Consider the following 115,343-nt stretch of genomic DNA (forward strand, 5'->3'; position numbering starts at 1 on the left):
GGGGCGACTCGCCATGACGGCGGGTCGCCCCTCCCTCTGTATGTGTTCTCTGCCCCGTCATTGAGTTGGTAGCGGGTTCTCACTATTGTTCAACAATATTGAACACTTTGAACTGTTTATAGTGGACCAGCGTGTAGATGAGGCAGAGTACAGCCGGGATACTGACGACAAGCGCAGCGTTGAAGGAGCCGAGATGGTCAAGCATCAGTGCTACCGCGCCCATGGAGTACAGCGTTCCTAATCCAAATACGGCACCGTCAAGGGAGCTGGCACGCCCCAGTAGCTCATTCGGTGTAATGCAGTCACGCAGATTATTGGAGAAGATGAAAGCTGATGCCCATCCTACGTCCAGGATGAAGAGCAAGGCGCCGAGCACTACGGGGTTATTGCTGATGGTGACGAGCGGTATTCCGAGCAGGGATACGACGTTGGCGACCAGTAGCATTCCTCGCGTGTTCTCGAAAGAGAGGAAACGATCGATGATGAGCGCCGCGACGATACCACCGATACCGCTGCAGGCCATAATCATGCCTACCACTGAGGCTTCAAAAGTGAGCTCCTCATACAGGCGGTAAATAATGATGAGTGAATACGATGCCGTAGCTGCCGCCAAGAAGAACGTGTAGACAAGGATAAGTCTCTGCGGGGCGCCGGAGAACATGTATTGGATACCGTCAAACATGCGGTGAATAAACCCATGTTGTGCGGTTTCGCGTTGCTCAGTTTTAGTTTCCATCTCTACGGATGGCAACGTTGCGTATGAAATAGTTGCCGCTCCGAAAAGGAGCACCGGGACGATAAGACCGACCGTTGCACCCGCGACAAGAACAATAAATCCTGCTGTAGGGGGTGCAATGATTGCGGATATTCCCTCGCAAATTTCACGACGTGCATTGTACGAAAGAAGGTTTTCTCGTCCGAGAAGCTGCGGAATATATCCTGCTTCTGAGGCAGCAGCCAGTTCGGAGAAGACACCGCTCACAAATCCTAGTGCGGCGATGGTGAACCATGACAGCATATGCTGCTCAATCATCAACGCCAAGGTAAGGATGCTGAGGATGTTTACTGCCCCGGCAATCACAATCATAGGTTTTCGAGGCAGACTATCAGATAGGGTTGCTAGTGGATATGCCAAGGCGATATTGGGGATTTGCATGGCTACCGCCATTACGCCAGCCAACCCAATTTCGCCTGTACTAGCGAGAATCGCGATGGGTAGGGCGAAGGAATATATTCCTGTACCTACCAGAGAGCCAATAAGGGCTACGTAGATTCTCCAGGGTATTTTATGTGTTGTCATGCTTTGCTCCTTCCAGGACGCATCAAAATAGCGCCCAAGAATTGCGATGAACACAATGAGCCTAGTTCACAGAAAAATGGCATGCCTTAAAGATTTATAGGCAGAGTAAAAGGAAAGCGACTACGCTCACCAGAACATCACGTGAACGAATCTTTCTCGGGTTACTGACTAATACGGGGCCGTCACTCCCAATGTAACCCGTGTCATATATAAAGCATCTCATGTACACCACTCATAACTCGATACACAGACGCAACTTAAGGTAAAGAAGACAAAAACAAAATAAAACCACGGCAACCTTTAGGCTTCCAGTCCCCCACTCCCACAGAAAAACAGGAAGAACCACCCAATAACATGTAACAAACTGTCATAAAAATGCTGGGAGGGGCGACTCGCCATGACGGCGGGTCGCCCCTCCTTCTGTATGTACAGGTTTAGTTCGGCAGCTTTTACTCAGTCCCAGTAACCGGTCTAGAGCTCTTCCGGCGGCACCGACTCCAAACCAAAACGGCAGTGGCCGTTATAGTTCAGCGCCGCATCAATACGGTCCAGCATCCGATCCGAAAGCAACGCACGCTCCGCCGGGTCAGACACATCCACCCAACGCACCTGCGAAGACTCCTCATCATTCACCTTCGCCTCACCAGAAACCCAGCGGCACAAGAACGTATGATCCAAGAACTGGCAGCGGTCACCATTACCGAACTGCATCGGCGGGTCAGCCTTCACCTGCGCCAGCTCCAGCACCTCAATCTGCACGTTCGCTTCCTCCTGCGCCTCACGCAGGCAGGTCAGTGCAGGGCTCTCCCCCGGGTCCACAATGCCCGTGATCGGGGTCCACGCCCCGTTATCGCTACGGCGCACCAGTAGCACCTTAGAATCCTGCTCACGGTACACCACAGCCGTCGCACCGGACAGCCACAGGTAATCCGATCCAATCTGCTCACGCAGCTTACGGATATAGGGAGGAGTAGGCATAACATTAACCTTTCAAAAGCCCCGGCAGTTCCGCCGAGAAATAGGTGCTAGAGAGCAGAGCGAACAGTCGCGAGCCGCACGAAGAACGAGCCCGCCACTTAGCCGGACGGTTACCCTACTTCGGAATCTACCACAGAGAATACGCCGGAGCCGCCAACGCCACCAGCGCACCCAGAAGCATAAACGGACCGAAGGCAATGCGGGTGCTACCGCGCGCCTTCGTAAACAGCACCAGAGCCAAAGACACCAGACCACCGGCAAGGAACGTCACCAGCGACGCCCAGCCCAGATTCGCCCAGGACAGGTACCCGAGCACGCCGCCCAGAATACCGGCAAGCTTCACATCCCCGCGGCCCAGCGCGCCAAAAGACAGGATACGCAGAAGCAGGTAGCAGAACCACAGCACCAGACCGGCACCAATCACACGCCAAATATCGGCGGGGCGACCGGCAAAAAGCAAAGACACCGGCAGCGCCGTATAGGTGGCAATAGCCAAAGGAATCAGGATGCGGTGCGGCAGACGGTGCTCCCGCACGTCAATACGCCACAGCCGCAGGGCGCACCACAGAAAATACAGCAGGTAGCTGCCGAGCACCAGAGCGGCAATAACGGAGGCGCCTCCAGCGTTGTAGAGGCGGGAAAGCTCAGCGAGCATAGAACGTCCATTCTGTATTGCTGGAGGCTGTACTACCGGAGACTGCTAGCCAGGAACCAGCCAGCCGGCCGAGAAACATGCACCGATGGCGCTAGGGCATCCAAGTTCTAGGAACCGAAGCGGCGGGAACGGTTCGCGTAATCCCGCAGGGCACGCAGAAAATCAACGCGTGTGAAATCCGGCCACAGGGCGCGGCAGAAATAAAACTCAGAATACGCGCTCTGCCAGGTCATGAAACCGGACAGGCGCTGCTCGCCCGAAGTGCGAATCAGCAGGTCCGGGTCGGGCATATCGGCGGTGTACAGGTGCGAAGAAATATCCTCCACACTCAGCTGTTCGGCAAGCGATTCCAAGGATGCGCCCTCAGCGGCGGCCTCACGCAGAACCGAGCGGACCGCATCCACAATCTCCTGGCGGCCGCCGTAGCCGACCGCAATGTTCACGCGAACACCGGGCAGGTGCGCAGTCTGCTCAATCGCCCAATCCAGGCGCTCGTGCAGCTGAGGAGGAATTAGGTCAATATTGCCGATAGCGCGCACCGGACCGCAGGCGGACTCCACCAGACGCACCAAGAACGCATCAATCACAGCGACCAGGCCGGTCAGCTCCTTCTCGGGGCGCTTCAGGTTCTCAGTGGAGAGCATGTACAGGCTCACCTGCGGAATCGACAGCTCAGTACACCAGGCCAGAAAATCAATAATTCGCTCCGCACCGGCGGCGTGGCCCTCACGGGTGCTCAAGCCGCGCTGAGCCGCCCAGCGGCGGTTACCGTCCACCAGCACTCCAATATGTGCCGGCAGGGATTCGGGGCTCAGCGAGCGCGCCAGAGCCTGCTCATAGATGGTAGGCTCAGTGACAGTGCCGGGGTTGCTGGCGTGGCCGTGCACAGTAATCACGGGCAGGGCGTTGGCGCTCATAGCTCATACCTCATTCGGCTGTCGTGGCAGATAATTCAGCGGGCTCATAACGAAAGAGTCCAAGCTCTTATTCTACGCCGCCGCGCCGTACCTTCGCGGCAATCGGCATCACGGTTGGGCTGAGAATCGGCTCAAAATTTGTGGCATCTGGTGGCGGCGTTCGGGGTTGTGCACAGGGGCTGCACGCATCGCGCGCCTAAGAATGGATGATGCCCTTCACCTACGACTCATATCGTGGGTGAAGGGCATCATTGTAACGCGCGGGGCGATGCACCCCAGCCTAGATAACGTAGTAGTCGCTCAGGCCCTCGTCCAGGCTAGATTCGGGCAGCTGAACCTCAGCGTGCGAGGCGGCCAGCGTGTAGTCCTCCCAGGGCCAAATATCCTTCAGCTTCTCACTGGGAACGGCGAAGAACACGCCGTTCGGGTCCACCTGCGAGGCGTGCGCGCGCAAAGCCTGATCGCGCTGCTCAAAGTGCTCGTGAACCAGGATGCGGGTCGTAGTCTCGTGGCGAGGCGCCTCCCCCGAGGAAGCGCGGTGCGCGATGTTCTCAATCCAGCCGCTCAGCAGGCTCTCACCGTGCGTATCGAGCAGATGCTCGTGCAGGGCGAGGGTGCGTTCGGGGTTGAATGCGCGGTCGTAGTAGAGCTTCAGCGGGGTCCAGGGCTCGCCCTCACCCACGTACGCTTCGGGGTCGCCTGCATTCTCGAATGCTTCCACGGCAACCTTGTGGGTCATGATGTGGTCGGGGTGCGGGTAGCCGCCGATTTCGTCATAGGTGATGATGATGTGCGGGCGGTACTCACGCACCAGACGCACGAGCGGCGCGGCGGCACGATCCAGGGGCATGGTGCCAAAGCTACCGAAGGGCAGAGGCGGCATGGGGTCACCCTCCGGCAGACCGGAGTCGAAGAAGCCAATCCAGCGGTGCTCAATACCCATAATCTCGCGAGCAGCCGCCATTTCAGCGCGACGCAGACCCGGCAGGTCACGGTGTGCACGCGGGCTCTTATCGATCTCCTCATTCAGGATGTCACCGCGCTCGCCGCCGGTCATCGTCGCCACCATGAAGCGAGCACCACGGGCAATATACGCCGAAGCGGTACCGGCGCCCTTAGAGGACTCGTCGTCCGGGTGAGCGTGCACCGCGAGGATGCGCAGACCGGTGTAGTCCTCATCCAGCGGTTTGAGGGAGTCCACGGGAGGGTGAGTCGGCAGGTTTGCCTTCAGCTGTTCAATGGCTTCGCTCACGGTGGTCTCCTTTAGGTGATGCGCCAGGGGGTCGATGATGTGTCTGTGACTCGCAAATGCGAGCGCTACACGGCAGAAATTTTACGGTTGTAGCTTCTCGTATGATACCCAAGGATAGCGCCGGTGTACTAGCGCAGATGACGCCGTGTGACATCGTGAAACGTGCCGTCATATCAGCAGATTCACAGGTCTGAAACAAGCTGATACTGGCAGAATGTTCAGCTACTGGTGTGCGTACCGACGAAGATGCGTTCAGAGGGGAAGATACGACCGGCATAACAGCCGAAAATCCTCCGGTGCTCTAGAATAGGTCTGTTGATTCATTCCGTTACCGGCACCGCCGCGTATTGAACGCGGCACGCGGTAGCGGGTTTATTCGTTTCGCACCGGCAGAGCCGGCGCATAAGCAAAGGACACGCATGGCTGAAAACACCGGTGCATGGCTCACTCAGGACGCCTTCGACCGCCTCACCCAGGAGCTGGAGTACCTCTCCGGCCCGTACCGCCAGGAAATCGTTGACCGCATCGCGCAGGCACGCGATGAGGGTGACCTCCGCGAGAACGGCGGCTACCACGCAGCACGCGACGAGCAGGCTAAGAACGAGGCGCGCATCAAGCAGCTTAAGCACCTGCTCGAAACCGCACAGATTGGTGAGGCGCCCGTTGATGACGGCGTGGTAAGCCACGGCATGGTCATCGAGGCTGAGGTTGCAGGCCGCACCCTGAAGTTCCTGCTCGGCTCCCGCGAAATTGAGGACACTCTGCCTGCAGGTAGCGACCTGAAGGTCTTCTCTGAGAAGTCCCCCCTCGGCGCAGCAATTATGGGTGCTAAGCAGGGCGACGAGGTTTCCTACACCGCTCCGAACGGTAAGGAACTGAGCGCCAAGATTGTCTCCGTGACCCCTTACCAGGGCTAAGAGACTAGCTAAGAAGCTAGGCTGCGAGACAGCGCTAGATTTAAAACAAACAGTGCGGGGTGCTGACTATAACGGTCAGCACCCCGCACTGTTTTTGTCTATTCTTGCGTTCTGCCGATAAAGCTCAGACGCACCTATTACAGCTCGTCGGCTAATAAATATATCGGCTTAGTAGACGATGATGGGCTTGAAGCCCTCATCCTCCAGGGCAGAAATAACCTGACGGCAATGCTCCACGCCCTTAGTTTCCATATCGATCGTAATCGACACGTCACCCATGGAGAGCGAGCCACCCACGCGGGTGTGGTCCACACCGGTCACGTTCGCGTCGTTCTCAGAGATAATGCGGGAGATGGTCGCCAGCTCACCCGGGCGGTCAGAAAGCATCATCTTCACGGTCATGTATCGGCCAGCCGCAGACAGACCGCGCTGAATCACCTTCAGCATCAGCATCGGGTCAATATTGCCGCCGGAGAGCACACACACGACCGTGCCCAGGTCGCCGTACTCTTCCTTCAGCTTGCCGTTCATCAGCGCCGCCACGGGCACCGAACCGGCAGGCTCCACCACAAGCTTGTTACGTTCCATCAGGAAGATCAGGGCGCGAGCAATATCGTCTTCGCTCACGGTCGCCACATCGTCCACCAGCTCCTTGATAATGGAGAAAGGCATCTGGCCGGGGCGGCCCACCGCAATACCGTCAGCGATGGTGGAAACCTTCTTTAGCGGCACCAGAGCATCCGCAGCCAGCGACAGCGGGTACGCCGCCGCGTGCTCCGCCTGAACACCAATAATCTTGATCTTCTTACCGAGCTTCTGCTCCTTCGCGCGGATAGCAGCGGACAGACCAGCAAGCAGACCGCCGCCGCCAACACCCACAATCACGGTGTCAACGTCCGGAACCTGCTCCAGGATTTCCAGACCGATAGTGCCCTGGCCGGCAATAATGTCTTCATTGTCGAAGGGGTGCACGAACACCGCGCCGGTCTCTTCGGCGTAGCGCTTCGCCTCCGCCAGAGCCTCATCCACGGTCACGCCGTGCAGCTCAACCTCAGCGCCGTGATCGCGGGTCGCGGTAATCTTCGGCAGCGCCGCACCCAGCGGCATGTAAATACGGGCCTTAATGCCCAGACGGTCAGCAGCCAGAGCCACACCCTGAGCGTGGTTACCCGCGCTCGCAGCCACAACGCCGCGCTTCTTCTCCTCCTCAGAAAGCTTCGCCATACGCACGTACGCACCGCGCACCTTGAAGGAACCGGCACGCTGCAGGTTCTCGCACTTGAAGAAAACCTCTGAACCGAGGCGCTGGCTCAGCGCACGCGAATGAGCGACGGGGGTGCGTTCAATAACGCCTTCGAGCAGCTCTGCGGCACGTTCAATGTCGGTGAGGGTCACGGGCAGGGAGTCGAGATCTACGCTCACGAGGTTTCCATTCTGACGGTGCGTTGTCCCGCGGGCGCGGGATGGTGATGTATTGCTCATCCCATTTTAGAGGATGGGTACAGCGAAGGGGGCTACCCGGTCGCAAGTAGCCCCCTGGCGAGACACCGCCGTAGACGGCATCGCGGCCGGCGGTATCGCCGGGACGAGTTAGCGGTGCGTTATCGAGGGTGGCGGGGTGCCCTACGCCAAAACCTCCCGCTCGATGCAGGCCCCTAGTCTTCGGAGGAGTCCGAAGCCTCGGAAGCCTGGTTCTCAGGCTCCTCAGCCTTCTGACGGCTCGGCACCCGGGAGGTCAGATTCTTGACGCTCTCCTGCCGTTCCTGGGCCTTCTCCTCAGCCTGCTCGCGGCGAGCCACCTCGTGCGGGAAGAGGAACTCCTCCTCACGAGGTGCTTCCTTCTCCCAGTCACGGTTCGCCAGGTAACGCACCACCGCGTTGACCACAGCCAGAGTCGGCACAGCGAACAGAGCACCCACCGCACCAAAAATCATGGATCCACCAGCCACCGAGAAAATAACCGCCAGCGGGTGCAGGGAGACAGCCTTACCCATAATGAGCGGCTGCAGAATGTGGGATTCGAGCTGCTGAACCAGCAGAACAATACCGAGCATAATCAGCGCCTGCACCGGGCCCAGAGCAACCAGCGCCAGCAGCACAGCCACAGCACCGGAAATGAGAGCACCAATCACCGGAACGAAGGAGCCGAGGAAGACCAGCACACCCAGCGGGATAGCCAGCGGCACGCCCAGAATTGCGGCACCAATGCCAATGCCGATAGCGTCAATAGCCGCCACCAGAATCTGAACGCGCACGTACGCGCCCAGGGACTTCCAACCCGCACGACCCGCACCGTTGACGGCGGCACGCGCATCCTTCGGGAAGAGGCGGGTGACGAACAGCCAGATACGCTCGCCCTCCATCAGGAAGAAGACCAGGGTAAACAGGGTCAACAGGGTGCCGGTTGCAACCTCAGCCGCAGTCGAACCCACCCGAGACACACCGTGCAGCACGGAGCTGGGGTTATTGGTTGCAGCACTCTCCATCTGTTCCAGCAGCTGGTTCAGCTGGTCTGCACCGAACTCGTAACCGAGGTCCTTCAGCCAACCAATCAGCTGCTGGTAGCCCTGCATCGCCTTATCCGCCATGGACACAAAACCGCGCAGAATCTGCTGACCGGTCAGCGAAATAATACCGGCGAGCACCAGAATCATACCGATTTCGGCAATAGCCGCCGCGCCACCGGCACGAACGCCCTTCTTACGCAGAAGCATCACGGCGGGGCTCAGCAGAGCCGCCAGCAGCAGAGCCACCAGAAGAGAAATAACCAGCAGGGAGACGTGCCCCAGGCCCTTCCAAAGGATCCAACCGGCACCGGCAATCATAATGATGCGCCACGCCCAAGCACCAGCAACTTCCATAGCAAAAGGCACCCGGTAGCCGCGCTTCTCCTCGGCTACATGTTCTTCTGCAATAGGTGTAATTTTCACGGTGTCTCCAAATCGTTATCGGTGTCGCGCCCGCGCGGGGCAGCTTCGGCTGCCCCAGCGGAGGCGGTATGTGGTGATGTTGTTGCGCCCCTCCCCTGCGCCTCGATACATCGGGGAAGTAAAGCGGCAAAGGCGGCGGCACCATCACGGTACCGCCGCCTCATAACGAGCTTTAGTCGTTGCTAAAGATGCTTGCCAGGTACATGAGAACACGCAGGATCTCAACGTACAGCCAGACCAGAGAAGCGGTCAGGCCGAATGCAAGACGCCAGGACTCACGCTCGGGCAGGCCAGCCTCCACAGCCTCGGAGGTGGTGGTGAAGTCCAGCAGCAGCGAGTAGGTTGCCAGCGCAACAGCGAACAGACCAACCACCAGGCCCAGCGGAATACCACCAATAGAGAAGCTGTTCAGCGAGGAACCGAAGATACCCGCGGTCAGCATGGACACCAGGCCGTAACCCAGGTAGCTGAGCGCACCAATCATGAAAATCTTATTCAGCTTGGGGGTGGTGCGAATCTTGCCGTTGGCGAAGAGAGCCAGGGTCACACCCGCAACCACGAGGGTTGCCAGAACCGCCTGAACTGCCACGCCGGGGTAGCGCATATCCACAACAGCGGACAGACCACCGAGTAGCAGACCTTCCATGAGCGCGTAGGTCATGACCAGAATCGGGGAAACCTTCTTCTTGAAGGAGTTCACCAGACCCAGGACCAGACCGCCAACCATGCCCAGGAGCAGCAGCACCGGTGCATTCCATGCAACAGCGGCACCGACAGCGACCAGGCCCAGGTTGATACCGGTCTTAACCAAGACATCGTTCATGGTCAGGCGCTCACCGGCGGGGATGGGCTCCGAGTAGGTGGGGGCTGCTACGCCGTAGTCAGCCTCACCGTACGGCTGGCCGTACTGTGCCTGCTGACCGTACTGGGGCTGACCATACTGCTGGCCATAGGGCTGCTGGCCGTAGGTGTTCTGGCCGTAGCCCTGCTGATCATACTGCTGACCGTACTGGCCATAGGTCTGCTGCTGACCGTACTGTGCCTGCTGACCGTACTGCGCCTGCTGGCTGGTCTGCTGCGGCTGCGCACCAAAACGACCGAAACGAGAGTCACCCTGAGTGACATTCTTCGTCATTGAATTCAGAAGCGGGTTTCCCGCCATCTTTCTCTCCTTAAACGGGTACAAAACTAATTCTGTTAATTATATCGGATAGATTCTGTGCTCACGGGCGCTGTTCGTTACCAGCATGGGCTTCTAGCGACCTTGCCAGAATATTTCAGGGCGGTGTTTACCTGAGGTTCACCCAGGCCCGCGCCGCCCCGCATGCAAAGGCTTCTGCGCGTCTCTTTGTGAAGCGTCTAGTGCGAAGCTTCCAAACGGTCCAGGAGCTGTTCCAGATACTCCAGAACTGCCTGTTCCTCGTTCGAGCCAATCACCTCATCAGCAGCATTTCGCACAACCTCCGGGGCATTAGACATGGCAACACCCCAGCCCGCGTAGCGGAGCATTTCCATGTCGTTCTCACCGTCACCGAAGGCAAGAATGCCCGCCGGATCAGCATCCAGACGCTCGCACAGGTCCTCCAGACCGGTCGCCTTATTGACACCGGTACGCACCAGATCAATGGCACCGAAGCCGCTAACCATCGGAGTGACGGTCTGCGGAAGAACCTCACGCAGGTAAACGCTCAACTGCTGCGTCTGCTTAGGCGGAGTCAACAGCGGGAACTTAATGGGTGCGCCCTCAAAATCTTCAATAGAGTCAACCATGACCGAGCCGGGGAAGAAGAACGCCGCAAAGTCCTCCAAGGTGAGGGTTTCGGGAAGCTCCTGACCGGTGTCTTCAAAATAGCCGCGAATCATGTGCACAATCTGGTCACAGCGGTCCTTAGGCAGGTAGATACCCTCGGTAGTGCAGACCAGCAAACCAATCTGATCCAGCCCCTGGACTATCTCAATGATGCGCGGCACATCCTCTTCCACAAAGGGATGCACGGCAAGCTGACCGCTCTCATCAGCAAGGTATGCCCCATTTTCAGCAATATAGGTAAGACCTCGCCCTTCAAAGCCGCGCATATAGTCCCGCAGCTTGGCGTAGGTGTTTCCGCTCGCCACAACAAAGTGAATTCCCTGCACCTGCAGGCGGGGCAGGATGCGCGCGAACCGTTCGGTGTCGAAGGTTTTGGAGTCGGTGAGGAAGGTGCCGTCCATATCAACGGCAATGATGGAGGGTATAGTCTGCATGCTGTGCCTTTCTGACTCTGCTGCCCCATTCAGGCTGGGGTGCATCTGTGGCTGCGTCTCTTCTAGGGTCTCACGTTTTTGAGCTCCGGAAGACGGTATGCGGGCGTTTTTGAGAGTGGAGCCCACGGGTACCATCGCTTCCTTCGAGCAGGTGGGCATCCCCATGGCAACCGAACTGGTCGGGGGCATCGTCTTTTACCCCCCCAAAAAAAACCCAGACATGTAAACCTTCAAACACGCGAGCGGCGGCTCCTCCCCTACGGGAAGAGCCGCCGCTCATCGTTATTGCTTATCAACACAGTGCCCCCACTGGGACTCGAACCCAGAACACAAGGATTTTAAGTCCTCTGTCTCTGCCAATTGGACTATGAGGGCGTATCCCGAACAGTCCGGGACACAAATATTTATTATTCCACGAAAACGCACTCGAATCTAAGCAGAGACACATTTCAAACAGTTCCCCGCACCCCGCCGCAGCAAGCATCACACAAAAGCGCTGGTGGGCAGCTAAGCTAGACAGCTCGCAAGCATCCAGGCGCAAAATGGGCGGCGCGGAAGACCAAAGTCTTCCACACCGCCTATTGCTTTTATCTCAAATGCGCTACCTCAGGGGCGTACCCCTAAGTCAGGCTATTTTAGAGCTTTGCCTTCTGGCGTGCCGGTGCAGTACCGGTTGCTTCCTGGAATGCCAGGCGCGGGGAACGCTGGTGGCGAATCGAGGAGGTGTCGCGACCGAAGATCTGGTTCAGTGCCCAGGTGGTCATAACGCGAACGGTACGCTCGGTGGTGGGGATTGCAGAGCCGTGGTAGCCGCGGTGCATGATCCATGCCAGCGGGCCGCCAATGGTCTTGCCCTTGAAGTTTGCAACGCCCTTCCACAGGCCCAGACCTGCCACAACACCAATGGTCTCGTGGTAGTAGTCGGTCAGGGGCTCGCCGCGGCGAGCAGCCAGCAGGTTCTTAGCCAGAACAACAGCCTGGCGGGAAGCGTGCTGAGCGTTGGGAACGCAGAAGCCGCCCACGCCGCCACCGGAGAGATCCGGAACAGCTGCGTTGTCGCCTGCAGCCCAAGCACCCTCGACCACGCCGTCGTCGCCGGTGACGCGCAGGTCTGCGCTCACGCGAACGCGGCCACGCTCGTCAATCGGGAAGTCGGTGTTCTTCAGCATCGGGGATGCTGCCACGCCTGCGGTCCAGATCAGGGTGTCGGTCTTGATCTCGCCTGCGGGGGACTTGTCAGCCATGTTGATCAGCTGCAGGTTGCCGTCGGTTGCGTCGGAGAGGGAGGTGTTCAGCAGGATCTCGATGCCGCGTGCACGCAGCTCTGCAACAACCTTCTCTGCACGGTCTGCGGGGACCTCGGGCATGATGCGCGGTGCGGCCTCGACCATAACGAAGTGCAGGTCGGAAACGGAGAGACGCTCGTTGCGCTCCACAGCAACGCGTGCCATGTCCTCGAGCTCGGAGATGGTCTCAACGCCAGCGAAGCCACCACCAACGATGACGAAGGTCAGGGCACGGCGGCGTGCCTCAGCGTCGGACAGCATGGATGCAACCTCGATGCGGTCCAGAACCCAGTTACGAACGGAGACTGCCTCTTCGATGGTCTTCAGACCGATAGCAACCTCTGCCAGACCCGGAATCGGGAATGCGCGGGTCACAGCACCTGCGCCGAGAACGATCTCGTCGTACTTCAGCTCGAAGGGCTCACCGTTGTCGGTGGGCTCAACAACAGCGGTGCGGTTTGCGTGGTCGATGGAGACAACGCGACCGGGGATCAGCTCGGTGTCGCGCAGGTGCTGACGCAGCGGCACAGTTGCGTTACGGCCTTCCATGGAACCTGCTGCAACCTCGGGGAGGAAGGGCTGGTAAGTCATGTAGGGGTTCGGCTCAACGATGGTGACGACGCCACCGGTCTCCTTGATAGCCTTCTGGATCTTCTTAGCAACGGTGAAGCCGACGTAGCCGCCACCGACAATCAGGACGCGAGGACGGTCCTGTGCCACCTTAGTGAATGCCATTTTGTTACTTCCTAGTCTTTAGGTACCGAGGTTCGGTAGCCCCGGTAGGTTGGTATGTGCAACTTTCGGGTCGTTCCGAAAGCTCCCCTGACGAACAAAGCGGCTCGCTCTGGAAGTCCTTGCGCAACGCGAAGTGGCTAGCAGCACGAGCCTGTCTATCACATACCTGTTGTCTTTTATTTTACGCCTTTGTTTAGGTAATTTCGCACCTATGGTCCCTTTGAGCTGAGCCTAAGTTAAAAGTTTTGAAGATATGAACAGAGTTCATCTCGTGATGCGGGTTACAGTCAAAAATACCCTTTCCGTTTTTTGCGCAACATATTCGATATTTTCGTTTATTGGGGTGTTCCGCCGTCTCAAGCCAGATCTCAAAGAACAAAGCCCGGGACCAGCTCAAAAGTCAGCCCCGGGCGAACAGGAGAAGTCTCCGCAGAGAAGAAAAACACCGGCACCCCAGACTCACAAGAACCCTAACGAGTCCCCCTCCGGGCACCCCGCTGCGACCCCTTTGAAACACGACTCTTTCCGTGATGAGCACCCGGATGATGCGCCATCTCACGAGCCATCCGCGCAGCCTGCCCCGCGCTCACATGCATCCTATGCAAACGATGCACCGAACCAGCCGTAATAATCGTCAGCCACAACGTCAGCGCCGCCAAAATTACCGGCGGCAACCAGCCACGATCCTCCGGAGGACGACGCGCATCCGGCGCAGCCGCCTTCACAATGCTCTCGCCCTCCTCATGGACCGGCGCAGCATCACTCGGAATCGGCTCACTCACCTGCTGCTTACGGTGCACCGCAATCCACTCAGAAATCGAACCCAACGGATTCGCCGTCACCGTAGGCGCCGCCAAAGCCATCGCATCCTGCGGATTGAAAATACCGTAACCATACAAAGGGTCACGGCCCGTCACACCAGCATCATCAGCCGAAGCAATCAAACGTTGGACCAGCTGAGCCGCCGACTCCTTCGGATACTTCTGCTTCAACAAAGCAGCAACACCCGTCACCAACGGAGCAGCAGCCGAAGAACCCGACCAAATCATGTACCCATTACCCGGAGCAGCCGCAATCATATCCGTACTCGGAGCAACCACAGCAATCGAAATACCCTGAGTCGACGAGCCCTCAGAAACCTGTTTATTCCGGTCAATACCGCCCACCGTCAACACGCCAGGAATCGTCGCCGGAGCACCAACCTGCGTCAAGCCGCTACCGCGGTTACCCGCAGCCGCAACAATCAGCACGCCCTTCTGCTCCGCATAGGCAAACGCCTCATCCCAGCTCTGCGGCCAGCTCGTCTTATTCGAGCCAATCGACATGTTAATAATCTGAGCCCCGTGGTCGACTGCATAACGCACCGCCGCCGGGATCTGCTCATCAATACTCTTACCGCCGGTCGTACCCATATTCAGCGAAATCGGCAGAATCTTCGCCTCGGGAGCCACACCAATCACACCGGTCGGCTTACCCGGCTGACCCGCAATCGCAGAATAGCCCTGCGTATCGTGGCCGTGACCTGCAATGAGAGAAGCGACCTCCGTGCCGTGCATCGGCTCAGCACCCAGGCCCTTCCAGCCGTCCTCGCTGCCCACGCCCGAGGCATCATAACCACGCAGAACATTACCCTCAAGATCCGGGTGGGTACCGTCCACGCCCGTATCAATCACAGCAACCGTCACGCCCTTACCCGTAGCCTGCGACCACAAGGACGTAATACCGTACTCGTTCAGCCAATACTCACGCTGACGAACATCATCACCATTCGTGGTCGACGTGCCCTTACTCGGAGTTGCGGAAGTCTTCGGCACCGCAGTAGCCGACGGTGAAGGAGTCGCCGTCACCTCCCTCTTCGGGCTCGGCGAAGCAGAAGGGGTCGGGTCCGTCGCCCAGGCAACAGGCGCCATCGGAGTCCACAACGGCAGAAGAGTCAACGCGGCACTGGCCCCCAAAGCTGCAACCTTACGAATGCGGCGAGTAGCGCCTCGGTCAGAACCAACCGAGGCGCGCACACCAAATACACGAGACGCACAGGCGAAAGACGGCGCAAAAGACCAGCCGGTCAGGGGCATACCTCGCCGACGCTCAGAACGAACCATTAAAACTCCTCAAGCTGAGCCGCGCCGTGAATCACCGTTGGTTCACGGCGCGAGCGCTCAAGCCTACAGCTGGGACAGAGCGATACCGTCCAGAATGTCGTGCTCACTGACGGTCACCGAATCCACGGCGCCATCAGTCATCTCATTCAGACGGGTCAGGATACGGGCGTAAATCGTCGCGCCGGCACCAATCACATCCACCCGACCGGGGTGCATGTAGCCGAGCTCCTCACGCTCAGTACGGCTCAGCGAAGCCAACCAGCGGGCAGTCTTCTGAACGGTCTCTACGGAGAAGCTCTGAGCGTTAATAGCTTCAGAGTCATAACGGTCCAGACCCAGCGCGGCAGCAGCCACAGTGGTTGCGGTACCAGCCACAGCCACCACGCGGCGCGCATCCTGCAGGGGCACAGTCTTACGTGCCACCTCGAGAGCCTCGTCAGTATCAGCCTCAACGCGGGCAATCTGCGAGTCAGTGGACGGGGCGCTCATCATGTGACGCTCAGTCAGGCGCACACAACCAATATTGACGCTGCGGGAAGCCTTCACACCCGACTCGTCGCCGAGCACGAACTCAGTCGAACCGCCGCCCAGGTCAAACACCAGGGTGTCACCGTCGCCGTAACCGACAGCGCGCACCGCACCAGCGAAGGACAGAGCAGCTTCCTCATCACCGCTGATCACCTCGGGCTCAATACCCAGAATCTCGCGGATACCATCCACGAACACCTGACGGTTACCCGCATCGCGAGTCGCACTGGTCGCCACAAAACGCACCGAATCAGCGCCGTGCTCCTTCAGCAGCTGCGCATACTCACGAGCCGCAGCGAAGGTGCGGTCCAGCGCCTCCTGCGCCAGCCAGCCGGTCGCGTCCACGCCCTGACCCAGACGCACAATGCGCATCTCACGCACAACGTCCTTCAGGACGGTCTTCTCGACCCCGTCCACCACCTCAGTAGTGGAATCAGCAATCAGCAGGCGAATAGAGTTCGTACCGCAGTCAATCGCACCAACGCGCACGGTGGGTTCCTTTCAGGTCTTCAATACCAATCAGTGCCAAAGGCAACGCGAGCGCCGCAGGCGAAAAATTTTCGCTTTTCGGCGCTCTTTCTTCTATCTATTATGCGCCCGCACCGTCCTTCAAGACGATGCGGGCGCACCAGAATCAATATTTAGGCTTCTTCACGCCACGCGGGGTCGCAGGAGCAGACCTCGGGGGTCCACCACTCGGCGATAGCGTCCAGGCCGCGGTCACCCATCGGGTTCACGCCGCGACCCACCGACAGAGTGTGGCCGATAACAGCGTGCAGGCACTTCACGCGGGTCGGCATACCGCCGGCAGAGATGCCGTCAATCTCCGGGACCTCTTCAGCGCCGCTGATTAGGCGGATGCGCTCACGCTCAGCCAGGTAGTTCTCGTGCGCGGCAGCGTACTGTGCCGCCAGGTCCGCGTCCTCAGCCAGCGAGTCGGTCATCTCGTACATCAGGCCGCCCGCCTCCAGGCGGGAAGCCGCAGCGGTAATCACCGGATGCGCCAGGTAGAAAACGGTCGGGAAGGGGGTGCCGTTGCTCAGGCGCGGCGCGGTAGCAGCCACGAGCGGGTTACCGCACACGCAGCGTGCCGGAATCTCAATCACGTCGCGGACCTTACGGCCCAGCTGCGCGGAGAGAACACGGATGTCCTGCTCGGTGGGGGTCAGGGTTTCAACAGTTACGCCGAAGCCGCCGGGGGTGCGTGCCTTCAGCTCTTCAATGGTGTTTTCGGTGCTCATAATCCTAAGTTTCTGGAACGAGGGGTCACCTCGTCCGCTTGTGCCGGGTGCTTGCCGGGTGCTTGCCAAGGCAGGGTTCCTGCCGGTGGCTGGGGCTAGTTCTTCTCGAGAGAATTCCAAACCTTCGTGGTCCAGGCTTCCTCGGGGGCGTTCTTCGCGTTCGCAGAAGTACCGTCCGCCTTCGTGGAGTCCTCGGTAATGCCGGTGACCACGTAGGGGGTGTCGCCGGGGTTCACATAGTAGAGGCGGCTACGTGCCTGCTGACGAACGTAGTTGTCGTCGTTCCACCAGGTCTGCTCCGCCTTCAGCTGGGCGTTCTCCTGTTGCAGCTGGGAAATGTGCGTGTTGATCTGCTTGATTTCCCGGTCCTGGTCAATGTAGGTGACCACCGGGTATGCGGTACCGAGCGCAATCACGCCCACCACAACAGCGGTCAGGAAGCTACGACCGGAGAACATATGAGCCGCCACGGGGGCATCGTATCCGCCTTCTTCACTGCCCTGCTGGGCTGCGGCGCGGCGGCGGGCACGCTCCTCACGGCGAGCCTGCGCCTGACGTTCACGCTCGGGGTGGCGCTGGTTCAAGCCCACGCCGAAGAAAAGGGCACTAGCCTTTTTCATCAGGGAGGTGCGGGCTTCCTTAGCGGCGCCACGCGGTTCTTCGGAGGTGGTAGCGCCCTGAGCGGGTTCGGTGGAACTCTTAGAGTGCGACCGGGTCTGCTGGTTTGCTCGCTGGCTCATTGCTCTGTCCCTCGTTCCATTCTGTACCGCTAAGCGCTTCCTTCATATTCTACCGGGTTCAGAGAGCTTCCCCAGCTCTATGTTGCAAGCGATACATTCTACCCTGCCACGGCATACCTGAGCTGATAGACCGCACACAGAGAAGGAGGCGGTGCCACTCCCCTACGGGGTAGCACCGCCTCCCTGGCGTCTAACCGCTCACGCGGTCGGATGCTTCAGTAACTTATGCCTTGAAGCGGGGGAATGCGGACTTGCCAGCGTAAACAGCTGCCTCGCCCAGCTCTTCCTCAATGCGCAACAGCTGGTTGTACTTAGCAACGCGCTCGGAACGTGCGGGAGCACCGGTCTTGATCTGGCCAGCGTTGGTTGCAACAGCCAGGTCAGCGATGGTGACGTCCTCGGTCTCACCGGAACGGTGAGAAACCATGCAACGGTACTCGTGGCGCTGTGCCAGCTCCATTGCGTCGAGGGTCTCGGTCAGCGAACCGATCTGGTTCACCTTCACGAGCAGAGCGTTAGCTGCGCCCTCTTCGATACCGCGAGCCAGACGCTCGGGGTTAGTCACGAACAGATCGTCGCCAACGATCTGGACCTTGTCACCGATCTGCTCGGTCAGGGTCTTGTAGCCCTCCCAGTCGTTCTCGTCCAGGGGATCCTCGATGGAAACCAGGGGGTACTTTGCAACGAGGTCAGCGTAGTATGCGCTCATCTCAGCTGCGGACTTCTTCTGGCCCTCGAACTCGTATGCGCCGTCGTTGTAGAACTCGGAGGATGCAACGTCCAGTGCCAGTGCAACCTGCTCGCCCGGCTTGTAGCCAGCCTTCTCGATTGCCTCAACGATTAGGTCCAGTGCGGCTGCGTTGGACTCCAGGTTGGGTGCGAAACCACCCTCGTCGCCCAGGCCGGTTGCCAGGCCGCGGTCGTGCAGCACGGACTTCAGGGAGTGGTAAACCTCAACACCTGCGCGCAGAGCGTCAGAGTAGTTGTCGAAGCCGATGGGAGCAATCATGAACTCCTGGATGTCAACGTTGGAGTCTGCGTGAGAACCACCGTTGAGGATGTTCATCATGGGGACGGGCAGAACGTGAGCGTTCGGGCCGCCGAGGTACTTGTACAGGGGCAGATCAGCGGACTCAGCAGCTGCCTTAGCAACAGCCAGGGAGACACCCAGGATTGCGTTTGCGCCCAGCTTGCCCTTGTTGTTGGTTGCATCCAGAGCAATCATGGCTGCGTCAACAGCGCGCTGGTCGGAAGCCTCAATGCCGATGACCTCTTCAGCGATTTCTTCGATAACAGACTTCACTGCGCCCAGAACACCCTTGCCCAGGTATACGGACTTGTCGCCATCGCGGCGCTCAACAGCTTCCCACTCACCGGTGGATGCGCCCGAGGGCACAGCTGCGCGTGCGAAAGCACCGTCTTCGAGCAGAACCTCAACCTCAACGGTCGGGTTGCCACGGGAATCCAGGATCTGGCGTGCGTGAACTGCGGTAATAACAGCCATGAATTGTTCTCCTTATGAGATGTCAAGGATGTGAACGGCTCACCCGGTAGTGGACAAGTCGCGTCCCCTAAATTCTAGCAAAACTCCCACACAAACACACTAGTTGCCACCGCTTTTTTATTGCCTTAATGAAGGTTTCAATAACCCTTAGTCAGGCGCTACAAAGCGGAACAAGACCCACACTCCCCCACATTGGGAGGGTGTGGGTACTCGACCAAAGCACAACATGAGCCCAAATGCCGGGGCATGTGCCACGAGCATACTCACGGCCGCCCAACACAACCCCAAACAAACAGAAGGCGCTTTGAAATCTCTTATTCCCTCAGAGAACAGATTTCAAAGCGCCTCACAGAAGAACTCAACCAGCGTTTCTAATAGCTCGGCTCATCATGCGTATGCTGAGCAATATAGCGGCGAGTGTACGAACGCAGGGCACGCTCCGGATCCAAACCATTACGCTGTGCGCGGCTCACCAACGCAAAGAGCAACTCACCGAATTCCTCTTCAGTGTGCATATAGCGCAGGTCGTCCTCCATGCTCGTAGGCTCCGGCGGCAGAATAATACCCGCCTTACGTGCCTTCACAGCAGTCTTCTCAGCCATAGCGAGCGCCGGCAGATGCGGCGGAATACCGTCCAGCGCGCCACGGTCGCTCTTCTCCTTCTTCTTCAACGCATCCCACGCCGCCTGCTGCTCAGCTGCGGTGCGGGGCGCCTCCGAAGAGCCCTCAGACTCAGCCGTGAACACGTCCGGGTGGCGCGAACGAAGCTTCTGCACCAGGCCCTCAACCACCTGCACGATGTCGAAGCCCTGCGGGTTTGCCGCAGCAATATCGGAATGGAACACCACCTGCAGCAGCACGTCGCCCAGTTCCTCACGCAACAGCGGCATATTCGGCTCTCCACCGGTTTCTACCGCCTCGACAACCTCGTAGGCTTCCTCCACCAGGTAGCGGATTAGGGAGGCATGAGTCTGCTCAGCATCCCACGGGCAACCGCCCGGTGCACGCAGCAGCGCCATGGTTTCCACCAGGGCGCCAAAAGCTTCAGCCGCGCGGGCAGCAGTGTCCTGAACGTTCTGCGCCGCAGAAGCCTCAGGAGTATTAGGGGTATCAGTCATAACAATCTTCCTCATCGAAAAAATGACAAACATAGCACGCCGCGCCGACCCCCACACGGGGAGCCGGCGCGGCACACCTTACAAGGTTTTAGAGGTTCCAGTGCGAAAGCGCGCTCGTCATATGAGCCGGGATCTTCGAACCCAGACGCGGGAACATGCGCAGCTCCTCAACGTAACGCTCAGCATCCAGCGGACGCGGGTAGGTGACAAACGCCTGCTCATTCGCATAATCGAATGCCGCCTGAACCGGCACGCCCGGGGTGAAGGTCAGGCTCATAGCCAGCGGCGAGCCCTCGCCCTCGCTGTACGAGTCGGTCTTCAGCGCCGGGATGTCCAGCAGGGTTTCGGGAATCAGCTCGAAGGTACGGACCTGCTCCCAGAAACCGTTGCGGCGCACGTGGGTCAGGGCGTCGTAGTAGGAGCCGAGGGCACGTACACGAATCAGCACGGTGGTGGCATCCTTTGCGGTGCCGTTCTCGCCGAAGAGGTGCTCGACAACCGGCGCCAGACGCTGAGCGACCTGAGCCTCGGTCAGAACCAGGTTGCCGGCTGCCAGCTGAGTCTCCGAGGGAACCAGCGGGCTCTGCACCGCGGCGGAGGGGGTGTCCGGCTCAGCCACGATGGTGGGTAGCTGGTTGAGCTCGCTCAGCGCGGATGCCGAGATGCTGGAGGAGATACCTGCCGGGGTGCTCTCCGGCAGGGCAACCGGGGTGGTCGCCTCGGAGGCGGGTGCCGCCTCTGCTACCTCTGCTGCCGGTGCTGCCGGGGCAGTCTGATCGGTAGCCTCGGAGGCGGGTGCAACCGCTACGGGAGCCTCAGCAATCTTAGCCGCGGGGGCCACCTCAACGGTCTTGAGCTCAGCGGCCTTCTCAGCGGGCTCTTCCTGAGCGCCGGTAGCCTTCGCCTCAGATGCCTTTGCCTCGGCAGCCTTCGTAGCGGCGCCGGCGGTGCCCACTGCGGCAGCTGCGGCAAGAGCACCAGCCAGGCCGGGAGCCACAGATGCGCTCTCAGCGGCAGGCTCAACGTCTACGAGGGCAGGTTCCTCGGCGGGCGCTTCAGCGGAAGCGGCGGAGGTTTCCTTCTCAGGCAGCAGTTCAGAGTCGTCCAAGAACGCGGGCAGGGCGGGCTCTTCGGAGCTCTCTGCGATCGGCTCATCTGCAGCTTCTTCAACGGGCTGGGTGCGGTCCAGGGTGAAGGACTCAGCAACCACGGGAGCGGCAGCCTTCTGCTCCTCGGCAGCCAAAACTTCCTCAGCCGAAACTTCCTCAGCGGGTGCTTCCTCAGCAACTGCGGGGGCTGTTGCTTCCTCAGCGTCCAGCTTCTTCTGAGCGTTGGCGACAATGGTGGCCAGGGCGGCTTCCATGTCTTCGCCGGGCTCTACAGAGTCCTCGGCAGATGCCTCGACTACCTCAGCGGCAGATTCTTCGGCATGCTCGGTTTCGGGCTCTACGGTAGCCGCACCGAAGACCGGGTCGTTCTCGTAATCGTGCTCGAACTCAGCTTCAACCGGCGCAAACTCAGCCTGGGCAGGCTGGGCGGCAGGCTGGGCAGAAGCTTCAACAGCCTCCTCTACGTCTTCCTTCTCCTGCGCAGAAGCGGCAGAACCAGCCACAGCAGTACCGGCAGCGGCAAGACCTGCAGCAGTCAGCAGACCCGCGGAGGCGTCCCCTTCAGCAGTCTCAGCTACAGGCTCTTCAGAAGCTGCGGTAGCTGCCTCAGCCTCGTTCGCAGCCTGCTTCTCAGCGAGTTCAGCCTCCAGCTCACGCTCGATAGCCTCACGTTCAGCCTCAACCGGGTCAACACTCTGAACAGCAGCTTCCTGAGGCTCATCCTGCGAGGTAGCCTCAGCGGCCTCAGCGGTCGCAACGGGCTTAGCCTCAACAGCGGCACCTTCCAGCAGGAAGCTCTCGCTAATAGTCTGACCATCCACAGCACCCAGGTACGATGCGTGAACCTCCAGGCCATCACCCAGGCGCGGCTTCAAAGAGACAGCCGCACGGTTCCAGGTTGCGCCGACCTGCTGAGCCTCGGTGTACAGTGCCGCAACGGGTGCAAACCAGTCAACACCGGGCACGACAATGCCGGTTTCAACCTCACGGCCGCGGTGCAGCAGACGGTAGTGCATATCCTCATCAACCTGGCGCAGTTCCAGGCTCATGGTGCCCGAACCGCGGGTGCGCATAAGCTCCGCAAGGCCGTGGAGAGCACGCTGCTCGGGGAGCGCGGGCAGGGTTGCCGCGCCCTCAACGGGCTCGCTCAGGATGATGGATTCGGCAACCAGTTCAGCTTCGTCTTCGCTGAGCTTCTGCTCAGTTTCCTTCAACTCAGCAACGGGCTCCTCAGTGGAGTCATCACGAGCAGCAGACTCGTGCTTCTCTGCTTCCTTCTTATCGATGCCCTCTGCGGTCAGCGCGACGCTCTGAGAGGTACCCTTTTCGGTCTTCTCCTCAGCCTTTTCAGCCTTTTCGGTCTTTGCGGTAGAGGCAACGGCAGCTGCAGCAACTACGGGGGCAGCAACAGCGGAGGCGTCAAAGATCAGCTCTGCGGTGTTCTCTTCTTCAGCGTCGAAGTCCTTAGCCGCGGGCGCTTCAGAGACGGACACGTCATGCTTCTCCTCAACGGATACGGCGGAGAGCAGCTCGGTCTCATCAGAGACCGCGTTTTCTTCCTCAGTAAGTTCAGATGCCAGCAGCTCAGGCGCCTCAACGACAGCCTCAATCGGCTCTTCCTCAGTAGCGGTAGCAGGCTCTACAACTTCTTCTTCACCTGCGGTGAGGTCAACGGTCTCCTCGGATTCGAAGTCTTCAGCAGTCTCAGCAACAGTTGCGGATACCTCAGACACATCGGTGTCCTCAACAGATTCAGTAGCTTCAGCGGGCTCAGGTGCCTCAGTAGTTGCCTTGTCAGCAGCAGTTTCCTCAGCGATCGCCTCATCGGAAGCAACCTCTACAAAGGTCTCCTCTTCGCTGTCCAAGGTGATGCCCAGGCGTGCCGCGTAGGCTGCCGCCAGATCGTCCAGACCGGCGTTCTGCGCCTCGGTCACGGCGGCATGGGTGCGGGCTGCCTTCATATCTTCAACGGTATGAATTTCCTCAGCTTCAGATGCAGAATGAGCGTTCTCAGACTTGTTCTCGGAAGCTTCTACAACAGCCTCGGCAACCTCAAGCTCTTCGCGGCCCTCTGCCTCGCCTGCAGTATCTGCATCGGCCTCAGCATCCTCAGCGGCAGTATTCTCAGCGGCAGCATCTTCGGTGTTCTGGGCACGCACAGCACGCAGGTGCTCCTCAAACTGGGAACGTGCATCCTCTGCAGCGTCCTTAGGCTCCTGCTCCTCGACAGATGCATCCTCATCTGCAGACTCTTCGTCATCGCGCAGGAACGCGGGCGTTGCGGGCTGAGCAGCCTCAGCAACCGGGGCGTCATCTTCTTCAACGTCCTGGGCCTGAGCTACCTGCTCGGCCTCAACAGGCTCCTCAGATTCCTGGGGGAAAGCACCAAGCGCAGCCAGCAGGCTACGACGCTCCTGCTCCTCCGCCTGATCCTCAGTCAGCTCATCAGTAGCGGAAGATTCTTCAACCTTCTCATCGCCGTGCAGAAGGGCACGCTTGAGATCCTCAACAGCGCGGTGCTCCTCATTCTGCTCTTCATCGTGGTTCTGCTGGCGTGCGCTTTCAGACTTCACGAAGCGGCGCAGGGAGTCCTCCCACTGCTGCTGTTCCATAATCTTCTGGCTCAGTCGCGCGTTCTTGGGAGCGTCTTCGCTTACCTGTTCCTTCTGGACCTTAGCAGTTTCGGCGCTCTGTTCTTCGCGCGACTGCTCATCCAACTTCTTCTTGCCGATTCCAAAGAAGCTCATTGGGTGTCCTCCTCCGGCGTGCGCCGTGTGATGATGCGCCACCTCCTTCATCCCCCGCAGGTGTGTGGGCACGGGGTCGGAAACATGACGCAAATGTCCTCATAATCCTTTTAATTCTATCGCGTGCATAGAGTTTCACCCCGCTACTCGGTGAGAGGTAACGGGGTGAAACTTCTACACTTTTCAAGGCTTAATGCGGCTATAGAGTCGCGCCTTCAAGACTGCAGAATAAGCTTTCGAAAAGCTCTTTAGCGTGCCTCATCGCGAATGGGGTTTGCAGCCTTCGCCGCCTTCGCCAGCTCAAAACGGACGGCGCGTAGCGCGGTTGCCGCCATAACACGCACACCAATACCGATCGCCTGCTCGCTCGGGGCGTAATCACCCTGATGCAAATCGTAGGTGGGGTCGCCGGGGGCGCGGGTACCCAGACGGAACATGGAGCCGGGAACTTCCTGTAGCATCCAGGCGAAGTCTTCTCCGCCCATGGACTGTTCAACCAGCACAATCGAGTCTTCGCCCAGCTCGGCGCGAGCCGCGTTCTCCAGCATGGTGGTTTCCAGGTCGGTGTTCACGACCGGCGGCACACCGCGGATGTGCTCCACGCGCGCGGTCACGCCGAAGGGTACGGCGACCTGCTCAATCACTTCGTCCAGCATGTTGCCTGCCTGACGCCATACCTCAACGTCCAGGCAACGCATGGTGCCCGCCAGGTAGCCCTCGGCGGGGATAGCGTTGGGAGCAACACCGGCACTGACCTGACCCCAGGCAACCAGCACGCCCGAACGTACGTCGGTGCGGCGGGTCAGCACGGCGGGAACCTGCACAGCAATCTGGCTCATCGCGTAGATGAGGTCTTCGGTCAGGTGCGGGCGAGAAGTGTGGCCGCCGTGACCGCTCAGGTGAATCTTGATGGTGTCGGATGCGCTAGTAATCGCACCGATACGGGTACCAATCTGGCCCAGGTCCACCTTCGGGTCGCAGTGCAGGGCAAAGGCACGCGGAATGTCCTTGAGCAGACCCTGAGCAATCATCTGCACGGCGCCACCGGGAAGCTGCTCCTCAGCGGGCTGGAAGAGAATACGGACGCTACGGCCCAGCGGGGTCTTCTCGTTCAGCTCGTGCAGTGCCAGAGCCACGCCGAGCATGACGGTCTGGTGAATATCGTGACCGCAGGCGTGCATCACGCCGGGTACGGTGGAGGCGTAGGGCAGACCGGTCTGCTCAACAATGGGCAGAGCATCAATATCGGCGCGCAGAGCCACGGCGAAGGGGCCGCTTCCGATATCGACGTAGCAGCCGGTGCCTTCGCAGGCGACGGGGTTCATGCCGGCTTCTCGCAGTCGGTTCATGAGGCGCTCAGTGGTTGCGATTTCGCGGAAGGAAAGTTCCGGGTTGGCGTGCACTTCGCGGCGGAACTGCACGAGGGTACCCATCGTGCGCTCCACCCAGTCGTCGAAGACGGGGGTGGACAAATCGTAGCGAGAATTAGCGAAAACCATACACAGTAGAATAACGCCGCCCGCCGGGGTTTACCTACCCGCTGTCCCTTTCTGACAGCACTCGAGAATATCTATGACTTTATGACAGATTGTGAAGAATACTCCCACCCGCCGAAGCCCCGAAAATGCTCTGCCCCACGATTTTGTTGCCGGCCTTTTTTGTTAAACGACTCAAGCCGCCACCCGGTGTGGGTGACGGCTTGAATCGTCAATGCTGTATCAGCTGATACCGCGTACTCAGATTAGAGCGAGCGGCTCAGGATTGCCTGCTTCACCTCGGCAATAGCCTTGGTAATCTGGATGCCACGGGGGCAAGCCTCGGTGCAGTTGAAGGTGGTACGGCAACGCCATACGCCTTCCTTGTCGTTGAGGATCTCCAGACGCAGGTCGCCTGCGTCATCGCGCGAGTCGAAGATGAAGCGGTGTGCGTTCACGATAGCGGAGGGGCCGAAGTACTGACCGTCGGTCCAGAAGACCGGGCAGGACGAGGTACATGCTGCGCAGAGGATGCACTTGGTGGTGTCATCGAAACGTGCACGGTCCTCAATGGTCTGCAGGCGCTCACGCTCAGGCTCGTTCGAGTCGTTGATGAAGAACGGCATAATCTCGCGGTATGCCTGGAAGAAGGGCTCCATGTCAACGATGAGGTCCTTTTCGCAGGGCAGACCCTTGATGGGCTCAACGGTAATCGGCTTGGTCAGGTCAAGGTCCTTCAGCAGGGTCTTGCAAGCCAGGCGGTTACGGCCGTTGATGCGCATTGCGTCCGAGCCGCAGATGCCGTGTGCACAGGAGCGGCGGAAGGAGACGGAGCCGTCTACTTCCCACTTGATCTTGTGTAGAGCATCCAGCACGCGGTCGGTGCGGTACATGGTCAGCGGGAATTCATCCCAGTACGCCTCGGAGGAAACTTCCGGGTTGTAGCGACGAATCTTGATGACCACATCGTAGGTGGGGATGGAGTCGGAGTCGCCGCCGGTCATACCCTCAAACAGCTTGACGGATTCCGGTTCGGGGAGTTCGTTTTCAGCCATTTTAGTACTTACGCTCCTTCGGCTCGTAGCGGGTGTAGACAACGGGCTTGGTTTCGAATCGCAGACCCTTGACACCCTCAAACTCGGATTCGGGGTCGAGGTAGACCATCGAGTGCTTCATGAAGTTAACGTCGTCACGCTTGGGGAAGTCCTCGCGGTAGTGACCACCACGGGATTCCTTACGGTGCAGTGCACCAACGGACATGACCTTTGCCAGCTCAATCAGGAAGCCGAGCTCAACAGCCTCGAGCAGGTCGAGGTTGAAGCGCTTGCCCTTGTCCTGGATGGCGATGTTCTTGTAGCGCTCTTCCAGTTCAGCAATAGTTGCCAGTGCTGCGCGGATGGTCTCGTCGGTACGGAACACCTGCATGTCAGCTTCCATAGCCTTCTGCAGGTCTGCGCGGATAGCGCCGACCTTCTCGGTGCCCTTACCTTCGAGGATGCCGTTGAGCATGTTGAGAACGCGATCTGCTGCGTCGTCCGGAACCGGTACAAACTCAGCGGATGCTGCGTACTCTGCTGCCTTGCGGCCTGCACGCTTACCGAACACGTTGATGTCCAGCAGGGAGTTGGTGCCCAGACGGTTTGCACCGTGGACGGACACGCAAGCAACCTCACCAGCTGCGTAGAGGCCGGGGATGGTCTCCTTGCTGTTGTGGTAGACCTCGGTCTCGTTGTTGGTGGGGATACCGCCCATTGCGTAGTGCGCGGTGGGGAACACCGGGATGGGCTGGTGGTGCGGTTCCACTGCCAGGTAGGTACGAGCGAACTCGGTAATGTCCGGCAGCTTCTCGTCGATGTGGGAGGGCTCCAGGTGGGTCAGGTCCAGCAGCACGTAGTCCTTGTGGGGACCGCAACCGCGGCCTTCGCGCACCTCGTTTGCCATTGCACGTGCCACGATATCGCGGGGTGCGAGGTCCTTAATGGTGGGTGCGTAGCGCTCCATGAAGCGCTCACCGTCAGCATTACGGAGAATACCGCCTTCACCACGAGCACCCTCGGTGACGAGAATGCCCAGGCCAGCCAGGCCGGTCGGGTGGAACTGAACGAATTCCATGTCCTCCAGGGGCAGGCCTGCACGCAGTGCGATAGCCATGCCGTCACCGGTGAGGGTGTGTGCGTTGGAGGTGGTCTTGAAAATCTTGCCACAGCCGCCGGATGCGAAGATCACGGACTTAGCCTGGAAGACGTGGACCTCGCCGGTTGCCAGGTCGTAGGAGACGACGCCGGCGGGGCGGGGCTTACCCTCTTCGTCCTTGACCAGAATCAGGTCGAGAACGTAGAACTCGTTGTAGAACTCCACATTGTGACGAACGCAGTTCTGGTAGAGGGTCTGCAGAATCATGTGGCCGGTACGGTCAGCTGCGTAGCATGCGCGGCGCACAGCAGCCTTACCGTGGTCACGGGTGTGACCGCCGAAGCGGCGCTGGTCAATGCGGCCTTCAGGGGTTCGGTTGAAGGGAAGACCCATCTTCTCCAGGTCGAGCACAGCGTCAATAGCTTCCTTAGCCATGATTTCTGCTGCGTCCTGGTCGACCAGGTAGTCGCCACCCTTGACGGTGTCAAAGGTGTGCCACTCCCAGTTGTCCTCTTCAACGTTAGCCAGAGCGGCGCACATGCCACCCTGTGCCGCACCGGTATGGGAGCGGGTGGGGTATAGCTTGGTCAGTACCGCGGTGCGAACTCGCTGGCCGGCCTCAATGGCGGCACGCATACCTGCGCCACCGGCACCGACGATCACTACATCGTACTTATGTACCTGCATGATGTTCTTTCTGTGTTTTAGATGTTTTCGTTTGTCTCGGATACGTCGCCGTTAGCGTGCCGAGCAGAAGCTGGGGAGCAGTTCAGCCGCTGCACCGGAGGGGCAGGGGTCGAACGCGAAGATGGTGAGGGTACCAACCAGCAGGACGAATGCGCATGCTGCGAAGAGGATCACCTTCAGCCAAACGCGCAGGCGGTCCTTCTCTGCGTAGTCATCGATGATGACGCGGATGCCGTTAGCACCGTGCAGCATAGCCAGCCAGAGCAGCAGCAGATCCCAGACCTGCCAGAAGGGGTTCGCCCACTTGCCGCCCACGAAGCCGAAGTCGATGGCGTGGATGCCGTCGCCGACCATGAGGTTGGAGAACAGGTGGCCGAAAATCAGCACGACGAGTACGACGCCGGACAGGCGCATACCCAGCCAAGCGAACATCTCAAAGTTGTTGCGCTTGGAGGAGGAGCGGTTGTACTTCACACCGTCGATGCGGTTGTCACGCAGACGGGGTACATAGGTGCGGGGCTTAAGCGGAGTAGCCATAGTTTAGTGACCTCCCATGTGCGAGAAAACGATCGGCAGGTGACGCGCTGCGAAGCCCGCAACGGTAATTGCCCAGAGGAAAAGCACAACCCAGAGAATCTTGATGTGCGTGTAGGTTGCCTTCTGGCTGATTTCGACGTTGCCGTCCTTGTTCTTCGCCTGAATGTGCTCCACGTGCGAGTTGGTTGCCTTACCCCAGAAGTCAATGAGGATAATGCGAATACCGTTGAACGCGTGGTAGACGATGGCGGCGACAAGCGCGGTCTCACCCAGGCCCATGATGGGGTTCTTGTACAGGCTCAGTACACCGTTGTAGGCCTCCGGGGAGATACGCACGACGGCAGTATCTAGGATGTGTACAAGAAGGAAGAAGAAAATCGCGATACCGGTAATGCGATGAGCAACCCAGGACCACATGCCCCAGCGGCCGCGGTAGAGGGTTCCTTTAGAACCATTCAACACTGAATAACCTCCTGCTGCGACGGCGAGCTTCCGGGTTCTGATGGGTCATTGTGATCCTCAGCTTCCGGGCATGACTGTGTGCTCACCGACTGCTTTTGTTCGTCTGTTACTTCCAAGATATCAGGTAAATTCACAGCTTACTGACACCCTGTTTAGGGTTTTTTTACAGGTTCCAAAAGCGAATTAGAGCATGTTTTTATTACCATATCGCCTACTTCCCTGTGTTTGTGCGGGACTTACCTTAACCTAACCTCAAACATCGCCTAAATGAGAGCCGCCTGACACTTTTTTGTTAAAACCTAAAAGAATTCGATATATGACAAATTCACCCGCTATTCTTGAAGCGATGAATACTGCACTCACTCGATTCCGCCCGCTTATTCCTGCCGGCGGTGTTGGCTCGCGTTTGTGGCCCCTATCCCGCGCGCACGCCCCGAAATTCCTACTCGACCTCACCTCGTCGGGCAATTCCCTGTTGCGTGACACCTACGACCGTCTCATCGATCTCAGCAACGGTTCCGTCATGGTAGTTACCGGCACTTCGCACGCCAATGCGGTTACCCAGCAGATTCCTGAACTGCGTGCCGCTGACCTGGTACTGGAGCCCTCCCCCAAGGATTCGGCTGCAGCTATCGGCCTGGCTTGCGCTATCATCCACCGCCGCGAACCGGACGCCATCATCGGCTCCTTCGCAGCTGACCACGTGATCAGCCCGGTGGACGAGTTCCACCGTGTGGTGACCGAAGCTGTCATCACCGCGGCAACCGGCAAGATTGTCACCATCGGCATTACTCCCACCGAGCCCTCCAGCGCGTTTGGCTACATTCACGCCAGCGAGTCCCTGGGCATCGAAGGCGCTCCCAATGCTCACGCCGTGGACACCTTCGTGGAAAAGCCGGACACCGCTACCGCACAGAAGTACCTGGATTCCGGTGAGTACACCTGGAACGCAGGCATGTTCGTGGCGCCGGCAGCCCTGATGCTCAAGCACCTCGAGGCGAACGAGCCCGAGCTATACGCAGGCATTATGGAGATCGCTAATGCTTGGGACACCCCCGAGCGTGAGGCTGTTATGGACCGCGTGTGGGAGACCCTGCCGAAGACCGCTATCGACTACGCTGTGGCTGAGCCCGCAGCGGCAGCGGGTGACGTCGCAATGGTTCCCGGCTCCTTCAGCTGGGACGACGTTGGAGACTTCGACGCCGTGGCACGCCTGAACACCGAGAAGAGCGGCGAAGAGCTGACTATCCTCGGCGAGAAGGATAACGTGATTAACCACGGTTGCTCCGGCATCGTTGTTGCAAACACCGAGCGTAAGATCTCTATCATTGGCCTCGACGACATCGTTGTGGTGGATACCCCCGATGCTCTGCTGGTCGCTCCGCGCTCCAAGGCACAGGCCGTCAAGGATGCTGTGGGCGAGGTCAAGGCACGAGGCCTGAACAACCTCCTCTAAATTCTGGCCCTGAGCAGGTACATGAGCCTTACTCGAGCAAAAGATACCTCTAGAAATCGGCTCTCTTCTTTTCGGAAGGGAGCCGGTTTTCTTTTGCCCTAATGGGTCATTTTGCGGGCGGTTTCAGGGCTTTTGCCTAGTGGGGCGCGGAAGGATGCTCCCTGCGGCTGGGCGGGGTTCGGAATGCCTTACGCACCCGGCGTGGGTTGCGCTTCCAGACTCTGATACGAGCCAAGGATCAACCACTATAGAGAACCATTCTCATGTTAGTCTTGGTGCATGCACATGACCCGTAAGTTTTTCCTCACCCGCGCCGGCGCACTCGGCGCAGTAGCCGCCCTCGCCCTGACCGCATGCGGCTCCCAGACCACCCAGACCGGCCAGAATACACAGACCAGCCCCAGCGCCTCCACCTCCGCGAGCGCAACCCCCGCCCCCATCACCGAAGGCAAGGGCGCGGCAAGTCGCGTCGCCATCACCTACGACGGTGGCGTGCTCGTCTATGATGCCAAGGACATGAAGCTGCTCGCAGACATCCCCAAGGAAGGCTTCCTGCGCCTCTCCGACGCTGGCGATAACCGCCACCTCGTCGTTGCAGACGGCAACAGCTACACCTTCCTGGACACCGGCGTATGGTCCGTAGCGCACGGCGACCACTCGCACTACTACACCACTTCCCCGTCGCTGTCTTCGCTGTCTCTGGCGGCTGACCACACCGGTCACGTCATCAAGGACAACGGCAAGGTCGCGGCATTCGCTGACGGCACCGGCTCCTTCGCCGTGTACGATCCGGCGAAGCTGACCCATGACAAGCGCACCGCCTCCTCCCTGGAGACCACCACCGTCACCCTGCCGAAGCCGCACCACGGCTTCGCAATCCCGCTGCCCAACGACCAGTACCTGGTAGCGGTCGGCGACTCGAAGACCCGCACCGGTGCCGCTGTTGTGGATGCTCAGGGCAAGACCGTCACCGAGAGCCCCGCCTGCCCCGGCGTTCACGGTGAAGCTATCGCCAAGGACGGCGCGTTCTCCATCGGTTGCACCGACGGCGCGCTGGTCTACAAGGACGGCAAGTTCACCAAGATCACCAATCCCGAGGACCCGTACTCGCGCTCGGGTAACCAGGCCGGTAAGGCTGACTCCCAGTACGTTCTGGCGGACTACAAGACCGACAAGGACGCTAAGCTGGAGCGCCCCGAGAAGTTCTCCATTATCGACACCGTTGCGGCAACCCGCACCGTCTACTCCCTGCCTTCTGGCGTGAGCTACACCTTCCGTTCGCTGGCTCGCGGCCCCCAGGGTGAGGCGCTACTGCTGACCACCGACGGTAAGCTGCGCGTCTTCGATCCGGCGACCGGTGCCGAGCTCGGCTCCGTACAGCTCATGGAGGCGTGGACCGAGTCTGAGACGTGGCAGGACGAGCGTCCGGCACTGTGGGTGGACGGTAAGACCGCCTACGTGACCGACCCGGCGACCAAGAAGCTCATTGCGGTGTCCCTGTCGAACCCGGCAGCACCGAAGGAGCTGATGAGCGTGGAGCTTCCGAAGACCCCGAACGAGATCCTGGGTGTCTCCTCCTCGAACGCTGCACCGGTTGAGGCTGAGGCACACGGCTCTGAGGCACACGGCGCTGCTTCCTCCTCGGCTTCGGCTGACGCGCACGAGTCCGGTAAGGCTCATGAGGGCCACTCCCACTAGGGCTCTCACGCTGAAATAAACCTAGCGAAAACGTAAAGAGAGATGCGACCGATAGCTTATCGGTCGCATCTCTCGTTACGTATTCCAGGCTTATACGCCAGCTCCTAACGCAGCGGCAGAACGCTAATCTCTTCCCAGTCCTGCCCGTCATAGGAGTAGCAGTGCAGGTGATCCACGGTGAAGGTGCGCTGCTCGGCAGGCAGAGCATCAAACACCTCACGGGCGTTCGCCACCTGCTCTTCCGTGAGCCCGTGACCCAGGGTCACGTGCGGCACGTAGGGGAAGGACGCCGCGCCGGCACCGAATAGCTCAACCAGCTTCTGGTGAATCTGCTCGAACTCGGCCCTACCCGCCTCCAGGTTCAGGTACTCCACCTCGGTGACCGGGCGGAAGGAGTGCACCGAACCCCAGCGCGCCTCAAAACGCGGCGTGTCCAGCGCGTCGCGGAACTGCGGGGACTGCACCTCAGCCATTAGAGACTCGTTCAGCTCCGTCAGGTACACGGTCACGTGGGTACTGATAGGCGCCACCGCACCACCGGCTACCGCGCGCTTCCACTCTTCCAGGCGCTGAACATTCTCACCGCTCACGTGCGCAATAACGCTCAGGTAGCGGCGACCGGGTTTCAGGGTCGGGGATACAGGAGCCGTCGTGGGGCTCGAAGAGTTCTCTTGTGCTGTCATCTCAATCGTGCAGGTAATGCGGCGTCTCAGCCGGACTGGCTGAACAGCGCGCTAGATTGCTGCGGCAGGCAGGAAGCCAACCTTCTTGTACACGTTCTCAATGGTGACCGTAGCGATCTCGCGGGCAGCGGATGCACCCACAGCCAGCAGGCGGTCCAGCTCGGCGGGGTCGTCCATCAGCTCGAGGGTACGCTCACGCACCGGGGTGAGGCGCTCCACTACGATATCGGCAAGGTCAACCTTCAGGTGGCCGTACATCTTGCCCTCGTAGCGTGCCACGATCTCGTCGATGCTCTCGCCGGTCATTGCCGAGTAGATGGAGAGCAGGTTGGAGACGCCGGGCTTAGCCTCGCGGTCGTAGGCGATGACGGAGCCGTCATCGGTCACGGCGGACTTAATCTTCTTCTGGGTGACCTTGGGGGTGTCCAGAAGCTTAATCAGGCCCTTATCGGATGCCGCAGACTTGGACATCTTCGAGGTCGGGTCCTGCAGGTCGTAAATCTTAGCGGTTTCCTTCAGAATCACCGGCTCGGGCACCACGAAGGTCTCACCGAAACGGGAGTTGAAACGCTGAGCCAGGTTACGGGTCAGCTCCAGGTGCTGACGCTGATCCTCACCCACGGGCACGCCGTCCACCTGGTAGAGCAGGATGTCGGCAGCCATCAGAATCGGGTAGGTGAACAGACCCACTGAGGCGTTCTCGGCGCCCTGCTTCTGGGACTTGTCCTTGAACTGGGTCATACGGGAGGCCTCACCGAAGCCGGTGAAGCAGTTCAGAATCCACGCCAGCTGGGCGTGCTCGGGCACGTGCGACTGCACGAACAGCGGGGTGCGGGTCGGGTCGATACCGGAGGCGATGTACTGCGCCGCGGTCAGGCGGGTACGCTCATGCAGTTCCTCGGGGTTCTGAGGAACGGTGATGGCGTGCATATCCGGGATAAAGAACAGGCATTCGTTATTCGGGTCGTCCTGCAACGCGACCCAGTTGTTCACAGCACCAATGTAGTTACCCAGGTGCATCGAATCAGCCGACGGCTGCGCACCCGAGTAGATACGTGCCTTCTGCTGAGAGGCGTTAGGGATGAGGGACTTATCCTGCTTCTTTTCGTCTGCCATAGTTATTTCCTGTGCAGTTCTTCCTATGCGGTGCTGCGGACGGTGCAGCACATCTTCAAAAACTTATCTGTAGGTGGGTCTGCGTCTTACTCACCGATGCGGTAGTCAACCACGAGCGGCGCGTGATCGCTGAAACGCTCATCGTAGCTTGCCGCACGGTCCACGACCGCTTCCACGGCGCTTTCGGCGAGCGCCGGAGTCGCCATGTGGTAGTCGATACGCCAGCCTGCGTCATTATCGAACGCCTTACCGCGGTAAGACCACCAGGTGTAGGGGCCAGGCACCTGACCCGCCAGCTCACGAGCCACATCGCGGTAGCCGATATCGCCGAAGAAGCGGTCAAAGTAGGCGCGTTCCTCCGGCAGGAAGCCGGCACGCTTCTGGTTAGCCTTCCAGTTCTTAATGTCCAGCTCGGTGTGGCCCACGTTCAAATCGCCCACGATGAGCACGTGGTCCGAGTGCTTTGCCAGTTCAGGCATGCGCACCAGCATGCGCTCCAGGAAGCGGTACTTATCGTCCTGCTTCTGGGTGCCGACCTCGCCGGAGTGAACGTAGGCGCTGACCACGGTCAGGGTCTTGCCGTTGGGCAGAACGTAGTCCGCCTCAACCCAGCGGCCCGAATCGTCAAAGTACTCTTCGCCAATATTCGAGCGGGTCGCGACCGGCTGGTTCTCCAGGAGTTCACCGGCAGAGTTCGGGGTGCGGCGGGTCGCCACCAGCACGCCGGCGCGGCCCTTCGCGGCAGCCTCCGCGTGCAGAATATGCCACTGGGATTCGTCCAGCAGCTCACGCACGATAGCGTCGGGGGCGCGCACCTCCTGCAGGCAGAGAATGTCGATATCACGGCTCGCCAACCACGCCGCCATATCCTTCTTGTAGGCGGCTCGGATACCGTTCACATTCACGCTCGCCACGCGAAGCAGACCGCTCGGACGCGGTGCAGGGGTGTTAGAAAAATGCATAGTCTTAATTATGCCAGTTTGAGGGAAGAGAAATTTTCACTCGTGCGCGTTTTTTCTCTGGCTGAACGGTAAACTATTGGGTGATGAATTCACACTCCTCACATACCACCGACCACGGTGCCCCCTCACATCCTGCGGGCACCTCCGCCTCCGAAAGTACCGCTCACAACGCTGAGAGCCGCTACGAGCTACCCCCGATTCCCGGCCCGAAGTACGAGCAGGTCATCCACTACATTGAGCAGCGCTACATTATTCCCGGCAAGCCCGGCGATAAGCTGCCCACCGAACGCATGATTCAGCAGAACTTTGGGGTGAGCCGCCAGACGGTTCGTAGCGCCCTGAAGGTTCTGATTGAACGCGGCCTGCTCTACAACGTGCAGGGCTCCGGCACCTACGTTGCCGAGCGCACCGACGCCACCTACATTCCGCGCGTGGACACCTTCGTTGACGATATGCGCCGCCGCGGTTTTGAGGGCTCCACCCGCATGATTGCGACCCGCTGGGTGGACGCCACCGAAGAGATCTCCACCCACCTATCCGTGCCGGTGGGCGAGCAGGTGCTGTTCGTGCGCCGCCTGCGTCTTGCCGACCATGAAGTCATCGGCTTTGAGCGTTCCTACTTTGTGAAAGCCGCCGCAAGTAGCATCCTGGACGCCATGATGGCGGAGATGTCCGGTGCGATGAGCTCGCTAGACCAGCTTGCCGACACCCCCAACGCCATTAAGCACGCCCGCGTACGCACCAGTGCGGCGCTCTTCACCGACGCCGACGCCGAGGCGTTCAACCAGCAGGTTCCCGTGGGCGAGGCGGCGTTCAAGGTCTGCGCGACCGGCTACACCGAAGAAGGTAGCCCCGTAGAGTACGCAGAGACCCTGTACCTTGCCGATGCCTACTTCTACGAGATGATTCTCTAGCACCTGCCTTTTCTCTTGTGATGACAGCGTGAAGGGCGGTGCCCCGGTAGATTGTTCTACCGGGGCACCGCCCTTTTGAGTTATCAGCCCTGAAATGTTGCGAGCCTTACGCCGCCTGACGCTCCGCAGTCTCAACCACGTTCACCAGCAGCTCCGCGCGGGTCATCGGGCCCACACCGCCGGGGTTCGGGGAAACCCAGGACGCCTTCTGCGCAGCCTCCGGGGAGACATCGCCGAAGAGCTTCTTCTTGCCGGTCTCCGGGTCCTCAGCCCGGGAAACACCAACGTCCAGCAGGATTGCGCCGTCCTTGACCTGGTGAGCCTTCAGCACGTGCGGAACACCCACAGCGGCAACAATGACGTCAGCCTCGCGCAGTACCTCGTCCAGGTTCTCGGTACCGGTGTGCGCCAGGGTTGCGGTCGCGTTCACCTCGCGGCGGGTCAGCAGCAGACCCAGCGGGCGGCCCACGGTAATGCCGCGGCCGAGCACCACAACGTTCTTGCCGTTCCAGTCGATGCCGTGGCGCTTCACCAGCTCAATGACACCGTTGGGGGTGCAGGGCAGCGGGGAATCCAGCGGCTCAGAAACGTTCAGCACGAGCTTGCCGAGGTTGGTCGGGTGCAGGCCGTCAGCGTCCTTCTCGGGGGCGATGCGCTCCAGCACGCGGTTGGTGTCCAGGTGCTTGGGCAGGGGCAACTGCACAATGTAGCTGGTGCACGCCGGGTCGTTGTTCAGCTTGTCGATCTCTGCGTCGAGCTCTTCCTGAGTGATGTCACCGGGCAGGTCCACACGGATGGAGTTAATACCGATCTCTGCGCAGTCGCGGTGCTTAGCGCCCACGTACGAGCGGGATGCGGGGTCGTCACCGACCAGCACGGTACCCAGGCCGGGGGTAATACCCTTAGCCTTGAGCGCCTCGACGCGCTCCTTCAGCTCTTCCTTGATGGCTGCGGCGGTTGCGTTACCGTCTAGAATCTGGGGCATTGTTTTTCCTTCCATAGATTGCGGCGGGTTCGCCGAAACGGACGGTCTGTGTGTTGGGTTCTAGGGTGTGCCCCTAGAGGTACCACTCCCCCGCTACGTCCCTCAACGAATGTGGCGGGTAGAGCAGCAAAAAGTAAGAGGGCGAAATAACCCCGCCCGCTCAGCACCCACAGGGAATGTTGAGCGAACGGGGTCATTCATGGGTCTACCAGTTCTCGCTGCCCTGGTAGAGGGGGTACTTGGCGCACAGTGCCTCAACGCGGGCACGCAGCGCAGCGATGTCCGGGTTCGGCAGCAGTACGGAAGCGATAATGTCGGCAACCTCGGTGAAGCCCTCGGCGTCGAAGCCGCGGGTCGCCAGAGCAGGGGTACCGATACGCAGACCGGAGGTCACCATCGGCGGGCGGGGGTCGTTCGGCACAGCGTTACGGTTGACAGTAATACCGGCATCGTGCAGCAGGTCTTCTGCTTCCTTGCCGTTGAGGGCGTGGTTGCGCAGGTCAACAAGCACCAGGTGAACGTCAGTACCGCCGGATGCGATGGAAACGCCGGCGTCCTTCACATCCTGCTGCAGCAGGCGGTTCGCCAGGATCTGTGCGCCCTCAACGGTGCGCTTCTGGCGGTCCTTGAACGCGTCAGATGCGGCGACCTTGAACGCGGTAGCCTTCGCAGCGATCACGTGCATGAGCGGACCGCCCTGCTGACCGGGGAACACAGCGGAGTCAATCTTCTTCTTCAGCTCCTCGGTGCAGAGGATGAAGCCGGAGCGGGGACCGCCCAGAGTCTTGTGCACGGTGGAGGAAACCACGTGTGCGTGCGGGACGGGGTTCGGGTGCAGACCTGCAGCCACCAGGCCCGCGAAGTGGGCCATGTCCACCCACAGGTACGCGCCGATTTCGTCAGCAATCGCGCGGAACGCAGCGAAGTCCAACTGACGGGGGTACGCGGACCAGCCGGCAATAATCAGCTTGGGGCGCTCGGCAAGAGCCAGTTCACGCACCTGCTCCATGTCAACGCGGCCAGACTCGTCCACGCTGTACGCCACAACGTTGTACAGCTTGCCGGAGACGTTCAGCTTCATGCCGTGGGTCAGGTGGCCACCGTGTGCCAGGGACAGACCCATGATGGTGTCACCGGGGTTCAGCAGTGCATGCATGACGGCGTTGTTCGCCTGCGCACCGGAGTGCGGCTGAACGTTGGCGTGCTCAGCGCCGAAGAGTTCCTTCACACGGGAAATAGCGAGGGACTCAACGATGTCGACAAATTCGCAGCCGCCGTAGTAGCGGCGGCCGGGGTAACCCTCAGCGTACTTGTTGGTCAGTACCGAGCCCTGGCTTTCGAGGACGGCACGGGGGACGAAGTTCTCGGATGCAATCATCTCGAGGGTGTTCTGCTGGCGCTTGCGCTCCAGCTCAATGGCTTCTGCAACTTCGGGGTCAAGGTCGGCGAGGGGCATCTCGAGGATCTTCTGCTCGGACATTACGCTCCTGGGAGTGTTTTTGCATTATCTTCGGTCGCTCATCATCGGGGCTGCGGCAGTGTCTGCGGCTGAAAACCCTGAATGAAAAAATATGAGCTACACCTCATAATACCGTAAAGCCCGCTTTCCTTCGAGAAGGAAAACGGGCTTTACCAAGCATCACGATGAAGTTTTCACGGTGTCTGCGCGAGTCCGGCGCGGGGCGCACAACACACCCCGGCGGGCTTATTGGCGGCAGTTTACGCAGGTCTGTGCGCCCTACGCCTGACGCAGAATAGCGGAAGCGTACTCCAGGTACGCCTCGCGAGCGCTCTCCTTCTTACCGCCAGCCACCAGCTGGGTCTGCACCACGTAACCGGTCAGCACCGACAGCACCGCGGCACCGATAACGGTCAGCCACTCTTCAAGCTCTTCTTCGGTGAAGTCCAGCTCAGCGGCACCCCAGGCGCGGTAGCGTTCCAGGGACTGATCGCGCAGGTAGCTCAGCTGTTCAGACACCACGGTCGCCAGCTGCGGCATTGCCACAGCCTCGCCCCAGGTGACGAGCAGGTGACGGCGAATCTTGGGGGTGTCCAGCACCTTCAGGCACCCGAACACGTAGTCCCAGGGCTGTTCGGCGCGGATGCGGTCGAAGGGCGCCATGTCCATGCGGGCTGCCGCCAGGATGATTTCATCCTTGGAGGAGAAGTGGTTATAAATCGCTCCGGCAGACAGGCCGGTGGCCGCAATAATGTCGCTCATCGAAGCCTTCTGATAACCGTGCTTGATGAAGCATTCGCGGGCGGTCTCTACAATCTGAGAACGCCTGTTCTTTTTGTATTCTTCGCTGACTTTAGGCACAACCTAATCCTAGCGAATTTTTAGCCAATCCGTGCGCATCCTGGTCGCCGTTGACGCGCCCTCATGCGCAAATCCGGCGCAAAATAGAGCAAAAATTCTATAAATACGACTGCCCACAATACGGATGCACGGGCACCCGGTATAAAAGCGGGGCACCCCGGGTTTACCCCAGGATGCCCCGCTCACAGCAGGTAGCTCAGCGCGTACTGAGCCCGCTACACATTTTTAGTGGAAGAAGTGGCGGGTACCGGTCAGGTACATGGTCACGCCAGCAGCCTTAGCCGCCTCGATAACTTCCTCGTCGCGGATCGAACCGCCCGGGTGCACGACCGCACGCACACCGGCGTCCAGCAGCACCTGCAGGCCGTCAGCGAAGGGGAAGAACGCGTCGGATGCTGCAACCGCACCGCGAGCACGCTCGTTACCTTCACCGCCGAGAGTGTTCGCACGCTCAACCGAGAGCTTGCAGGAGTCCACGCGGTTCACCTGGCCCATGCCGATGCCCACAGCAGCGCCGTTATCGGCAAGCAGAATAGCGTTGGACTTGGGCGAACGCAGCGCACGCCACGCGAACTCGAGGTCGCGCAGGGTAGCCTCGTCAGCAGCCTCACCGGCAACCAGGGTCCAGTTCTTCGGGTCGTCACCCTCAGCCTGCAGGCGGTCAGCCTCCTGGAAGAGCGCACCACCGGAAATGGGGCGGTACTCGATAGCCTCGCGGGCGAAGCCCTCGGGCAGCACCAGCAGGCGCAGGTTCTTCTTCTCGCGCAGAATCTCCAGTGCCTCGGGCTCGTAGCCGGGAGCCACAACAACCTCGGTGAAGATGCCCTTGACGGTACGTGCCATTTCGGCAGTCACGGGGCGGTTAGCGGCAATCACGCCACCGTATGCGGACAGCGGGTCGCAAGCGTGCGCCTTCGCGTGAGCGTCCGCAATGGGGTCAGCCGCGCCGGGGGTTGCCACAGCAATACCGCAGGGGTTGTTGTGCTTGATAACGGCAACAGCGGGCTCGTCGAAGTCGTATGCGGCACGCAGAGCGGCGTCAGCGTCAACATAGTTGTTGTAGCTCATCGCCTTACCGTGCAGCTGCTCCGCCTGAGCAATGCCGGGGGCTGCAGCCGGGTCAACGTACAGGGCGGCACGCTGGTGCGGATTCTCGCCGTAACGCAGGGTCTCGCTGCGCTCGAAGCCCAGGCCGGCATACGGGGGCCAGAAGTTAGCGTCCTCATCCTGCAGGAACTGGGATGCGGTCCAGGTAGCCACGGCGGTATCGTATGCGGCGGTGTGGGCGAAAGCGCCGGCGGCCAGGCGGCGGCGCTCATCCAGGGAGAAACCACCGTTCTTAGCGGCCTCAACGGTGCGCGCGTAGTCGGCGGGGTCTACAACAATTGCGACGGCGTCGTGGTTCTTCGCGGCAGCGCGAACCATGGAGGGGCCACCAATGTCGATCTTCTCGATAATGGCGTCCTGATCGGCACCGGATGCAACGGTCTCAACGAAGGGGTACAGGTTCACAACCACCAGGTCGAACGCCTCAACGTCCAGCTCTTCAAGGGTGTCGATGTGCTCCTGCTTGCGGCGGTCAGCCAAAATACCAGCGTGGATGCGCGGGTGCAGGGTCTTCACGCGGCCTTCGAGGCACTCGGGGAAACCGGTCACTTCGGTGACCTCGGTGACGGGTACGCCTGCTGCCGCGATGGTGGATGCGGTGGAGCCGGTGGAGACCAGCGCGACGCCAGCCTCGTGCAGGCCGCGGGCGAACTCCTCCAGACCGGTCTTGTCGTAGACGGAAATGAGGGCGCGGCGCAGGGGCACGCGATCGAGCTCAATGAGAGACACAAATACTCCGATGCTTTAGACGTGCGCGCCGGTTCTCGGCGGCACAGCTGGTGGATGGACGTAGCCTGCCCGGATAGACAGGGCATGTGTGGGGGTATTCCCCGCCGCTGTGCGTGACGCTAAGGTGAGCGCGTCAAATGGGCACAACGGAACGTGTGTGGGCGGCGGGGTTTGAGCTCGGCTCATTCCGCCGCGAAAAATCAGTGGGCGGAATTAGCTGTCAGACACAGCACCGTGGGATTCAGCGAGAGACGCGATGGTCTGCACGAGCAGGCGGCGCTCCTGCACCTTAATGCGTTCGTGCAGGGTCTCTTCGGTATCGTCGTCCAGAACGGGCACTGCCGCCTGGGCGAGGATGGGGCCGGTGTCAACGCCCGCATCCACAAAGTGGACGGTCAGGCCGGTAATCTTCACACCGTGCGCCAGGGCGTCACGCACGCCGTGCGCACCCGGGAAGGAGGGTAGCAGGGCGGGGTGGGTGTTAATAATGCGGTTGCTGAAACGCTCGACCAGCTGCGCGTCAACAATGCGCATGAAGCCGGCGAACACAATGTAATCGGGGTCGTAGGAAGCGATCTTTTCTTCCAGCGCGCGGTTCCAGGAGGGGCGGTCGGCGTAGTCGCCGGGCTGAACCAGGAAGGTGGGTACACCCGCCGCCTGGGCACGCTCAATACCCAGACAGGGCTTGTCGGCGCCCACTGCCGCAATGTCGAGGGGAAGCTCGCCCGCTGCTACAGCGTCGAGGATGGACTGAAGATTCGTTCCGGAGCCGGATACCATAACCACAATTCGCACCCGACTAGTATAACCCGTCTCACACCCTTATCCAAAGGGGGTAAGAGGTTCACAAAACACCCAAAACCCAAAGGTGAGCACAAAGAAACCCGGCGGGATGAATCCTCACCGGGGTTCACTGGAGTTCATGGGGGTTTATGGGGGGCACCGGGGTTTACTGGGCGCAAACTCAACAGGTCGCGACCTCAATAGGCCGCATACTCAATAGGTCGCGGGCGCACGGGACGGTACCCTTATAGGTATGTCTACTCCCCCGCAGAACACTCCAAACAACGCACCGAACAACGCACCGCAGCAGGCACCGCAGAACATGATGCCGCAGCCTCGAGGACCTCAGGGTAAGAAGCCGCGCAAGCCCATCGACCCCATCGAACAGCAGAAAGCGAATATTCGCACCTCGCTCATGCTGATTGCTGCCGCGCTGGTGATTTTTGCGGCGTCTTCCTTCGTGCTCTCCACGATGCCGCTTTTCTTGGCGCTCTTCCTCTTCGCGCTCGCCGGCATTACCCTGAGCATTATTGCGATCGTGCGCACCGCGGTATACCGCGGCCCCTGGTTCTTCTACATTGCCGCGGGCGTCAGCATTATCTACGGCGCAATGACCCTGCTGGGCGGCATCGGTCTTGCCCTCATGCCCGGCGCGCAGGAGTACCGGGAGTGCCGCGCCGCCGCGCTGACCCAGACCGACATGTACACCTGCGACCAGAAGTTCCAGGGCACGATGGACAAGCTCACCGGCACGTCCAGCTCTAGCTCTTCTGCAGCTCGTTAGGGGTTCTGCGCGCTAGTTCTTCTTGCGGGCGTTAGAACCCTGCGCATTAGAGCCCTGGGACTTCGAGGAGCTGACATCCAGCGGGGGCAGCTCCACGGTAGACGCCTCATCGGTCACCAGCGGAAGGATGCCGGTCTGGCTACGAACCTCAAAGATGCGGTTCATCGCCTGATCGGCAGAGAGGACATCCAGCTCACGATTCACAAAATCACGCTCTAGGTCGTTCTTCTGCTTCTTGCGTGCCGCCTTAGCCGCCTTCTTCGCCTCGCGCTTCTGCGCACGCTCAAGCGCGCGGTCCTGCGCGGAATCCTGCGGGGCGGGTTCAGCGTGGGAACCCTCAGTCGGCTCGGCACCTTGCGCTGCGGCAGGCTGTTCAATACCAAAGCCGAAGTACGCCATAATGCGGCTCGCGCGGCCCTTCGAACGCGGCGCCTGCTCCGCGGGCTCTTCAACAGCACTCTCACGCTCAGCTGCCACAGGTTCAGCAGCCTCGTAGACGGGCTCCTGAATCAGCTCGCGAGTCTCCTCCTCGGAGGGGTCATGCGCGTACAGGGCGGGATCATAGGTGCCGTGTTCGTCAGCAGCATGCTCATTGGAGGCAGGCTCAACAGATGCTTCAATGCTCTCGTAATCCTCAGCCTGCCCAGAGTCAACGTAGGCAGAGTCAGCATGGGCAGAGTGCAGGTAATCGACCTGCTGAACGGCCTCAATCGGCTCGTACTTCTCAGCGGGGCTCTCTTCAGCAGCAGCCTCTTCGGAAGCGGGCTCTTCAGCCGCCTCTTCGCGCTCTGCAACAATCTCGGCGAAAGCATCCGCCGCCGCACGCTGCGCCAGCTGCTCGGTCGCCTCCACGGGGACGGCAACCACCGGCTCCTGCGGATGCACCGGAACATGACCGGTCGCCACCTCAGACACAACAGACTGCTCAGGCTCAGAAACATTCTTCTCAGAAGCCTTCTTAGATGCAGCCGCGCGTGCCGTCTCTTCCGCCTCGCGTGCCGCAGCTTCCTCAGCCTCGCGCTCTGCAGCTTCACGCTCAGCGGCTTCACGTGCGGCCGCTTCCTCAGCCTCACGCTCCATACGCTCCGCACGCTCCTGCGCACGCTGCTCACGACGCTCCGCAAAATGCTCACGGCCCTGTGCAAAACGCTCACGGGTCGAGGCAGTAAAACTCATCAGACGCTCACCCAGGTTCGGGCGCTCATCCGCAAAACGAGGCAGCTCACGGCTACTATCCGGCACCAGGGCACGGCTCAGCAACATACCGAAAGTCACGCCGGCACCCACCGTCAACGCGGTATGCGCCGCAAAAGTCAGCGGCTCAGCACCAACCTCCGTAAAACGACCAATGCCCAGGGAGCCGTACGAAATCCAGCCCAGCCACAGGGCACCAAACGACGTCATAATACCGGTCATCACACCCAGCACCACCGCAGAAATCAGCGCAGACAGCGGGCGGAACGGAACCTTCAGGGCAACCCACTCATCCAGGTGATCCTCACCCTCACGCAAGAACCACCAGCCAGCAATCGCACCGGCACCCAGCGGCACCAGCAGACCCACCAGACCGAACGTGCCCATCGACTCGGGCACAGCGCCCAGAATCGGAAGCATCGGCAAAGTACCGGCATCACTACTGGTCAAACCAACCGAGGTACCCGCACCAAAGGAGAAACCGGCACCGGTCGACCACGCAATCGCATAAATCACCAGGTTCGGCAAGAAACCCAGCTGCAGCAAAGTCACCGCAGTATCACCCACAGCGCCCGCGTGCAGCTCCTGGTAGGTGGCAACAATCTGCGACCAGCCCGCCAAAATACCGATGCCCAAAAGCACCGCGCCCAGACCGACCAGCGCCACAAAAGCAACCACCGCAGCACGCACCACAGCCCAGGCGTACGAACCCGCCCAACGCGAATACTGACTCATCTGCGAAATCTGCTCCGCAGTATCAACACCCACCATGCGCGAGAGCGAACGCGCCTCACGGTAGCCACCCCACATCAGACCAGCCACCACAATACCCAAAGGCACCAGGGCAGCATTCAACGCCTGAAGAGGCTGCGGATGCGGGCTCGCCCAACCGTACATCGCCGAACTAATCAGCGCATAAGTCACCGAACCGGACAGCACCGGAATCAAAAACTCACCCTCATACGAGGCGCGCGCCAGGCGACGACCCGAACGGTAACAGAGCAGCAGAGGCAGAACACTCAAACCCAGCGGCACCAGCGTCATCGTGCCGGCAGAAGCACCAAAAGCAGCCGCAAGATCCAAAGGAACACCGTGAATCAGAAGCCACAGGTGCGCCGACATGGCGGCCACGGAGGAGAACTCCATGTCGCCAAAACCCTTGGTCGCCCACACGGCAGACATCGCCGCAAACACAGCAAGCGCAGAGAACAGGGCAGTAACAATTAGCTCAACAACACCCTGAAGCCACAGAGGCATGGGCATGGAATAACGCGAGATAGGTGAGGTGCTTTTCATCGTCCTTCAATCATGCCACGAATTAACGACGAAACCCGCCTCCGATTAACACTCGAAAGCGGGTTCTCACAACTATTCACACAGGTATTCATACAGACACGCACGCGAGGGCGCGTATCCGGCAAAGTTTTAATCCTCAGTCCACGGGTTGGAAGCTTCAACACCCCAGGCGCGGTACACCTGCGCCTTAGAAGAAATCAGCTCCAAATCATAGGCGCTCGCGCTCGCCGCCATCAGACCCTCCAGGGCGGCGGTAGGCAGCGGACCGGCATCATCACGACCCACAGCATGCGCACCGAGCGGCGCCTGACGACCGGCCCACTCGAGGCTCACACGCGCATCCACATTAATAACGTGGTCACCAAAGCGCTCAAGAAGTTCGGTAATCCAGCGATCAGTTTCCGGGTAGGGGTACAGGCCCTTCAGCTCGCCAATACTCAGCACAGAAATGTACATGTGTCGGAACGAGCGGCGGCGCAGAAAAGCGACCACGGCGGGGTCAGGATCCGCCTTACGGATCTCCGCAAGAACGTCGGAGTCCAGGAGCATACCGGAGAAATTCATACCCCTAATGCTACGCTACGCGCAGACCGGCGTACTCAATAGCGGGGATGCCCTCGGGGTTGGGCAGAAGAAGGAAGTTCAGGAACTCGTCGCGCTTAGAAGAAATGCGGGAGTAATCGTCAATGCTGACTGCGGTGTATCCGCCTCGCGCGGGTACAGCTGCGGCACGCAGGCTTTCCTGGTAGGAGCGGGAGGGGTTCAGAGAGATTGCTGCTTGGGTTGCAGAGCCGTTGTACATGTGACAACCTGCGCCGTGAGTGGCGCGATCCTTTCGCGTTGCTCTTGTCTGTACCAATTACCACCGGTTATTCCGGTGGTGAATACAAACCGCTTCGTCATCCGAGCCACCCGTGAACATGGGGTTGGCGTTCGACCATAGTCGGAGCTTATCAGTCGAAACTCTTGAAGCTGGGTTTAGCTTACAGCATTTTCTCAAGTTAAGTAAAGCGTTTTGTGAAAGAGATTTAGATTATTAGCATTTTGGCTTGTGGGAACGTTTTAAATGGGGTGAATTTTTGATACGGTGCGGAATATCTTATGTGAATACCGGTGTTTTTATGCGTTAAAAACTCCCCGCCAAAAATACGAAATACGCCCCAAACCACCGCTCAATATTCGCCCCGGCAACCAGCCCGGCAGTCAGCCCAGCAACCAGCCCGGCGGCCGCCAGCAAATGACCGGCAACAAGGCGCAAGCCCGTACAATACGCGATAATGAGCTGGTGAGCGCCAACAACCCCTTCCCCGAAATTCCCGTCACCGTACCGCAGATCATTCGCCAGGCCGGGCACCGCACCTACCAGCGCGGTGTCGCCTACCAGCGCAACCGCGAAGTCATCCGCTACAGCTACGACGAAGACGAGCGAACCCTCACCGGGCTCGTCAACGGAAGCACCATCATCCCCTACGAAGTGACCATTCGCTTCTTCCCCGCCGTCAGCGGCTCCGCAACCTTCACCGCCCGCTGCACCTGCCCCGTGCTCACCGACTGCAAGCACGCCGTAGCGCTCATGCTCACCGCGCTCGACCGCGCCTCCGTAGCGAAAAAGGCACTCAGCGAACACCCCGGACCGGTCGGCGTACCCGGTGCCGCGGCAAAGGAGGCGGCAGAGGCAAAGGGATCCGCAGATTCAAAGAGCGTGGACGTTGCGGAGGCGAAGAAATCCGCCGACCCGCTCGCAGCACTGCGCGCCTCCGGTGCACTCACCACCGCGGCGAAACTGCCCGCGCCCGATGCAGCGGCTGCCGAGCCCGCAAACCCCCAGGGAAGCTTTGCGCTCAACGAGCTAGGCACCTCCCCGAGCCTGCAGGCAGAGGCATCCGCCACCAAAATCTCGGCATGGCGGCGCGACCTCTCCTCCGTTCTTTCCGCACGTCAGGACCTTGCGGGCATTGATTCGATGCGCGTGAGCGGTGCCCTGGATTTCTCGCTGAGCGTCTCCGGCTCCTACGCGCGCGGCCGCAATATGCCCGGTGCAACCCCCAGCATTAACCTGCTCGCCCGCCCGCTCATGGCGTCCAAACCGGGCGCTGGATCAAGGGCGGACTCAGCTGGGAAACCTTCGCCTCCAGCGTGGGCGGGCCCGTCGGGCGGCACGAAATCTACCCCGAACACGAACGATTCTTCGCCGAGCTCTACTCGATTGCCCGCCCCTGGCAGAACATGTACTCCTCGCACCGCGACTGGATCTCAATCAGCGCTTCTGCCTCCACTCTGCTCTGGGATGTACTAGCCCGCGCGGAGGATATTGGCCTGCCCCTGCTCGTCAACGGTCGCGAAGTGAACTACGCCGTGCTGAGCCCCGCACAGGTGCGCCTGCACGCCGCCGCCAGCGAAGAGAAACACGCGGAAGGCGCCGGACTGCAGCTTCAAGCCGCGCTCAGCTGGGAAGGACGCGAAGGCGAACTACTGCGCCAGCTCTGGCTACCCGCCGCGCACTGCCACCCCATCGGCACCCCGCGCACCGGCTTCTTTGCCCTGGGAGGGCTCGCCCAGCAGGAGTACGAACAGGCGGCAAAGGCGGTGCACTGGAAGACCGCGCGCCCCGGCGCGCTGGATGAAGTGGGCCGCGAATCTTTCGTGCAAAAGACTGCCCAAAAGGACGCGCAGGAGGCGCCTACTGAGCCCTCTACCCCGACCATCAACCCAGCGCAGGGTGAACGGGTGCGATACTCCCCCGCCGTGCCCGAACTGCCCGAGGGCGTGGAGCTGGCGCTCATCCCCCTGGTTGAGCCGCTCGATGCCGCCTCCGAATCGCTCATTAATGCCGGAACCGTACACATTCCCGCCGCGGAACGCGCCACGTTCCAGAAGGAGTATCTGCCCGCGCTCAGCCGTTCCATTCCCTCGCTGACCCCCGATCCGGCGCTGGCGCTACCTCGCGTGAAGCCGCCGCATCTGGTGCTTGTAATCAGCTTTGACGAGCAGGTACGCCACGACGCGCAGCTGAGCTGGCGTTGGGAGTACCCGCTGAACCCCTTCGCGGAGGACAGTGCAGAGGAGGCGAGCGCACAGGACTCTGCGGGTGCCTCCGATGTGTACTCCCTGCCCGTTTTCGGTTACCCCGGTGAAGAGGGCGGCGAGGTTCGCGATGAGCGTTTTGAGGCGCGCGTACTGCGTTCGGTGCGCGCCATTCTTGCTGCCCACCCGGCGCTTTCCGGGCTGGAAGAGCGCCGCATCGAAGGCTGGGAAACCCGCGAGCTGCTCAGCGCGATTCTGCCGAAACTTCGCCGTGTTTCCGCTGTTCAGGTGCGTTTTAACGGCACTCCGCCGGAGTTCGTGGAGGCAACCGACGCACTGATTGAAATCACCGTGAGCGAGGGCAATTCTCGTGACTGGTTCGGCCTGGGCATTGCGGTGAAGGTCAACAATTGGACCGTGCCGTTCGCACAGATTTTTGAGGCGCTCGATCGCGGGGCGGACCGTATTCTGCTCGGTAACGGCACCTATTTCTCGCTGCGTCGACCCGAGTTTAAGACCCTGCGCACCCTCATTGCGGAGGCTCGCGAACTTGACGATGCGGGCGGTGAGCTGCGCATTAACCGTCACCAGGCGGGGCTGTTCTCTGAGCTGGAGTCGCTGGCGGCGAGTGTGCATACGACCGCACGCTGGGATGCTCAGGTGCGTTCGCTACTGGAGCTGGTTGAGGGCTTGGAGGATGCCGAGAAAAGCACCGAAGAGAACCCCGAAAAGGGCACTGAAAAAGCACTCGACAAGGGCACTCAGGATTCCCCCGCACCTCAGAAGACCTCCCGCCAGGTTATCGCTCAGCGCCCGGTACCCGCCGGCCTGCAGGCGACCCTACGCCCCTACCAGGTGGAGGGTTTCCAGTGGTTGTCCTTCCTGTACGAGCAGCGTCTGGGCGGTATTCTCGCCGACGATATGGGCCTGGGTAAGACCGTGCAGGCTCTCGCCCTGCTCGCCCACGCGATTGAGGAGCACCGTGCTGTCTCCGAACGTACCACCGAGCGCGGTGAGAGCGTCGAGCCGTTCGCGCCCTTCCTCGTGGTTGCCCCGACCTCCGTCATCACCAACTGGGCGGCGGAGGCGGAACGCTTCCTGCCCGAGGCGAAGGTCGTGACCATCACCGAAACCACCGCCGGTAAGACCCCGCTGGCCGAGCGGATTGCCGGGGCGCACCTGGTGCTGACCAGCTACACACTGCTGCGCATGGACGAGGACGCATACACCGGCTACGCCCGCACGCTGGGCCGCGCCGTTGACGAATTCACGGGCGAACTCTCCGCCCCCGAAGGCTGGGGTGCGCTCCTGCTGGACGAGGCGCAATTCGTCAAAAACACCGGCACCCGCGCCTGGTCCATCGCCCGTGCAATGCCCGCCCGCACCAAGATCGCGATGACCGGCACGCCCATTGAGAACAACCTCATGGAGCTGTGGGCGCTGCTGGCAATTGTGGCGGACGGTCTGTTCCCCTCCGCCCGTGCGTTCCGTGACCTGTACGCTCGCCCGGCGGAGTCCGGTGAGGACCCGGCGCACGCCGCGGCAACGGCTGCTCGTCTGCGCCGGCGCATCCGCCCGATTATGTTGCGCCGTACCAAGGAGCTGGTGGCGGCGGAGCTTCCGGCGAAGAACGATACGCGCGTGAACCTACCGCTGGCTCCCGGTCACCGCCGCATCTATGACACTCACTTGCAGCGTGAACGCCAGAAGGTGCTGGGTCTGCTGGAGGATATGGATAAGAACCGGTTCACGATCTTCCAGTCGCTGACTCTGCTACGCCGCCTGGCGCTTGATGCCGCGCTGATTGATCCGGACGCCTACGCCGGGGTGTCGTCGGTCAAGCGCGACTACCTGGTTCAGCAGCTACCCGACCTGCTCGAGAAGGGCCACCGTGTGCTGGTGTTCAGCCAGTTCACCGGCTATCTCAAGAGCATTTCGGCGCGCCTGGCGGAGGAGGGCATCGGCCACCTGTACCTGGACGGTTCGACCCGCAACCGCGCCGAGGTCATCGAGGCGTTCACGAGCGGTCAGGAGCCGGTGTTCCTCATTTCGCTCAAGGCTGGCGGTTTCGGTCTGAACCTGACCGAAGCGGATCACGTGTTCATTATGGATCCGTGGTGGAACCCCGCCGCCGAGCAGCAGGCGGTGGACCGTATTCACCGCATCGGCCAGGACAAGGAGGTGCACGTCTACCGCCTGGTCGCCGAGGGCACCATCGAGGAGAAGGTCATGCAGCTCAAGGAGTCGAAGGCCGCGCTCTTCGATGCGGTGGTTGGTGAGGGTGAGTTCGCCTCCGCGGCGGTGACGGCTGAGGATGTGCGCGAGCTGTTTGCGCCGGCTGTCGAGCGGTAGCCCGCCGGCGTAGAACGGTAGCCGTCCGGGCTGAGCGGTATTTCTAGCACCCGTCATTTTTTGTCATCTGGTTACGCCTCAGGCTAGATTCACGCCCGATTCTGGCCCGGCTCTTCTCAACGGGGGCTCTGGGGCGTAGCCTTGTAGAACTATCCAAAGCAACTCTTCGGGAGGCACCGCCTCCCCCACTCTAAGGAGCATCATGAGCTACAACGTACCGAACGTAAAGTTCAACGACGGCCGATCCATTCCGCAGCTGGGCTACGGCGTGTGGCAGGTTGAGGACGAGGTCGCGGAGAAGGTTGTGGGCACCGCCCTGAAGATCGGCTACCGCCACATCGACACCGCCGCTATTTACGGCAACGAGGCGGGCGTAGGCCGCGCTATCGCTAACTCCGGCGTGGCTCGCGAAGACATCTTCCTCACCACCAAGCTGTGGAACTCCGACCAGGGCTACGAGAGCGCTTTTGAGGCGTTCGAGGCGTCCCTTGAGAAGCTGGGCACCGACTACGTTGACCTGTACCTGATTCACTGGGCTAAGCCGCAGCAGGGCCTGTACCTGGATTCCTGGCGTGCGCTGATTGAGCTGCAGAAGCAGGGTAAGGTCCGTTCCATTGGTGTTTCGAACTTCCCCGAGGAGCAGCTGCGCGAGATTATCGAGGAGACCGGCGTGGTTCCGGTTATCCACCAGATTGAGCTGCACCCCTATTTCTCGCAGGAGGCACTGCGCGCCGTTCACGCCGAGTACGGCATCGCGACCCAGGCGTGGAGCCCGCTGGGTAACGGTAGTGACCTGCTGCAGAACCCCGTGCTGGCTGAGATTGCGGAGCGCCACGGCGTAACCCCCGCGCAGGTTGTGCTGGCGTGGCACCTGGCTAAGGGCACCGTGGCTATCCCGAAGTCTGTGACCCCCTCCCGCATTGAGGAGAACCTGGCGTCGGTGAACGTGAAGCTGACCGCTGAGGACATCGCGGCTGTGGATGCGCTTTCCAGCCCCGAGGGTCGTATTGGCGCTGACCCGGCGAACATCGACTTCTAAGGTGTAGCTCGGGCGTAGAGCTCGAATCGAACCTACATAAAGCCCCGACAGGCACGGATAGTGCTTGTCGGGGCTTTTGCGTGCTCTTGCGGGAGCTGAGGTTTTAGAGAATGATCATTCGCGGATTGCCCAACAGGTCAGTGAACGCTCGTGCTCTCCCCCGCTAGTTCTCGTCCTCCACCAGCAGGGAAAGGGAGATGCGGCGGCGCGCCGGGTCGACCTCCACGACGCGCACCTGCACGATGTCGCCGCTGCGCACAATATCGTGCGGGTTCGCCACATAGCCGCGGCTCATCTGCGAGATGTGCACGAGGCCGTCCTGGTGCACGCCAATATCCACGAACGCACCGAATGCCGCCACGTTCGAGACGGTGCCCTCGAGCACCATGCCGGGGCGCACGTCCTCGAAGTGCGAGACGGACTCGGAGAAGCGGGCGGTGCGGAAGCTACCGCGCGGGTCCAGGCCGGGGCGGCGCAGCTCGGCGAAGATGTCCTCGACCGTGTACACGCCGGCGGTGCCTTCCGCACTCTCCGGCATGTGGCCGTCCTGCTCGTGGCTGTCCTGCACGTAGTCGGCGGGGTTCAGCCCGGCGAGCGGGTCGGTTCCATCCGAGGTACCCAGGGCGCCGGCAACCCAGTGGGCGCCGTTGCGCGCCTGCGCGTCGGCAATAATGCGGCGCGCGAGCGGGTAGGCTTCCGGGTGCACGGCGGAGGCGTCCAGCGGCTCCTCACCGCCGCGGATGCGAATAAATCCTGCCGCCTGGCGGAAGGTTTTCGCGCCCAGTCGCGGCACGTTCAGCAGCTGCTGGCGGTTCGCGAAGGCGCCGTGTTCGGTGCGGTAGGCGACGATGCGTTCGGCGGTTGCGGTACCCACGCCCGCCACATGCGCGAGTAGCTGCACGGAGGCGCTGTTGAGGTTCACGCCCACGGCGTTCACGCAGTCTTCGACGGTGTCGTTGAGGGCGCGACGCAGGGCGGCGGGCGGCACGTCGTGCTGGTACTGGCCCACGCCGATGGACTGCGGGTCGATTTTAACGAGCTCGGCGAGCGGGTCCTGCAGGCGGCGGGCAATGGAGACGGCGCCGCGTACGGTCACGTCGTAGTCGGGCAGCTCGGCGGCAGCGAGCGCGGAGGCGGAGTAGACGGAGGCGCCCGCTTCCGAGACGGTCACCTTCTGGGGTGCTTCTGCGCCTTCCTCGCGCAGGGTGCGGATCAGTTCGCTGGCGAGCTTGTCGGTTTCGCGGCTTGCGGTGCCGTTGCCAATGGCGATGAGTTCCACGCTGTGCTCGCGGCAGGCGGCGGCGAGCTCGCGCAGTGCTTCTGCCCATTGGTTGCGCGGGGCGTGCGGGTAGACGGTGCCCACGCGCAGCGGCTCACCGGTGCCGTCGACTACGGCGTATTTCACGCCGTGGCGCAGGCCCGGGTCCAGGCCGAGGGTGGTCTTGTGTCCGGCGGGTGCGGCGAGCAGAATATCGCGCAGGTTGGAGGCGAACACCTCGGTGGCGTGCTGTGCGGCGGCGTCGAGTAGCTGGTGGCGGATGCGTTCGGCGAGGCGCGGGCGCAGGTGGCTGCGCCATGCGGTGCGCACGGTGGCGGCGAGCCAGCCGAGCACGCGGTCTTCGTCGTCGACGGTGTTGAGCACCTGCACGGGGATGCGTAGCGCGGCGGCGACTTCACGCTCATATGCAGAACGGACGTTCTCGTAATTTTCGGTGGCGGCCTCAGCTTCGGCACGGGCGGCACCACGCAGGCGGCTGAGCGCCACGGGGGCGGGTGCCACATCCACCTTGAGGCGCACCACGCCGGCATCCTTGGCGCGGTGCAGCGCCAGCACGCGGTGCGGCGGAATGGAACGAATACGGTCCGAGAAGGCGAAATAGTCGGAGAACTTCGCACCAATGCTTTCCTGACCGGCAATCACGCAGGACTCAATCACGCCGCCTTCACGCAGGTGCTTGAGGAGCTTTTCGCTCAGCACCGGGTCGGTGAGGGCGCGGTCAACCAGAATCGCGCGGGCACCGTCGAGGGCCTCTTCGGCACTGTGAATCTGCAGGGCTTCGTCCGCCTCTGCAACCTCAATGCTCTCGTCTTCGTCATCTTCGGTGCCGTCGGTAATGTACGCGGCGGCGATGGCGTGCGCCTCAGCGAGGGGCACCTCCAGCAGGTCTTCGACGAGGGAATCAAGCCCGGCGGCACGCGCCATCTGGGCGCGGGTCACACGCTCGCTGCGGTACGGGGCGTAGATGGCGTTCACGTCTGCGATAGTGGCGGCGTTCATGAGCGAGGAACGCAGCTGCAGCAGGGTGAGCGGGTCGATGAGGCCTTCGTCGGCGCGTTCGGTGAGCGCTTCGAGCACGCGGTTGCGGCGCTCTTCGAGGGCGCGGAGCTGGCCCAGGCGCGCATGGATGGTGCGCAGCTGGGTGTCGGTGAGTGCGCCCGTTGCTTCTTTGCGGTAGCGGGCGATGAAGGGTACGGAGTTGTCGGCGTCGAGCAGCGCCACGGCTGCGCGGATGCGGTGCGGCGCGATGCCGGTTTCTACGGCGAGCGCGTTGATGAGGTGCTCGGCGGGCTGCTCAGTCTTGCCGCCGGTTTCGTGTTTTTCGCGGTGTGCGGCGCTGCTGAGTTCATTGCCGGCGGCGCTGCTGGGCGCGGGGTCTGCAGCTCGATTCGCGCGCGGGCGGATGCTGCTCGGGAGGGGGTGTTCGCTCATCCTTCCAGTTTCGCATATTTCGCCGCGGCTCATGGGTTGAGCGGTGGTGCTGAGGATAGAGTCAGCGCGGGGCGTATTTTGCTCGCCTGTGCGGGTGCGGGTAAGCGTATTTTTCCATCGCATCTTCCAGTGCAGATTACGAGTCTTTGCGCACATTTTGCCCTGTGAGTGCGCTAAACTTTGTCATCTTTTCGTAAGAAACCGTGTTAGGGGTTCACGTATTTGAATAGTGCTTAGTTTCAGCGATAATTTTAGATAAAAGAGCATATTTTTTGAAAAAATATCGCTTATTCATGCAGATAAGGGGTGGCCTCACACCACGCAAACGCCCTTGTCTGCGTGCACACATTCAGGGTTTCGGCGGCACGGTACGACATGGTGCCGCCACATCCCGCAGATGAAAGAGGGACCCATGCGCGAACAAGCCGCGCTATCAAACGCGCCGGAGGGCTACTTAGATTTTCACGACGAGTACGCGGAACTCATCGCCGAACTCGCCGCGCTGGGGTTCACCCCTACCCAGGTTCTCCGCCGCCTCAACTTTCTGTACCCGCGCATCAACAAGAAGTACCTGAACTATGCGCTGAGCTCCGGCATCTGGCAGTTTGGCCCGGTCACGGCAGACGCCCCGAGCTACACGGTGCTCGCCTGCGGCCTCTGGTACGTTTTCGCGGAAGCCTACGATCTGCCCCCGGAGCCCGAGTACGCGGCGCTGATTCTTGATTGCGATATTATTCACGACCTGCCGCCCGCGCTGGAGGCACGCCACTTCAGCAATGAAGACATTGCGCACGTTCTGGCGAAGATCGGCGCTACGCTCAAGTACCTTGCCGCACACCCCTACTCCCAGCTGGAGGAAGAAGCCTACGCGCAGACCCTCGAGGACATCCGACTGCGCGGCGTGAAAGAAATCGGCACCGAGGGCGGTAGCCTGTACACCCTGCTTGCCGCCAGTATGGAGGGCGAATCGGCGTGGCCTGCCCCCGCACAGACGGTCAACGACTACCTCGGCGACGGCAACTGGTCCCTGGGCATGCTCCGCACCGGCATCTACCCGGCGGAGGCGCTCGAGAACGAGTGGTATATCGACGCCGCGGCGGTACCTGAGGATTTTGCGCCGAAGACTCTGAGCCTGTTTTTGAGCTATTGTGCCCGCTACGACCGCGAGCCGACAGCGCTGAACTACGGCTACTGGTCTACCATTCCCACGCTGATTGAGCAGGTGCCGCCGCTGGGTGCGGTACGCGCCAAGTTCGGCTCCTGGCAGACGACCCTGCATCGCGGACGCACGCAGATTGCCCGTGAGCTGCGCCTGTGGACGAAGAACGAAGCCAATGTAGCTTCCGTGGAGGCGAGCGCCGCTGAGGAGCTTGAGCTCCTCGACGCTGAGCTAACTAATGCTGACGCTAAGCTGGCTAACGCGGAGCTCACCGAAGCAGAACTAGCAGAGCTGGACACCCCGGACGCATCCCCTGCGGACGCTCCCGCAGAACAGGCAGAGCAGGCAGAGCCCGCACGTCTGAGCGCCCGCGAACTCACCGAGCAGGGCATCGGCGTGGTGCAGACCGCCCACACCGACCTGGCGGCGTACCACCGCACCCAGTGGGAGCAGACGGTGGAAGTCTTCGGCGAACGCCTCGCGCAGCTTGCCTGGAACCGCCGTCTGAGCACCTACTACTTCTTCGACGGAGCCTGCCTGGAAGACGCTGACCCGACCCCCGTGGTGACGGTTTTCCGCTCCCCCACCGGTTTCCTCTGCGAGCTTGAACCCACCGTCGAGGCGCTACCCGCCTTCGACCCTGAGTTCCTGCAGGAGCACGGCTGGAGGCACCCGGTACCGGTGCATGCGCTGTGGAACCTGCACGCGCTCGACCCGCTGGAGGCAGCTGCCGCCGTCATTGAGGCGATGCGTTCCGGTTGCGGTTGTGAACGCTGGGATTTCTACCGCACCGATGACGATAACGACCCACTTGCCGAAGAGGCTGAGGTGGCGCCCCTCTAAGCGCACTCCCCCGAGCCTCTCGGGTTCATCCCTAGAGACAGCGAAAGCCCGCGTCCCCGCTCCCTGAGAGGAGCAGGTGACGCGGGCTTTACGCGTACGCTGATAGCCGGTACTGGCAACCAGTATGGCTTAGCGTGGGTGTTTAGCGTGCCGAGAAAATCTCGGACGCCTCCACAATTGCAATCTGCGCGGTGCGGGTCGAGATTGCTTCGTGGCGGCGGGCATCAGCGCGGCGCTTGAAGACCCAGCCGATACCCAGAATTACGAACCAGACGGGCATCGCGAGCAGACCCATGAGGGTTTCCTCGTTCATGGTCAGCACACCAATGGTAAAAGCGAAGAACGCCAGCGCCAGCCACGCGGAGAAACGGCCGCCGGGCAGACGGAACTTCGACTTCTTGTGGCGCGACGGGAACTTCTTGCGGTACATCAGGTAGCTGACCATGATCATCGCCCACGCGAAAATCACGAGTACCGCAGCCACGGTGGTGACCAGGTTGAACGCGCTAGAAATCGAGTCACCCGCGTAGAGCAGCACGATGGAGGACAGCATCATCACGGCCGAGAGGAACAGCGCGTTACGCGGCACACCATTCTTAGAGATCTTGCCCAGGAACTGCGGGGCGCTGCGCTCGCGCGCCAGGCCGAATGCCATACGCGAGGTGGAGAAGATACCGGAGTTCGCCGAGGAGGTTGCGCTGGTAATCACCACAAAGTTGATGATATGCGCGGCGATACCCAGGCCCGCCAGGGTGAACATGGCAACGAAGGGGCTCTTATCGGGGCTGACGAGGCGCCAGGGGGTAACCATCAGGATGGTGGCGAGCGCACCCACGTAGAAGACCATAATACGTACCGGCACGGCGTTGATTGCCCTGGGCAGGGTCTTTTCGGGGTCCTGGGTTTCCGCTGCGGTGGTACCGACCAGCTCGGAGCCCATGAACGCGAAGACGGCAATCTGGAACGCGCCGAGGAAGCCAATGAAGTGGTTGGGGAACATACCGCCGTCGTTCCAGAGGTTTGCGACGGATGCCTGCGCGCCGCTGGGCGAGGTGAAGCCGACGGCGATCATACCGCCACCAACGATAATCAGGGCGACGATGGCGACAATCTTAATCATGGAGAACCAGAATTCGATTTCGCCGAAGTTCTTCACGGAGACCAGGTTCAGGGTCAGCAGAACACCGATGACGGCGAGCGCCGGAATCCATGCCTGCAGGTCGGGCCACCACATACGCAGGTAGCCAACAATTGCGATGATATCCGCGACGGCGGTGACCACCCACATGAACCAGTAGGACCAGCCGAGGAAGAACCCGGCCATGGGGCCGACCAGGTCGGTGGTGAAGTCGGAGAAGGACTTGTACTTCAGGTTGGAGAGAAGGATCTCGCCCATGGCTCGCAGCACCAGGAAGATGACGGCACCAATAAGCATGTACACGAAAATCACGGAGGGGCCTGCCATGGAGATGGCGCGGCCGGAGCCCATGAACAGGCCGGTGCCGATGGCACCGCCGATGGCGATGAGCTGGATGTGGCGGTTGCTGAGGCCACGGTGCAGTCGCTCTCCCTGTTCGGAAGCTTTAGGGTTCAGGGTGACGTTGTTCTGTTCAGTCACGACGTCCTCTTTTCTGCGGTTGGTACCCCGTACCGCATGTGCCTTTGCTGGATAACAACTGTCATATCGCAGCAGACAGAATCTCTGTATGAATATGCGGCTAGTTGCTTTGCGGGGCGGCCCCGGATTTCGGGGCGTGACTGGGGCTCTACCAGTTACCGCGCTGTGTTCGGAAGTGTCACGCTATCGACCAACGCGGAGTTTTTCTGGGAGCTCTCACAGCTACTTGGATAGTTATTCTACAGGTGTTCAGGGTGCAAGAACATGCTTTGACACGAAAAAAGTGACTTATATCTATAATTTGCATCATATTAAGTGGTGCAAAAAATGCCGCTCAGCATCCAATCAAGAGGGCACAAGAAAGCCCCGTTTCCGCATCCAAAAGAATGCAGAAACGGGGCTTACCCACAGTGCCACAGAAACACTGCAGAAAGAGCAGAAACTACTTCTGACCAGCCTCGTCAGCGGTGTTTTCAGAAGCCACCACGCGTGCACGCTTCGCCGCATGACGGCGAGTCAGAATCTCGTAGCCAATAGCCAGAGCAATGAACCAGACGGGAGTCAGAGCCAAACCAACAGCGGTATCCGGGTACAGGCTCAGGGCGTAAACCATCACAGCAAAGAAGACCAGACCAAACCAGCTCATACCGATACCCCAGGGCATCTTATACTCGGACGCTTCGTGGCGCTCCGGGAACTTCTTGCGGTACACCAGGTACGCAATCAGGATCATGCTCCAGGTGAAGATACCCATCATCGACGCCACCGAGGTCACCACAGTAAACGCCTCCATAATGCCGCTACCGGCGTACAGCATGACCAGGCTGAACAGCAGCATCACGGTGGTCAGGTACAGGGCATTGGCGGGCACGCCGTTCTTGGTGAGCTTGCCCAGTGCGGAGGGTGCGGCACCGTCATGCGCCAAACCGTACACCATGCGGGAGGTCGAGAAAATACCGGAGTTCGCCGAAGATGCCGCGGAGGTCAGCACCACGAAGTTCACCAGGGAGGCGGCAACACCAATGCCAGCCAGGGAGAACATACCCACGAAGGGGCTCATGGACTTATCCAACTTGTCCCAGGGGGTGACAGCGAGGATGGTCAGCAGCGGCAGGGCGTAGAAGAGGCCAATGCGGAAGGGTACCGCATTAATTGCCTTGGGCAGAGTGCGTTCGGGGTGTTCGGTTTCCGCCACGGCGGTACCGACCAGCTCAGCACCCACGAAGGCGAAGAGCGCAATCTGGAAGGCACCCAGGAAGCCCGTCAGGCCCTGGGTAAAGATACCGCTACCGGAGGGGCCGGGGCGATCCCAGAGATTTGCCACGGAGGCGACGGTACCGTCGGGCGCGGTGAAGCTGAAGGCAACCATGAGCGCACCAACAATAATGAGGGCGACAATCGCGACGATTTTAATGACTGCGAACCAAAATTCGATTTCACCGAAGTTCTTCACCGAGGGCAGGTTCAGCAGCAGCAGAGCCACGATAACGGTCAGCGCCGGGATGAAGGCTGGGATTTCCGGCCACCAGTATTTGATGTAGCCGGTAATAGCAATGACGTCTGCGATACCTGTGACGACCCAGAAGAACCAGTACGACCAGCCGACGAAGAAGCCGGCGCGCAGACCGAGGATATCGGTAATGAAGTCGGTGAAGGACTTGTACTTGGGGTTGGAGAGCAGAATCTCACCCATGGCGCGCAGAACAAAGTAGATGACGCTACCAATAATGGCGTAAACAAAGACGATGGAGGGGCCGGTCAGGGCGATAGTCTTTGCCGAGCCGAGGAAAAGGCCGGTGCCGATGGCGCCGCCAATAGCGATCAGCTGGATGTGTCGGTAGCTTAGTCCGCGCTGAAGCTTGGAGTGCTCAGCTTCGGAGTCTAGGCCAGTGACGGAGTTGTGCTGCATTGGCTGCTGTGTCACGTATTTCTCTTTCCTGCGTCGATTCGCCCTAAATTTCACTCGGGGGCGAGTCCGGGTGGTTGGTATTCGTGCATAATCCTGAACGGTGCGCCAGGAGGCGGTTCCCGCGCTTCCCGAGCCGGCGCGGTGCGCTTGGGCTTGTGGGCTCCGATTTCGCGGGGCTTCCGATTTCTTGCATCGCCGATAAAGGGTTATGCAGAGAATGCATAATTTCAAATTTTACCCCCTCATACCCACACAAGTACAAGGAATACAACATCACCAGATTTTTGAGACGGGGCGATTGAGACGGGACGAGCCTGTGGCATCCCTCAGCCTTCACCCGAAACACGCCCCGCATCACCCTTAGATCACGCCCCTTCTCTGCAGGCTTCTGTCGGGTTTTCAAAAAATATTTAGAAACTTTACGCGTAAAACTTTACAAGGCGAGGAACCGAGTCTAGAGTAGAAACCGTTCAACAAAAACCTAACCAACCAACTACAGAACAGAAGGACAACATCATGGGCAAGTTCTCCAACGCAGCACTGCGCATCACCGCCGGCGCACTCATCCTCGACGCAGGCGTCAAGAAGCTCAAGGCAGACGAAGGCACCTACGCCTTCCTGCAGCAGATGGCGGCAACCGGTGTTCCCGCAGTCTCCAAGCTGGACGCAGCAACCTTCGGCAAGCTCATCTCCGGCGCAGAAACCGCACTCGGCGCAACCCTGCTGACTCCCTTCATCCCCGCACGCCTGGCGGGCGCAGGCCTGACCGCATTCGCGGCAAACCTGATGACCATGTACTTCCGCAACCCGGACATGCACGACGAGTACTTCCGCCCCACCCAGGACGGCCAGCAGCTCGCAAACAACATCGTGATGCTCGGCGCGGGTCTGGCACTGCTGGGCTCCAAGAAGTAAGCCCCACAAACTAAACTCACTCAACAACCTCACGAAAGTGCGGCGGGAACAGTATTCGCTCCCGCCGCACTTTTGTCTGCGCGCTGAATTTCTGTGTTTCTCAGACCGGCATACGCCCAGCTAGTTCAGTCTCACGCCCGGCTAGTTCAGCGTCACGCCAGCCCCGCACGCCGCGAAACCGCACGGTATAGCGGCGCTACGCTATTCTTTTAGGTATGTCTACTGAGAACACGCAGCCTAGCCAGGCACCCGAATCCACCGAAGAAAAGGCCAAGAAGCCGGTTCCCGAGGAATTCTTCCGCCAGCCCTACTCCTTCGTCCGCCGCGGCGACCGCCTCACCGCGCGCCGCCAGAAGGCGTGGGACACCTACTCCCCCACCCACGTGCTGGACATTCCGCGCCTGCGCACCGACACCTCCGTCGCACCCGAGGCAACTTTCGACCCGGTTAAGATTTACGGCCGTGAGGCGTACCAGGTCGTCGAGATTGGTTCCGGTCTGGGCGAGGCGATTGTGCACCGCGCGGCTGAGATGCCCGAGGCGAACTTCCTCGCTGTTGAGGTGTACACCCCCGGCATCGCGGATCTGCTGCTGAAGATGGGCAACGCCGGCGTGGAGAACGTGCGTGTGGCTCAGGCGAACGCACCCGAACTGCTCGACAACATGCTTGAGGAGAACTCCGTGGACGAGCTGTGGGTGTTCTTCCCGGATCCCTGGCATAAGTCCCGCCACCACAAGCGCCGCCTGGTGTCCCCGGCGTTCGCTGATAAGGTTGCGCGTGTGCTCAAGCCCGGCGGCATTTGGCGTCTGGCGACTGACTGGGAGGAGTACGCCCTGGTCATGCGTGAGGTTCTGGAGGCGCACCCCGACTTTGAGAACGTGAATCCTGGCGCCGGTGCGACCGAGGAGGATCCGCTGGGTGGTTGGGCTCCGCGTTGGGAGGGTCGTACCCTCACCAGCTTTGAGCGTAAGGCTCAGGAGGCGGGCCGCCGCGCGCACGATCTGACCTACCGCCGCAAGTAAGCGGGGCAGCGTTAGTACGCGACTTATACGTTAAAGCAGGTGAGGCTCCCCGGTCATTCGGGGAGCCTCACCTCCTTGTTCATATACGGATTCTTCTATAGCTAAACCCTATGATTCATCAGCCGACGCATGTTTCAAAGCCTTCTCGTAGATAAATCGGTAGGAGTCATTTCTAGATTTTTCAAACTCTTCCAGCTTCTTTATTTCTTTCGAAATATTAATCTGCATGGGTGCACCAGTAAGTTCTTCAAGAATCGAGAAATTTCCTATAGGGACATAATACAGAGGGTACTCAACAAGACCAGTTTCTTTAATGGTGCACCCTTTTAGCTCACGTTCTCCCATAGAATATATACTAAATGGACTTATCTTATTTTTTTCAAGACCCACCATTACAAGATAAGCCAAATAGGGCGATAGAATCATTCGATGTGCCTCAGATTGCTCTGCAACCCTAAATCCAAGATCAACATCAGCTCCGATAAAATCTATAAAATAGTCTTTTTGAATCTCTCGGAGATTAATTCTACAATCACTGAAGGATTTTAGGTCAGCGAAACTTCCAATACCCAAACTTCCTACCTGATTTTTTAAATCCTCCTTACCTTTTAGATTGTTATTCCAATCCTTAGGCATAAGATTCCAGCGATAATCCCAGGGGTTCCCTTGCGAATGAAGAAGAAAAGCGTAGCTACGCAGTTTTAGGGTGTATGACGAACCAGGAATCTGACTGGGAGAAACTGATTCAAGAGATGCAATAAATTGCTGCAATGCCTCTCCAATAGCTACCGGTTCAGGCCTGCCGTCGTCTCCAATAGGTATGGTTCGGAGATACACCAGCTCATCGCCCCTGACTCTCCATAAGAACCACCCTGTATCGACGCCAGATTCAACCTGATGATTCGACTCCCTCAGACCTTTATCGAAGCTTTCCATAAAGGTTGATATTACGCCGACACCAGAAATAGGATACTTAATTTTTAAAGCAGTTGATTCACTAATATCAACACCACATACCAATATAGCGTGAAATCCACCCCCAGCCCTTCCAGAATCGATGGACCTATTATCTACATAATCAGCACTAATCAAGCCTACTTCACTTTCTTTTTATATGACATCCAAAGACCAATAATTACAAGAACACTAATTACAAGAGCAATAACCAGAGCAGAACATACCGGCCATTCATAGAAAATTGTAGAAATCCATGGGATAAATCCAGTCGCTGACAGCACCAAGAAGAGCGAACTTAAAAATACTGAGGTCTGAAGTTTCTGGACATTTTTAAATTTAGTATTTGCAATATTTGCAAGCTTCACTAGTTGACCATTGAGATATTCATCCCTTTTATCGAATGAAACATTTTTCAAAATATATCTTTGGTTACTATTTTCGTATGACCCATAAAAAAATACGTTTCCTTCAGCTCCTCCAACTTCTCTATTAGGAAACTGAAGAAATCCAATCCCGAAAGAGGTAATCACACTAACAACAAATGAAACTACCCAAAAATACGTCCATAAATTCCAAAAGCTATTATTTTTATCCATAGCAGGGATGAGTGAGCCATAAGCCGCTACGATAAAGCCCTGGACGGCCAACAGCATCTGGATTCTTACGTCAGCATTTTTAATCCAATCGGAGAAGTACTGAACAAGTCTCCATCTCTCCTCATAACTCACGCCCTGCTCAACCGGAGCTGGTGCTTGGGCCTCAGCCGGTGCCCGATTATTATCAGTTGCTGCATCGCCAGACCCTGCCTGATTCTCAGTAACTTTCTGCTCTTTGATAGCTACTGGCTTCCACTGCATAAAGGTGTTCCAGACGAACAAATTTTTCACTCTGCCAACCCCTCTTCCATCTCAATACCCCGAACTTGTTAGTCCAACTATGCTATCTCCAACTATATAACCAAGCAGGTGAGGCTCCCCGTTCGTTCGGGGAGCCTCACCTCCTTGTGTGTGGGTCCAAGTGCATGCGGGGCGGGGGTCTACCCTCCCTCGCTTCGTATGACGCTAAGACGCACAAGTCTATATAAGTAGCTGACTAGCCTAGACAAGCTAGAACAGCCGGGCTGTTTATCCCAGTGTAGCCGGTTAGCGCGGCTTGCGATAGAGCACCACTAGCAGAGCCTGCGTAATACGAGCGTGACCACAGATGCCCATCCAACAGGTAAGGGGCAATCTCATCCGCGTAATCTCGCCGTAAGATACGCGAGGAAACACCTTTGAGGGAATTGACCAACTTGGAAACAGCAACTGTTGCAGGGTATCCCACCAGCAAGTAAACGTGATTGGCCCCTCCGCTGAACTCTTCCAAGGTTGCGCCGAAGTTTTTACATACGTCCCGCATGATGTTTTCACAGGTTTTCAACATGTCATCTGTGAAGACATATCGACGGTATTTAGTTACAAACACCAACTGGACATGAAGATCCCAGATAGCTTGTCTTCCAGTGCGAATGTCTGCATTATCTGCCATGACACCAAGTATATAATGGAGATGTTATGTTGAAGCGTTACCGATACCGCGCATACCCAAAACCGGGCCAGGTCGAACCTATTGCCCGACTCTTTGGATGCGTGCGCGTAACCTACAACGACGCTTTAGCCCACGCACTAGAGACCTACCGGCTCACCGGCACTAAACCTTCAGCCGCTGAACTGTCCGCACGCCTGACTGCGTTAAAGAAAACCGAGGAACGATTCTGGCTGAGTGAGGTCTCCTCCGTACCCCTACAACAAGCCTTACGTGACTTGGATAAAGCCTATAAGGCTTTTTTTGCTACTGTCACTGGCCAGCGCAAAGGTAAACGCGGCGCTCATGCACCGCGCTTTAAAAAGCGCAGTCACCGCCAGTCAGCAAGGTTTACGAAGAACTCCGGGTTTATAGTGCATGAAACAACTCATCGAGTCGGTTTTGTGCGCTTGGCCAAAATTGGAAATGTGCGGTTCGTGCTGTCACGCCCTCTACCTGCTGAGCCATCCTCAGTCACACTCATTCGTGAGCCGGATGGGAAGTACTATGTCTCATTTGTTGTGGATGTGCCTGCTGAAAATATTCAGATACCGGAGCCTTCTGCATACGCTGTCGGTGTTGACCTAGGCCTGAATCGCCTGGCCGTAGCTGTCAATTCTGAGGGTGAACGGGTGTTCTTTGAGAACCCCCGCCCTTTAAAGAAGGCAGCGGCACGTCTTGCTACGCTTCAACGTCAGCTCTCCCGTAAAAAGCGCGGTAGCAACCGCTACGAAAAGCAACGCATCCGCCTAGCCAAAGCTCACGCCAAGGTACGCAATACAAGGAGCCATTACGCGCATCAGGTAGCAAACAAGGTGGTGGACGAGAACCAAGTCATCGCCCTGGAGAACCTGAATGTGGCTGGTCTGTCGCGTACCCGTTTAGGTAAGTCGGTATTGGATGCCTCATGGGGTTTATTACGCCGTCTGATAGAAGAGAAGGCTGATGAACGTCATCGCATGGTGGTCTTTGCTGACCGGTTTGCCCCCACGTCGCAGCTGTGTTCTGTGTGTGGTGAGCCGGGCGGTAGAAAGCCGCTGAATATCCGTGAATGGGCGTGTACCAAGTGTGGTATGCGCTTAGATCGAGATGCTAATGCGTGTGTGAATATTATGCTCGCCGCAGGACTTGCGGAGAGTTTAAACGAACAGAAGAGGGACGTAAGACGCCTGCTTGCGGGTGCTGTTGCTGTTGACGCTGTTAACCCACCGAGAGCCGCATACCTGTAGGGTATGCGGCTGGCAGGAGTCCTCTTTGTTCGCAAGGAGGAGGAAGTCAACCTCCCTCACGCGGCGTATACACAAAGACGCACAAGCCTATATGGGTGGCCGACCAGCGCAAATAGGCTAGAACAGCCGAACCGTTTATCCCAGTGTAGCGGGTTTAGCCGGTTTAGCGCTGCGGCTTCGTATCATCCGCCGTAGCCGGCTGGCGATGCTGACGGTACAACACCACAGCCGAAGAACGCTGACGAGGCGCCGGGCGGGTACCGCGGGCAATATGCACCACATCGCCACTGGTACCGGCAGCGAACACGCGCTCCGCCAAGCCCAACTTCACCTTCGCATCCTCAACCTGACGCTGCAGCGCCGCAATCTGCTCCTGCTGCTCCTCCACGAGGGACTCCAGCTCAATAATGCGGCGAATACCTTCCAGGGAGACGCCCTCCTGCGAGAGCTGCTGAATCTGCTGCAGACGGTTCACGTCACGCTGCGAATAGCGGCGCGCCTTACCGGGCGCACGCGAAGGCTGGACCAGGCCGATACGGTCGTACTGGCGCAGGGTCTGCGGGTGCATACCCGCCAGCTCAGCCGCCACAGAAATCACGAAAACCGGCAGGTCCACGCTGTGCAACGGCTTGCCGCTACGGGACTTAGATGATGATTCTCGAGATGCCATGGTTTACTTCGCCTTCTTCAACAGATCCTTACGCGGGTTCTCCTGCGGTGCCAGTTTTACGAACTTATCGAATGCTTCCTGCGCCTCTGCGCTCAGCTCGGTGGGCAGTACAATCTCGGGGATGACCAGCAGGTCGCCGTCGCCGCCCTTAGCCTTGAAGCCGCGGCCCTTAGCGCGCAGTCGGCGACCGACCTGACCGGGTGCCAGGCGCAACTTCACGGTGGATGCGTCGGGCAGGGGCACCTCGATGACTGCGCCGTCGACGGCCTCGGCGAGGGTGACGGGTGCACGCATAATCAGGTTGTTGCCCTCGCGCGAGTACACGGAGTCGTCGGAGACGCGCACGGTGACCTTCAGGTCGCCGCCGCGCAGGCCCTTGCCGCGCAGGCGGACCTTCTGGCCGTCCTTAATGCCTGCGGGGATGCGTGCCTCGGTGTGGGAGCCGTCCGGCAGGAACACGGTCACGGTCGCGCCGGTGTACGCCTGGGCGAGGCTGATGCGGGTGCTGGTGGTGCTTTCTTCGGGGGCTGCGTGCTGTGCGCCGCCGAAACCGCCGCCACCCATGCCGCCGAAGTCGGCGCTGGTGAAGCCTGCGGAGCGTCGGGAGCCACCGGCGCTACCGCCGAAGAGGCCGCCGAGCAGGTCGTCAATGTTGATGCCTGCGCCGCCGTTGCTGAAGCCGCCGAATGCGTCCGCGCCGGGGTAGCCGGTGTAGCTGCCACCGCCGAAGCCACCTCCGCCGAATCCGCCCATGCCAGATGCGCCGTAGCGGCGGATCTGGTCGTACTCTTCGCGCTGCTTCTTGTCGGAGAGCACGTCGTATGCTTCCGAGATTTCCTTGAATTTCTTCTCTGCTGCGGCGTCGCCGGGGTTCAGGTCCGGGTGGTACTTGCGGGAGAGCTTGCGGTACGCCTTCTTGATGTCGCTTTCGCTTGCGTCTTCGCTGACACCCAGTGCCTTATAAAAGTCGTCGGTTAGCCAGTTTTCACTTGCCATGTTGTGTTTCTCCTTCTGCGGTGATGCGCCGCCCTCCTCGGTTACGGGACGGCTTGCAGGGGCACCGCGTGCTTGTCTTAATGCTCTATATAAAAGTTTAGTCTACTTGACTCAATTTTGAAAGGGGTGAGCCAAAAAATAGCGCCCCTACAAGCCTCTTAACCGCCACCACAGCTCACCAAAACCCGCGCCAACGCTGGGCATAGTAGCCCAGGCAAACAACAGGGCGGGCACTCCCCCACCAGGGAGAGCACCCGCCCGTCGTTAGTTATTCAGCCAATGCCTAGCCGGTCACCTTACGGTGCGACAGCCACAGCCACCTGAGCGGTACGAACCACACGGTCGTTCACGCGGTAGCCGTAACGCAGAACCATGGAGACATGATCCTCAGCCACCTCGTCGGTGGGCTGCTGCAGAACAGCTTCGTGGATGTTCGGGTCGAAGGCGTCGCCTACTTCACCGAAACGCTCCACGCCCTGCTTGCCGAGCAGCTCTTCGAGCTTGGTAGCGATGGAGGCGAAGGGGCCTTCCTGCAGGTCACCGTGCTTGCGTGCGGCGTCGATATCGTCGAGCACCGGCAGCAGCGCGGTCACCAGTTCACTGGTTACGAAGCCTCGCAGCTGCTCCTTTTCGCGAGCGGTGCGGTTCTTGAAGTTAGTGAACTCTGCCTGCAGGCGAAGCAGGGAGTCCAGGCGTTCCGCGGCGAGTGCCGCGTCAGCAGATTCTGCTTCTACGGCGTCCTGGAGCTCAGCCTCGACGGCTTCCGCAGCTTCCTCGGGGCTTTCGACCGATTCAGCTTCGGGGTGGCCTTCCGCTGCGGGGGCGTTGAATGCCTCCTCCAGCGGGTCGGGGGTGACGTTTTCCTGCTCAGCCATGATTACTTCTTCTCGTCTTCGTCGATAACCTCGGCGTCGACAACGTCCTCATCAGCGGCGGGCTTGGACTCGGATGCCTCAGCCTGTGCTGCTGCGTAGAGTGCCTCACCCAGCTTGGATCGGGATGCCTGCAGCTTCTCGAATGCGGACTTCACTGCTGCGTCATCGTCGCCCTCGAGTGCCTTCTTCAGCTCGTCGACATCGCCCTGGACCTCGGTCTTGACGTTCTCGGGCAGCTTGTCGCCGTTCTCCTTCAGGAGCTTCTCAGTGGTGTATGCGACGGACTCGGCTTCGTTGCGGGTGTCAGCAGCCTCGCGGCGTGCCTTGTCCTGCTCTGCGTGTGCCTCTGCGTCCTTGACCATGCGGTCGATGTCGTCCTTGGAGAGGGAGGTACCGCCGGTGATGGTCATGGACTGCTCAGCGCCGGTGCCCTTGTCCTTTGCGGAGACGTGGACGATGCCGTTTGCGTCGATGTCGAAGGTGACCTCAATCTGGGGCACGCCACGGGGTGCGGGGGCGATGCCGGTCAGCTCGAAGGTACCCAGGTTCTTGTTGTCGCGAGTGAACTCACGCTCACCCTGGAAGACCTGAATGGTCACGGAGGGCTGGTTGTCCTCTGCGGTGGTGAAGGTCTCGGAACGCTTGGTCGGGATTGCGGTGTTGCGCTCGATCAGCTTGGTCATCACGCCGCCCTTGGTCTCGATACCGAGGGAGAGGGGGGTGACGTCGATCAGCAGAACGTCCTTACGGTCGCCCTTCAGCACGCCTGCCTGCAGTGCTGCACCCATTGCCACGACCTCGTCGGGGTTCACGCCCTTGTTGGGCTCGCGGCCGGTGAGCTCCTTGACGAGCTCAGCAACAGCGGGCATACGGGTGGAGCCACCAACCAGGATGACCTCAGAAATCTCGGAGATGGACACGCCAGCTTCCTTGATTACGTCGAGCACGGGCTTCTTGGTGCGCTCGAGCAGGTCGCGGGTCAGTTCCTCGAACTTTGCGCGGGTCAGCTTCTCATCCAGGTGGATGGGGCCTTCGGGGGTCACGGACAGGTACTGCAGGGAGATGTTGGTGCTAGAAGCGCTGGACAGCTCCTTCTTAGCCTGCTCAGCTGCTTCCTGCAGACGCTGCAGAGCAATCTTGTCCTTGGACAGGTCAGCGCCGGTGTTTGCCTTCACCTGTGCGAGCAGCCACTCGACTACGCGCTGGTCCCAGTCGTCACCACCGAGGCGGTTGTCACCGCTGGTTGCGCGGACCTGAATGGTGGAGAAGCCGTCGTCGTCCTTGCCGACTTCCAGCAGGGAGACGTCGAAGGTACCGCCACCGAGGTCGAAGACCAGGATGAGCTCGTCTTCCTTGCCCTTGTCCAGGCCGTATGCCAGTGCTGCGGCGGTGGGCTCGTTAACGATACGCAGGACGTTCAGGCCTGCAATCTCGCCGGCTTCCTTGGTTGCCTGACGCTCAGCGTCGTTGAAGTATGCGGGGACGGTGATGACGGCGTCGGTGACCTTGTCGTTCAGGAATGCCTCTGCGTCACCCTTCAGCTTCATGAGGATACGAGCGGAGATTTCCTGCGGGGTGTACTTCTTGCCGTCAATCTCGGTGGTCCAGTCGGTGCCCATGTGGCGCTTGACGGAGGAGATGGTGCGGTCGACGTTGGTCACTGCCTGACGCTTTGCGACGCTACCGACCAGAACCTCGCCGTCCTTGGAGAATGCGACGACGGAGGGGGTGGTGCGGGTGCCTTCTGCGTTGGCGATAACTACGGGGTCGCCGCCTTCGAGAACCGAAACGACAGAGTTGGTGGTACCGAGGTCAATGCCTACTGCACGTGCCATATTTATTCACTCCTTGTGATCAGTGCCCCGCTTCTTCTAATGCGAGGCGGGTTAGTTTGAAAGTTTTGGAGGCGGTCGGTGCTACGCGTGCCGCCCCGTGTGGGGTGGTCTGCGCGGCTCCTTGAGCCTCATGTACTCAAGTATGCACCCTCTCAAAGGGCGTGTCAATAGGGTTGAGCGAACTTTACTCAACTTTTTTGTGTGGAGGGGCGTGAGGGGTGGGTTTTTCGGGGCTCTGGAGGGGTGCTTTGCGGGTGAAAGCGGGGGCGGCGACTAGGCGCGGACGGGCGGTTTTGCCGCGAAATTCCGGGGTTTTCGGGTGGCGCGAGAGTGCGGCGCGGCGATTCAGCGCACGGCGGACAGTGCCGGGACGATTGGGCAAAAAAATTTTTAAAAAAGGGGCGGAAAACCTAAAAATTGGGATGTGGGAGGTGCCGGAGGGGGTCTAGGCGCACCTTATATAGGGTGTGCGGGGCGATTTTTAGGCACGATTTTTAGGTCTGAAGGCTAGGCCCCCGGCAGTATTGCTAAAGGTGCAGTGAGACACCAGAGATTCACTCCCCTTATATATAGAGGGCCTGCTTGCAAGCTCCATCGCTCATTTTATGAAGGTATCTCTGCTTGTCCGACCCGCAATTTCTCTAACCTTCACCTGTGGCTTGAGGCTACCCGCCTGCCGTATGCTGGATACGACCATATCCTCTCAAAGTAGACAGGAAATTACGATGCCAACAAATAACGGCCCATTGCCTCCCGCTTGTCCATATTCTGGAGGGAGCATCAACCCGGATTCCAGTAAAGAGAATAAAACCTCACAGGCGGTGGAGGCTACCACCCCCACTTCAACAAGCACCGAAGATACTACCAACACGCCCCTGCTCATAGAAAAAGCATCAGCAGAAAGCACCCCACCAGGGAACCAGCCCCAAAAATCTAAAAAAAATACCCCTCCGAAAGAAAAATCAAATCCCCAGAATTCAAATGGAAAAAAGACAGATTTCGATAATATTTTTTCAGATGACCCAATAGTACACTGGATACTATTTTCAATCGCCTCAGTATCCTTAATATTCACACTAAATTATCTATTAGTTATTTTCAACATTTCCAATAATCACCTAGAAGAGAGCCAAAAACTATTCTCAAATTCTAGCGAATACTCCAACATTGACTTGGCAAAAATTACCAACCTACGAACCGCCGCCCAGTCAGCCACATTCCATCTAATGATTTCCCTATCTATTTTCACCCTCTGTTTCTTCAATCCAATTTGGGCAATTTTCAAAAATAACATAAAAAAAACACTCATAACAATATCTACATTACTCATTACAATATCAATTATCACACAATTCACTCTATACTATTTTAAATATATTGGAGATATTGTTACTCTTAGTTTTCTCGCTGTAATCACTACGACTTCTGCTTTTTTCATTGCAACCGTTGTGATTTTTAAAATCATCGAAAAAATTTCTATTTTTTTACGCAAAGCAATTAACGACCGAAAAGGCGAGGCCTACACCAAATCAGAACAGGCTTTACACTACATAATATTTATATTCCCAGCTACAATTACCATCTTTGTGGCAGCATTCTTCGTCCTCTTAGCCGACACATTTTCCACTGCTTTATACGATCAATACGCCCAAAAGACAACCCCAATATTTCTCGAAGAATTCTTTACCGACCCTGACACCAAAATCATACTACCCATTTTCCTTCTCTTTTCGCTTATGCTCAACACCAGTACTGCAACTTCAATCATCATTATCATCGAAGAAATTTTCAAAAACAAACGACGTAAAAAAGCCAAGAGAATAATATTACCTACAGAGGAAAAATCCACTCGGTCAACTATCACCTCCCACATAAAGCTAATACTCCCACTTCTACCCTTAGCAGCATCTATAGTATTTATACTTGCGCTAATCCACAACACGCAGGTAACAGACAACAATCTAAGTACTGCAATTCAAATTACAGCAATTCAATTTACGGACAGCAAATATATTTGGCTGACGATGGCCTTCTCTCTGCTATTAATGGGATACATATCATCTATTCCATATTTCCTCCTCCCCCAATGTGTCAATAGTGTCGAAAGAATATTCCCCAGAAGTAGAAATGGGAATGCAAAAAATGAAGTGGAATATATCTACTTTATGATAACCTTTATTTCATTAGCTCTCACTTCATTCTGTGCTCTCATAAACTATCAAATATTAAAAATTCTCTCACACAAAGAAGTAATTATATTTTTCTTGGCAACGATATTTATTTCGTTTGCCCTCTGTAGCATCTCCCTAAGAAATATCATAGATAAGAAATATACACCTAAAAGCACGGCAGAGATACGCTCAAGGACTCGCAAAGAAAAAATAACACTCTTAATACTGACTACATTATCTGCATTTTTAATATCATTGATCAGTTCTGCGCTTATTCCAAATATAACAAAAGGTTTTAGCGACATGATAACAAACCCCGGGGACACTCTGGGGTCGATTGAGACGGACTACTCCTGTGTTTTCTCCAACAACGTTGAAGAAAAAAATTCTATTGCCTTCGGCGTAATTGTAGAATCAAAACCGGATTCAGTTCATATATTTACTCCTGAATACAACCAAGAGAAAAATAGTTATGGGGAAGAGGTCGGGAATGGGAAGGTAAAACCAAATAAATTAGCAGAATCTCAAGTTAAAATTCCAGGAGGTTATCGCATTGAAAAATTTGATAACAATAAACATGGATATGATTTAACGGTAGGAAAATGCATATATAGAAATTCTCCTCCTTTCTACATGTATACATACTCATGGAACACATCAGATAGAAACTAAACTTCTCGTAATAAGTTTTCCAATAATTAGAAGCCCCGTCTGCACCTCTCTCGTGCAGGCGGGGCTTCTTCTTTTGCCCACCGCGAGCGCGCCAGGGTGGGGCTCTCCCCTATGCTGGTTATAAGCCAGCACCGGAGCAGGAAGGGCACACCACCATGAACCTCAACAAACTCTTAACTGCGCTGCGGCAACGCAAAAACACCCCGGCGCACAACCAGCAGGCCGGGCGGCGCGAACGCTACACGCACGCCCTCGAACAATTCCTCGACGGGCAGCCCGCCGTACGCCTCAGCGGGGCGTACACGCTCGCGAACCTCGCAGACGAATGGCTCACCGATACCTCCCTCCCCGGGCAGGTACGCCGCGAAGAAGCCCAGACCATCATCGACGCGCTGACCGGGTGCATCCGCACGCCCTACCCCCTCGCACAAAAGCGGCAGATCCTAGAGTCAGACGAGACCCCCGAAGGGTACGAAGGCGACTTTACGCGCGATCAGGAGGCACTACGCGAAGAGCAGCTAGTGCGCCGCACGGTCTTCATGGAGTTCAGTCGCCGCCTCGCCGCCGTCGCTGAGAGCAACAAAGAAGGCAACGGAGAAAGCCAGCACGCGGTGCCACCGTCATCACCAATGTGGGCTGGCCTGCGCTTCGACTTTGGTGGCGCGCCCATCTTCTACCCGCTACAGCAGCTGTACTTTCAGAACGCCGATTTCGCCTCCGCAACTTTCTACGGCACGGCGGATTTCTTCGGCGCAACCTTCCACGGTGACGCCAGCTTCTCCGCGGCGCAGTTCACGGCTGACGCATCCTTCCACAGCGCAAATTTCAACGACTGGGTGGGCTTCAGCGCCGCACACTTCGCGGGCGCGGCAGGGTTCAGCGGGGCGCGCTTTGCAGACGCGGCAAGCTTCGCGACCGTAACCTTCACCGGCGAGGCCGACTTCTCAGACGCGGTCTTCTCAGCTGCGGCTGACTTCGCGGTATCCACCTTCAAATCCGATGCCGACTTCTCACGCTTAAACACCGCGGGCATAGCCAGCTTCGCGGCAATCACCTTCGACGGAAAGGCAGTATTCACCGCCTCCACGTTCCACGATGAGGCACACTTCGCCGCGTCGGTCTTCAACCGTCCGGCGGTGTTCTCCAAGTCGCTGTTCGGCGGGGTCGCGCGCTTTGCCGGAATAGCCACCAAGCAGTCCGCAATGTTCAGCAACGTACGCTTTGCGAGCGCGGCGGACTTTAGCGGGGCGTCCTTCACACAGTACGAGGATTTTGGTGGGGCGCGGTTCGACGGCGACGCCACGTTCAGCCGGGCGTCTTTTATTGCGCTTCCGAGGACGCGCTATGAGATGGACTTCCCGCAGAGAGCGAACTTCGGTAACGCGACCTTCGCGCAGGATGCCGACTTTAGTAAGGCGACGTTCACGGCGCATGTCGGCTTCTACAAGGCGACGTTCGCGCGGGAGGTGAGCTTCAACGGGGCGAGCTTTGAGGGCGCCTACTTCGCGGATGCGACGTTCGGTCAGCGGGCAGATTTCAGGCAGACTAGCTTCATGTATGTTAAGCCGTCCTTTGAGGCTTTGGATAGGCGGCTGCAGAGGGCACGGTTCTCTGCGCAGGCGGATCCGCAGGATTACCTGTTCGAGGCGCGTCCCGAGAGCGCCCACGGTTTCAGCTGCGGCGAGGCAGAGCTTCTTAATAGAACGTTCGTTCTGCCTCTCGGTGCCGTGCTGTACGACCCGGATTCCTGGGACGAAGAGAAGCAGGAGTACACGCACGTCAGTGAGCCTGCGCAGTAAAACCTAGCTCTCCCCCGCCGTCGGGGAAGCTCCCACACACCATATGCACAGACCCCGCCCGTGCATCCAGCGCTGGCGGGGCCTTTGCGTTTGACCAGGCACGACTCACGGCAGGCAGGTTTACCCTATGCTGGAAGGTGAACGTTCCTATCAGAGAGGACAGGAGAACCTAGTGCCCAGCAATAACACATCATCCGCTCCAGAAAACCCGGTAGCTCCGAAAGCTCAGGAGAATCCTTGGTATATCCGGCACTTTACTAAGCTCCTCATTGGCTTCGGCTTGGGCGGCGGCGCGGTTGCAATTCTTCTGCCTTGGATGCTGTGGTTGCTCTGCGGCATGAGCTCGGGCAGTTCAGATCAGCTGCGTCTGCATCTGTTGTACATCACTGGCGGTATTATTGCGGTTCTGACTCTTCTGCAGACTAATTGGAAGAACCAGGGTGACCGTCTCAAAATTGATGCCGACATCAAGAAGAATGAGCAGGACGCGGAGAAAAACGAACGCGACCATATCCGCCAGGTTCACACTGAACGCCGAAGCCGCTATACCAAGGCTGTCGAGCAGCTAGCTGATGAGAAAGCGACTGTCCGTCTGGGTGGTATCTATACTCTCGTGGGCCTCGTTGATGAATGGCTCGCCGATGGCACTCTCATTCCCGAAGAACGACAGAAAGAAGGGCAGGTTATTATCAATAACCTCTGCTCTTACATTCGTTCGCCCTTTCCTCTGGCGTTAAAAGCAGAGATGTTTGAGGGCGATTCAGAGCCTGATAACTATGAAGGAGACTTCTCCAAAGACCGGACAGCATTTCGCGAAGAACAGGATGTACGCCGCACTATCTTCGGTGAAATGAGCAAACGTAGTAGCGAGGCTATTTTGGATGATTATGGCAAGTTAATCGAAATTATTCCAGGAACGTGGAGTAATTTTGATGTCAACTTCAGCCGATCACCAGTCTTTTATCCCCTCAATAACCTCACAATTGAGAAAGCTGATTTCTCGGGGACAAAGTTCTACACTGACGCAAAGTTCTTTAATTCAGATTTCATCGGGACTGCAAACTTCAACGAAGCGGTATTCACCAACACCGTAGACTTCAGCACAACTGCCTTTACCGATACCGTACATTTCAACGAGACAATATTCGCCAACGCCGCAGAGTTCAACGGGGCTATTTTCACCGGCGATGCGTTTTTTGCGGGGGCGACATTCACTAAAAATGCGGATTTCGGGTCGTCAAGCTTCAATCGCTCTGAGCCAATCTTCGCTATATCTATGTCAGATATAGGATTGTGGAGAGCTCGGTTCTCTGCACATGCAGATTCAAAAGATTACATATTTGAGACTTATCCCAAGAGTACTCATAGCTTCGCCTGCGGCACGGCTGAACTTCTCAACAAAACATTCATTCTCCCTCTCGACGCCGTACTGTACGACCCTGATTCCTGGGACGAAGAGAAACAGGACTACACCCGCCTCAGTGAACCTGCGCAGTAATATCCCGAAGGCCCCGCCACGTTGAATATGTGGTGAGGTCTTTGTGCATGGCCGTTAGAAGCGCAGGATAGGCAGCTTTGCACTATGCTGAAAGGTGACCGTTCCTCTCAATGAAGACAGGAGATTGTCTTGGCAAACAATGAGACCCCGCTAAAAGAGCCGCCTTATATTCGTTATTTCTCCCTGATACTCATCTTCCTCGGATGCCTTGGAGGCTTCCTGGCGTTTACAGTTCCTCTATGGAAGTCTTTATCCAACATTCCTGTCGTGGGCCCCGTTATGGGTTTCTTAAGTCTGCTTATCCCGGCTAGCGACACTGATAATAAGTACCCTGAAAGCAAAGCAATTGCGGATCTTCGTCTACACATTCTCTACATAACTGGTGGCATCATCGCCATCTTGACTCTTTTGCAGACCAGCTGGAAGAACCAGGTCGACCGTCGCAAGGTCGAGGCTGATATTCAAAAGAATGAACAGGATGCAAAGAACGAGGCTGCAAAACGTGAACAAGATGCCATCAAGAGTGAACGTGACCATATTCGCCAGGTACACGCTGAACGGCGTAGCCGCTATGCCAAAGCCATAGAGCAACTAGCCAACGAGAAAGCAGCTGTCCGTCTGGGCGGTATCTATACCCTTGTTGGCTTGGTCGATGAGTGGCTTGCTGATGAAACCCTCGAACAAAAAGAACAACAAAAAGAAGGGCAGGTTATTATCAATAACCTCTGCTCTTACATTCGTTCGCCCTTCCCCTTGGCAGAGGAAATTGAAGAATACGAAACCCGCAAGGAACTAGAAAAGCTCCAGAAAACAGATTCGGAGAAGCTCAGCGAAGAAGAATCTTCACGGCTCCAGGTCCTGCTTAAACGTTTCGAAGATTCTGGTGAATACGAAAAACCTAAAGACATCACCGCAGACTATGCAAAGTTCCACGAAGAACAGGACGTACGTCGCACTATCTTCGTTGAGATGAGCAAACGTAGCAGCGCTGTCAGTGTGGACGAGAGCAAGAAGGTAACTGTTAAATCCGGCGCATGGAGCGGCTTCAAGTTCGATTTTAGCCGAGCACCCATTTTCTATCCCCTGAACAATCTCACCATTGAACAAGGTCAATTCAGCTCTGCCCGATTCTACGGAAACACGAACTTCATATTCGCAAAGTTCACCGGAGACGCAGACTTCACGGGCGCAATCTTTACAGGAAACACAGATTTTAGATATACGACCTTCAACGAATATGCATACTTCGTAGACGTAGCCTTCAGCAGAACCGCAGATTTCTCAGACGCGACCTTCAACAGATTCGCAGACTTCTTGAACACGGATTTCAGCGGAGACGCGAACTTCTGGACGGCAACCTTCACTGGAGAGGCACGTTTCCGGAACGCAACCTTCAGCAGAACCGCAGATTTTACGCGCGCAACATTCACCAGAAATGCATATTTTACGTGCGCAACATTCACCAGAAATGCATACTTTGCACTCGCGACCTTCAACCGAGGTACACACTTTGAATGTACAACTTTCAGCGGAGACATACACTTCCAGGAGGCAACCTTCACCGGAGGGTTGACCTTCGGGGGCTCCTACTTCGAAAAGTATGCACCCACATTTGCAGAGGGTTCTGACTCTGCCCGATTCTCTGACCAAGTCAATTGGACAGAGAGCAACTTCGCTGTTCGTTCCGGAAGCCAGCCTATTGAACTTGGTAGTGCAACGCTCGGGGATAAAACCTTCAGCATCCCCTTCGGGACCGTAGTTTTTGACCCAGGTTCATGGGATGAACAAACCCAGGAGTACAGCCATATGAGTGTCACGTGCTGTAGAATTCGCCGCTCTCCCCATCACCAGGAGTAGCCCACCAGCACAGCCCCGTCTGTATCCTCTGATGCAGCGGGGCTGTGCCACACCCTCTACCCCACCGATACACTAGAACCATGTACCGAATCATGACTGTCTGCACCGGCAACATCTGCCGCTCCCCCGTCGGCGAATACCTCATCCGCCAGCACGCCCAAGAAGCCGGCGTGCCCGTCACCGTCACCTCCAGCGGCATCAGCAACGAAGAAGAAGGCAACCGCATCGACCCGCGCGCCGCCGCGCAGCTCACCACCCGCGGTATCGACCCGTCCGCGCACCGCGCCAGCGTCTTCACCGTCGAGGACTTCGACCGCAACGACCTCATCCTCGCCATGGACGCACCCCATTACCTGCGTCTCAAAGCCCTCGCCCGCAACGAGGACGACAAGGCCAAGATCCGCATGATGCGCAGCTTCGACCCGAAGGTCACCACCACCCACCTGGACCAGCTCGGCATCTACGACCCCTGGTACGGTAGCGAACGCGACTTCGTGTACACCACCGGCCTCATTGACGCCGCCGCACGCGGCCTCATCAACCACCTCAAGCAGGAAGGCGACGCGCAGTGAGTCAGCGTATTCCCCTGAACCAGAACCGCCGCGTCACCGGCACCACCGAAATCCTGGAGCTCTGCAAAGACATGCTGCGCCTGGAGCACGGCATCGGCAACGACTTTGACATGGACACCGCCGAATTCACCGAATTCCGTGCGCAGTTCCTTGCCGACTTCGCGCAGATCCCGCTGATTATCGGCATTGACGGCCGCAGCGGCACCGGCAAGACCCGCCTCGCCGCGCAGCTTGAGCAGGAGCTCACCGCCGCAGGGCACAGCGTGCACGTGCTGCACCTGGACGACTTCTACCCCGGCTGGGACGGCCTCTTCGACGGCGTGGAGGCGTGGGACGCGCTGTCCGTGCAGCTCACCGAAGGCATTGCCGGAACCTACACCCCGTGGGATTGGGAGGCGGGCGCCCCCGGTGAGGTGCGCACCGTCGACCCGGCGGCTACGCAGGTCATCATCTGTGAGGGTGTCGGCGCGATTGCGGGCGCCTGCGAGGTGCGTATCCTCGCCACCGCCCCGGATGAGGTGCGTTACGAACGCGCCATGGCTCGTGACGGTGACACGTTCCGCCCGCACTGGGAACGCTGGGCGGAGCAGGAGGAGGCGCTGCTCGCCGAGATCCCGGAGGACTACGCGACCGTGGACTTCATCTACGACAGCGCGGCGCAGTAGTAGCCGCCTACAAGACTGTAGGGCCCAATGCTTTGTGTATCTCGAAGCATTGGGCCCTACGGCTATTTAGAGGCAGTTTTACTGAGGCGCTGTTTTATTCAGGCATGGGAGCCGGGCTAGCGGATTCCATGCGGTCTTTATCCCAGTAGGTTGAGGTATTGCTCGGCGCGTGAGTGGAGGCGGTGCCGTCTTTTTCGTTACCTGGGTTGTTGCTAGAAAGCACAGCGAGGATTACGAGCAAGATGCAAGCTATGAGCAGCAGGATGCATAGCAAATATTTGTAATAGTGGTTGCGCATCTGAGGGGCCCTCCGGTCATATCGCGTGGTATGACCAACGTAAGTTATGCGGTCGCCCCGAGCAATGCTTCTCAAGAATATTTCTCAAATATTTCTGCATGGGCTGGGGGTTGAGCGGCAGGCTAAGCCAAGCCGCTCAAGGGGCGGTGTTATCCGTAAGCGACATCAGGGTGTCCGAAGCGAAGCGAGGACGGGTGCCCCTGTAGGAGCGTGGATGACACCGCCTCCTTCTACGCACCTTCCCCAAGCCCTCCCAACCCAGCTCAAAAAAAATATCAAACATTTAACTTACGAAGCCACCCCCAATTCTGCTACCGTGGACAAGTTGTGCTTCCAGCCTGCGCAAGTTCATCCCCGGATCCGGTACCGCCGCATCCACGTCTTGTAGAGCCGCAGGCGCCGTTGCACGCGCATCACGCAGAAAGAAAAACTAAGACTAATGTCTTCGAAGTCGACTAAGACCTCCTTCGGACTATCGCCCCTTTTCATTGTTGTTCTGGCGCTGCTGACCGCTATCGCACCGCTCGCTACGGACATGTACCTGGCGGCGCTGCCGGCAGTCGCTGAGAATCTGAACACCACCAGCACGAACGCATCCCTGACGTTGAGCGGGTTCATGGTGGGTATGGCGCTCGGCCAGCTGGTCGTGGGTCCGCTGTCGGATAAGACGGGCCGCCGCAAGCCGCTGCTGATTGGTGCGGTGGTTTGTTTTATGGCGACGGTGGCGTGTGGTTTCGCGCCGAATATTGAGCTGCTGATTTTTGCGCGTTTCATGATGGGCTTCACCGGTTCGATTGGTGCGGTGCTGGCGCGTTCTATCGTGGCTGATACGACTGAGGGTCTGGCGACCGCTAAGCTCATGGGCGTCATGATGATGATTAACGGTTTCGCGCCGGTGCTTGCGCCGCTGTTTGGTGGTTGGGTGCTGTCGTGGGGTAACTGGCGCGATATTTTCCATGTGCTTGGCGTGATTACCGCGATCATGATGCTCGGCGTGATCTTCGTGATTAAGGAGACCCTGCCGGTGGAGGAACGCTACCAGGGCACCGCCCTGAGCGTGTACTCGGAGCTGCCGAAGGTCTTCAAGATTCGCCGCTACCTGGGTTTCATGCTGACGATGTGCTTCGCGTTTGGTGCGCTGTTCTCGTATATTTCCGGTTCGACGTTTGTGTTGCAGAAGATTCTGGGCTTGTCCGAGACTGAGTTCACTATCGTGTTCGGTGTGAACTCGATTGGCATTGTGCTGTTCAGTGCGATTGCGACGAAGCTGGTGGGCCGTGTGGCGCAGCGCCGCATTGTGAATGTTGGCGTGGTGAGTCTGCTGGTGGTGTCTTCGCTGCTGGTGGTTAGCTTCCTTATCGGTATCTCGCTGGTGCCGACGCTGGTTCTGCTGTTCCTGCTGACCAGTTCGTGCGGCCTGATTTTTGGTAATGCTTCGGCGTTGGCGTTGAACGAGGCGCGCCACATGGCAGGTAGTGCGTCGGCGGTGATGGGTACGATTCAGGCTCTGCTGGGTGCGTTGGCGGCGCCGCTGGTGTCGTTTGCTGGTGAGCATGAGTACCTGCCGATGGGCTTCTCCATTCTGGGTTTCGCGGTCCTGACGGCGCTGGTGCTGTGGACTACGCCGCGTAAGGATTCGGACTACTCGGCTGACGGTAAGAGCCACGGCGCTGGTGAAGGTCAGGGTGCTCCGGCGGGCCACTAACCTGTTGTTTTTTGTGTAGCTAAAGCCCCGGATGGGCGACCCGCTAAGGGTTGCGCGTCTGGGGCTTTGCTGTATTTGCTGTAGCAGTTAGGGAGGCGCCCGTACTCTTCCTTCGCTCCTACAGGGGCACCCGCCCTCGCTTCGCTTCGGGCACCCTGATGTCGCTTCAGGAAGGTACACGCACCTCCTGCCCTTGACCATAGACAGCACAAAGGGACGGTATTATCCTCGCTCGGATAATACCGTCCCTTTTTACGCGTTTAGCTCTGTTGCGCCAGGTAGTTCAACAGGGTCGCGGTCAGCTCCGGGTCATGCGCCAGTGCCGTGCCGTTCAGGTGGGTCACCGGCGCAATCAGACGCACCGACGACGCCAACCACACGCCGTCCGACTCGAACAAATCCTGCGGGTAGAGCGGTCCGAAGCCCAGCTCCCAGCCGGCCTGGCGTGCCGCCTCGAACACCGCACCCTGCGTGGTACCGGGCAGGATGCCGTGGCTCGGCTCGGGCGTGTACAGCACCTTCTTGCCGTCCTCAATCTTGGCGACCAGCACCGAAGAAGTGGCGCCCTCAAGCACGCGACGCTCGTCGGTGATGAAGATAGCGTCATCCGCGCCGCGCTCCTGCACGTATCGCAGGACCGCCATGTTCACCGCGTAGGAGAGGGTCTTCGCACCCGCCAGCAGCCACGGGTAGGCGCTGTTGTCCATCGGCTCGTGGCCGCGCGGCAGCAGCATCGCCTTCACGCCCTCGGTGCGGCGCTTCACGATGGATGCGGGCACCGGCGACGCCATAATCAGCGTGTACGGGCCCGGCTGCATGGAGGTCACCGCCTGGGTGGGGCCGCGCGAAATAATAATCTTCACGATATGCTCTTCGCCCAGCGCAGTCTCGGCACCGGCGGTCGCCTCACGCATGAGGCGCTCCACCGCCGAACGCAGAATCTCGGGTTCCGGGTCGGGCAGATCCAGCATGCGCGCCGACGACTCGAGGCGGGACAGGTGCATGCCGAGCTTACGCACGCGACGGTTGACGGACAGCATGGTCTCGAAGACGCCGTCGCCGCGGGTGAAGCCCTGATCATCAACGCTGATGAGGGGCACGGACGGGTCAACGAAGATGCCCTGCGGGTTCTGCTCGTTCAGAAGAATTACGGTACTAGACATAGTCTTATTGTACGTTCGCGGCCAGACCATAGGCAGGAGGCGTCTGTACCTTCCTGAAGCGACATCAGGGTGCCCGAGCTCTGCGAGGGCGGGTGCCCCTGTAGGAGCGAAGGAAGAGTGCGGGCGCCCTCTACTCATGTCCCAAGTGGGGCTAGGCGCGGAGGAAATATGTGGTACCCCTCCTCCCTGTAGGAGCGAAGGAAGAGTGCGAGCACCTACGTATCCCAGCGTGGGAAGACGGTATCGCCCGTAGTGACATCAGGGTGTCCGAAGCGAAGCGAGGACGGGTCCCCTGTAGGAACGAGGGTGTATACCGCTTCCCAAGCAGAGCTACGAAAACGGAACCAGAAACGGAACAAACTACAGCAAGAGCAAACTAGCCCCAGAGGAACTGGATTGTACCCGCCGCAATAGATGCACCGTACGCAACAGCGATAATGACGGCGGCGGCAATGCTCACGTGCACATCACGCGGCGAATAGGACGGCACACGAGCCCAGGTGCGTTCGCCTGCGCCGAAGCCGCGCGCCTCCATGGTGATGGCGAGGCGGGAGCCGCGGCGGATAGCCTGCACGAGCAGGGCGAAGCTTTGCCCGCCGAAGGTTTGTGCACGTCCAGCGAGGGATTGGCCTGCGCCGAGTCCGCGGGCGCGTCGTGCCTGGCCGAGGGCGTTCCATTCGGCGAAGAGGATGCCGACGAGGCGCAGGGCGGCGACGGTGGCAAGCACGAACCGGGAGGGCAATTTGAAGGTTTGTGCGAGGGAGTCGCCGAGGTCGGTCGGGTCGGTGGTGAGTACGAATGCGAGGGTGGGTAGGACCATGGCGAGGGAGCGGATCATCATGGCTGCGCCGACGGCGGCGGAGTCGGTGGTGATGCTGTTGAAGCCGAGGTCGAGGATGGTGGTGCCGCTTTTGGCGCTGAGCATGGCGACGGACCAGCCGGTGGTGATGACGGCGATGAGGATGGGCCAGAAGCGGGCGAGGACGTTGACGGGTCGGAATCCGACGAGGATGAATCCGAGCAGTTCGAGGGCGAAGAGGATTCCGGAGGTGAGGGGGTCGCGCACGATGAGTGCGGCGATGATGAGGGTGAAGGAGACGATGAGTTTTACGCCGGCGTTGAGGTTGCTGAAGTAGCTGGTTCGGTCGATGGTGCCGAAGAAGTCGGTGTTCATGCGTTCTCCTTTCCGGGGGTTGTGGTGGCTTCGAAGGTGATGTGGTTGCCGCCGAGTGCGGCGGTGTAGTCTTCGTCGTGGGTGATGGAGATGACGGCGGTGCCGCCTGCGAGGAGTTCGCGGATGAGGTCGACGAGTTCTGCCCAGGTGCGTGCGTCTTGGCCGAAGGTGGGCTCATCGAGAATGAGTATTCTCGGTGCGGTGGCGAGCGCGGAGGCGACGGAGAGCCTGCGTTTTTCGCCGCCGGAGAGGGTGAAGGGGTTGGCGTCGAGTAGGTGGTTGAGGCGTAGGTGGGCCGCGAGTTCGTTGGTGCGGGCTGCGAGGTCGTCTTCGTTGAGGGGTTCGCGGGTGAGCGCGGCGAGTCGGCGGGGGCCGAGTTCGAGTTCTTCGCGTACGGTTCCGCGGATGAATTGGTATTCGGGTTCTTGGAAGACGTAGCCGATGCGGCTGAGCATTTGGGCGGGGGTCCAGGTGGGCACGTCCCAGTGGGCGCGCTCGCCGCCGTGGTTGCCGCCGTGGTTACCGTCGTAATTACGGAGCGCGTCGGTGGCGGTGAGGGTGCCGTTGGGTGCGGTGAGGAGCCCTGCGAGGGTGAGGGCTAGGGTTGATTTGCCGGCGCCGTTGGGTCCGAGCACGCTGAGGTGTTCGCCGGCGTGCAGGGTGAGGTTGATGCCGCTGCGCAGTACGGGCAGGTCGGTGGGTGCGGGTGCGGGGGTGTCGCCGAGGCGTTTGATGGTGCGTCGGCGTGCGCGTCGTTGTTTGGGGGTGGGTTGTGCGCGGGTGATGCTGAGGTTTTCGGCGCGGAGTAGCGCTTCGCCGCCCTCGTTTTCACCGCCCGCAATATTACCGGTCTGCGGCGCACGCGGCACGTAGTTGGGTACCCACACGCCTGCGTCGATGAGTTCTCGGCGGGCTTCGGTGAGTACGGTGTCGGGTGCGCCGTCGTGGGTGATGGTGCCGCCTTCGCCGAGCACGATAATGCGGTCCATGTGCGGCGCCCAGATGCTCACGCGGTGTTCTACGACGAGCAGGGTCGCTCCGGTGGCTTGCGCGGCGGCAAGGATGCTGTCGCGTACTTCCTGCACGCCGGAGGGGTCGAGGTTGGCGGTGGGTTCGTCGAGGATCATGGCGCCGGGGTGCATCGAGAGGATGCCCGCCAGGCCGAGGCGCTGCTTCTGCCCGCCGGACAGCGCGCTGCTGGGGTGGTCGAGGGGCAGGTCGTTGAGCCCTACGGCGGTGAGGGCTTCGGTGACGCGGCCCCAGATTTCTTCGCGGGGTACGCGCAGGTTTTCGGGGCCGAACGCGACGTCGTTGCCGACGGTTGCCATGACGATGGAGGATTCGGGGTCCTGCTGCATCATGCCGGCGGTGCCGCGTGCTTCGGCAGGGGCTTGCCCGTTGATGGTGATGGTGCCGCCGGCGGATTCGCCGTCATCATCGTGGAGCACACCGGCGATGGCGTGCAGGAGCGTCGATTTGCCGGCGCCGGAGGTGCCCAGTAGCAGGACTTTTTCACCGGGGTTGATGGTGAGGTTGAGTCCGCTGATGACGGGTTCTGGGCGTCCGGGGTGGTGCCAGCTGAAGTTGTTGAGCTCGATGCGCGCCCCGCGCGGTGTTGCTTCCATAATGGTTCCTTAGCCTTGTGGCTGCTGAGTGTGCCGAGTGGTGACTCGTTGTGAGTGACTAGGGGTGTCTAGTTGCTGGTGATTAGCGGCGGGTCTTGCCGGATGCCAGCGAGGAGAGCACACCGGTCTTGGCGAGGTTCTGCACGAGAATCCATGCGAGGAAGCCTGCGATGATTGCACCGGAGATGACGGCGCACGCTACGTAGATGATTGCCTTGACCGGTTCCATGTCGGGGTAGTAGATGAAGATTTCGTTAACGCCCATGAACAGGCCGCTGAGCGCGCCGGCGAAGACTGCTACGAATGCGTCCCAGCGACGGTAGCGGAAGATTGCGAAGGCGATTTCAGCGCCGATGCCCTGGAAGAAGCCTGCGATCAGGATTTCGCCGCTCCACGCGCCGCCGGTGAAGAGTACGGAGATGAATGCTGCGACGATTTCGCCGAAGAGTGCCGCACCGGGCTTGCGGATGAGCAGGCCGCCGAGGGTGCCGCCAAGCAGCCATGCGCCGGCGACGATGGGGCGGAATTCGGGTGCTGCTACGAGTGCGGTTTTCGCGGCGGGGCCGACTGCGATGTCCCAGATCCAGAAGATGACGGCGCAGGCTACTGCGATGACTGCGGCGATAACGATTTCGTTGACTCGCCAGCGCAGGTTCGGCTTCTTCGTTTCTGCCTGGGTAGATGCCTGGCTAGATGCCTTGGAGGCGGGGGTTACGTTCTGCGACATTGGTGGTCCTTCCTTCGTTGGAAGGGGAATGTCCTCGCCCTCTGAATGGACGAGGGCATTGAGAAGAAATTCGACTCCCTACACCGGTACTAACCGGATCAGGTTCGAGGGTCTGCTTAGCACTCTCAGCGCCTCGGTGGCGCTCCCCTGTCGTTGTGGGGTTCCTTGTCCGTACCGTTGTGGTGCGGGTGGAAGCCCAGGTTCGATTGTAGGCGTGTCTGGCTGTTCGTGCCAATTTGCCGCTTTTTGTTTTCTTCTTCTGCCCACATTACAGAATTGCACGGTGTACAATTTTGGGACGGAGCGGCTCCAAGGCGGCACGAACGCCTTAAACCCTATACGCTAGGGAGTGGCGCTCTTTTCTCACCCAACCCCGAAGGGGTTCACGGGCAGGACGCCGCATCGTATACAGCTAAGGAGATACACATGAACCCCGTCGCTAAGCTTGCCATTGCGGGTATCAACATGGGCGCTACTGCCCTGGTTGGTAAGGGTCTGGGCGCAGCCTGGACCAAGGCTACCGGCAACCAGCCTCCCGCCATTTCCCACGACTCTGAAGACACCCTGCGTCAGGTCATCCTCTGGACCGTTCTGACCTCCGTCGTGGGTGCTGTGGTGAGCTTCGGTATTGCTCGCCTGCAGCGTCGTTTCTTCAACTAAGGCTTTGCGCCTTCCGCGCGAAAGTTCATGAACTAGGCGGTACGTATCTCCACTCGGTACGTACCGCCTGGTGTTCCCTCTTCAGCACGCCCGCTCTACTTCAGCAGGTTTCACGCCGCCGCTACGCTGAAGCGCCACCTCGGCATCCGAAAGCACAACTATGACTATTTCTTCTCCCCGCCGTAAGACGAAGGCTCCGCGTAGGGTCGTTGACCACGCGAACAGCCGCCGTTCGGTCGCGTCCTGGGTCATGTGGGATGTTGGTTCGTCGAGCTTCGACTCGATTATGATGACCTTCATCTTCACCGTGTACCTGACCAGTAGCTATTTCGGCACTCCCGAAGAGACCTCCTCGGCGCTGTCTCTGGGTCTGACCATTGCAGGGTTCCTCATTGCGATTCTGGCGCCGGTCACCGGTCAGCGTAACGATAAGTCCGGCAAGGGCATCTTCTGGCTCGGTGTGAACACCATGCTGCTGGTCGCTTCGATGGCGGCGTGCTTCTTCGTGGGCCCCACCCCGCAGTACCTGTGGCTGGGTGTCACCCTGATTTCTGCGGCAAGCGTGTTCAGCGAGTTCGCGTACGTGAACTATAACGCCGTACTGCCGCGCATCTCCCACCCGGAGAATATCGGTAAGATTTCGGGCGCCGGATGGGCTGCCGGCTACATTGGCGGCATCCTGGCGCTGGCTGTGGTGCTGTGGGGTTTTGTGCTTACCCCCGAAGTGCTCGGCCTGACCACCGAGAACGCCCTGAATATCCGTGCGGTCGCGCTGTTCGCCGCCGCGTGGTGCCTCATCTTCTGCGTGCCGCTGCTGGTGCGTATGCGCACCCGCGAGCGCTTCCTGCCGGAGGTGCTGCCCACCCGCGAGCTGCGTTTCCTGGAGCTGGGTCTGGAGCGTTTCTCCCCGGCTCGTCAGGGCGGTCTGCTCGCCTCCTATAAGGCGCTGTGGCGCACGATTCGTCGTCTGAAGATGACCTCCCCGCAGACCCTGTGGTTCCTGGTTGCATCGGCGGTGTTCCGTGATGGTCTGTCCGGTATTTTTACGTTCGGCGGTATTCTTGCGGCGGGCACGTTCGGTTTCAGCACCTCCGAGGTGATTCTGTTCGGTATTGCCGGTAGCGCTGTCGCCGCGGTTGGTGCGATCCTGGGCGGCTACCTGGATGACTACCTGGGCCCGAAGGCAATTATTGTTATCTCGCTGGTCGGCATTATTTTGGCGGCTACCCCGCTGCTGTTCTTCCCTCAGCCTGGCGTGTTCTGGGTATGCGCCCTGCTGCTGTGTCTGTTCGTTGGCCCGGCGCAGTCGGCGTCCCGCACGTTCCTGGCTCGCCTGGCTGAGCCCGGTACTGAGGGTGAGCTGTTCGGCCTGTACTCGACCACCGGTCGTGCCACGAGCTTCCTGGCTCCGATGCTGTTCGGTCTGTGTGTGAGCATCATGGGCGCGCAGATTTGGGGTGTGCTCGGTATTCTAATCGTTGTGGTGGCGGGCCTGCTCCTGCTGCTGCCGGTGAAGGCGCCCGGTGCGCTGCGTGTGCGGGCGGCTCGCCGCGAGAAGAAGCGTGAACAGAAGCGCCGCAACAAGGCAGCCCAGTAAGGCTGCTCGGTAAGGCGTCGCGGGGCTAAGCGTCCTGCAAACCCCCGCAAATACAAGCCCGCAAACACACAGGGAGGGGCGGGTAGAAGATCATTCTTCTACCCGCCCCTCCCTCGTGCTTAAGCAGCGCCTATCGAGCAGCGCCTATCAAGCAGCGCTCAGTAAGCCGCGCCAGAGAGCCGTGTCAGAGAACCGCAGTGGTTAGTCCTCCACCACGTCGTCCTCATCATCAGAGACAGCATCCTCAGAGGAATCCAGCGCAATCTGCTGCTGCTCCTCATCCAGAACCTCATCGCTGGTCATCTGAGCCCAGGTCGCGTCATCAATCAGCGGATCATCAATCACACGAACCCACAGCATCGAACCAGCCGCCAGAGCGCTCAGGTTCTCGTCATACGCCTCCGCAGGCAGACCCTCAAAGATCTCAGCCAGACGCGCAAACAGGTCATCATACGAAATGTCGCCCTCAGCCTGCAGCCAGCACTCAGCCGCAAAATCAGACAGCTCATTCAGCTCAGTGTCACACAGCAGCAAGAACGGGCCGTCCTCACCCACACGCACACCCGAAGTGCCCGGCATACGAGACACCGCAATCGTACCGTTCAAGAACACACCCGGCAGGTGATCCTCAACCGTGTACTTCTCCAGCTTCTCAACCTCATCAGCATTCGGCAGCTCACCGCCATTCAGCAGATCCTGAACCAGCGGCAGAGTATCCTCAACCTCCGAGTACACCAGGCGCCACACGCCACCGCAACGCTCCACCAGCTTAGCCAGCGACACAACACCCTCAGGGTGACGCGCCAGACCCGAGCTCTGCTCACTCAAGAACACCAGAGCCTCATGCAGCGGAACACGCTCAAAATACGGCTCCGAAGCCGACTCATCACGAGAAATGAACACAATACGCGACAGCTCATAGCTGAGGTCATCACGATCAACCACGTTCAGGCCCAAATCCACCGGGTTCTGCTGATCCTTCGGCGCATTCGGGTCAACAATCACAGACAGCGGCTTCGGATACGGCGACACAACACCCTCATCCGAAATAATCGCAGTCTCATCAGTCAAGTACGCAAACTTGGAACCCAAGAAACGCGAAGCAGTCGTCTTACCGCTACCAGAAACACCCACCAGCGCAACAGCGCGCTTCGACTCAGGGTCACCAATAACAGCCGCATGCAGCATCACACCGCGACCAACCAGCTGCTCAATCATCGCCAACGTAATACGGCTCGTCAGATCCTGCATACCCGAATCATCATCAGCCACACGCAGCGTCGAAACCTTATCAAACGAACCCATCAACGGATTCGCCAAATCCATCACCGACTCATCAGTCGGCGCATGAACCAGCATCACCTGATCAAAACGAGACAACGAAGCATACGCCTCATCAGGAGTATCAAAAAACTCCGGAGCAAGAGGCTCCCACGCCTTCTTAAAACGCTCCACAAAAGAGTCCGACATATCAATCAGATACAAAGAAACTTCCGCGCCAGCAACACGCAGAACAACAGGCTTCAGATTCATCAAAAATCCTTAGAGAGTGAGAGATAAAAACCCGCACGCGAGTGAACGCACGAGCACAAACGGGCGAAAAACCGCCCAACGCGGGCGCACAAACACACAGCCTGCACGCCCGCACCCCAAAGCGGGAAAGACTAAGACTCCACAGAACCATCCGCAGGAATCATCGTCTGATGAAAATTCAAATAACTACGCGAAGCAGTCGGGCCACGCTGACCCTGGTAACGGTTACCATACGCACCAGAACCATACGGATGCTCAGTCGGGCTACTCAAACGGAAGAAACACAACTGACCAACCTTAGAACCCGGCCACAACATAATCGGCAAAGTCGCCATGTTCGACAACTCAAGCGTCACATGCCCAGAAAAACCAGGATCAATAAAACCAGCCGTAGAGTGAGTCAACAAACCCAGACGACCCAGCGACGACTTACCCTCCAGGCGGGCAGCCACATCATCAGGCAGGGTCACCTTCTCATACGTAGAACCCAACACAAACTCACCCGGATGCAGAATAAACGGCTCATCAGGAGCCACCTCCACCAGGCGCGTCAAATCCTCCTGCGGCTGAGCAGGATCAATATGCGGGTACTTATGGTTATCGAACAGACGGAAGAAACGATCAATCCTCACGTCCACACTTGCAGGCTGAATCATCGACTCATCGAACGGATCAAGAACGATGCGCCCATCAGCAATCTCTTGACGAATATCGCGATCTGAAATAAGCACGCTTAAAGGATACCTGGCAAACACCACCCACGTGCAGGCATCCACCAGCCCCAGCACACAGGCCTACATCACATTTCAACCCCGCCACCCCGCGCACAAACAACCGCAACACATTTCACTCCCGACAAGCAGGCGCGATACACTGAAAAAGATGCGGCTGTAGCTCAATGGTAGAGCGCACGCTTCCCAAGCCTGATACGCGGGTTCGATTCCCGTCAGCCGCTCCACAAGCCCCGGACCTTATGGTTTGGGGCTTTATTTTTTAGGTTGGATGCGGTGGTTGGGCCAAGAGTTTAGGATGCCGCTTGGGTTGGACGGGTCGAGGCGGTATGTTCCTTGCTCCTGCAGGGAACCCGTCCTCGCTCCGCTTCGGACACCCTGATGTCGCGACGGAACATACCGGCCTCTCCCCTACTAACTCTCTCCCCTTCTCCGGGCAGGTGGAGTAGTGGGTGCGGCTGCGCGGCTGGGAACGAACCGCGGGCGCTCGGTTTGGGAAGAGTGTGCGCGGAGGCGGGGAAGGAATACTGGGGTTAGGTACCGCAGACAGCTCGCCGGAGATAAAGATTGGGTTGCAGGCATTGTGGTAGCTCAGTTTAGGAAGTCAGGGTGCCTACCAGCGGGCTCAGCGCGAAAGGGCTTGCCGCAACTGCGCGAGCGCGGTGCCGCTATACCTTCCTGCAGCGACATCAGGGTGCCCGAGCTCTGCGAGGGCGGGTGCCCCTGCAGGAGCGAAGGAAGTGTATAGCGCGCCGGCCTCTCCTCCGCACAAGCGAGGAATGCACCCCGTCAGACATCTCAAAAGTTTGAAGAATGTTCAACTCACTACACAGCTGTGCTAACCTAACCACAGAAATTCCATGAGAGAATTTCTCAAAACATCTACTCGACGACGAATCGTAGACCCGCATGACCCGCGAAACGCACCCCTACACCACCCCCGCACGCCCCCTCGACCTGAACCTCTACCTCGTCACAGGCGACAACCCCCTCGAAACCGTTCGGGCAGCCAAACACGCCACCTGCATCCAAGTCAGGTCCAAACCCATCAGCGCGCGCGAACTCTACCAGCTCACCGAAGCTATCGCCGGCATCATCCAGCCGCACCAGACCCTCCTCATCGACGACCGTGTTGATGTCGCCCTCGCGTTGCGTGCCCGCGGCGTGCGCGTTGATGGCGTGCACATCGGTCAAGACGACCTGCCCGTAGCCGACGCCCGCGCCCTCCTCGGCGCCGACGCGATCATCGGTCTGACCACCGGCACCCGGCAGCTCGTCGAAGAGTCCAACAAGATCGCGCATCTGATCGATTACGTTGGTACCGGGCCGTTCCGCCCCAGCCCCACCAAGCAGTCCAACCGCCCGCCCCTCGGCATTGATGGGCTCCGCGAACTTGCCGAACTGTCCGCCGTACCCACCGTAGCTATCGGCGACATCACCCCCGAAGACTGCCCCGCCATCCGCACCACCGGAGTCGCCGGAATCGCCATGGTCCGCGCCTTCGTCGACAACCCCGCACTGCAGGCATAACCATGACCATCACCATCATTGGCGGCGGAATCATCGGCCTCACCACCGCGTTTGAACTCACCGAACACGGCGAGAACGTGCACCTCGTCGACGCCGAAACCAGCGACTACGGCACCACCGACGACGGCACGGCGCTCTACCCCGCCGCCAGCCACTACGCCGGCGGCATGCTCGCACCCATCGCAGAAGTGCAATTCCAGCAGGACGCGCTCTTCCCGCTCATGACCGCCAGCGCCGACGCCTACCCCTCCCTCATGGGCAGGCTCAGCCGCGCCACCGACCTGCCCACCGGCTACGACACCACCGGCACGCTCATCATCGCAGCCGACCGCGCCGACGCCGAGCACCTGCAACGCACCCGCGCCTACTACCGGGACATGAACCGCCCCGCAGACCCCGTCACCCCCACGCAGGCACGCGCCCTCGAACCGCTCCTGGCGCCGCGTATCGCCGGCGCCGTGAGCATCCCCAGTGACCATCAGCTACACCCGCGGCTCATGAGGCGCGCCCTCAAAGACGCCCTCACCCGCCGCGGCGTCACCTTCAGCGCCGAACGGGTCACCGACCCGGACGCGGGCGACATTATCTGCGCTGGACTAGGGGCAACACTGCACGGGGACTACCCGCTACGCCCCGTCTACGGGGATATTCTGCGTCTGCGCGCCCCGCGGCCCATCCTCAAACATGTGGTGCGCGGCTACGTGAACTCCCGCCCCGTCTACCTCATCCCCCGCCCTGACGGGGAGCTATGCATCGGCGCAACCAGCCGCGAAGACCACCGCACGCTGCCCGCCATTGACGGCGTACACCAGCTGCTACGTGACGCGATCCGGCTCGTGCCCGCGGTTGAAGAGTGCGAGCTTCTGGAGGCGAACGTCGGCGCCCGCCCCGGCACCCCGGACGACCTGCCCATCTTTGGGCACCGCACCCGTACTGACGGCACCCGCCAGCTTGTGTCCACGGGCTACTTCCGTCACGGTATTCTGCTTGCCGCGCTCGCAGGCAAGGTCGGCGCGGAGGTCGCCTGCGGGGCTGAGATTCCGCCCATTATGCAGGCGTGCGACCCGGCACGATTCACCCACTAAACACAGTCCCCGCCGGGTGCACCCGGCACCTTCACGAAAGGATTTCGCATGATCATCACCTACAACGGTGAGCCGCTAACCACCAACGCCCCCACCGTATTTGACCTTGTCATGGACCAGTTTGGTACCGAAAATGGCGTGGCTGTGGCGCTCAACCGCAGTATCGTGCCGCGTTCCACCTGGCTGGATGTGCCGCTGAGCGAGGGCGATAGGGTGGATGCCCTCACCGCCGTTCAGGGCGGCTAATCTTCCAGCCTGTACCGGCAATATTCTCACCGGTAAATACCCGCAGGAGAATACCCACCGGCAAAAAAGAACAGATATTCTCGGTTTTTGTTCCCTAAACCGGGCGCACCGTAGCGCCCCGCACCAACCAGCCGCACCAACCAGCAAACCCCGTTATCTAGACGTTCCCACAGAGGAGAACACCATGAGCCTCACACCGCTCACCATCGGCGACCGCACCTTCAACTCCCGCCTTATCATGGGTTCCGGAGGCGCAACCAGCATGGACCTGCTCGAGCAGGCGCTCATCGCCTCCGGCACCGAAATGACGACCGTTGCCATGCGCCGTCACGCCGCAGGCACCCCCATTTTTCCGCTTCTGCAGAAGCTCAATATTGCGCCGCTACCTAATACCGCAGGGTGCCGCACCGCAGCCGATGCGGTGATGACCGCGATGCTCGCCCGCGAGGCACTGGGCACTTCCTGGGTGAAGGTCGAGATCATCCACGACGAAGACACCCTGCTGCCGGACACCGTGGAGCTGTTGAACGCTTGCGAGCAGCTGGTCGCTGAGGATTTCACGGTGCTCGCGTACACCTCTGACGATCCGGTGGCTGCAGCTCGCCTGGAGGATGCGGGCGTTGCGGCGGTTATGCCGTTGGGCGCGCCGATTGGTACCGGTCTGGGCATTTTGAACCCGCACAATATTGAGCTGATTGCTTCTCGCGCGCAGGTTCCGGTGGTTCTGGATGCCGGCGTGGGTACCGCCTCCGACGCGGCGCTGGCGATGGAGCTGGGTTGTGATGCGGTGTTGTTGGCGTCGGCGGTGAATCGTGCTGAGGATCCGGTGGCGATGGCTCAGGCGATGAAGTTTGCGGTGCAGGCGGGCGCGTTGGCGCGTGAGGCCGGCCGTATTCCGGTGCGTGAGCACGCGAAGGCGTCGTCGCCGTCGGAGGGTTTTGTCTCGTGGATGTAAACCTTGCCCCTACCCCGGTGAATCCGGAGCATGCGCGCCTGGATCGCGAGCGCACGGACCGTCAGCGTCGCCTGCCGGGCTTTGATCAGGATGCGGTGGCGGCTGCCCGCGTGTTGGTAATTGGTGCTGGTGGTTTGGGTTGTCCGGTGGTGCAGGCGTTGGCGGCGGCTGGTGTGGGGTATCTGCATATTGTGGATTCTGATTCGGTGGAGCTGTCGAATATTCAGCGTCAGCCGCTTTTTGGTGTGCCTGATGTGGGTGAGCCGAAGGCGGAGGTTGCGGCGCGCCGTGCCCTGGAGCTGTGCCCGTCGTTGACGGTTGAGACAACGATTCGGCATGTGGATGCGTCCTGGATTTTGGATCTTTTCGCCGCCTCGGCACCGGATTGTGTGGTGGATTGTACGGATACATTTGCGTCGAAGTATCTGATTGCGGATGCCGCGCAGCTTGCGGGTCTGCCGCTGGTGTGGGGCACGGTTTTGCGTTTTGGCGGGTCGGTGAGTCTTTTTGAGCCGGATGGCGCGCATTTGCGTGATATTTTTCCGACGATTCCGCAGACGGTGGAGTCGTGTGCGCTTGCCGGGGTGTTGGGTGCGACAACAGCTGTGGTGGGTTCGCTGATGGCGACGGAGGTGCTCAAGTTTGTGAGTGGTTTGCCGACGGCGGCGGGTACTCTGCTGACGTATGATGCCTTGTCGGGTACGTGTACGTCGTTTGGGGCGGTGCCGGATCCGGCGCGTGTGGTGCCGGTGGATTTGTCGGCGCATGATGTTCCGCAGGTTCTGCTGGATGTGCGTGAGGTGCCCGAGCGTGAAGAGTCGGTGAAGCATGAGGGTTCGTTGCATCTGCCGCTATCGCAGCTGAGCGACGCTGAGGGGTCGCTGTTGCCGGCAACCGACGTGCCCGCGGAGCTGCTGAGCTTGTTTGAGTCGGTGCGTGATCAGCGTGTGGGCGTTTTCTGTGCCTCGGGTGCGCGAGCGCAGCGCTTTGTGCAGGCGTACGCGGAGCTGGCGGGCGAGTACGGGGTGCGCCTCACGGCACTGTAGAGATGGTTTCCCCATGTGCAGGGCGTAAAATCGTGTATAACACGGCGGCTCGTCGCGCGGTTTGTTCTGCCTAAAAACTGCCGCTGCCGCCTCCTGTTTTCGCACACTCACTCTAGGAGTTTTATGCTCACCGTCTCTACTGTGCCGCTTGTTTTGTGTACGGCACTTGTTGCGTTGACTTTGTTGATTAGCGGTATTGCTAAGGCGAAGGACCCGCAGAGTACCGTGACCGGTATTCAGAATCTTGGTTTGGAGAAGATCGCGCCGACCCGTGCGGTGTCGCTGATTTTGCCGTGGTTCGAGATCGCCCTAGCCGCCGTTCTGCTGCTGTCGCCGGTGCGTTTGCCTGCGGTGATTGCTTCAGGTTTGGCGCTGATTCTGATGCTGTTCTATACGGTGGTGATTGCGCGCGCGCTGGCGACGGGTCGTACTGCGGGTTGTAATTGTTTCGGTTCTGAGTCGAATGCGCCGGTGAGCCGTTACACGCTGGTCCGTAATATTGCGCTGCTGTTGGCGGCGGCTGGTGCGCATGCGAGCGCGTTGAGGGGCGGCACGGGCGTTGTGTCGACTCTGCTGGGTCTGGGTAATAGCGGCTGGACTTGGGTTTTTGGTGCGGCGCTGATTGCTGTGACGTTGGAGGCTGTTCGCCGCGGTGATGCTCTTGCGCAGCCGGAGCCGCAGGCTGAGGTGATTTTGCCGGAGCCGGTGTATGACGAGAACGGTGAGGAGCAGTATGTTCGCATGCCGATTCCGCATGCGGCGCTGTACCTGGAGAATGGCCGTCACACGAATATGCGTGCGTTGGCTAAGAATCAGGCGCGTGTGCTGGTGTTTGTGTCGGCGACCTGCGCTGGTTGTGTGAAGTTTTTGAAGACGATGGCTTCGTGGCAGGAGCGTCTGCCGCAGGTGGCGTTGCATCCGGTGTATTCGAGCCTGGAGTCGTTGCAGACCTCGCGTAATGCGGGTACGTTGCCGGAGGGTTTGACTCCGTTGATTGACCGTGAGGCGGGTTCGCGCGCGAATTTTGGTAATGGTGTGCCATTGGCTGTGGTTTTGGGTGCTGATGGTCTGATTGCTGGCGGCCCGGTGGCTGGTAATGAGCAGGTTGAGGCGCTGCTGACTGATATTGAGGAGCAGTTCGCTGAGGCTGCTCGTTTGGCTGAGGAGGAGCGTGAAGAGCAGATGCGTAAGGCGCTTGCTGAGGATACGTCGAATACTGGCGGCGACCACCTCTAACCGTCCCCTGTAGCTTCTCTGCTTTTCGTACTGTCCCGATAGCCCCATCCGGCTCTTACTGCCCTTACCCGCAGGTGCCGGGTGGGGCTATGCTAGAACGTAGCGCACACACCGCTTATATGCCGCGGTCACCTTGCCTGGTGGCGGTTGGCGCATCCTCAACCCTGTCTAAGGAGTTTTTATGGCAATGATGAGTTTCAACGCTCCGGGCGAGCGTGAGAAGTCCTTGTGGCTGGTCCGCAAGGAGAGCAACCCGAATCATTCTCAGTGGTACATTGACCGTTTTAAGGCGATGGAGGCTGAGGGTAATGATATGGCGGGTGAGTCTCGTCTGTTGAACGCTATGGCTTCTCGCGGTGCGAAGATTCTTGATGCGGGTTCGGGTCCCGGTCGTGTGGGTAAGCAGCTACACGCGTTGGGTCACCGTGTGACGGGTGTGGATATTGATCCTGAGCTGATTGAGGAGGCGCGCCGCGTCTGCCCGGATGCTACGTGGATTACTGCCGATTTGGTGGATTTGCCGGAGGTGCTGGGCATTGAGGGTGAGGCTACGGCGGAGAATGGTTTTGAGCTGCTGGTGTGTGCGGGTAATGTGATGGGTTTCTTGGCTCGTTCGACTCGTAAGCCGGTGGTGGAGAATTTCCGTCGCGTGTTGGCGCCGGGTGGCCGCGCTGTCGTGGGTTATGGTTCGGGTCCGGGCCGTGATTATGCGTTTGAGCAGTTTTTGGCGGATGCCCGCGAGGTTGGCCTGAACGTGGATAACACCTACTCTTCATGGCAGATGCACCCGTTTGTGGAGGGTTCTTCGGAGTTTTTGGTGGCGGTGCTGTCGCGCCCGGCGAACTAGGCTCGCATCTAAAACTGGGCGCAGTGCGTTTTGAGCTAGCGTGCAGTGCGTCTTGAGTTAGGCATACAAATGGCCCGGCGCCTACCCCGTGTGGGGTGGGTGCCGGGCCTTTGCGCGTCCTGAAGATGCGCATCCGAAAAGAAGCACCGTTGAAGAACGGGTGTTCTAGTGGATGAGGTAGATGGTGCGTGCGAGTTCTTCGGGCATGAAGGATGCGGCGAAGAGGATTGCCACGATGATGACGGCGAGTGCGGTCATAAGGCTGGAGCGCCAGCCGGGGTGCAGCTCGTTGAAGGTGATGAGTCCCTTGTGTTCTTTGTCCATGTTGACCACGTTAATCTGTTTGTAGATGGTGGTTTGGGCGGAGAGTTTGGAGGAGACTTCTCGCATGGTTTTGCCGTCCCAGACGCGGCCGTCGATGCGCATGAGCTGTTTGCCGTCTTTGTCGACGGCCCACATGGCGGGGAAGCTGCGGTAGCGTAGGCGGCCGGCGACGGTTTTGAGTTTCTGGCCGTAGGCTTTTTTGGGGTAGAGCTTTTCGGCGTAGATAGTGTGGTCGATATTTTCGAGGGGTACGGCGAACCAGCCGAAGGTGCGTGCGCGGAGCACGTGGGTTTTGGTGATGACGATGATGGTGGGTTTGAGGACTGAGTAGAGGTTTACGCCTGCGATGGTGCCGATGAGCAGTACGAGGATGGTGTACGGCAGGGCGGGTCGCTTGTAGAGGATGAAGGCGAGCGCGGCGAGGAGCACGATGGTGCCGGGGAGTGCCGCTTCGATGCGCCTGCCGTAGGAGCGCATGCGGGGGTGGAATAGTTCGTTGACTTCGCCGTATTTGGCGGGGACTTCGTGAGCGCGTTCTGCCATATACACAACTTTAGTGTGTGCGGTGCGTGAAACCTAGCGGACTACCTGCGTTACTCTGGTTCTATGCGTAATTTTTCTCCCGTGGAGCGGGTTCTGGCAATGTGGATGGTCGGTGTTGTGGTGGCGGTTTCTGTGGCTGCTGCGGCGCTGGTTATGACGAATAAGCTGGTGTATGGTCCGACGGGTCAGGTGCGGGAGTATTTTCATGCGTTGCGTACGGGTAATGGTTCGTATGCGCGTGGCCTGTTGGGTGCGCAGATTCCTGAGGGTGACGCCTCTTTATTGGATGGGGATGCTTTGAGGCGTTCGGTGTCTTCGTTGGGTGAGGTGTCGTATGAGGTGGTGGAGACCAGCGAGGATGGGGAGCATGCGACGGTGCGTGCGTCCTATACGTTGGAGGGTTCGCAGCAGCATACGGATTTTCGTTTGCACCGTTCGGGCACGCATTGGGGCTTTTTTGATAAGTGGGCTATTGATGAGGCGTCTTTGCCGTCGGTGAAGGTGAATATTCAGGGTGTGGAGGCTGCGACGATTAATAACCGTAAGGTTGCGGTGGATGATGGTGCGGCGTCATTCCCGGTGTTTTATCCGGGTGTGTATGCGGTGTCGTATGATTCGACGGTTTATACGGCGCAGAAGGTGAATGAGGTGGTGACTGCGCAGGATGCGAATCATGCGGTGCGTATGGAGTTGAAGCCGAGTGATAATGCGTTGTCGTCGGTGAAGGAGCAGGTGCAGGATCATTTGAAGAAGTGTACGCAGCAGAGCACTCTTTATCCGGGTGGGTGCCCTTTTGAGTATGCGTTTACGGGTCGTGTGGATTCTGAGGTGAAGTGGTCTGTGGTGAAGGTTGCGGATCCGCAGGTGAGTGTAAGTTCGGCGGGTGTGTGGTCGTTGAAGCCGATGTCGGGTACGGCGAAGGTGTCGTTTACTCAGTTGGATTTGTATACGGGTGAGCGTTCGCAGGTGCAGAAGGAGATTCCGTTTACGTTGAAGGCGTCGGTGGAGGCGGATGCGAAGGCGGTCCGAGTCTCCTTCTAAGAACGAACGACGAGAGCCAGTATGCTCTGAAGCGACATCAGGGTGCCCGAGCGAAGCGAGGGCGGGTTCCCCTGTAGGAGCGAAGAGCATACTGGCTCGTGGCTTATACGGGTTGAGAAAGGGCCGGTGTTATCCGTAGCGACATCAGGGTGTCCGAAGCGAAGCGAGGACGGGTGCCCCTGTAGGAGCGAGGATGACCCGGCCCTTTCGAGTCCCACAATCCTAAAAAGCACAAAGGGAACCGGCGCTATCCGTAGCGGTATCAGGGCGGCACAGCAGAAAAGGGTCAGTATTATCCGTAGCGACATCAGGGTGTCCGAGCGAAGCGAGGACGGGTGCCCCTGTAGGAGCGAGGATAATACTGACCCTTGATTCTTTTATAGATCCCTAGTTGATACCGCGAAGGTCCAGGACGAGTTCGCTTTCGTCTGCTTCGTCACCGGTCACGACGACGGGAATACCCCAGTCCTGCTGGTAGAGGTGGCATGCTGCATGCTCGGGGATGTCACCGCCGGGGGTGCCGTCGCAGGCGGCGGCGCGTGCGGTGATGTGCAGGACTGCCTCGGTGATTTCGGGGTTGAGTACGAGGGTGCGGGTCAGTCCGGTGGAGGTGCCGGCGCCTTCCAGGATGAAGTTCTCGGGGGTGGATGAGATCTTCAGCTGGGTGGGGTCGCCCCAGCGGGTGTCGAGCTTCTGGCCGGTGGGCACGGTGAATCGTGAGGTGAATTCGAGGGTGCCGCCGGTGAGCTTGGTGGAGGGGCGTGCGGTGGTGATGGCGCCTTCGTCGACGTGCTGTGCCTTGGCGGGGATGGAGGCGCGTACAAGCTGGTGGGCGTTGGTTTCGACGATGATGAGGCGCGGTTCTTCGCCGGGTACTTCTTCGACGAGCAGGTCGGAGGGCTCGTCGAGGCCGCGTTCGAGGGTGCCGAGGGTGCCGGTAACCGGGTCCCAGCGGCGGATGGCGCCGTTGTAGGTGTCGGCGACTGCGATAGATCCGTCGGGCAGTTCGGTCAGGCCGAGGGGGTGCTGCATGCGGGCGGTGTCGGAGTCGCCGTCGACGAAGCCGAAGTCGAACAGGCCCTTGCCGACGGCGGAGGTGACCTGTACGCCGTCTTCGGTGAAGGTGATGTGGCGCAGGCCGCTGGTTTCGGAGCATGCGACCCAGAGGCTACCGTCGCGTGCTTCGATGATGCCGGAGGGCTGGGCGAACCATGCGTCGGCGGCAGGGCCGTCGGCGAGGCCTTCGACGCCGGAGCCTGCGAAGATGCTGACGGTGCCGGTGACGGGTTCGTAGCCGAAGAGCTGGTGGGTGCCTGCCATGGCGATGATGAACTGGCCGGCTTCGCGGGAGTAGACGGCATCCCAGGGCGAGGAGAGCGCAATCTCGGTGGCGGGTACACCGGCGGGGATGTGGTTGGGGTCGCCGGTGATGGCGTTGTCGCCATCGATGACGCGCTGCACGCCGTTGCCTGCGAGGGTGCGTACTTCGCCGGTGCTCAGGTTGAGGGAGCGCAGGCGGTGGTTGACGGTGTCGGCGACGAGCACGTCGTAGCCGAGCTGTTCGCGCAGGTTTTCGGGTACGAGGGCGAGGCCGGCGGGCTCGTTGAAGCGTGCTTCGGTGCCGGTGCCGTCGACGTGGCCCTTGACGGGGTGGTTGATGGGGTCGTTGCCGCCGCCGTAGGTGTTGATGACGGTGTTGAGGTCGGCTGCTACCTGCAGGATGCGGTGGCGTGCGCTGTCTGCGACGAGGTAGGTGCGTTCGCGGTTGCCGAAGAGGTTTGCGGGGCCGAATTCGGCGGGCAGTTCGATGGCCTTGCCGGGGAAGGCGTAGGTGCCGGCTGCCTTGGGGCGGGGCACGTAGGGGCCGTCACCGCGGTGTAGGGTGCCCTTCGCCTCGTGCTCGGCGACGAGTTCGCGTACGAGGGAGGTGAGGCCCTGCACGTGGCCTTCGCCGGAGAGGTGGGCGACGATGTAGCCTTCGGGGTCGACGACGACGAGGGTGGGCCATGCGCGGGCGGTGTAGGCCTGCCAGGTGGTCAGTTCGGGGTCGTCAAGTACGGGGTGGGTGATGTGGTAGCGGTCGACGGCTGCGGCGAGCGCTACGGGGTCTGCTTCGTGTTCGAATTTGGGGCTGTGTACGCCGACGGTGACGAGCACGTCGGAGAATTCTTCTTCGAGAGGGCGTAGTTCGTCGAGGACGTGCAGGCAGTTGATGCAGCAGAGGGTCCAGAAGTCGAGAATAACGATTTTGCCGCGAAGGTCCTGCAGGGTGAGGTTCTTGTCGCCGGTGTTGAGCCAGGCGCGGCCTTCGAGTTCGCTGGCGCGCACGCGTACGCTGCGGGTGGTGTTCTCACTCATGGGTTCTCTCTCCTGTTGGGTGCGCCGTGTGTGGGCGCGTCGGTTTGCTGTCCCCATTATGCCAGCGTGGTGGGGGTGGTTCGCTGGGAGTTGAGCATTGTGAACGCGGGAGGTAACGGCTCGTCATATTACGTCATATTTGCGTGAGTTGAGGAGTGCGAAAGTGGTATGCACGGGTTTGGAAATCATTGCATCTCATTCATTCGCCATGCCCTCCGGTACCGATACGCCGGGGCACCCCCGAAATATTTAACTTAATAAGTTAAGCCTTACCTAACTATTGATTAATCTAACCCTTAATTTTTAGACTGGGAGGGTGCGATTTTTCGCACACCCTTCTGCGGGACTCGCCGACGACCCCGCCCCCACCCAAGGCCCGCCCTGCAGGCGGCGCCCCCCCAAGAGAAAGGCCTCCCATGGTGCAACGTCAGCTCCCCAAGCCCAGCGAACTACTTGAATTTATGCAATTCAAGAAGCCCAGCCTCGACTTTGCAGGCAACCGCCTACAGAGCGCACTGACCATCTACGATTTGCGCCGCATCGCAAAGCGCCGCACACCAGCCGCCGCTTTCGACTACACGGACGGCGCCGCGGAAGGTGAACTGTCAATGACCCGCGCCCGCCAGGCCTTCGAGGATGTCGAGTTCCACCCGGGTATCCTGACGGATGTTTCCACCGTAGACACCACCACGAAGGTACTGGGTGGCACCTCCGCTCTACCCTTCGGTATCGCCCCCACGGGCTTTACACGCCTCATGCAGACCGAAGGCGAGATTGCCGGATCCGGCGCGGCGGGGGCAGCGGGCATCCCCTTCACCCTCTCAACCCTGGGTACAACCAGCATTGAGGATGTGCGCCGAGTCAACCCAAATGGCCGCCTGTGGTTCCAGCTGTACGTGATGCGTCAGCGTGAGATTTCCTACGGCTTGGTCGAGCGCGCCGCAAAGGCTGGCTACGATACGCTCTTCTTCACTGTAGATACGCCCATTGCGGGGGCGCGCCTGCGCGATAAGCGCAACGGCTTTTCCATTCCGCCCCAGCTTTCGCTGAAGACAGTGGCGAACGCGATTCCGCGCCCGTGGTGGTGGTATGACTTCCTCACCACGCCCAAATTGGAGTTCGCTTCACTCTCCTCGACAGGCGGCACGGTGGGCGAATTGCTGGACGCTGCCATGGATCCGTCCATCAATTACGAGGATCTTAAGGAAATCCGTGAGTTGTGGCCCGGCAAGATTGTCATTAAGGGCGTGCAAAACGTGGAGGATTCCAAGAAGCTGGCTGATTTAGGCGTGGACGGCATCCTACTGTCGAACCACGGCGGCCGCCAGTTGGACCGCGCTCCGGTTCCCTTCCACCTGCTCCCGGAAGTGGTTCGCGAGGTCGGCAAGGACACCGAAGTTATGGTGGATACCGGCATTATGAACGGCGCGGATGTGGTGGCCTCGCTGGCCTTGGGCGCCAAGTTCACGCTGATTGGCCGCGCCTACCTATACGGACTCATGGCGGGTGGCCGCCGCGGTGTGGATCGCACGATTGAGATCCTCTCGGAAGAGGTGCGCCGCACAATGCGCCTGCTACAGGTCAGTTGCGTTGAGGAACTCGAACCCAAGCATGTGACGCAATTGCGCCGCCTGCAACCCATTCCGAAGATTTAAACCTCTCCATCCCCGAGTGAGAAATAATTAAAGACGCCCCGCACGCATCACGTATAGATGCGCGCGGGGCGTTGGTATCCCTAGTGTGGTGGGCTGTTCTGCCCAGTGGGCAGGAGCTAGTTTTTACTTGGCGCCTGCAACCTCGGAGAGGTCACCAATCTTGGTGGGCTTGACCGGGGTCTTAGCGGTGCCGCTGAAGCCGTCGATACGGCCGGGTGCCTTCGGGGTTTCGATGGTGGAGACGTCAGTCGCCTGCTCAAAGGTCTTGGTGTTCAGCACGGATGCGGTGCCATCTGCATTGACAACGGTGTAGAGGTTGTCCTTGGGGTTGGTCTTGATCCAGGAGCCGTCCTCTTTCACGACGATGGTTGTACCGTTGGAGTCCATGCTGGTCCACACACCGTTATTCTGGATGCTGATGATAGCGCCGTCCTTGGATTCGAATGCAGCGAGTTCATCGGTGTAGTAGACGGTGCCATCGCTGGTCTGCACCTTCTTCACGCCGGACTGCTCCTTGAGCTGTTCCAGGGCTTTCTTGCTGGCGGTGTAGCCTGCGGAGGCTACCTGATTGGCGGATTCCTGACCCTTCTTGAGTGCTTCGGTTGCTTCGCTGGGCAGGTCGGTGGGAGTGCTGATGGTGCCCTGGGTGGTCTTAGTTTCTGCCTTGGTGGTTTCAGCTGCTGCGGAGGCGGTGCTCTTGGTGGTTGCTGCTGCGGAGGTGCTTGCGGGTGCCGAGGCAGTTGCGGAAGCGGTTGCAGAAGCGGACGCGCTTGCCGATGCGGAGGAGTTGGAGTTGGCGCCGGAGTTGCCGCCGCAGGCTGCGAGGCCGAGGGCACCGGCAATGGTCAGGGACAGAACAGCAATAGACTTCTTCACTGTATTTTCTCTTTCTGTATGCGCCGCTCTGCAACGGCGCAGTGCGTAGTGTGGTTGACCTGTACTCCGGTATGCCCGGTGTACGCCACCATGCTAGCACCGCGACCTGAAAGCTCCCTGAGATGGTGCGGTGCCCCCTCCCCCGCTTACGGGTCATCTCAGCTCTACTGGTCTTCTCAGCGCGGCTTGAAGACGCAAAAACGCCCCGCACGCATCACGTTCGGATGCGCACGGGGCGAACGGATCTAGCTAGTCGCCAGCTAAGCGGTGGATACGGTTAGTTCACAGCCATGCTAGTCGGCTTAACGGGGGTCTTCGGGGCGGGGAAATCTCCCACCGGAGCCGGGGTCTTGGGCACTTCCAGGGACTGGTAGTCGTCCGAAATCTCCGAGGTCTTAACGTTCATAATGGAAGCCGCGCCATTCTCATCAACGTTAATGATTTCACCGTTAGGCTTGACAGCGGCCCAGCCGCCCTTCTCAGTCACGGCGATAACCTCGCCTTCAGGGGTCACACGTACCCAGCTGCCGTCGTTCTCAATGCTGATGTAGCTACCGTTCTTAGCTTCGACAACAGCGATGCTTCCGTCAGGGTCAGCGTACACGTTACCTTCAGTGTTCGTAGTCCTCTTGGTGGAGTGATCTTTCTTAGCCTCTTCGACGGTTTCCTTGTAATGCTCGTAGACCTTCGGGCCGTAGCTACTATCGGTGGCGTCCGTGGGCATGGAGGAAGCACCCGACAAGCCACCCTTCTGGCTTTCGGATGCCTTAGCGGAGGAGCTCGAGCTATTTGCGTGTGCAGAAGCAGATGCACTTGCCGAAGTGGATGCTGAGGTAGCTGCCGAGGTGGTTGCAGTTGCGGACGCGTTGGAGGAGGCAGACGCGCTTGCCGAAGCGGACGCGCTCGCGGATGCACTCTGGCTTTCGGCGGGTGCCTTGGCGTTGGAGCTGCACGCGGCAAGACCGAAGGTTGCGGCGAGGCTCAGGGACAGAACAGCCATAGTTTTCTTCACTGTGTTCTCTTTTCTGGTAGATCCCCGTGCTATGCCGGGGAGACCTATAGTGTGGTTGTTTGTTGAGTGAGAGTTGAGTGAGAGCTAGATTCTGAGCGCCTCCCTAATCCTAACAACAGTTATGCGAAGCTTCCTATTTTCCCTAGGAGTTCAGCGCAACTTGAAGACGCAAAACGGCCCCGCACGCATCACGTTCGGATGCGCACGGGGCGTTTGTTATGCACTGGTCAGCTTATTACTTCTTGGGCTGAACGGGCTTGACGGGGGTGACCTTAGCCTGTGCGGGCTTTGCGGGAACCTTCGGAGCCTTCAGATCTGCCTTCTCGCCGCCAACGATGGAGGTTACTTCACCGGATGCGTCCACGGTTGCCTGCAGGCCGCTGTTAGCCTGGATGCTCCAGGAGCCGTCAGCCTTGACTGCAACCTGGCCGTTTGCGTCCTGGCGGCTCCAGGAGCCGTCAGCCTGTACAGCTACCTGACCTTCGTCGCCCTGAATGGACCAGCCGCCGTCCTCGGAAACGATAACGTCGCCCTCAACGGTGGAGGAGGATGCTGCGTTGCCCTCGGAGTCCTTGGACTCAGCCTTGGTGCCCTTTTCGTCGGACTCTACCTTGGAGGAGTTACCCTCGGAGTCCTTAGCGTCTACGGATGCCTTGCCGTCTGCGCCGACCTTCACGTCTGCGGAGTTGCCTTCGCCGTCGTTAGCCTTGACGGTGACGTTGCCGTCCTTGTCAACCTTCACATCTGCTGTAGCAGAAGCGGAAGCTGCAGAGGTGGTTGCCGCCGAGGATGCCTTAGCCGATGCGCTTGCAGATGCAGTTGCCGAAGCGGAAGCGGATGCGGATGCAGTGGCGGTGGTGGAAGAGGACTGGGAGCCACATGCGCTCAGGCCCAGTGCGCCTGCGAAAGCGATGGACAGAACCGCGGTGGTCTTCTTCATTGCGGGGGCGATTGCCATTGTTTCTCCTTGTGGTTGTTAGTATGGTGCGGCTAGTTGACGACGTATTCGCGTCGTGCGCAGAATCCTTGTGGGATTCCATAACGATTATCGGTGTAACCAACCGCGTTAATTCTATCGAGTTTGGGTGTGATTATCCGGGCGTGTGGGCGTTTATCCGCATTCTAGCGAGTGGGATAGCCTACGTTTTCACCCAGCTTGTCAGCCAGCTTCTTAGCGGCGGGGAGTGACGGGCTTGACGGGGTTAGCGACAGCACCGGCGGGCTTGAGGGGGACGCTGGGTACCTTAACCGCGCCTTTGCCGCCGGTCTGTTCCCAGGTGCCGTTAGCTTCTACCTCGATTACGCCGTTCTCGCCGGTCTGTTCCCAGGAGCCGTCAGCATCAACCTCAACGACGCCTCCATCGCCAACGCGCTCCCAGGAGCCGTCAGCTCGTACCTCGATGATGTCGCCGTTGGGGGCGTGGTAGGACCAGCCGCCGTCGGTCTTGATTTCGATGAGGGTGTAGCCGTTGGCTGCGCTGACGGTTCCGCTGTCGACGGTCACGGTGCCGTTACCGGAGCTGTTACCTGCGCCGTTGGAGCCGTTCTTGGCGGTGGTTTCACCGGCCTTTTCGTCGACCTTTGCGGAGGAGCCCGAGTTGTTCGATGCCGAGCTGCCATTGACGGTTGCGTTGCCGCTAACATCGGCGGTCACGCCGGTTCCGTTCGCGCCGTTGACGGTCACATTACCGTTGGCGTCTGCGGTGACCCCGGTACCATCAGCACCGCTGACGGTCACACCGTTTTCGGTGACGGTGACGGTGCCCTGGGAGCTGCTTGCGGTGGCGCTCGGGGAGGCTGCGTCGCTTGCCTTGACGGTGACCTTGCCGTTGCCCGCGTTGACTGCTGCGTCGGCGGTGGAGGATGCCTTAGCGGTCGCGGTGGCGGTGGGTGCCGGGTTGGAGGTGTTCTGTGTACCGCAGGCGCTCAGGCCGAGTGCTGCGATTGCTGCCAGGGACAGTGCTGCCGCGCCGGTGCGGAAGCGACGGTTGGTGGCCTGTGCGGAAGTGTGCAGTGCGGGGCGTGCCATGAGGTGGTTCTCCTTGTGCATCCCGGAGGGTCAATCGTCCGGGGTTTGTATGGTTGATTTTCCGGTTGGGTGGGGCCGCCGTGTATGGTGTGTGGCTTTTCCTTCGCCGGTGATTCCAGCTTAGGGTGTGAGTCTAAGATTGAGCTTTAGTTTGCTGTGTTTAAGCTGTGTCCAAACGGGGATGTATAAGTATTTTTCCCAGCGGGGTTTGATAATCGCGATTTTTCGCTCAGCTCATGCATAGCTTTCTGCTTAAATGTATAAATTTTCTTTATTTTTTCTGTAGCCCATCATAGCTTCCCCTGTGAAACCGAGCTACTTTCTGTATCTTATGCTCGAGTTAAGGGTTAGGGTCTTGAAGACCCACCTTGTGCACGCTCCCTGCCTTGCGCACGCTCCCCGCCGCACGTGCCCTCCCAGCCCTCCAGACGCGCCCCCTCCCCCAGCACCCCATACCCCTATCGTCAAGAGAGCATCTGGGCATACTAAAAGACCCCCACCATATTGGTGGGGGTCTTTAGCAGATTCAAAGTCTCAAGAATTACTTCTTCTTAGCGACTGCTGCCTTCAGCTTGGAGCCTGCGGTCAGCTTCACGCCGTGACCGGCGGGAATCTGGATGGTTTCGCCGGTCTGCGGGTTACGGCCGGTACGAGCTGCACGGTCGGTGCGCTCGATTGCCATCCAACCGGGGATGGTGATCTTCTCGCCCTTGGAGACGGAAGACTCGAAAACCTGGAACACTGCGTCGAGGACTGCGTTTACAGTTGCCTGGCTCTTGCCAGACTTCTCTGCAACCTCTGCAACGAGTTCGGTACGGTTCTTAGCCATTAGGGTGCCCCTTCCAGAGACTTAAGGTTTGAGTCTAAAGCGAGTGACCGTCGGTAACGACGGAAAACCGTTTAGGAACTAAAATACCAGATTTACCAGCTGGACTTGGTGATACCGGGCAGCTCGCCACGGTGTGCCATCTCGCGGAAGCGCACGCGGGAGATACCGAACTTCTGGAAGGTACCGCGGGGGCGGCCGTCGATCTGGTCGCGGTTACGCACGCGAACGGGGGAAGCGTTGCGGGGCAGCTTCTGCAGTGCCACGCGTGCTGCTTCGCGCTCCTCGGGGGTAGCGTTCTCGTCGATTAGGGTCTTCTTCAGCGCGATACGCTTCTCGTTGTAGCGAGCGACGATGACCTTGCGCTGCTCGTTGCGAGCGATCTTGGACTTCTTAGCCATTCTTAGCGCTCCTCTCGGAAGTCAACGTGCTTGCGAACGACGGGGTCGTACTTCTTCAGCACCATACGGTCGGGGTTGTTGCGGCGGTTCTTACGGGTCACGTAGGTGTAACCGGTGCCAGCAGTGGACTTGAGCTTGATGATAGGACGGAGGTCCTTAGCCTTGGATGCCATTTACTAGATCTTCTCCCCGCGTGCGATGATTTCTGCAACAACGGCATCGATGCCACGAGCATCGATAACCTTGATGCCCTTAGCGGACACGTTCAGGGTTACCTTACGACGCAGCGAAGGAACCCAGTAGGTCTTCTTCTGAACGTTCGGGTCGAATCGACGCTTGTTGCGGCGATGCGAGTGCGAAATGCTGTGTCCAAAGCCGGGAACAGCTCCGGTCACCTGGCAGACTGCTGCCATGTTTCACTCCTTTATTGATTGACTTTTATGACGGTACGCAGTCGATGTTACTCGTGAGCGTCCCGCCACCAATGTAGAAGCACCGGGTTATTCGCCGGGCTAGAGTGTTTGAGATCGTCACGTGGGTGAGAGGCCACGCATCGATCCCCGCCGCGGGAAAAACGGTGAAGCTTATTAGTGTCGAGAGGCGTTTCCACCACTACGAACAGCGTTAAATTCTAGGTAAATACGGGGGTTCGTGCAAGCCTGCACGCCGGATTTTGCCTTAAAAATCCGCGGAATCTCGGTGTTCTGAGCCAATTGCATCTCGTTTAAGCGAAGTGCTCGATTCGCGGATGCACGCCTGCCTTCGAGCGGCAAACATACCTATCCATTCTATCAAAAATGGGTGTTTTTGCAAGTCCAGATGTTTTTAAGGAATTCTTTAACGCCCCTAGTCAGGCGTTAATGCGCCTTTTTAAGAACGGATGTTCTCTATGTGACCGGGGATAAATTACACCGGTGAAATTCATGTTGTGAGATTAACAGCTTAAGCCGGATTTAAGCCTTAAACAGCCCCGCGCCACCGCTTCTTGCGGTGTGCGCAGGGCTATTAAACGGGCTTAAATACGCGTTTAAAGAGCTTTTAACTCTCGTTTTAACGCTTCCGCCCCGGTTTTAAAGGGCGGTTTAAGGGGTCGCAACGGTACGGGTAACGGCGGATTTACCGTTCCAGTTACGGCGTAGATGCAGGCACAAATACGGTACAGATACCGCGCAGGACACTCCCCCGGCGTACAGTTTTACGCCGTACCGTGAGCCACCGCGCCCCTAGTTCTTCAGCCTAGTTCTTAAGACTTGCCGCGGGCACCCACTGCGGGTACTTGGGGCTCACACCGTCCCCGGAGCTTGTTCCCTTTAGACGGCGGCCAATCCACGGCAGGGCAAACTCACGGACCCAGCGTGCCTCCTGCTCGATCTTCTCGCGGGCGGTCAGCTGCACCTCCGGGGGCAGTACCGATTCGGTGATCACACCGGGCAGGCCGAGCTGCGCCAGTACGCGAGATGCGAAGCGTTCGTGGCCGAGGTCGTTCATGTGCAGGCGGTCGTCAGCCCACAGACGCCAATCAAGGAAGTCGTTCCAGCGCCAGTAGTCGATAATGTGCACGCCGTGGTCCTCAGCGATACCACGCAGTAGCTCGTTGTAGGTGGCGGTACGGCCGCGGGTACGGGCGAAGGGGCCCTGGCCCTGTACATCCAGGCCGGTTACGGTAAGCACTTCGATTCCTTCGCCGCGCAGGGTGGCGAAGGCTTCGTCTACGTGAGTCATGAGCTGGTCAATATCCACGTTGGGTCGCATGATGTCATTGCCGCCACCGTAGAAGGTGACAATGTTGGGGCAGAGGTCCAGGGCTCGAGGCAGCTGTTCATCCAGGATGGGACTGAGCAGGCGGCCGCGGATAGCAAGGTTTGCGTACTGCGCCTGCGGGTCTACTGCACCGATGCCTTCGGCAACGCGGTCTGCCCAGCCGCGCAGGCTGTTAGGGCGGCGGCGGTCAACGTCGCCCACACCTTCGGTGAAGGAGTCGCCGATTGCCACGTAGCGTACTGATTCACCGTTGAGCTTGCCGTTGGAGTCTAGGAGCGGGGTCGTCATTGTGTTCTTCTTTCCGGGCCTCTATAGAGAATGACCCTTCTGTGGAAGAAGCCGGCACACCCGCGCGGTGTACCGGCTTCTTCGCTTAGCTTTCGGTGCGTCCTACTTTCCAGTATCCCACTGTTATGGGCACTTCATCAGATATGAGCGGGGGTTTCTTAGGATGCGACAGCTGAACCGGCAACGGTGGACGCACTCCGGGGATGCGGAACAACCACGACGCTGCCGTCGTTAAACGGATCGGCGACCTCTGCTTTCAGACCGAAAATGGTGTGCAGGTTCTCACGGGTGAGCACGTCGTGTGCTTCGCCTTGGGCGACGATGGAGCCGTCCTTCATAGCGACGAGGTAATCAGCGACTCGAGCGGCGAGGTTCAGTTCGTGCAGCACCATGATCATGGTGGTGCCGCGCTGTTCGTTGAGGTCCGAGAGTAGGTCGAGTAGCTCCACCTGATGTGCCAGGTCGAGGTAGGTGGTCGGCTCGTCCAGCAGTAGAATGTCAGTTTCTTGGGCGAGCGCCATGGCAATCCAGACGCGCTGACGTTGGCCGCCGGAGAGTTCGGTGACCTGTCGTTCGGCGAGGGACATAGTGTCGGTGGCTTCTAGCGCCCAGGCGACCGCCTCATCATCTTCGGCGCTATTGCGTTTGAAGAGGCCTTGGTAGGGGTAGCGGCCGCGGGAGACCAGGTCTGCTACGGTAATTCCTTCGGGGGCGATGGGATGCTGGGGCATGAGCCCAACCATGCGGGCGAAGCCCTTCATGGAGTATTCGTGGGTGGGTTTGCCGTCGAGGGTGAAGTCGCCGTTGAGCGGCTTGAGTAGTCGGGAGACACCGCGTAGCAGGGTGGATTTACCGCAGCCGTTGGGGCCGATGATGGCGGTAACTTTGCCCTTCGGGAATTCGAGGGAGAGGTCTTTGACGATGGTGGTTTCGCCGTAGCCGAGGCTGACGTTCTCTACTTTGAGGGTGCGTTCGGTGATTTCTTTCATGGCGTCCTTTCTTCTCTAAGGCTTTTCCCGGGAGCCTCCTAACTTAGCCTATCCTAATTTCGGGTCAGAATATAGCGAATCCCCCGAACCGTTCACACTTCTGTAGAACAGCACGGGGGATCCGCTATATCGGCGAACTTTAGAAGTTCACTTTTCCGTTGACGAGCCAGCCGCCTTCCGCTGCACGCTGGAAGACTTCCTGAGCCATGGTGCGGCTGTAGGTCTTGGAGACATGGTTGTCATCGATGTAGACGTAGATGTTTCCAACCACGGGGCTGCACATGCCGTCCGGGCAGTACACGTCCTTCAGGTCCACCATGACGGCACCCTGGTTGCGGTACTTGTCGAAGATTTCCTTTGCAGGGTTTTCTGCGGCGTACTTGTCGCTTGCGGGTCGTGCGCAGGAGCTCTTGTCGGCGCCGGCCTTCTGAGCGCATTCGTAGATGTTGTACTCGAAGCGCGGGTTATCGCGCAGGCCAATGACCTGGACTCCTGCTTCGGTGAGGCGGCGGACCGTCTCATCGAGGCTCGGGTCGACTCGTTCGTCGTTCGAGCGTGCCTGGGCAACGGTGGCGATGAGCACCACGGTCTGCGGCTTACGCTTGAGAATTTCCTCGGTCATCTTGGTGTTGAATTCCGAGCATTCGTTGCTAGCGTTGACGGCGCGGACCGGGTACTGGCAGCCACCGAGCAGGTAGGTCTGCAGGTTGGTTTTGGTCTGTTCTGCGATGGGCTTGAAGATGCTCAGCGCCTGTTCGGCGTGGGAGTTACCGATGACCATGGTCAGCGGTGCGTCCTCGGGTCCGTACTTCTGCAGGCTGCAGTACTTGGCGAGTGCCGGGTCGGAGGGCGCGAAGCTGCCAACGCAGGGGTCGCTCAGTCCGTCGAACTGGGTTTTGACGTCACCACCGGAGGGGATGGGGTTGTCAATGAGTCCCTGCTGGGCGCCGCCGATAGCGCGGGCGCCGGGGTAGTTTTCGCTGGCGGTCTGTACCTGCAGTTCGGCGTTCTGCTCGGACTGGGTGTTGCGGTAGCCTACCCATGCCTGTGCGGCTACCAGGGGTACACCTGCGACCAGGAAGATCGCGAGGATGAAGGCGAGCTGGTCTGCCCAGGTCTTGACCGAGAAGATGGTCTTGAAGCGCATCTTCATCATGAGCCAGGGTACGAAGGGGTCCTTGCGGTAGCGCAGCGGCTTCTCGACGAAGCGGATGAGCAACCATGCCAGGCCGATGGAGGTAAGGATGATGACAGCACCTTCGATGAAGTTCACGCGGGAGGTACCGACGGCGCTGCTGTAGAGGATGAGGATGGGCCAGTGCACCAGGTACAGGGCGTAGGAGATGTTGCCGAGGTTCTGCAGGGGTGCGGAGACCAGCAGTCGATCGATGCCCCAGCGGCTGTTGGTGCGGCCTGCCATGATGACGAGGGCGCCGGAGAGCACGGGCCAGAGCGCCAGGTAGCCGGGGAAGGCTCGTTCGACGGGCAGGATTGCACCGCAGGTGACCAGGCCGATGATGCCGACCCAGCCCATGACGACTCGCGCCTTTTCGGGCGCCTTCCATTTGAGGGTGAGCATCGCCAGCAGGGTGCCGATGGCGAATTCCCACAGGCGGGTGCGGGGGTCGAAGTAGGCGAATCCCTGGTTGGTGTCGGTTTCGACGATGGAGAAGGTCAGGGATGCTACGAATACCGTGTTGAAGATGAATACCGCGGTGGTGAAAAGGTTCCCGCGGAATCGGTGCACGACGTAGGCTACTGCGGCGAAGAGCAGGGGCCAGATGATGAAGATCTGCCCCTGGATGGAGAGCGACCAGAAGTGCTGGAAGGGTGACTTCACGGAAGCGTTTTGGGCGTAGTAGTCCACGGAGCTGAACGCGAGGTTCCAGTTCTGGAAGTAGAACAGGGAGCTCGTTGCGTCGGTGACGGTTTGCGACCAGCGGCTGGGCGCGAGCACGAAGAAGGACGCAATCGTGGTACACGCGATAACCACGGTGGCTACGGGTAGCAGTCGCTGGAAGACGTGCATCCAGTAGCTGAAGAGATTGAGGGGTTTGCCTTCGTTGATCTTACGCATGAAGGAGAGCGAGAGCAGGAAGGCGGAGATGAAGAGGAAGACATCCACACCGCCGGAGACTTTGCCGACCCAGACGTGGTAGAGCACCACGAGGAGCACGGCGAAGGCTCGCAGGCCCTGAATTTCAGGGCGGAATCCTCGCGATTCGATGAACTCTTCGAGGGGGTAGTCGCTGGCTTCGCGTGCTTTGATGCTGCGCGGGGCGGTGGTGTAGGTTCCCTGCGAGGCGGGAGCCTGCGGGGTTCCGGAGGTTTCAGACATTCTCGGTTCCTCAGGATGGATGTCGATGTGCTAGTGCGGGTCCCTTAGACACTACAGGACACTCGTACAATAAAATCCTGATCCGCACCTCTGCTATGAGGCTGGTGCGAACCAGGATTTTTCTGAGCCCCCTACCGGATTCGAACCGGTGACCCTCTGTTTACAAGACAGATGCTCTGGCCAACTGAGCTAAGGAGGCAACCTGTCCAGTGTACCCTATTCTCTTGGTTGAGTCTGCTTAGTTGTTCTTTTAGGGTTTGGTTGAGAATACTTCTAAATTATGGGGTGATGGTATGTTCGTTTCCTTCGTTTTACCCCTTATGAGCACCGCTTCTGTACGCTGCTCACCCACCCCTCGTACTTATCACCGTGTATGGAAAAACCCGGTAGCCTCACGCCGAGGTTACCGGGTTTTCGTATCGAAGCGGTTACTTCTTCTTAGCTTCGATCTTTTCCTTCAGGAAGGTGCTGAAGTCGTTGCTGGTGTACTGGTCACCATCAACGAAGACGGTGGGGGTACCCTTAATACCGTTCTTTGCGGATTCAGCGTTGACCACGTCCACGAAGGGGCGCCACTTGCCATCGTTCATATCGGAGCCGATGGACGCACCGTGCTTAGAAGCGATGTCGGCGATCTGCTGGTTGTTCATGTCGCCGCGGCCCTGGTGAGTAAAGATCTCACGCTGGTAGTTCAGGAAGTCGCTGGTGCTGACCTGGTTGGCCACGGAATATGCTGCTGCCGCGTTACGTGCGGAGTAAGCGGTGGGCGAGGAGCGGTCCAGGAAGGTCAGGTTGCGGATTTCCAGGGTGATGGTGCCGTCCTCGACGAGCTTCTGGATTTCTTCACCGTACTTCTTCTCGAACTCTGCACAGTGCACGCAGTTGTAGTCCTGGAAGATGGTCACGCGTACGGGCTGGCCGTTCTTGGATGCCTCTTCAGCGGTCTGCACGCCCGGGGGCAGGGTGTTGACTGCTGCTGCGGTTCCGTTGACCATGGGGGTCACGGAGGAGGTCGAGGTTGCGAGTTGCTTGAAGTCGCGGTTCTCCTGGGTGGAGGAGTTCTGGACGATGCCGTCCTTGGTCAGCACAATGCCACCGTATTCGTTGGCGCTGGAGGGCACCGGGCCGCTTTCTGCTACCTTGGTGTTCTTGTTGCCGTTGACTACGACG

Annotated in this window: 92 protein-coding genes, 3 tRNA genes, 1 pseudogene and 2 riboswitches (1 of these 98 cut by a window edge); of the genes and pseudogenes, 31 read left to right on the forward strand and 65 right to left on the reverse strand. The window is 59.3% G+C overall.

All coding sequences use genetic code 11. The features are described 5' to 3' along the window. Positions 1-82 precede the first annotated feature (82 nt). From HMPREF2980_RS08775 to mca, 5 genes are all read right to left on the reverse strand, one after another. Complete coding sequence (locus HMPREF2980_RS08775; RefSeq protein ID WP_246822724.1) at positions 83-1,354, reverse strand: MFS transporter; 1,272 nt, start codon at positions 1,352-1,354, stop codon at positions 83-85. 417 nt (positions 1,355-1,771) lie between these two features. Beyond that, positions 1,772-2,278: an NUDIX hydrolase gene (locus HMPREF2980_RS08780; protein WP_070691471.1), complete on the reverse strand. Its 507-nt coding sequence runs from the start codon at positions 2,276-2,278 to the stop codon at positions 1,772-1,774. A gap of 127 nt (positions 2,279-2,405) precedes the next feature. Then, entirely contained in the window at positions 2,406-2,933 is a 528-nt protein-coding gene (locus tag HMPREF2980_RS08785) for a prepilin peptidase (protein ID WP_005508942.1), read from the reverse strand. Positions 2,934-3,040: 107 nt separating this feature from the next. Beyond that, positions 3,041-3,850, reverse strand: a complete 810-nt coding sequence (gene uppS / locus HMPREF2980_RS08790) for a polyprenyl diphosphate synthase (protein ID WP_070691473.1) — start codon at positions 3,848-3,850, stop codon at positions 3,041-3,043. A gap of 280 nt (positions 3,851-4,130) precedes the next feature. Beyond that, positions 4,131-5,102 (reverse strand): mycothiol conjugate amidase Mca, encoded by a 972-nt coding sequence (mca, locus tag HMPREF2980_RS08795; protein ID WP_070691475.1) that lies wholly within the window; start codon positions 5,100-5,102, stop codon positions 4,131-4,133. A gap of 419 nt (positions 5,103-5,521) precedes the next feature. Here mca and greA point away from each other — a divergent pair, with 419 nt between their 5' ends. Next, positions 5,522-6,019: a transcription elongation factor GreA gene (greA, locus tag HMPREF2980_RS08800; RefSeq protein WP_070691477.1), complete on the forward strand. Its 498-nt coding sequence runs from the start codon at positions 5,522-5,524 to the stop codon at positions 6,017-6,019. Positions 6,020-6,187: 168 nt separating this feature from the next. Here the strand turns inward: greA and ilvA are convergent, their stop codons facing one another. From ilvA to sdhC, 18 genes are all read right to left on the reverse strand, one after another. Beyond that, positions 6,188-7,441 carry a threonine ammonia-lyase gene (ilvA, locus tag HMPREF2980_RS08805; RefSeq protein ID WP_005506856.1) on the reverse strand — a complete coding sequence of 418 codons (1,254 nt, stop codon included), beginning with the start codon at positions 7,439-7,441 and terminating at the stop codon, positions 6,188-6,190. 233 nt (positions 7,442-7,674) lie between these two features. Next, positions 7,675-8,949 carry an AI-2E family transporter gene (locus HMPREF2980_RS08810; RefSeq protein WP_070691478.1) on the reverse strand — a complete coding sequence of 425 codons (1,275 nt, stop codon included), beginning with the start codon at positions 8,947-8,949 and terminating at the stop codon, positions 7,675-7,677. Positions 8,950-9,121: 172 nt separating this feature from the next. Beyond that, complete coding sequence (locus HMPREF2980_RS08815; RefSeq protein WP_044150729.1) at positions 9,122-10,111, reverse strand: Bax inhibitor-1/YccA family protein; 990 nt, start codon at positions 10,109-10,111, stop codon at positions 9,122-9,124. Positions 10,112-10,308: 197 nt separating this feature from the next. Beyond that, positions 10,309-11,193: a Cof-type HAD-IIB family hydrolase gene (locus tag HMPREF2980_RS08820; RefSeq protein WP_083313523.1), complete on the reverse strand. Its 885-nt coding sequence runs from the start codon at positions 11,191-11,193 to the stop codon at positions 10,309-10,311. Positions 11,194-11,494: 301 nt separating this feature from the next. Beyond that, positions 11,495-11,568: transfer RNA gene (locus HMPREF2980_RS08825), tRNA-Leu, on the reverse strand. A gap of 260 nt (positions 11,569-11,828) precedes the next feature. Then, positions 11,829-13,214 (reverse strand): NAD(P)/FAD-dependent oxidoreductase, encoded by a 1,386-nt coding sequence (locus tag HMPREF2980_RS08830; protein WP_005508952.1) that lies wholly within the window; start codon positions 13,212-13,214, stop codon positions 11,829-11,831. Between the two features lie 470 nt (positions 13,215-13,684). Further along, a complete protein-coding gene (locus HMPREF2980_RS08835) occupies positions 13,685-15,316 on the reverse strand; it encodes a S8 family peptidase (protein WP_070614688.1) in 1,632 nt (543 codons plus the stop codon). A gap of 63 nt (positions 15,317-15,379) precedes the next feature. Beyond that, positions 15,380-16,333, reverse strand: a complete 954-nt coding sequence (locus HMPREF2980_RS08840; protein WP_005508954.1) for a Ppx/GppA phosphatase family protein — start codon at positions 16,331-16,333, stop codon at positions 15,380-15,382. 152 nt (positions 16,334-16,485) lie between these two features. Next, positions 16,486-17,085, reverse strand: coding sequence for a DUF501 domain-containing protein (locus HMPREF2980_RS08845; protein WP_049362335.1), 600 nt, complete (start codon positions 17,083-17,085; stop codon positions 16,486-16,488). Positions 17,086-17,180: 95 nt separating this feature from the next. Then, the gene (locus HMPREF2980_RS08850) at positions 17,181-17,825 is read right to left on the reverse strand and encodes a septum formation initiator family protein (RefSeq protein WP_049352122.1); all 645 of its coding nucleotides are present in this window, start codon (positions 17,823-17,825) and stop codon (positions 17,181-17,183) included. A 223-nt stretch (positions 17,826-18,048) separates the two neighbouring features. Then, the gene (gene eno, locus HMPREF2980_RS08855) at positions 18,049-19,329 is read right to left on the reverse strand and encodes a phosphopyruvate hydratase (protein ID WP_005506838.1); all 1,281 of its coding nucleotides are present in this window, start codon (positions 19,327-19,329) and stop codon (positions 18,049-18,051) included. Positions 19,330-19,700: 371 nt separating this feature from the next. Continuing rightward, entirely contained in the window at positions 19,701-20,447 is a 747-nt protein-coding gene (locus HMPREF2980_RS08860) for a nucleoside triphosphate pyrophosphohydrolase (protein WP_044150737.1), read from the reverse strand. Positions 20,448-20,535: 88 nt separating this feature from the next. Next, positions 20,536-24,303: an ornithinee aminotransferase gene (locus HMPREF2980_RS08865; protein WP_070691482.1), complete on the reverse strand. Its 3,768-nt coding sequence runs from the start codon at positions 24,301-24,303 to the stop codon at positions 20,536-20,538. Between the two features lie 248 nt (positions 24,304-24,551). Beyond that, positions 24,552-25,802 carry an amidohydrolase gene (locus HMPREF2980_RS08870; RefSeq protein WP_049352135.1) on the reverse strand — a complete coding sequence of 417 codons (1,251 nt, stop codon included), beginning with the start codon at positions 25,800-25,802 and terminating at the stop codon, positions 24,552-24,554. Between the two features lie 242 nt (positions 25,803-26,044). Then, on the reverse strand, positions 26,045-26,833 hold the full coding sequence (locus HMPREF2980_RS08875) for a succinate dehydrogenase iron-sulfur subunit (protein ID WP_005508960.1): 789 nt from the start codon (positions 26,831-26,833) through the stop codon (positions 26,045-26,047). A 1-nt stretch (position 26,834) separates the two neighbouring features. Next, a complete protein-coding gene (gene sdhA, locus HMPREF2980_RS08880) occupies positions 26,835-28,598 on the reverse strand; it encodes a succinate dehydrogenase flavoprotein subunit (protein ID WP_049338687.1) in 1,764 nt (587 codons plus the stop codon). A gap of 51 nt (positions 28,599-28,649) precedes the next feature. Continuing rightward, entirely contained in the window at positions 28,650-29,135 is a 486-nt protein-coding gene (locus tag HMPREF2980_RS08885; RefSeq protein WP_005506820.1) for a succinate dehydrogenase hydrophobic membrane anchor subunit, read from the reverse strand. A 3-nt stretch (positions 29,136-29,138) separates the two neighbouring features. Next, on the reverse strand, positions 29,139-29,597 hold the full coding sequence (gene sdhC / locus HMPREF2980_RS08890; RefSeq protein WP_005506819.1) for a succinate dehydrogenase, cytochrome b556 subunit: 459 nt from the start codon (positions 29,595-29,597) through the stop codon (positions 29,139-29,141). Positions 29,598-29,943: 346 nt separating this feature from the next. Here sdhC and HMPREF2980_RS08895 point away from each other — a divergent pair, with 346 nt between their 5' ends. Beyond that, positions 29,944-31,053, forward strand: a complete 1,110-nt coding sequence (locus HMPREF2980_RS08895; RefSeq protein WP_049356077.1) for a mannose-1-phosphate guanylyltransferase — start codon at positions 29,944-29,946, stop codon at positions 31,051-31,053. 285 nt (positions 31,054-31,338) lie between these two features. After that, positions 31,339-32,751 (forward strand): hypothetical protein, encoded by a 1,413-nt coding sequence (locus HMPREF2980_RS08900; RefSeq protein ID WP_371326331.1) that lies wholly within the window; start codon positions 31,339-31,341, stop codon positions 32,749-32,751. A 104-nt stretch (positions 32,752-32,855) separates the two neighbouring features. On the opposite strand, the gene HMPREF2980_RS08905 is transcribed toward HMPREF2980_RS08900, so the two are convergent. The 3 genes from HMPREF2980_RS08905 to HMPREF2980_RS08915 form a co-directional block, all read right to left on the reverse strand. Continuing rightward, a complete protein-coding gene (locus tag HMPREF2980_RS08905) occupies positions 32,856-33,434 on the reverse strand; it encodes a 2'-5' RNA ligase family protein (RefSeq protein ID WP_070678646.1) in 579 nt (192 codons plus the stop codon). Positions 33,435-33,485: 51 nt separating this feature from the next. Further along, complete coding sequence (gene trpS / locus HMPREF2980_RS08910; RefSeq protein ID WP_070688365.1) at positions 33,486-34,550, reverse strand: tryptophan--tRNA ligase; 1,065 nt, start codon at positions 34,548-34,550, stop codon at positions 33,486-33,488. Positions 34,551-34,636: 86 nt separating this feature from the next. After that, positions 34,637-35,512, reverse strand: coding sequence for an exodeoxyribonuclease III (locus HMPREF2980_RS08915; protein WP_005508971.1), 876 nt, complete (start codon positions 35,510-35,512; stop codon positions 34,637-34,639). 80 nt (positions 35,513-35,592) lie between these two features. Between HMPREF2980_RS08915 and HMPREF2980_RS08920 the strand changes: the two genes are divergently transcribed. Beyond that, positions 35,593-36,426: a GntR family transcriptional regulator gene (locus tag HMPREF2980_RS08920; RefSeq protein ID WP_070691484.1), complete on the forward strand. Its 834-nt coding sequence runs from the start codon at positions 35,593-35,595 to the stop codon at positions 36,424-36,426. 106 nt (positions 36,427-36,532) lie between these two features. Here the strand turns inward: HMPREF2980_RS08920 and HMPREF2980_RS08925 are convergent, their stop codons facing one another. The 5 genes from HMPREF2980_RS08925 to purN all read right to left on the reverse strand — a co-directional run bounded on the left by HMPREF2980_RS08925 (position 36,533) and on the right by purN (position 42,347). Continuing rightward, positions 36,533-37,411, reverse strand: a complete 879-nt coding sequence (locus tag HMPREF2980_RS08925; RefSeq protein ID WP_005508973.1) for a bifunctional methylenetetrahydrofolate dehydrogenase/methenyltetrahydrofolate cyclohydrolase — start codon at positions 37,409-37,411, stop codon at positions 36,533-36,535. 205 nt (positions 37,412-37,616) lie between these two features. Further along, positions 37,617-38,891: a serine hydroxymethyltransferase gene (glyA, locus tag HMPREF2980_RS08930; protein WP_049346827.1), complete on the reverse strand. Its 1,275-nt coding sequence runs from the start codon at positions 38,889-38,891 to the stop codon at positions 37,617-37,619. 258 nt (positions 38,892-39,149) lie between these two features. Continuing rightward, positions 39,150-39,731 carry a TetR/AcrR family transcriptional regulator gene (locus HMPREF2980_RS08935; protein WP_005506809.1) on the reverse strand — a complete coding sequence of 194 codons (582 nt, stop codon included), beginning with the start codon at positions 39,729-39,731 and terminating at the stop codon, positions 39,150-39,152. A 225-nt stretch (positions 39,732-39,956) separates the two neighbouring features. Beyond that, positions 39,957-41,567, reverse strand: a complete 1,611-nt coding sequence (gene purH, locus HMPREF2980_RS08940) for a bifunctional phosphoribosylaminoimidazolecarboxamide formyltransferase/IMP cyclohydrolase (RefSeq protein ID WP_070691485.1) — start codon at positions 41,565-41,567, stop codon at positions 39,957-39,959. A gap of 213 nt (positions 41,568-41,780) precedes the next feature. Next, positions 41,781-42,347 carry a phosphoribosylglycinamide formyltransferase gene (purN, locus tag HMPREF2980_RS08945; protein ID WP_070691487.1) on the reverse strand — a complete coding sequence of 189 codons (567 nt, stop codon included), beginning with the start codon at positions 42,345-42,347 and terminating at the stop codon, positions 41,781-41,783. 256 nt (positions 42,348-42,603) lie between these two features. Between purN and HMPREF2980_RS08950 the strand changes: the two genes are divergently transcribed. Beyond that, positions 42,604-43,134 (forward strand): 4-hydroxyphenylpyruvate dioxygenase, encoded by a 531-nt coding sequence (locus HMPREF2980_RS08950; protein WP_070691489.1) that lies wholly within the window; start codon positions 42,604-42,606, stop codon positions 43,132-43,134. Positions 43,135-43,146: 12 nt separating this feature from the next. Here HMPREF2980_RS08950 and HMPREF2980_RS08955 read toward each other — a convergent pair whose 3' ends face one another. From HMPREF2980_RS08955 to HMPREF2980_RS08965, 3 genes are all read right to left on the reverse strand, one after another. Then, positions 43,147-45,624, reverse strand: a complete 2,478-nt coding sequence (locus HMPREF2980_RS08955) for a cell division protein PerM (protein WP_070687422.1) — start codon at positions 45,622-45,624, stop codon at positions 43,147-43,149. A gap of 129 nt (positions 45,625-45,753) precedes the next feature. Then, a complete protein-coding gene (locus tag HMPREF2980_RS08960) occupies positions 45,754-46,188 on the reverse strand; it encodes a PIN domain-containing protein (protein WP_005506797.1) in 435 nt (144 codons plus the stop codon). A gap of 10 nt (positions 46,189-46,198) precedes the next feature. Further along, positions 46,199-46,426 (reverse strand): hypothetical protein, encoded by a 228-nt coding sequence (locus HMPREF2980_RS08965; protein WP_049327886.1) that lies wholly within the window; start codon positions 46,424-46,426, stop codon positions 46,199-46,201. Between the two features lie 35 nt (positions 46,427-46,461). Continuing rightward, positions 46,462-46,596, reverse strand: a riboswitch (SAM riboswitch). Positions 46,597-46,861: 265 nt separating this feature from the next. Here HMPREF2980_RS08965 and HMPREF2980_RS09670 point away from each other — a divergent pair. The 3 genes and pseudogenes from HMPREF2980_RS09670 to HMPREF2980_RS08975 all read left to right on the forward strand — a co-directional run. Continuing rightward, positions 46,862-47,155: pseudogene (locus tag HMPREF2980_RS09670) on the forward strand (hypothetical protein); the annotation flags it as partial. A gap of 605 nt (positions 47,156-47,760) precedes the next feature. After that, on the forward strand, positions 47,761-51,000 hold the full coding sequence (locus HMPREF2980_RS08970) for a DEAD/DEAH box helicase (protein ID WP_246823712.1): 3,240 nt from the start codon (positions 47,761-47,763) through the stop codon (positions 50,998-51,000). Positions 51,001-51,202: 202 nt separating this feature from the next. After that, positions 51,203-52,039: an aldo/keto reductase gene (locus tag HMPREF2980_RS08975; RefSeq protein WP_070691491.1), complete on the forward strand. Its 837-nt coding sequence runs from the start codon at positions 51,203-51,205 to the stop codon at positions 52,037-52,039. Positions 52,040-52,202: 163 nt separating this feature from the next. Here HMPREF2980_RS08975 and HMPREF2980_RS08980 read toward each other — a convergent pair whose 3' ends face one another. Then, positions 52,203-54,749, reverse strand: a complete 2,547-nt coding sequence (locus tag HMPREF2980_RS08980; protein ID WP_210399300.1) for a helix-hairpin-helix domain-containing protein — start codon at positions 54,747-54,749, stop codon at positions 52,203-52,205. A gap of 412 nt (positions 54,750-55,161) precedes the next feature. Here HMPREF2980_RS08980 and HMPREF2980_RS08985 point away from each other — a divergent pair, with 412 nt between their 5' ends. After that, on the forward strand, positions 55,162-56,751 hold the full coding sequence (locus tag HMPREF2980_RS08985; RefSeq protein WP_070691493.1) for a dehydrogenase: 1,590 nt from the start codon (positions 55,162-55,164) through the stop codon (positions 56,749-56,751). A 142-nt stretch (positions 56,752-56,893) separates the two neighbouring features. Here the strand turns inward: HMPREF2980_RS08985 and HMPREF2980_RS08990 are convergent, their stop codons facing one another. Beyond that, on the reverse strand, positions 56,894-58,369 hold the full coding sequence (locus HMPREF2980_RS08990; protein ID WP_070691494.1) for an amino acid permease: 1,476 nt from the start codon (positions 58,367-58,369) through the stop codon (positions 56,894-56,896). A gap of 442 nt (positions 58,370-58,811) precedes the next feature. Beyond that, positions 58,812-60,278 carry an amino acid permease gene (locus tag HMPREF2980_RS08995; protein ID WP_070691496.1) on the reverse strand — a complete coding sequence of 489 codons (1,467 nt, stop codon included), beginning with the start codon at positions 60,276-60,278 and terminating at the stop codon, positions 58,812-58,814. A gap of 516 nt (positions 60,279-60,794) precedes the next feature. Here HMPREF2980_RS08995 and HMPREF2980_RS09000 point away from each other — a divergent pair. Next, positions 60,795-61,193: a hypothetical protein gene (locus HMPREF2980_RS09000; protein ID WP_049355829.1), complete on the forward strand. Its 399-nt coding sequence runs from the start codon at positions 60,795-60,797 to the stop codon at positions 61,191-61,193. 215 nt (positions 61,194-61,408) lie between these two features. After that, the gene (gene trmB / locus HMPREF2980_RS09005; protein WP_049337491.1) at positions 61,409-62,215 is read left to right on the forward strand and encodes a tRNA (guanosine(46)-N7)-methyltransferase TrmB; all 807 of its coding nucleotides are present in this window, start codon (positions 61,409-61,411) and stop codon (positions 62,213-62,215) included. A 108-nt stretch (positions 62,216-62,323) separates the two neighbouring features. Here the strand turns inward: trmB and HMPREF2980_RS09465 are convergent, their stop codons facing one another. The 3 genes from HMPREF2980_RS09465 to tnpA form a co-directional block, all read right to left on the reverse strand. Continuing rightward, a complete protein-coding gene (locus HMPREF2980_RS09465) occupies positions 62,324-63,307 on the reverse strand; it encodes a hypothetical protein (RefSeq protein ID WP_141749087.1) in 984 nt (327 codons plus the stop codon). Between the two features lie 2 nt (positions 63,308-63,309). Continuing rightward, on the reverse strand, positions 63,310-64,059 hold the full coding sequence (locus tag HMPREF2980_RS09015) for a Pycsar system effector family protein (protein WP_049346851.1): 750 nt from the start codon (positions 64,057-64,059) through the stop codon (positions 63,310-63,312). Positions 64,060-64,264: 205 nt separating this feature from the next. Beyond that, positions 64,265-64,699, reverse strand: coding sequence for an IS200/IS605 family transposase (tnpA, locus tag HMPREF2980_RS09375; RefSeq protein WP_239663332.1), 435 nt, complete (start codon positions 64,697-64,699; stop codon positions 64,265-64,267). Positions 64,700-64,725: 26 nt separating this feature from the next. Between tnpA and HMPREF2980_RS09020 the strand changes: the two genes are divergently transcribed. Then, positions 64,726-65,964, forward strand: a complete 1,239-nt coding sequence (locus tag HMPREF2980_RS09020) for an RNA-guided endonuclease InsQ/TnpB family protein (protein WP_049346853.1) — start codon at positions 64,726-64,728, stop codon at positions 65,962-65,964. A gap of 163 nt (positions 65,965-66,127) precedes the next feature. Here the strand turns inward: HMPREF2980_RS09020 and HMPREF2980_RS09025 are convergent, their stop codons facing one another. From HMPREF2980_RS09025 to dnaK, 4 genes are all read right to left on the reverse strand, one after another. After that, complete coding sequence (locus HMPREF2980_RS09025; RefSeq protein WP_070678678.1) at positions 66,128-66,634, reverse strand: heat shock protein transcriptional repressor HspR; 507 nt, start codon at positions 66,632-66,634, stop codon at positions 66,128-66,130. Positions 66,635-66,637: 3 nt separating this feature from the next. Continuing rightward, entirely contained in the window at positions 66,638-67,630 is a 993-nt protein-coding gene (locus HMPREF2980_RS09030) for a DnaJ domain-containing protein (protein ID WP_005508991.1), read from the reverse strand. A gap of 296 nt (positions 67,631-67,926) precedes the next feature. Beyond that, entirely contained in the window at positions 67,927-68,505 is a 579-nt protein-coding gene (locus HMPREF2980_RS09035; RefSeq protein ID WP_070691498.1) for a nucleotide exchange factor GrpE, read from the reverse strand. 2 nt (positions 68,506-68,507) lie between these two features. After that, positions 68,508-70,340, reverse strand: a complete 1,833-nt coding sequence (dnaK, locus tag HMPREF2980_RS09040; protein ID WP_070691500.1) for a molecular chaperone DnaK — start codon at positions 70,338-70,340, stop codon at positions 68,508-68,510. A gap of 725 nt (positions 70,341-71,065) precedes the next feature. Here dnaK and HMPREF2980_RS09050 point away from each other — a divergent pair. From HMPREF2980_RS09050 to HMPREF2980_RS09080, 7 genes are all read left to right on the forward strand, one after another. After that, positions 71,066-73,183 carry a hypothetical protein gene (locus tag HMPREF2980_RS09050; RefSeq protein WP_141755956.1) on the forward strand — a complete coding sequence of 706 codons (2,118 nt, stop codon included), beginning with the start codon at positions 71,066-71,068 and terminating at the stop codon, positions 73,181-73,183. Positions 73,184-73,338: 155 nt separating this feature from the next. Beyond that, positions 73,339-74,982 carry a pentapeptide repeat-containing protein gene (locus tag HMPREF2980_RS09055; protein ID WP_070691507.1) on the forward strand — a complete coding sequence of 548 codons (1,644 nt, stop codon included), beginning with the start codon at positions 73,339-73,341 and terminating at the stop codon, positions 74,980-74,982. A gap of 172 nt (positions 74,983-75,154) precedes the next feature. Beyond that, a complete protein-coding gene (locus HMPREF2980_RS09060) occupies positions 75,155-76,480 on the forward strand; it encodes a pentapeptide repeat-containing protein (RefSeq protein ID WP_236146156.1) in 1,326 nt (441 codons plus the stop codon). 129 nt (positions 76,481-76,609) lie between these two features. After that, positions 76,610-78,337, forward strand: a complete 1,728-nt coding sequence (locus tag HMPREF2980_RS09065) for a pentapeptide repeat-containing protein (RefSeq protein WP_070687411.1) — start codon at positions 76,610-76,612, stop codon at positions 78,335-78,337. Between the two features lie 92 nt (positions 78,338-78,429). Further along, the gene (locus HMPREF2980_RS09070; protein WP_246823713.1) at positions 78,430-78,909 is read left to right on the forward strand and encodes a low molecular weight protein-tyrosine-phosphatase; all 480 of its coding nucleotides are present in this window, start codon (positions 78,430-78,432) and stop codon (positions 78,907-78,909) included. Continuing rightward, on the forward strand, positions 78,906-79,574 hold the full coding sequence (locus HMPREF2980_RS09075) for a nucleoside/nucleotide kinase family protein (RefSeq protein WP_070691515.1): 669 nt from the start codon (positions 78,906-78,908) through the stop codon (positions 79,572-79,574). The genes HMPREF2980_RS09070 and HMPREF2980_RS09075 overlap by 4 nt, the downstream gene beginning before the upstream one ends. Before the next feature lie 737 nt (positions 79,575-80,311). After that, complete coding sequence (locus HMPREF2980_RS09080; protein ID WP_070691518.1) at positions 80,312-81,577, forward strand: multidrug effflux MFS transporter; 1,266 nt, start codon at positions 80,312-80,314, stop codon at positions 81,575-81,577. 260 nt (positions 81,578-81,837) lie between these two features. On the opposite strand, the gene HMPREF2980_RS09085 is transcribed toward HMPREF2980_RS09080, so the two are convergent. The 4 genes from HMPREF2980_RS09085 to HMPREF2980_RS09100 all read right to left on the reverse strand — a co-directional run bounded on the left by HMPREF2980_RS09085 (position 81,838) and on the right by HMPREF2980_RS09100 (position 86,266). Beyond that, positions 81,838-82,740 (reverse strand): aminotransferase class IV, encoded by a 903-nt coding sequence (locus tag HMPREF2980_RS09085; protein ID WP_005509006.1) that lies wholly within the window; start codon positions 82,738-82,740, stop codon positions 81,838-81,840. Between the two features lie 376 nt (positions 82,741-83,116). Beyond that, positions 83,117-83,914: an energy-coupling factor transporter transmembrane component T family protein gene (locus HMPREF2980_RS09090; protein ID WP_049328094.1), complete on the reverse strand. Its 798-nt coding sequence runs from the start codon at positions 83,912-83,914 to the stop codon at positions 83,117-83,119. Beyond that, the gene (locus HMPREF2980_RS09095; protein WP_070691521.1) at positions 83,911-85,539 is read right to left on the reverse strand and encodes an ABC transporter ATP-binding protein; all 1,629 of its coding nucleotides are present in this window, start codon (positions 85,537-85,539) and stop codon (positions 83,911-83,913) included. The genes HMPREF2980_RS09090 and HMPREF2980_RS09095 overlap by 4 nt, the downstream gene beginning before the upstream one ends. Positions 85,540-85,621: 82 nt before the next feature. After that, positions 85,622-86,266 (reverse strand): ECF transporter S component, encoded by a 645-nt coding sequence (locus HMPREF2980_RS09100; protein ID WP_070687993.1) that lies wholly within the window; start codon positions 86,264-86,266, stop codon positions 85,622-85,624. A gap of 58 nt (positions 86,267-86,324) precedes the next feature. Next, a riboswitch (TPP riboswitch) is annotated at positions 86,325-86,425 on the reverse strand. Positions 86,426-86,692: 267 nt separating this feature from the next. Here HMPREF2980_RS09100 and HMPREF2980_RS09105 point away from each other — a divergent pair. Next, positions 86,693-86,926 (forward strand): DUF4235 domain-containing protein, encoded by a 234-nt coding sequence (locus tag HMPREF2980_RS09105; protein WP_049347564.1) that lies wholly within the window; start codon positions 86,693-86,695, stop codon positions 86,924-86,926. Positions 86,927-87,086: 160 nt separating this feature from the next. Further along, positions 87,087-88,523 carry an MFS transporter gene (locus HMPREF2980_RS09110; protein ID WP_070691524.1) on the forward strand — a complete coding sequence of 479 codons (1,437 nt, stop codon included), beginning with the start codon at positions 87,087-87,089 and terminating at the stop codon, positions 88,521-88,523. A 201-nt stretch (positions 88,524-88,724) separates the two neighbouring features. Here the strand turns inward: HMPREF2980_RS09110 and HMPREF2980_RS09115 are convergent, their stop codons facing one another. Both HMPREF2980_RS09115 and dcd read right to left on the reverse strand, forming a co-directional pair. Then, entirely contained in the window at positions 88,725-90,056 is a 1,332-nt protein-coding gene (locus HMPREF2980_RS09115) for a septin family protein (protein WP_070691527.1), read from the reverse strand. Between the two features lie 131 nt (positions 90,057-90,187). Continuing rightward, entirely contained in the window at positions 90,188-90,787 is a 600-nt protein-coding gene (dcd, locus tag HMPREF2980_RS09120) for a dCTP deaminase (protein ID WP_005509013.1), read from the reverse strand. Between the two features lie 153 nt (positions 90,788-90,940). On the opposite strand from dcd, the gene HMPREF2980_RS09125 reads away from it, so the two are divergent. The 8 genes from HMPREF2980_RS09125 to HMPREF2980_RS09160 all read left to right on the forward strand — a co-directional run bounded on the left by HMPREF2980_RS09125 (position 90,941) and on the right by HMPREF2980_RS09160 (position 97,732). Further along, positions 90,941-91,014, forward strand: a tRNA-Gly gene (locus tag HMPREF2980_RS09125). A 682-nt stretch (positions 91,015-91,696) separates the two neighbouring features. Next, positions 91,697-92,317, forward strand: coding sequence for a thiamine phosphate synthase (locus tag HMPREF2980_RS09130; RefSeq protein WP_049350533.1), 621 nt, complete (start codon positions 91,697-91,699; stop codon positions 92,315-92,317). 2 nt (positions 92,318-92,319) lie between these two features. Further along, entirely contained in the window at positions 92,320-93,402 is a 1,083-nt protein-coding gene (gene thiO, locus HMPREF2980_RS09135) for a glycine oxidase ThiO (RefSeq protein WP_070691531.1), read from the forward strand. A gap of 48 nt (positions 93,403-93,450) precedes the next feature. Next, positions 93,451-93,648, forward strand: a complete 198-nt coding sequence (thiS, locus tag HMPREF2980_RS09140) for a sulfur carrier protein ThiS (RefSeq protein WP_049340547.1) — start codon at positions 93,451-93,453, stop codon at positions 93,646-93,648. Positions 93,649-93,832: 184 nt separating this feature from the next. Next, positions 93,833-94,603: a thiazole synthase gene (locus HMPREF2980_RS09145; RefSeq protein WP_049347554.1), complete on the forward strand. Its 771-nt coding sequence runs from the start codon at positions 93,833-93,835 to the stop codon at positions 94,601-94,603. Beyond that, positions 94,594-95,649 (forward strand): HesA/MoeB/ThiF family protein, encoded by a 1,056-nt coding sequence (locus tag HMPREF2980_RS09150; RefSeq protein WP_070593953.1) that lies wholly within the window; start codon positions 94,594-94,596, stop codon positions 95,647-95,649. The genes HMPREF2980_RS09145 and HMPREF2980_RS09150 overlap by 10 nt, the downstream gene beginning before the upstream one ends. 123 nt (positions 95,650-95,772) lie before the next feature. Further along, complete coding sequence (locus HMPREF2980_RS09155) at positions 95,773-96,885, forward strand: MauE/DoxX family redox-associated membrane protein (RefSeq protein WP_070593951.1); 1,113 nt, start codon at positions 95,773-95,775, stop codon at positions 96,883-96,885. Between the two features lie 181 nt (positions 96,886-97,066). Continuing rightward, positions 97,067-97,732, forward strand: coding sequence for a class I SAM-dependent methyltransferase (locus HMPREF2980_RS09160; protein WP_070593949.1), 666 nt, complete (start codon positions 97,067-97,069; stop codon positions 97,730-97,732). A 165-nt stretch (positions 97,733-97,897) separates the two neighbouring features. On the opposite strand, the gene HMPREF2980_RS09165 is transcribed toward HMPREF2980_RS09160, so the two are convergent. Next, positions 97,898-98,599, reverse strand: a complete 702-nt coding sequence (locus HMPREF2980_RS09165; protein ID WP_070593947.1) for a hypothetical protein — start codon at positions 98,597-98,599, stop codon at positions 97,898-97,900. 63 nt (positions 98,600-98,662) lie between these two features. Between HMPREF2980_RS09165 and HMPREF2980_RS09170 the strand changes: the two genes are divergently transcribed. Then, the gene (locus tag HMPREF2980_RS09170; RefSeq protein ID WP_049352213.1) at positions 98,663-99,640 is read left to right on the forward strand and encodes a hypothetical protein; all 978 of its coding nucleotides are present in this window, start codon (positions 98,663-98,665) and stop codon (positions 99,638-99,640) included. 387 nt (positions 99,641-100,027) lie between these two features. Here the strand turns inward: HMPREF2980_RS09170 and HMPREF2980_RS09175 are convergent, their stop codons facing one another. Continuing rightward, the gene (locus tag HMPREF2980_RS09175; RefSeq protein ID WP_049352216.1) at positions 100,028-101,998 is read right to left on the reverse strand and encodes an NHL domain-containing thioredoxin family protein; all 1,971 of its coding nucleotides are present in this window, start codon (positions 101,996-101,998) and stop codon (positions 100,028-100,030) included. Positions 101,999-102,414: 416 nt separating this feature from the next. On the opposite strand from HMPREF2980_RS09175, the gene HMPREF2980_RS09180 reads away from it, so the two are divergent. Next, a complete protein-coding gene (locus tag HMPREF2980_RS09180) occupies positions 102,415-103,653 on the forward strand; it encodes an alpha-hydroxy acid oxidase (RefSeq protein ID WP_049340534.1) in 1,239 nt (412 codons plus the stop codon). Between the two features lie 123 nt (positions 103,654-103,776). Here HMPREF2980_RS09180 and HMPREF2980_RS09185 read toward each other — a convergent pair whose 3' ends face one another. The 13 genes from HMPREF2980_RS09185 to HMPREF2980_RS09250 form a co-directional block, all read right to left on the reverse strand. Next, complete coding sequence (locus HMPREF2980_RS09185) at positions 103,777-104,529, reverse strand: hypothetical protein (RefSeq protein WP_049340532.1); 753 nt, start codon at positions 104,527-104,529, stop codon at positions 103,777-103,779. A gap of 277 nt (positions 104,530-104,806) precedes the next feature. Further along, positions 104,807-105,529 (reverse strand): transcriptional regulator, encoded by a 723-nt coding sequence (locus tag HMPREF2980_RS09190; protein WP_239663439.1) that lies wholly within the window; start codon positions 105,527-105,529, stop codon positions 104,807-104,809. 247 nt (positions 105,530-105,776) lie between these two features. Beyond that, positions 105,777-106,499, reverse strand: coding sequence for a hypothetical protein (locus HMPREF2980_RS09195; RefSeq protein WP_049354943.1), 723 nt, complete (start codon positions 106,497-106,499; stop codon positions 105,777-105,779). Between the two features lie 213 nt (positions 106,500-106,712). Continuing rightward, positions 106,713-107,570, reverse strand: a complete 858-nt coding sequence (locus tag HMPREF2980_RS09205; RefSeq protein ID WP_049350546.1) for a hypothetical protein — start codon at positions 107,568-107,570, stop codon at positions 106,713-106,715. A 541-nt stretch (positions 107,571-108,111) separates the two neighbouring features. Further along, on the reverse strand, positions 108,112-108,399 hold the full coding sequence (locus tag HMPREF2980_RS09210) for an HU family DNA-binding protein (protein WP_005506733.1): 288 nt from the start codon (positions 108,397-108,399) through the stop codon (positions 108,112-108,114). A gap of 92 nt (positions 108,400-108,491) precedes the next feature. Further along, the gene (gene rpsN, locus HMPREF2980_RS09215) at positions 108,492-108,797 is read right to left on the reverse strand and encodes a 30S ribosomal protein S14 (protein ID WP_005506731.1); all 306 of its coding nucleotides are present in this window, start codon (positions 108,795-108,797) and stop codon (positions 108,492-108,494) included. Between the two features lie 2 nt (positions 108,798-108,799). Next, complete coding sequence (gene rpmG, locus HMPREF2980_RS09220) at positions 108,800-108,970, reverse strand: 50S ribosomal protein L33 (RefSeq protein WP_004005967.1); 171 nt, start codon at positions 108,968-108,970, stop codon at positions 108,800-108,802. Positions 108,971-108,973: 3 nt separating this feature from the next. Next, the gene (gene rpmB / locus HMPREF2980_RS09225; protein WP_004005966.1) at positions 108,974-109,210 is read right to left on the reverse strand and encodes a 50S ribosomal protein L28; all 237 of its coding nucleotides are present in this window, start codon (positions 109,208-109,210) and stop codon (positions 108,974-108,976) included. Positions 109,211-110,033: 823 nt separating this feature from the next. Next, positions 110,034-110,846 carry an SGNH/GDSL hydrolase family protein gene (locus HMPREF2980_RS09230; protein ID WP_070691534.1) on the reverse strand — a complete coding sequence of 271 codons (813 nt, stop codon included), beginning with the start codon at positions 110,844-110,846 and terminating at the stop codon, positions 110,034-110,036. A gap of 158 nt (positions 110,847-111,004) precedes the next feature. Next, complete coding sequence (locus tag HMPREF2980_RS09235) at positions 111,005-111,835, reverse strand: ABC transporter ATP-binding protein (protein WP_049340521.1); 831 nt, start codon at positions 111,833-111,835, stop codon at positions 111,005-111,007. 139 nt (positions 111,836-111,974) lie between these two features. Then, the gene (locus tag HMPREF2980_RS09240) at positions 111,975-114,173 is read right to left on the reverse strand and encodes an acyltransferase family protein (protein ID WP_070691536.1); all 2,199 of its coding nucleotides are present in this window, start codon (positions 114,171-114,173) and stop codon (positions 111,975-111,977) included. Positions 114,174-114,298: 125 nt separating this feature from the next. Next, a tRNA-Thr gene (locus tag HMPREF2980_RS09245) sits at positions 114,299-114,372 on the reverse strand. Between the two features lie 229 nt (positions 114,373-114,601). After that, on the reverse strand, positions 114,602-115,343 hold the 3' portion of the coding sequence (locus HMPREF2980_RS09250; protein WP_049360034.1) for a DsbA family protein. Its footprint extends 137 nt past the window's final position; only the last 742 of its 879 coding nucleotides appear in the window; its start codon lies beyond the right edge, outside the window; its stop codon occupies positions 114,602-114,604.

The sequence above is a fragment of the Rothia sp. HMSC076D04 genome (genome assembly GCF_001814645.1).
In the GTDB taxonomy this organism is placed as follows: Bacteria; Actinomycetota; Actinomycetes; order Actinomycetales; family Micrococcaceae; genus Rothia; species Rothia mucilaginosa.

Coding starts and splice junctions, on each gene's coding strand:
- HMPREF2980_RS08780 (WP_070691471.1), bottom strand. CDS start 2,278: ATGCCTACTCCTCCCTATATCCGTAAGCTGCGTGAGCAGATTGGATCG.
- HMPREF2980_RS08785 (WP_005508942.1), bottom strand. CDS start 2,933: ATGCTCGCTGAGCTTTCCCGCCTCTACAACGCTGGAGGCGCCTCCGTT.
- uppS (WP_070691473.1), bottom strand. CDS start 3,850: ATGAGCGCCAACGCCCTGCCCGTGATTACTGTGCACGGCCACGCCAGC.
- greA (WP_070691477.1), top strand. CDS start 5,522: ATGGCTGAAAACACCGGTGCATGGCTCACTCAGGACGCCTTCGACCGC.
- HMPREF2980_RS08815 (WP_044150729.1), bottom strand. CDS start 10,111: ATGGCGGGAAACCCGCTTCTGAATTCAATGACGAAGAATGTCACTCAG.
- HMPREF2980_RS08820 (WP_083313523.1), bottom strand. CDS start 11,193: ATGCAGACTATACCCTCCATCATTGCCGTTGATATGGACGGCACCTTC.
- HMPREF2980_RS08830 (WP_005508952.1), bottom strand. CDS start 13,214: ATGGCATTCACTAAGGTGGCACAGGACCGTCCTCGCGTCCTGATTGTC.
- HMPREF2980_RS08835 (WP_070614688.1), bottom strand. CDS start 15,316: ATGGTTCGTTCTGAGCGTCGGCGAGGTATGCCCCTGACCGGCTGGTCT.
- HMPREF2980_RS08845 (WP_049362335.1), bottom strand. CDS start 17,085: ATGAGCACCGAAAACACCATTGAAGAGCTGAAGGCACGCACCCCCGGC.
- HMPREF2980_RS08850 (WP_049352122.1), bottom strand. CDS start 17,825: ATGAGCCAGCGAGCAAACCAGCAGACCCGGTCGCACTCTAAGAGTTCC.
- eno (WP_005506838.1), bottom strand. CDS start 19,329: ATGGCTGTTATTACCGCAGTTCACGCACGCCAGATCCTGGATTCCCGT.
- HMPREF2980_RS08860 (WP_044150737.1), bottom strand. CDS start 20,447: ATGACTGATACCCCTAATACTCCTGAGGCTTCTGCGGCGCAGAACGTT.
- HMPREF2980_RS08865 (WP_070691482.1), bottom strand. CDS start 24,303: ATGAGCTTCTTTGGAATCGGCAAGAAGAAGTTGGATGAGCAGTCGCGC.
- HMPREF2980_RS08870 (WP_049352135.1), bottom strand. CDS start 25,802: ATGGTTTTCGCTAATTCTCGCTACGATTTGTCCACCCCCGTCTTCGAC.
- HMPREF2980_RS08875 (WP_005508960.1), bottom strand. CDS start 26,833: ATGGCTGAAAACGAACTCCCCGAACCGGAATCCGTCAAGCTGTTTGAG.
- sdhA (WP_049338687.1), bottom strand. CDS start 28,598: ATGCAGGTACATAAGTACGATGTAGTGATCGTCGGTGCCGGTGGCGCA.
- HMPREF2980_RS08885 (WP_005506820.1), bottom strand. CDS start 29,135: ATGGCTACTCCGCTTAAGCCCCGCACCTATGTACCCCGTCTGCGTGAC.
- HMPREF2980_RS08895 (WP_049356077.1), top strand. CDS start 29,944: ATGAATACTGCACTCACTCGATTCCGCCCGCTTATTCCTGCCGGCGGT.
- HMPREF2980_RS08900 (WP_371326331.1), top strand. CDS start 31,339: ATGACCCGTAAGTTTTTCCTCACCCGCGCCGGCGCACTCGGCGCAGTA.
- HMPREF2980_RS08905 (WP_070678646.1), bottom strand. CDS start 33,434: ATGACAGCACAAGAGAACTCTTCGAGCCCCACGACGGCTCCTGTATCC.
- trpS (WP_070688365.1), bottom strand. CDS start 34,550: ATGGCAGACGAAAAGAAGCAGGATAAGTCCCTCATCCCTAACGCCTCT.
- HMPREF2980_RS08915 (WP_005508971.1), bottom strand. CDS start 35,512: ATGCATTTTTCTAACACCCCTGCACCGCGTCCGAGCGGTCTGCTTCGC.
- HMPREF2980_RS08925 (WP_005508973.1), bottom strand. CDS start 37,411: ATGCCCCAGATTCTAGACGGTAACGCAACCGCCGCAGCCATCAAGGAA.
- glyA (WP_049346827.1), bottom strand. CDS start 38,891: ATGTCCGAGCAGAAGATCCTCGAGATGCCCCTCGCCGACCTTGACCCC.
- purN (WP_070691487.1), bottom strand. CDS start 42,347: ATGGTATCCGGCTCCGGAACGAATCTTCAGTCCATCCTCGACGCTGTA.
- HMPREF2980_RS08950 (WP_070691489.1), top strand. CDS start 42,604: ATGTCTACTCCCCCGCAGAACACTCCAAACAACGCACCGAACAACGCA.
- HMPREF2980_RS08955 (WP_070687422.1), bottom strand. CDS start 45,624: ATGAAAAGCACCTCACCTATCTCGCGTTATTCCATGCCCATGCCTCTG.
- HMPREF2980_RS08960 (WP_005506797.1), bottom strand. CDS start 46,188: ATGAATTTCTCCGGTATGCTCCTGGACTCCGACGTTCTTGCGGAGATC.
- HMPREF2980_RS08965 (WP_049327886.1), bottom strand. CDS start 46,426: ATGTACAACGGCTCTGCAACCCAAGCAGCAATCTCTCTGAACCCCTCC.
- HMPREF2980_RS08975 (WP_070691491.1), top strand. CDS start 51,203: ATGAGCTACAACGTACCGAACGTAAAGTTCAACGACGGCCGATCCATT.
- HMPREF2980_RS08980 (WP_210399300.1), bottom strand. CDS start 54,749: ATGAGCGAACACCCCCTCCCGAGCAGCATCCGCCCGCGCGCGAATCGA.
- HMPREF2980_RS08985 (WP_070691493.1), top strand. CDS start 55,162: ATGCGCGAACAAGCCGCGCTATCAAACGCGCCGGAGGGCTACTTAGAT.
- HMPREF2980_RS08995 (WP_070691496.1), bottom strand. CDS start 60,278: ATGCAGCACAACTCCGTCACTGGCCTAGACTCCGAAGCTGAGCACTCC.
- HMPREF2980_RS09000 (WP_049355829.1), top strand. CDS start 60,795: ATGGGCAAGTTCTCCAACGCAGCACTGCGCATCACCGCCGGCGCACTC.
- trmB (WP_049337491.1), top strand. CDS start 61,409: ATGTCTACTGAGAACACGCAGCCTAGCCAGGCACCCGAATCCACCGAA.
- tnpA (WP_239663332.1), bottom strand. CDS start 64,699: ATGGCAGATAATGCAGACATTCGCACTGGAAGACAAGCTATCTGGGAT.
- HMPREF2980_RS09020 (WP_049346853.1), top strand. CDS start 64,726: ATGTTGAAGCGTTACCGATACCGCGCATACCCAAAACCGGGCCAGGTC.
- HMPREF2980_RS09025 (WP_070678678.1), bottom strand. CDS start 66,634: ATGGCATCTCGAGAATCATCATCTAAGTCCCGTAGCGGCAAGCCGTTG.
- HMPREF2980_RS09030 (WP_005508991.1), bottom strand. CDS start 67,630: ATGGCAAGTGAAAACTGGCTAACCGACGACTTTTATAAGGCACTGGGT.
- HMPREF2980_RS09035 (WP_070691498.1), bottom strand. CDS start 68,505: ATGGCTGAGCAGGAAAACGTCACCCCCGACCCGCTGGAGGAGGCATTC.
- dnaK (WP_070691500.1), bottom strand. CDS start 70,340: ATGGCACGTGCAGTAGGCATTGACCTCGGTACCACCAACTCTGTCGTT.
- HMPREF2980_RS09050 (WP_141755956.1), top strand. CDS start 71,066: ATGCCAACAAATAACGGCCCATTGCCTCCCGCTTGTCCATATTCTGGA.
- HMPREF2980_RS09055 (WP_070691507.1), top strand. CDS start 73,339: ATGAACCTCAACAAACTCTTAACTGCGCTGCGGCAACGCAAAAACACC.
- HMPREF2980_RS09070 (WP_246823713.1), top strand. CDS start 78,430: ATGACTGTCTGCACCGGCAACATCTGCCGCTCCCCCGTCGGCGAATAC.
- HMPREF2980_RS09080 (WP_070691518.1), top strand. CDS start 80,312: ATGTCTTCGAAGTCGACTAAGACCTCCTTCGGACTATCGCCCCTTTTC.
- HMPREF2980_RS09085 (WP_005509006.1), bottom strand. CDS start 82,740: ATGTCTAGTACCGTAATTCTTCTGAACGAGCAGAACCCGCAGGGCATC.
- HMPREF2980_RS09090 (WP_049328094.1), bottom strand. CDS start 83,914: ATGAACACCGACTTCTTCGGCACCATCGACCGAACCAGCTACTTCAGC.
- HMPREF2980_RS09095 (WP_070691521.1), bottom strand. CDS start 85,539: ATGGAAGCAACACCGCGCGGGGCGCGCATCGAGCTCAACAACTTCAGC.
- HMPREF2980_RS09100 (WP_070687993.1), bottom strand. CDS start 86,266: ATGTCGCAGAACGTAACCCCCGCCTCCAAGGCATCTAGCCAGGCATCT.
- HMPREF2980_RS09105 (WP_049347564.1), top strand. CDS start 86,693: ATGAACCCCGTCGCTAAGCTTGCCATTGCGGGTATCAACATGGGCGCT.
- HMPREF2980_RS09110 (WP_070691524.1), top strand. CDS start 87,087: ATGACTATTTCTTCTCCCCGCCGTAAGACGAAGGCTCCGCGTAGGGTC.
- HMPREF2980_RS09115 (WP_070691527.1), bottom strand. CDS start 90,056: ATGAATCTGAAGCCTGTTGTTCTGCGTGTTGCTGGCGCGGAAGTTTCT.
- HMPREF2980_RS09130 (WP_049350533.1), top strand. CDS start 91,697: ATGACCCGCGAAACGCACCCCTACACCACCCCCGCACGCCCCCTCGAC.
- thiO (WP_070691531.1), top strand. CDS start 92,320: ATGACCATCACCATCATTGGCGGCGGAATCATCGGCCTCACCACCGCG.
- thiS (WP_049340547.1), top strand. CDS start 93,451: ATGATCATCACCTACAACGGTGAGCCGCTAACCACCAACGCCCCCACC.
- HMPREF2980_RS09145 (WP_049347554.1), top strand. CDS start 93,833: ATGAGCCTCACACCGCTCACCATCGGCGACCGCACCTTCAACTCCCGC.
- HMPREF2980_RS09155 (WP_070593951.1), top strand. CDS start 95,773: ATGCTCACCGTCTCTACTGTGCCGCTTGTTTTGTGTACGGCACTTGTT.
- HMPREF2980_RS09160 (WP_070593949.1), top strand. CDS start 97,067: ATGGCAATGATGAGTTTCAACGCTCCGGGCGAGCGTGAGAAGTCCTTG.
- HMPREF2980_RS09165 (WP_070593947.1), bottom strand. CDS start 98,599: ATGGCAGAACGCGCTCACGAAGTCCCCGCCAAATACGGCGAAGTCAAC.
- HMPREF2980_RS09170 (WP_049352213.1), top strand. CDS start 98,663: ATGCGTAATTTTTCTCCCGTGGAGCGGGTTCTGGCAATGTGGATGGTC.
- HMPREF2980_RS09175 (WP_049352216.1), bottom strand. CDS start 101,998: ATGAGTGAGAACACCACCCGCAGCGTACGCGTGCGCGCCAGCGAACTC.
- HMPREF2980_RS09180 (WP_049340534.1), top strand. CDS start 102,415: ATGGTGCAACGTCAGCTCCCCAAGCCCAGCGAACTACTTGAATTTATG.
- HMPREF2980_RS09190 (WP_239663439.1), bottom strand. CDS start 105,529: ATGGCTGTTCTGTCCCTGAGCCTCGCCGCAACCTTCGGTCTTGCCGCG.
- HMPREF2980_RS09195 (WP_049354943.1), bottom strand. CDS start 106,499: ATGGCAATCGCCCCCGCAATGAAGAAGACCACCGCGGTTCTGTCCATC.
- HMPREF2980_RS09205 (WP_049350546.1), bottom strand. CDS start 107,570: ATGGCACGCCCCGCACTGCACACTTCCGCACAGGCCACCAACCGTCGC.
- HMPREF2980_RS09210 (WP_005506733.1), bottom strand. CDS start 108,399: ATGGCTAAGAACCGTACCGAACTCGTTGCAGAGGTTGCAGAGAAGTCT.
- rpsN (WP_005506731.1), bottom strand. CDS start 108,797: ATGGCTAAGAAGTCCAAGATCGCTCGCAACGAGCAGCGCAAGGTCATC.
- rpmG (WP_004005967.1), bottom strand. CDS start 108,970: ATGGCATCCAAGGCTAAGGACCTCCGTCCTATCATCAAGCTCAAGTCC.
- rpmB (WP_004005966.1), bottom strand. CDS start 109,210: ATGGCAGCAGTCTGCCAGGTGACCGGAGCTGTTCCCGGCTTTGGACAC.
- HMPREF2980_RS09230 (WP_070691534.1), bottom strand. CDS start 110,846: ATGACGACCCCGCTCCTAGACTCCAACGGCAAGCTCAACGGTGAATCA.
- HMPREF2980_RS09235 (WP_049340521.1), bottom strand. CDS start 111,835: ATGAAAGAAATCACCGAACGCACCCTCAAAGTAGAGAACGTCAGCCTC.
- HMPREF2980_RS09240 (WP_070691536.1), bottom strand. CDS start 114,173: ATGTCTGAAACCTCCGGAACCCCGCAGGCTCCCGCCTCGCAGGGAACC.